We start from the raw sequence: 112,602 nt of genomic DNA, 5'->3' as shown, positions 1-112,602 counted from the left end.
GCGGCCGGAAGACCGGCGTGCTGGTCCGTCGGGCCGACCGGTCCGACATCCCGGCGCTCGCCCGGCTCGATATTGAGCTGCCGCTGCACCATGGCCTGTCCCCCACCTTCTCCGCGGGCCGGATGGGGACGGTTGAGGAGAGCATTGCCGAGTGGACGGAAGACATCGACGACCCGGCGTATGCGACGTTCGTGGCCGAGCGGGACGGCAAGGTTGTCGGTTCGGCCATCGGATGCGCGGTGGAGAAGTCCTCCATCAACGTCAGCCTGGCCCGTCCGGACCACGCCGGGTTCCTCGGGTTCGCCGCCGTCTTCCCGGGCGCCCGGGGCGCCGGCGCCGGCCGGGCCCTGGGCGAGGCCGTGATCGGCTGGTCGGTCGACGAAGGATTCGACAGCGTGGTGACCGACTGGCGGGTGACCAACCTGCTGTCCTCGCGGGCCTGGCCGGCGCTGGGCTTCACCGAGACGTTCCTGCGCCTGCACCGGGTCGTCGGCTACTGAGTCCGGGACCTGTGCCGCCCGGCGGAGTTCGCCGTCCGTCAATCCGATCCGCCGCCGCGTCGCGCCGCCACGACCGGCACCGTCCGCACGGCTGACAACAGGCTCGGGTGTCGGGCACGGGCCAGAATGCCGGCCGCGGCGACGCCGCAGGCGGCGGCGATGGCGGCGAGGACGGGCGGGTAAGCGTCGAGCGTGGTGAGCAACGCGGCGGCGGCGAAGGGCGCGCCGGCTCTGGCCACGGTGACCGGGGTGGCGAGAATGCCGGCGATGGTGGCATAGCCGGCGGTGCCGTACCGGTCGGCGAGCAGCACTGGCGCCGCGAGGCTGGCCACGCCGAAGCCGAGCCCGAACGTGACCACGCCGATGATGGCGCCGACCCGGCTCCTGGCGAGCAGCGGCAGGAATCCGGCGGCGGTCGCCTGGACGGCGAAGATTCCGGCGACGAGGGCCACCATGCGGATCCGGCGGTGTCCCGCGGCCAGCAACAGTCGACCGGTCACCGAGAAGACGCCGAGGAGGCCGGCGATGGTGGCGGCGAAGGTTGCCGAATGCCCTCGGCTGGCGAGGAAGCCCACAAGGTGGACGGTCATGGTGCTCATCGCCGCGCTGTGGGCGACGAAGGCGGCGGCGAGCAACCAGAACCGGCCGTCCCGCAGCACGGCCCCCGCCACCGGTAGGCGGCCTGTCCGGTTGCCGTCGGACGTCGTGGTCCGGGTCATCGTCGGCTGCCTACGGACGAAGACCGCGTGTAGCGGCACGGTGACCACACCGTGCACGCCGGCCAGGATGACAAGTGCGGTGCGCCATCCGTACCGGTCGACGAGCTGACCGGTCAGTGGCAGGAAGATGGTGCTGGCGAACCCGGCGACGACGATCATTCCGAGCAGCGCCCGCGGCCGGCGGTCGGGGTCGAACCAGGAGACCAGCACCGCGGTCGCCGGCTCGTAAAGCGCCATCGCCATGGCGATCCCAATGCCGACGAACACGGCGTAGAGCTGGGCGGTGGTGCGAACCTGCGACCAGGCGGCGAGCAGACCCGTGCCGAGCAGCGAGCCGCAGGTCATCAGGGCCCGACCGCCGTGCCGGTCGAGCCACCGGCCGACCGGTGCGGCCATCACCGCCCAGGTGAGGATGGCCGCCGTGAACGCTCCAGTGATCTCGGTGGCCGAGGCGCGCAGGTCCACCGTCATCGGCTGCAAGAGCACCGCGAAGGAGTAGTAGAGGGTGCCGTAGCCGACGGTCTGGGTGACCGCGAGCGCCGCGACGATCCGCCAGCCGCGGCGAGCGTGCCGGTGACCACCACCGATGCCGGCGGCAACGGGACGGTCGGTGGGCATTCGGTTCCCTCTATCTAGAGAATTGTTGAATCAATGGCGCGCATGGCGCCGCTGAGTGCGGCGAGCGGCCCGTCAGGCGATGGCGGGGCTGCGTCGTTCCAGCAGGACGACGTCGCGCCAGCGGCCGTGGTGGCGGCCGATCCGCTCGCGTACGCCGACGTCGCGGAACCCGGCCCGCCGGTGTAGCGCGAGGCTGGCGGCGTTCTCCGGGAAGATTCCGGACTGGATGGTCCAGATCCCGGCCGCTTCCGTGGACGCGACGAGCGCTTGCAGCAGGAGTCGTCCCACTCCGCGCCCCTGGTCACCTGGATCGACGTACACGGAGTGCTCGACAACGCCGGCGTACACGGCCCGGGTGGAGATCGGCGCCACGGCGACCCAGCCGAGTCGCCGATCGGTGTCGTCGACGGCGACGAACCGATGGTCCGGCAACCTCCCGGTGTCGAACGCGGCCCAGGTCGGTGCGGTGGTTTCGAAACTGGCCTGGCCTCCGTCGAGGCCCATCTGGTAGATCTCCAGGACCCGGTCCGCGTCGGTGGCGGCCATCGGCCGCACCGTGATATCGGACATTCAACAGCCCGCGGTCGGTGTCGGAGCGGGACGACCCATGACGACGTCGGCCGCCGATGGAAACCACCTGAGGCAGGTGTCGTTGATCCGGTAGTGGCGGGCGGTCCCGGACGGTTCGACGAGCACGAACCGCACCTCTGTGAGGATCTTCAGGTGCTGCGAGACGGTGGACTGGGCGAGACCGACGGCCTCGACGATCTCGCCGACGCTCATCGGACGGCCGTGCCGGGCCAGGTATTCCACGATCTGCACGCGCGTCGGGTCAGCCAGGGCCCGGAAACAGGACGCGTAGGTCCGCGCCGTGGCCCGGTCGAGCAGATCCTTCACCTCTACCGCCAATCTATCGCCTATCGCCGATTGACGATCGAATCGTAGCCGTCAGTGCCGGACATCGGCACCCCTTCCGTCAGATTAGATTCTCGTCTAATCAAACAGTTGCATGTTGATTAGATGGATGTCAACCTAGACCCATGTCACAGCCACCGGCCGCCCTTCCCGTCCTCGACCTCGACACCGACACACCCTGCTGTCCGCCGCTGGCGCAAAGCCGTGTTCCCGCCGAGACGGCCGCTGCGCTGGCGCCCGCCTTCAAAGCACTCGGTGATCCGGTACGGCTGCGCCTCATGTCGATGATCGCCTCGGCCGACGGTGGGGAGATCTGCGTCTGCGACCTGACGCCGATGTTCGACCTGACCGGGCCGACGATCTCGCACCACCTGAGGACGCTCCGTGAAGCGGGGCTGGTGAGCGCCGAACGACGGGGAACCTGGGTCTACTACCGGGCCCGCCCGGGCATCCTGCGCCAGCTCGCCGCCCTGTTGTCGGTGGCGCCGGACCGGGCGTAGCACGGGCGCGGTCACCTACGCGGGCCCCTCCGAGGAGGACGAGACGCCGCAGATCCGCGCTGCGGACTCCCGCGCCCGCCGCATCGCGTCGGCCTCGCCGCCGGCCGACTGGAGGACCAGGGCCCCCTCGTAGAGCAGGTGAACCGCGCCGGCCACCGCCGCGCCGCCGGTCCCGCGATGGTCGTCCGTGCACAGTTCGCGGAAAAGATCGGCCATCCACCGCTTCTCGTCCCGGATGACCGCCATCGCCGGATGCCCCTCGTCCAGTTCCGCGTACGCGTTGACGAAGGCACATCCCCGGGGATTCTCCCGGTGCCACTCGCCTGCGGCGTCGAACACCGCATGGACCCGGTCCTCGGGTGCCGCGTCCCCGATCCGCGTCAGGACGAACTCGCGCCACCGTGACGAGCGGCGAGCGAGATATGTCGCCACCAGTGTCGCCTTGGCTCCGAAGACGTCATACAGCGTCTTCTTCGTCGTCCCGGCCCGTTCCGCTATCAGTTCCACGCCGACGGCCCCGATCCCACGGGTGTAGAACAGCTCCGACGCCGCCTCGAGGATGCGTTCCCCGGCGGGGGTGAGCACCGACTCCACCCCCGACCGGGTCTCCCGCCCGATACGCCGACCCACCGTGACCACCATCCCTTCACCGGCTGGGTTCACTGCCAGTATACCGACCGGTATGGTTACCTGGTCGGATGCGCATCAACCCAGCTGGCCCCCACGCGTCCCTGCTTCCGGCCGCAGGCTTGGTGATCATGTGGAGTTCCGGCTTCATCGGTGCCGAACTCGGCACCCGCGCCGCCCCCGCCGATACCCTCCTGGTCTGGCGGTACCTCTGCGCCGCGATCCTGATGATCGGCTGGCTGAGTTGGCGACGACGGGTACCGAGCCGCCGGGAGGCACCGCGGCAGGTTCTCCTCGGGCTCCTGTGCCAGGGGCTCTACCTCGGTGGAGTCGTCACGGGCGTGGGGTTGGGCGTGCCTGTCGGCACAGCGGCGCTCATCGCCGCGATGCAGCCGCTCGCGGTGGCCGTCCTGGCCCGACCACTGATCGGCGAGGTCGTCACCCGCCGCCAGTCCGGCGGCCTGTTCGTCGGCGTGGTAGGGGTCGGAATCGTGGTGATCGGCGACATCGGCACGGGGGGCGCGCCATGGTGGGCCTTCGCCCTTCCGATGGCCGGCATGCTGGGCCTGTCGGTGGGGTCGGTCCTCGAACGCAGGTGGCAGTTGCGGGACCGGCTGCCCGAGTCGCTCACGGTACAGACGGTGGCGGTCGCCGCCGTGCTCGTGCTGGAAACCGCCGCCACCGGCCGTCTGGCACCACCCGTGACCCCTGGGTTCTGGGCCGCCGTGCTGTGGGTGGTGGCGCTATCCACGTTCGGCGGGTACGGGCTCTACTTCCTCGTGCTGCGCCGCAGCGGTCCCACCCGGGTCAGCGCGCTGCTCTACCTCACCCCGCCCTGCACCGCCGTCTGGGCGGCCGCGATGTTCGGTCAGCTGCCCGCCGCGAACGCCTACCTGGGCGCGGCGGTATGCGCCGCCGCCGTAGCGCTGGTGCTTCGCGCCGGTGGCCGCCCTGGCCCCAGCTCATCGACGTCCGGTCTGAACGCACCGGCGTCCGGCTTCAGCTCGCCGCCGCCCGGAACGGATCGTGCTCGGCCAGCAGCTTCTCCAGCCGGGCCTGATCGACCCGAGACAAGATCTCACTGCTCTCCTGCTGGTCCCGGATCGTCTTGGCCAGGGTCAGGCTGGACGTCACGACGTACAGCAATCCCAGCGCGAGAAAACCGCGCATCCAGGCGTTGACCGGCAGGTAGACGATTCCCACCACCATGGCGACGAGGGAGATGGCGAACGACAACCCCGCTTGTACGGTGAACGCGGGGGTCGGCTTCCGTTGCACAGATGCGCTCATGCCGAGAAGCCTCTCCGCGGGCGCGGCGATGGTCATGAGTACGCCTACCCACGCGGGAGCGGACACCCGTACCTACGGCCGGCCCACTTGCGATGGACGGGAACGGTAGCCGACCGACGTGCGGTCGCCCAGACCCGGTGGCAGGATCGGCCGGAACCTCAGCCGACCGGAAGGGACACCATGCGCTACCGCACCCTGGGTGCCACCGGAACGGTGGTGTCCACCCTCTGCCTGGGCACGATGACGTTCGGCGCGGAAACCGACGAGGCGGGCAGCTTCGCCCAGTTGGACCGGTTCGTCGAGGCGGGCGGCACCTTCGTCGACACCGCCGACGTCTACTCGACCGGCGTGTCCGAGGAGATCGTCGGCCGCTGGCTGGCCGCTCGACCCGGCATGCGCGACCGGGTGGTGATCGCCACCAAGGGCCGGTTCGCGATGGGTCCCGGAGGCAACGACGCGGGCCTGTCCCGGACACACCTCAGCCGGGCCCTGGACGCCAGCCTCCGACGGCTCGGCGTCGAGGCGATCGACCTGTACCAGGCGCACGCCTGGGACCCACTGACTCCGCTGCCCGAGACGCTGCGCTTCTTCGACGACGCGGTCCGGGCCGGCAAGATCCACTATGCGGGGGTCAGCAACTTCACCGGCTGGCAGTTGCAGAAGGCCGCCCTGCTGACCCAGCACCTCGGCCTCACCCCGATCGTTTCGCTGCAGCCGCAGTACAACCTGCTCGTCCGCGAGATCGAATTCGAGTTGGTGCCGGTCTGCGAGAACGAGGGCATCGGCATCCTGCCCTGGTCGCCGCTGGGTGGCGGCTGGTTGACCGGCAAGTACCAGCGGGACACGACGCCCTCCGGCGCCACTCGGCTGGGAGAGAATCCGCAGCGGGGCGTCGAGGCGTACGCGGGCCGGAACGCCCAGGAACGCACCTGGCGGGTGGTCGACGCGGTGCGCCAGGTGGCCGAGGCGCGCGGCGCCTCCATGTCGGCAGTGGCGCTGGCCTGGCTGGCCGCCCGGCCAGCCGTCACCTCGGTGATCCTCGGGGCGCGTACCGTCGAGCAACTGGACGACAACCTGACCGCCGCCGACCTGAGCCTCGACGCGAAGCACACCCGGCTGCTGGACGAGGCGAGCGCGCCGCTCGTCGGCGACTACCCGTACGGCGGACCGGGGGTGGAGCAGCGCGCCCGGGAGCTTCCCGACGGATAATCGCTGAGGTGACGACCGTGCCCTTCCCCGCGCCCACCGAGCCGGCCGCCGACCGCACCGAGGTGTTCCTGCGTTACCTCGACTACTTCCGGGAAAGCCTGGTCGCGAAGGTGTCGGGGCTGCCGGAGCGGGAGTTGCGCGACAGCCGGCTGCCGACCGGCTGGACACCGCTGGAGCTACTCAAGCACCTGCGGTACGTGGAGCTGCGCTGGATCGAGTGGGGCTTCGAGGGCCGGGACGTCGACGACCCGTGGGGCGATCGACAGGGTGACCGGTGGCATGTCGACCCGAGCGAAGATCTCGGCGACCTGGTCGCGGCACTGCGGGCGCAGGGCGCGCACACCAGCGCGGTGACGACCGCCGCCGACCTCGCGGCGATCGGGGCGCCCGGACCGCGGTGGGCCGGTGCTGAGCCGGCGTCGCTGGAGCGGGTGCTGTTCCACCTGATCCAGGAGTACGCACGCCACCTCGGGCACCTGGACATCGTGGCCGAACTCGCCGGCGGACCGACCGGCGAATGACGGACGGCCGACTCCCGACCGGCGGATGACGGACGGCCTGCTCCCGACCGGCGGATGACGGACGGCCGGCTCCCGACCGGCGGATGACGGACGGCCGGCTCCCGACCGGCGGATGACGCGTGGGCCGGGCGAGAGTGGGGCCCCGGCGGAAACGCCGAGCCGGGCCGGCCGGTGATCGGCCGACCCGGGTACCTCGGCGGTTAGTGCATCAGCGCCGGGGCCGCGGAGCGCTCACCGGCATCGCCCGGCGTTTCCTCCACCAGCGGCGACGGCTGGCGCTTGCGGGGCAGGAAGGCGATCGGGATGAAGGAGGCCAGCACCAGCGCGAACCCGACCCAGAACGTGGTGGCGAACGAGTCGGCCACGAACTCCAGGCCGCGCTCCAGGATCTGCGGTGGCAGCGGCACCTGCAGACCGTGCTGGCTGGCGATGGCCGCACTCGCCTCGGTCAGCGGCTCACCGGTGCGGGGGTCGGTGGCGCCCGGGATCGGGGCCGACTTGTTCAGCTGGTTGGTGAGGATCACCGACATGGTCGCGGATCCGATAGACCCACCGATCTGCTGGAGGATGTTCGTGAGCGTCGATCCTCGCGCGACCTCGTGGTTGGTCAGGGTCCGCAACGCGGACGTCATGAGCGGCATCATCGTGCCGCCCATGCCGAGACCCATCACGAACAGCGACCCGCACAGCAGCAGGTAGGAGGTGTCCGTGTCGACCTGGGTGAAGGCGAAGAAACCGGCGGCGATGAGCGCCATCGCGAACGGCACCGTGCGCCCGACCGGGATCTTGTCGGCCAGCATGCCGGCGATCGGCATGGTGAGCATCGCGCCGAGCCCCTGCGGCGCCATCAGCAGCCCGGCCTGCAACGTCGACTCGCCGCGCACCTGCAGGAAGTAGCTCGGGAACAGCAGCCCGGCGCCCATGAAGGCGATGATGAAGACGAACAGCGAGATCGACGCGATCGACAGGTTGCGGTTGCGGAACAGCCGCAGGTCGAGCAGGGGGTGCCGGGGCTTGAACGAATATCGGACGAAGCCGATCACCAACGCCGCGCCGAGCAGCATGGTGACCCAGACCCTGGGGGCGGTGATGGTGCCGGTCTCCGGCAGCGACGAGACGCCGAAGAGGAACAGGGCCAGACCCGGCGACAGCATCAGCATGCCGAGGAAGTCGAACGACTCGGACGGCTCGGGGCTGTCCTTCGGCAGGGCGAGCGCGGCGTACACCAGCGCGATCGCGCCGATCGGCAGGTTGATCAGGAAGATCCAGTGCCAGCTGGCCGCTTCGATCAACCAACCGCCGAGGATCGGTCCACCGATCGGGCCGAGCAGCATCGGGATGCCGAGCACGGCCATCAGCCGACCGATCCGGTGCGGTCCGGCCGCCCGCGTCATGATCGTCATGCCGAGCGGCATGAGCATGCCGCCGCCCAGTCCCTGCAGCACCCGGTAGGCGACGAGTTCACCGATCGTGTCGGCGGTGGCACACAGCACGGAGCCGAGGGTGAACAGCAGCAGGGCCAACATGTACAGGCGCTTGGTGCCGAACCGGTCGGCGGCCCACCCGCTGAGCGGGATCACCGTGGCCAGGGCGAGCGTGTAGCCGGTCATGGTCCAGGCGACCTGGGCGTACGACGCGTTGAACTCGGCCTGGAACGTCGGCAGTGCGACACTGACGACTGTGACATCGAGAATTGACATGATCGCGCCGAGTACAACCACTCCGGCGATCTTGAGGACGGCGGCGTCGAGCTTGTCGGGTGCCGCCGTGGCGGCGTGCGCGGTCACATGACCCTCCAGGTCCAGCTGGCTTCGAGCGAGGGTTCGACGTGACACGGACGTGTACCCGCAACGGCGACTGCGGAGGCCCGCAGCCGCGTCCCTCCGGTCGCCACTTCCCCCCGGCTCCCAGCATCACAGTGACCACCGACGGACGGCGGCCCATTCTGGGCAATCGTGGGCTAGCTCACGCGGATTCGCGGTTTAGCGAGACCCGACACTGATCGGTCGCTCCTGGCCGCGGGTGTGGCGGACTTCGCGTCCGGAGAGGCTGGCCAGCAGCTGACGCCCGATGATTGACTCATCGCTTGGTAAACAGCTGTTCACCGCGTGCGCGGTGTGAGGAGTGTTGTGGATCGACCCAGTCCCATCCCGGGCAACGGTACGGCCGGGAAGACCCGCAGCACCGTCGTCGTCGCCACCCTGGCGACGTGCGGCACCGCCGTGTCGCTGCAGCAGACGCTGGTGCTGCCGGTGCTGCCGGACTTCCCGCGGCTGCTGGACACGAGCGTCGACAACGCGTCCTGGCTGGTGACCGCGACGCTGCTGGCCGGGGCGGTCGCCACGCCGACGCTGTCGCGGCTCGCCGACATGTTCGGCAAGAAACGCATGATGCTGGTGGCGCTGGCCGTCATGACCCTCGGTTCCGTGGTGGGCGCGTTGAGCCAGGCCCTGCCGTTCATCATCGCCGGCCGCGCCCTGCAGGGTGTCGGCGTCGCGCTCATCCCGATCGGGATTGCCATCATGCGCGACGAGCTGCCGCAGGAGCGGCTCGCGCTCGGCGTATCCGTCATGAGCGCCACCCTCGCCATCGGCGCCGGAGCCGGACTGCCGCTGGCCGGTCTGATCATCGAGCACCTCGACTGGCACGCGGTGTTCTGGGTCAGCGCCGCCGCGGGGGCTGCGCTGTTCGCAGCGGTGGCGCTTGTCGTTCCGGAGTCGCCCGTGCGCACCCGCGGATCGTTTGACTATCTGGGGGCCGTCCTGCTCTCGGGCGCGGTGACGGCCCTGTTGCTCGCGCTCTCCAAGGGATCCCACTGGGGCTGGCTGTCCTATCAGAGCGTCGGGCTGATCGTGCTGGGCCTGATCCTGGTGATGGTGTGGCTGCCCGTCGAACTGCACGTGCGCAACCCGCTCGTCGACGTACGGGTCGCCGCCCGGCCGGCGGTGCTGCTTGTCAACATCGCCTCCGTCCTGAGCGGTTTCGCGATGTTCGCCAACATGATCGCCACGACGCAACTGCTGCAGCAGCCCGTGACGACCGGATACGGGTTGGGTTTGGACATCCTGCACACCGGGCTCTGGATGGCGCCGAGCGCGCTCGTCTTCGGCGCGATGGCGCCCGCGGCGGCGGCGATCACCCGGCGCTTCGGCCCGCAGGCGACGCTGCTGGCCGGTGCCTCGACCATGGCCGCCGCATACATGGCCCGCGTCTTGCTCAGCCATGAGCTGTGGCAGATCGTCAGCGGCTCAGTGCTGGTCGGCGTCGGCACGTCGATGACGTTCGCCGCGATGCCGAGTCTGATCATGCGCGCGGTCCCCGCGACCGAGACCGCGTCCGCGAACGGGCTCAACACGTTGCTGCGCTCTGTCGGCACCTCGACGTCGAGTGCGGCCCTGGCGGCGATCATGACGGCCACGGTGATCCGGGTTGACGGCGCCACGCTCCCCGCCTTCGGGGCCTTCACCACCATGTTCTGGATCGCGGCGGCGGCGTCGCTCGTTGCCGCGCTGCTTGCTGTACCGCTGTTCCGGATGGGCGACCGGAACGCCGACCAGCCGACCACGCCGGAACGCGTACGCGACGGCGTCGTCCGCGGCCGAGTTCTCGGCCGTGGCGGCGCCGCCGTCCGGAAAGCGGTGGTCACCCTGCTCACACCGTCGGGCCAGCAGATTGACTGGAGCCAGGTCGACTCCTCCGGATGCTTCTCACTCGCGATTCCCGGTGCCGGCCAGTACCTCCTCGTCGCGGCGGCCGACGGGTGGGCGCCGCAGTCGCGGCTCGCCGCGTTGCACGCCGGGCAGGACATCGACAACATCGTCCTGCGCGACCGGCTGACCCTGGCCGGTGAGGTCAGTGACGCCCACGGCCCGGTCGCCGGGGGGACCGTGGCCCTGACCCGGTCGAGCGGAGAGGCGGTGAAGGCGGGCGACACCACCGTGGACGGACGGTACGAGATGCCACTACCGTCGAGCGGACGGTACGTCCTCACGGTGGTCACGCCATGGGCGACGAGGCGTCGGCGCTCGGTTCCTCCCGGCAGGCCGTCCTCGCGGCCGCCACGGAACTCTTCGCCGAACGCGGCTACGACCAGGTCACCATCCGTGACATCGCCACGCGGGCTGCCCTGTCCCCCGCCATGGTCATGAAGTGTGGCGGCAGGAAGCGCGAGCTGTTCCTCCGCTCCGCGACGATCACACCACCGTCGCTGCCCGACGTGCCACGCTCGGAGCTGGGCGTCCGGCTCTCCGCCCCGACCCGGACAGCGTGCGTCGCCAGTTGGCCGTCGGCTACCTCGATCCCCTGGCCGAACGCCTGGGCGGCGACGCCGACGCCCGGCTCCGCGCGGAGCTGGTCGTCGCCGCGCTGACCGGACTCGCCGCCACCACACGAATCTTCGACACCCCCGCCACGGGCGCGGCACCGGATGAGGTCGTCCGCCGGTATGGCACGGCCATCCAGCACCTCATCGATCGCTGAGAACACTATGCCTGGGGGAAGCCATGCCCCACTCCCAGTCCGCCGACTCTGGCGACGCCGCATCGGACGCCACGGTCGTCGTCGTGGGCGCGGGCATCGTCGGCGCCTCGGTGGCCTATCACGCCGCCCGTGCCGGTGCCGCCGTGATCCTCGTCGACGCCGGACCGCCAGGCGCCGGCGTGACAGCGGACTCGTTCGCCTGGATCGGAGCGTCCGGGGTACACACCGGCCCGGCAGCCGCCCTGCGGGCGACCGCGACGCAGGAGTACCGCCGGCTGGAGGCCGAACTTCCGGGACTCCCGGTCACCTGGTCCGGCTCACTGTCGTGGGGCGCGTCGGACAGCCCGCCAGCGACGGGGCCCGGGCAGAGCATCGTGAACGCGGCCACCGCCGCGAGCCTCGAACCCGCCCTGCGGCAGCCCCCGGAGTGGGCCGTCTGGGCGCCCGGTGACGGCTCGGTCGACCCGGTGGGCGTGACCGAGCGGCTGGTCGCGGCCGCACGCGGCCACGCCGCCCGGGTCCATCCGGACACCCCGGTCACCGCGATCCGCCGGGACGCCGGAGGCCGGGTCGTCGGGGTCGAGACGACCGCAGGGCCCCTCTCCGGTGCGACGGTGGTGCTCGCGGCGGGGGTGGCCACGGCCGCGCTGAGCACACCACTCGGCGTACGCGTCCCGGTCGACCCCTCGCCGGCGACGCTCCTTCGGCTCCGCGCTCCGGCCGGTCTCGTTCGCACAGTGGTCAACACTCCGGACTTCGATCTCCGGCAGGCCAGCACGGACCGGCTCCTCGCCGCCGTGGACTCACCCGTTCGGACTCTCGCCGCCGTCCGGTCCACCTTTCGCGGCACCGCTAACGTCGAGCTGATCAGCACCCGGGTCGGCGTACGCCCCATGCCGGTCGACGGCGAACCGATCGTCGGCCCTGTCGCTGACGTGCCCGGCCTCTACCTGGCGGTCCTGCACTCCGCGGTCACGCTCGCCCCGGCCGTGGGCCACCTGGTCGCACGGGAACTGGTCGACGGCACCGTTGAGCCGATGCTGACGGGTTGCCGCCTCGACCGCTTTTAGTGGGACCGGCCCGGGTGCATCCGTCCGGCTCAGCGCCGAGGCGGCGGCTGGCCAGGGGCTTTGACACCGGCCCTACCGGGACGGCACGGTCTGATCGTCCGAGTCAGCCGTGCGGGACAGGTCGGGCAACTCGCCGACGGTCCGCGGCGATAACTGACGTCGTTCCAGCCCAGCGAGCCTCGGCTGGGCACGGAAAGCGCGAGATACCCTACCTGCGGTGGTTCGAACCGGGTTACCCGGAGGAGTGGGTGCTGGGATGATGGCAGCGCGACCGATGCCCACACAGGACGACGTGCTCGGGTACTTCGACACGCTGTCGAACTGGGGCCGCTGGGGCGATGACGACGAACTCGGCACCCTCAACCACATCACCGACGACATTCGGCTGGCGGCGGCGCGGGCTGTGCGTCACGGTCGGAGCGTGTCGTGCGCGTGGGAGATCGCCGCACCGGACGAGATGGAGCGGTCGACGACGACGTGCCCGTGCGCCGCCGACATGCCGGGTGCCGAGAACATGCCCGCGCCCGGCTTCCACGCCGACCGGCGCTGGGGTTTCTCGTCCGAGCGACTCGGCATGATGTTTCACGGCAACACCATCACCCACGTCGACTCGCCGTGCCACGTCTTCTGGGACGGCACGATGTACAACGGGCGGTCACACTCGCTGGTCGACGCCGAAACGGGATCGGCGTGGGCGGCCGTCACGGTGGCGGCGAACGGGATCGTCACGCGTGGTGTCCTGTTGGATGTCGCCGGGGTGCGCGATGTGCCGTCGTTGGAACCGGGAGAGGGTGTGTTTCCCGACGATCTCGAGGAGGCCGAGCGTCGCCAGGGTGTGCGGGTCCGGTCCGGCGACGCCCTACTCCTGCGCACCGGCTACGGGCGCGTCCGGCACGAGTCCGGTGTCGCCAGCGGTTTCACGCAGGCCGGCTGGCACGCGTCCTGCCTGCCGTGGCTGCATGACCGCGAGGTCGCACTGATCGGCGCTGACACCCCCCAGGACGTACAACCGTCGGGATACGACGACGTGTTGATGCCGGTTCACGCGGTTGGCCTCGTCGCGATGGGCATGTGGATGCTCGACAATTGCGACCTGGAGGCGTGCGCGGCAACGGCTGCCGAACTCGACAAGTGGGACTTCCACCTCACGGTCGCGCCGGTCCGCCTCGCCGGCACATCCGGAAGCCCGGTCAACCCGATCGCCACCTTCTGACCCTGCGCGCACACATCTGTGGGTACTTCCGGCGCGGTGGTGGACGACTGCGCGGGCACTACCTTCGCGCCTCTCCAGCCGAGGTCTCGTTACCTCCCATCGAGCGTCCCAGGGCCGCGGCCTGCTCGATGATGGCCATCTGCGCCTCGCCTGACGGTGTGATCGGCGCGCCCATCCGATCGAGCAGCACCAGGCAGACAAGGAGTACTCCTCGGATCTGCTCGTGGGACACCGGATGCCTGGTGGACACGTACGAGTCCCAGAGCTGCTCGACGAACACGGTGAAGGTTCGCAGGTCGTCGATCGCACAGCTACCGTCAACGCGCGGATTGAGACCCGAGGGGACGCCGAGCACCTGGGCGGCCCCGTGGACGAGGCCGACGAACATCGTCCCTGTCCGTAGGGCCGGATCCCATATCGTCTTGCCGTCGAAGGCGAAGCTGTAGCTCATGGGCGTCCTTGTATCCAAATATCGAGGCCGACGAACGCCGGCCGGAAGCGAAGCGCTGCACGATCTTATGACCTGTTGTCCGGGCTCCGTGGTCGCGTACACCGGCTGAGGGCTCGGGTGAACCGAATCGGAGGTAATCTCCCCCGGACCGCTGAGACGTGGTCGAACACGGGCACCGACCCGGTACCGACGTGGAAGGAACCATGCGCAGTTTCGAGATCACCTCGATAGGCACCGTCCGTAACGAACGTACGGACATCCAACACACTGACAACTGGGGTGCCGTCCGCAGCACCATCACCATCGACGAGCGCTTCGGCGATGCGTGCCTGCAGGGTCTGGACGGCTTCTCCCACGTGGAGGTCCTCTTCGTCTTCGACCAGTTCCCGGAGCGCGGCGACTACCGCGAACCCCGCCCCTGGCGGGGCCGAACCGATCTCCCGCCCGTTGGCGTGTTCGCCGACCGGGGCCCCCGTCGACCGAACCGCATCGGGGTCACCTGCTGTGCCATCGAATCCGTGCACGGCCGCGAACTGACGGTGGTCGGTCTCGACGCGGTCTCGGGCACCTCGGTCATCGACCTGAAGCCGGCCGTTACGGAGTTCCTACCGGACAACGTCAGGCAGCCGGAATGGGTCAGCCGCCTGCTGTCGGAATACTTCCAGCCGTAGGCCTCGGTGACCTACTGAGCGACGGTGAGGGAACCTGTCTGGGGTGGTCGATAGCGTCACCATCATGAGTGTGCTCGATCACCGTGCTCTCAACCGGGCGCTCCTGGCCCGGCAGCTCCTGTCGCGGCGGCACGACATGCCGGTCACCGAGGCCCTTGAGCACCTGGTCGGGCTGCAGGCACAGGAACCTCTGGAGCCCTACGTCGGCTTGTGGAGCCGGCTGGTCGGCTTCCAACCACCGGCGCTTGTCGAACAGCTGTTGAGCCGCCGAGCGGTCCGCACGCTCCTGATGCGCCGCACTCTGCATCTGGTGACCGCCGGGGACTGCCTCGCGTTACGGCCTGTGCACCAGACGATGCTGGTCAAACGCATGTGGTCGACGCTGCGCCGGGTGCTGCCCGGCGTTGACCTCGACGAGCTGGCGCGACTGGGCCGGCCGTTGTTCGAGGATCGGCCGCGGATGCTGACCGAGGCCGCCCGCCTCATCGCCGACCACTGGCCGGGGGTGGAGCCACGGTGGCTGGGTGACGCGCTCAGCACGCTTGTGCCGCTCGTACAGGTACCGCCCCGCGGTGTCTGGGGTGAGCGGGGCGCCGCGTCCAACACCACGATCGAGGCGTGGCTCGGCCGCCCGCTGGAGCCGGAGTCACCGGATGCCGTCGACGCCCTGGTGCTGCGCTACCTCGCCGCCTACGGCCCGGCGGCCAGCGCGGACATCCGCGCCTGGTCGGGGCTCAGCGGGCTGCGGGAATCCGTCCACCGGTTACGTCCGTCGTTGCGGACCTTCCGCGACGAGCGCGGCCGGGAACTGCTCGACGTGCCCGGCGGTGCGCTGCCCGACCCGGAGACTCCCGCGCCGCCACGCTTCCTGCCGGCGTTCGACAACGCGGTGCTTTGCTACGACGACCGTAGCCGGGTCATCGACGCCGAGCACCGCGGGCTGAGCGTCTCCGGTGCCCGCTTCCTGCTGGTCGACGGCCGGGTGGCGGGCACCTGGGCGGTCACCGTTGTTGACGCCGCGGCGACGTTGCGGATCACGCCACTGCGGGCGCTCAGGACTGGCGAACGCGACGCTGTCGTCGCCGAGGGCGAAAGCCTGCTGACCATGTTTCAACCCGAGCCACAACGCGCCAACCACGTCTCGATCCTGGACGCTTGACACGGGTGTGGGCGCCGTTGCGATGGCGGAACAGCTCGACCGCGCATGACCGGCGCGCGGCCACCCGCCGCCAACCGCACGGTCGTCGGTCTGAAGTCGAATGCGTGAAGACCGGTGAAAGCAGTAGCGTCCTGGCCATGACCTCGGGCGCTTTCGTACCACCCGACTTCGATCCGCCGACATCGCTCGTCACCAGTCGGTTCCGGCTCGAACCGCTGGGCCCTCAGCACAACGTGGCCGATCACGCCGCCTGGACGTCGAGCATCGAGCACATCCGCAGTACGCCGGGTTATCCGGACGGCGACTGGCCACCACCGAACGGCATGTCGCCGGAGGAGAATCGGTCAGACCTACGCCGGCATGCTGACGACTTCGCCAGCGGCAAAGGATTCACCTTCACCGTCCTCGACACCGCCGACGGCGACGTGATCGGTTGCGTCTACCTGTACCCGACGGCCTCCGAGGAGTACGACGTAACGGTCCAGTCCTGGGTACGGGCCGACAGGGCAGACCTCGACAAGCCGCTCGCCACCGCCGTCGTGAACTGGATTGCCACCGACTGGCCGTGGAAGCGCCTGGACCGATGTGGCCGGTGACGAGCTGCCTAACAGATCCGCGGGCAGGGCGCGGACAAGTTGTGGATCGTTGGCGATCCCACCAGCGCGGACGGGCCACGTGACGGTGGCGCGCTAACCCAGGCTCAGGTTGTGCTCCTCGAGCGCGCTCTGGATGGTTCTCAGTGCCTTCGGACCCATGCCGTGCAGCTTGGCCAGCTCAGCACGAGGCACCCCGGCAAGCTCAATCAGAGCCTTGTAACCAGCGTTGTTCAGGGCCCGCGTCGCTGGGGCACCGATCTTCGGCAGGGCGCTGAGAGACGAGTCCACGCGTCCCATCATGTCTGATCCAGCGATGACTGCATCGCATGATACGCCGGCCGAGCGGGTACGACGGGGGGCATGGCTGTGACTCGTCTACTCGCCCAGCTGACGATCGTCGACTTCGAACCCGCCATCAGGTGGTATGCGAAGCTGTTCGGCCGGGATGCTGACGCCCGGCCGATGGACGGCTTGGCCGAGTGGCATCTGGCACCGACTTTCGGGGTCCAGGTATGGGCGGACCCCGAACGCGCCGGACGGTCGACGGTGGTCGTGGACGAGTCCGACCTGGACGGCCTTGCCGACAGGTTGACCCGCGCGGGCATAGATCATCCCGGAGTCCGGCACGTCACCGCCTCGCGCGTGCTCATCGTGACCGATCCGGATGGCAACAGCATCGTGTTCTCGGGGGCATGACATCGGGGGCACGTAACAGACGACCCGCGCGTCCTCGTCACGGGCGCGGCAGCGCGGGGTGGCGGTCTGGTCTGGCGTGCTCCGGGTCAAGGGTCGATGAGCACCTGCCGGAGGAACGCCATCACCTTTCGCCGGAGGAGCAGTCCTCGGCATGGTTGCCGACACGCCAACCACCGTCCGGGTCGGCGCGGGTGGGCGGCCTTCCTGGCGATAGAGTTTTCCTGTGCCGTACGCGCACGAAGGAGCCGCAGGGAGACGACATGCCTGATCCCGGTACGCCGACAGACCACAACGACGCCGTCGAGCCCGAGACCGCGGCGGAGTCCGTGCCGGACGGGTCACCGGCCGAGGACGAGCCTGTCGCCTTCCAGAACCGGGCCGCCCGCCGGGCCAAGACGCAGGCCGCCCAGCAGCGGCAGATCCAGGGAAAGGCCAAGCACTTCGGCGGGCGTGGCTCCGTGCAGGGTCCACGCCAATGGGGCAACCGCCGCAGCGGTTGACCTTACGGCATCCGCCCGCCGTCGGGCTTCGACGGCGGGCGGATCAGGAGTCTCGCCGCCCGTCCGCTGTCCGAACCGTCTCGCTACCGCCGGCCGGAGTCTGCGTCCAGTTGGCGACCGAGGGCGATCCGCACCACGATCATCGTGTACGCGCACAGTATGGCGAGCCCAGCCCACCAGGGCAGCGGGAAGTATCCAGCCGACGGTGCGTAGTGCGCGGTCACCTGTGGATACTCGACAATCGTCTGCCTGACCGCGAAGCTGGCGGCCGGGGTCAACCGGAGCAGCCACTCGGCGACGGTGTCGGGCAGCAGCGGGAATGCGGTGCCAGCATAGGGCAGGACGATCAGCGACAGCCCGACGGCGATCGCCGCCCAGTCGCGGCGCAACCACACGCCGAGTCCGTAGGTGAGGACGGCGCAGAGTGCGAGCACCGCCGGCAGGCCGATGATCAGCTGAGTGCCGGTTGTCACCGGCACCGGCTGCGTCGGGATGCCGTTGCTCTTGAGGATCGCGATGCCCGTCGGGAGGACGACACCGACGGCGACCAGACCCGTGACGAAGGTGGCCCCGCCGATGACGGCCGCCCGTGCGGCGATCATCCGCCGGGGGGTTTCGGCACGCGTCGTGCGTACGCCGTAGCGGGCCGCGACAACGAGCAGAATGATCAGCGCGACGATCAGGCCGGGCAGGGTCGTGTCAACGTCGCGTGGTCCCTCTTCGCCGACCGGCCCGATGTCGCCGGTGCCGCTGACGGTGATGGCGCCGTCCTTCTCGACGACTCCCGACGGGTTCGTGTGTTTCTCCCAGTCGGTGTGATTCATCTGGCCAACGGGGTCGCTGTCCCACCCACCGGTGGCGGCGCCCTCGATTGTGACGTTGTCGAAGACGCCGACCGCCTGGGTGAATCGGACTTCCTCGATCGCGCCACCGAGGCCGACCTTGCGGAGCGTAAGGTCACCTGGGGAGGCGGCGAACAGTCCGACCCGCACCGTGTCCGGCAGCCCGTCGAGGCTCGCCGTTGCGACGGTGTGCCACTGCGTGCCGTCGGCCGACTCGGAGCCGGTGATGGTGTCACCCGAGCGGGTCAGGCGCAGCCAGCGCGGGGACTGCTCCGAGACCTGGCCGGCGCGTCCGGCGATGTCGTTCTTGTAGTCGTACTGGAAGCGCACGCCGTGGCTGCCGGTCATCATCATCGCCGCGTACCGCGAACCCTGCCGCAGGCCGTCCTTGATGATGATCCCTGTCTTCGCCCACGGCACCAGCCCCGGAACGATCTGGTCGTGGTCCGGCGGTGGGTATGTGATGGTTCCCGTCATCGACGTCAGACGGACCGTGATGCTGCCCTCGCGGCCCAGGCCGCGGTGTGCGAACCAGAACCTGTCGCTGACGATGGATCCGTCGTCGATGACGGGAGCGGCGGGGCAGGGACCGGCGCATGACGAGCGGTTGGCTGACGCGGACAGCAGGCCCAGCGCGATGATGGTGAGCGCCGCGGCCGCCAGAGCGATCAGGCGACCGGGGCGCCCGAACGCGGCCCATTCCCGACGCAGGAGTGCGGTGGTTGGCATGCCGTCTGTTCTACGGAGCGCCTCGTAACACCGCTCGAACCGATGTTGTCATGCCGGTGTTAGGTCCGGACAGGCATGCTGGTGCGGTGACCAGCCTGCGCAGCGGGACCGTGGGGGCACGGTTCACCATCTTGTATGCCGTCGTGTTTCTCGTCTCCGGTACTGGGTTGTTGGGGTTGGCCTTTGTGCTCGCCGATAGCGGCGCAGGCAATGTCATCCCCGCCCGGGACTCACCGATCTCCGCCTCGGACAGCCTTCCGGCGGCCCAGCAGCGCATCCGCCAACTGGAGGAGCGGTTGGCCATGGTGGACACGCAGCAGACCGAACAGCTGCTGGCCGGTTCACTTGTGGCCCTGATGGTGATGGCGGTCGTCTCGGTGCTGCTCGGCCGGGTACTGGCCAGGCGCGTACTACGGCCGTTGCGGTCCATCACCAGGGCCACGCGGCGCATCTCCGCTGACAGCCTGAACCGACGGTTGGCCGTCACCGGCCCGACGGATGAGGTGAAAGACCTCGCCGACACCATCGATGAGCTTCTTGAACGGCTCGAGGCGTCGTTCGTCGCGCAGCGCCGCTTCGTCGCCAACGCCTCGCACGAACTTCGTACGCCACTGACGACGATGCGGGCGACGCTGGACGTCGCGGTCGCCAAACCCCACCCGGACGCCTCGACCGTGGCGCTGGCGGACCGTATGCACAGGCAGCTGGACCGGGTCGACCATCTACTCGATGGGTTCCTCGTGTTGGCCCGGGCACAACACGGCACACCGGCCGACGCCGCCCTGGTCAACCTTGGTGACCTCATCGAGGCCGCGCTACACGACAGATCCACCGACGCGCAGACCAAAGGGCTGAGCGTGGTGGTAGACGTGCCGTCGGCGACGGAAGTCCCCGGCAGCCCGGCGTTGCTGGAGCGGCTGGTGGGCAACCTCGTCGACAACGCCGTGACGCACAACGAGCACGGTGGATGGATCCGGATCGCCGCGTCGGCGGGCGCGGAGGGGACCGTGCTGGTCGTCGAAACCGGTGGGCGTCCGCTCGACCAGCGGGAGGTCGACCGGCTGGCGCAGCCGTTCGAGCGGCTCGGTGACGCGCGTACCGGCTCCCCCGGTCTGGGTCTTTCCATCGTGGCGGCCGTGGCGGCCGCGCACGACGGCCGACTCGATCTGCTCGCGCGCCCAGGAGGGGGCCTGCGAGTGTCGGTGACGATCTCACCGGAGAGGGTGCCGGCATGAGGGTCCTCGTCGTCGAAGACGATCCGGACCTGGCCGAGGTCATCGCTGAAGGGCTACGCGACCAGGGGATGGCCGTCGACCTCGCCCACGATGGACTGACTGCCGCCGCCGCACTTGACCTCACCGCGCACGATGTGGTGGTCCTGGACCGGGACCTTCCCGGCGTCCACGGCGACACGCTGTGCCAGATGACGAGCGAGCGAGTGAAGCGGCCGATGGTGCTGATGCTTACCGCGGCCAGCGCACCCGGGGATCGGGTCAGTGGCTTGGCCCTGGGTGCGGACGACTATCTGGCCAAGCCCTTCCACTTCCCGGAGCTGATCCTGCGTATCCGTGCGCTGGCCCGCCGCAAGCCCGACGTGCGCCCCCGGACACTGCGCGTTGCCGGGATCGAGCTCGATCCGATACGCCGGATCGTTGTCCGTGACGGGCGGCAGCTGAACCTCTCGGTGAAGGAGTTCGCCGTGCTGGAGGCGCTGCTGCTGGCAAGCCCAGGCTTCCTGAGCACCGAGACGTTGCTCGAACAGGTCTGGGACGAGAACGCCGACCCGTTCACAAACACGGTCACCGTGACGATAGGCCGGCTGCGCCGCAAACTTGGTAGCCCACCGGTCATCGCGACGACGCCAGGAATCGGCTACCGGATCACCTGACGGGTGGACGTCGCCGAGCAGCGGATGTAGCCCGGAGGTGGAACGTGGGCGAGGCTGGTCTTGTGCGGGATCCAGTCACGCTCACAGGTGCTTCGCATCACTTACCGCGTTGGCGACAGCGGGCGTCCCCATCCGGAAGTCGGGGTCGATCTGGGTGGTGAGGTCGACTCCAGCGCGTTCGTTCGCCCACGCCAGCGCGTTGCGCCGATGGAACTCGTGGGCCCAGCGGGTGAAGGCAGTCCAGTCCTGAACGCTGCGGTCCACGGCGTCCGTCAACTGGCCGAGCACTGCCCGGTTGGCCGGTTCCAGGTCGTCCAGCGGTCCGACGATGCCACGTTCGGCCCGCCGTACGTACGCCGAGCGGCTCATCCAGGTGAGCAGGTCCGAGCCGACATTGTCGCGAAGGAAATCCACATCGGTGGTGTCCTCCACCTTGTTGCCGATGACCGACAGCGCCACGCCGTAGTCGCGGGCGTAGCCGGCGTACTGGTGGTAGACGCTGACGCTGCGTACCGTCGGCTCGCATACCAGGAAGGTGCGGTCGAAGCGGGTGAACAGTCCCGACGCGAATGAGTCGGCGCCGGCGGTCATGTCCACCACAACGTACTCGCCGGGGCCGTCGAGCATGTGGTTGAGCAGCAACTCGACCGCGCCGACCTTTGAGTGATAGCAGGCGACGCCGAGATCTTCGGCGGTGAACTCGCCGGTCACCGCGAGCCGGACGGGTCCGACATTGATGACGCAGGCCGCATAGATCGGGTTGTCCTCCGCCACCCGTAGCAAGCGCGAGCCGGTCCCCGGTGGAGTGGTCTTCACCATCTCGGCAGCGGAACCGATGCGGGGATTGTCGCCTCGCAGGTACTCCTTGATGGCCGGGAGGTGCTCGCCGAGCGGGCTCGTCGGCACGACGACACCTTCCGGTCCGCCGAGCGCGGCCGCGAGATGCTGGTTGATGTCGGCGTCGATGGCCAGTACCGGCCGCTGGTGTCCGGCGAGTTGGCGGGCGAACAGCGCGGCCAGGGTGGTCTTGCCGCTGCCGCCCTTGCCGACAAACGCGACCTTCATCGAACGTTCCTCGAAACGCTAACGGTAATCGTTTCCACAAACAACACGGTAGACCAGTGGACGCCCGCCCGTGCGGTGACGCGCCGGCCGTGTCCACCCAATCGGCACGACGCGACCGCAACGAAAGGGCGGGTCCTCCTTCACGCCCGACCGGCTCGTGCCGGCGCCGGCAGGTCCCGGGCCGGCAGACCGAGGGCGTCCGCGGCGATGCGGTGGATCGCGTCGAGCGTGGTGTCGCGCCCGCCGGCACCCTCCACCATGAGCAGCAGGTGCCGTACACCGGGCAGGGCGGCGGCCTGTTCCAGCCGGGCGGCGCAGCGGCGGGGCGAGCCGACGGGATGGATGTCGACGAGCCGTTCGACGTAGCCGACCAGGTCCCGGTGCTTAGCGGCGGCTCCGTCGATGCGGACGTACTCGCGAGTGCCGGCCAGCAGCGCCGGGAGCCCGGCACGAACGGCGTCCGCGGCGTGCCCGTCGCTGTCCGCCAGGTGGGCCAGGTGAGCGCTGGCGTGGCCCACCTGGTCCCCGTCGTGACCGTGGGTCGCCGCGACCTGGGCGTAGCGGTCGAGCAGCCGAGCCTTCTCGGCGAGGTCGGCGTGCAGGCCGAGCAGCAGCGGCATACCGTGCCGCGCGGCGAGGTCCACCGTCGCGAGCGAGGTCGCCGCGACCCATACCGGTATCCGGCGGGCCGGCCGTGGCACCACCGGTACCGGGCGGAAGGGGAACCGGTCGTTGCCGGCCACGGTCGCCGCGCCGGACAACCAGCGGACCAACACGTCCAGCGCATCCGGGAAGCCGGCGTGGAAGCGGTCCAGGCCGGTGCCGAACACCTCCAGGTCCGTCCAGGGACCACCCCGGCCGACGCCGAGGCGGAACCGGCCACCGGACACCTCGTCGAGCAGCACCGCCTCCTCCCCGACGGCGACCGGGTGGCGGTTCGACAGGATGCAGGCCGCAGTGCCGACCGTGATGTTGCGGGTGGCGCCGAGGAGGTGCGCGGCGAACGTGATCGCCGAGGGACAGACGCCGTACGAGATGAAGTGGTGCTCGGCCATCCAGACACCGGCGTAGCCGGCGGCCTCCGCGACCAGGCCGTACTGGTGGGCGTCGGCGAGCGCCGTGGCATGGGTGCCGCCCGGCCGGTGCCCGGCGAGCAGAAACAGGTGGACGTCGACGTCCCGCCCTGCTCGCCGGGGGGTGACCGGGTCAGCAGTCACGCAACTCGGGCGACTGGTTGAGCAGCTGGCCACGGGTCGAGACGAACCGGCGGTAGGTGTCGGAGTCCACGGCGGAGAGCCGGAACGCCGCCACCCGATGGCAGTTCTGGAAGGCCAGCTTCACGCCGAAATGGCGCTCGAGGCCGGACCGGATGGCGTCGCTGGCCAGCGCCCGCAACAGCTGACCCCGCTCGGACTCGCTCGGGGGCGGCACGACGTTGTCGGCGAACTCGGCGTCGGACGCCTCCAGGTCCGCCACCACCCGGCTGACGGTCTGCCAGGCGTACGGCAGCGAATCACGGACGCAGGCCACGAAAGCGTCATCGTCGACGGCACCCGACTCGGCGGCCCGCAACAAGCTCGGCGGCACGGTGAGAGACATGCTCCTCCTCAGGAACGATAACGATCACGATTGTCATTTCGTTGCGTTGTGAGCACATCACGTCACGGTGTGTGGCGTCAATGGGATGGCAACGGTTGCCCCAACGAGCGGCCCAACTCGCATACACTCAGCCTGCCCGCACCCAGTGTCAGCGTGCCGTCACCCCGATGCCATCGGTGCGTGAGAAGACAGGAACCAGGTCGTGACCGCGGCACTGGCGTTTCTTCTCGCCGCTCCCGCCATCAACCCGATCGTCCTCGTCGCCACGGCGGTCGCCTTCCCGAACAATCCCGAGATGGTCCCGGCCCGCGCCGTCGCCAGCGCGGCCGTCGCCATGGTCATGGGCTGGCTCTGGCTACGCCTGGGCCGCGCCGACTGGATCCGGCTGCCACACCGGCCCGAGTTCGACGGCATGCGTCGCGGCGAGGCGTTCTGGGCCGCCGTCCGGCATGACGTGTCGCACGCCGGCGGCGCCCGACCGGCAGGGCGCGACGAGTCAGCCGGCGCACGGGCACCATCATCCCGAGTCCCGCGTCGGCTGGCTGCTCGTTCTGCCCGCCATCGGGCTACTGCTGGTCACCCCGCCCCCGCTCGGCTCGTACGCGGCCAGTCAGGCCGGGACGGCGGTCGGCACAGCCGAGGATCTCGGATATCCCCCGCTGCCCGCGGGTGATCCGGTGCCGACCAGCGTCCTCGACTACGCCGCCCGGGCCCTGTTCGACAAGGGTCAGGCATTCGGTGACCGGCGGATCCAACTCACCGGCTTCGTCATCCCCGGCCCGGACGGCGAACCGGTTCTCGCCCGGATCGTCATGTCCTGCTGCGCGGCGGACGGTCGGCCGGTCAAGGTCGGCATGACCGGCGCGGTACCGACCGGCCTGACCGCCGACACCTGGATCCAGGTCACCGGCCGTTACACCGACCGACTCGGACGCGACCCGATCAACGACCTGGAGATCCCCTACATCAATGTCGAGTCCTGGCACCGCGTGGCCCCACCGGCCAATCCGTACGAATAGCCGATCGCCGTATCCGGCATGCCACCCGACGCAGCACGCGGACCACAAGGGACCGGCGCGATCCTCGCCGCGCCCCGGCAGCGCCAAGGACCGCGACCGTCCCGGCACCGGGCGCCGGCGGAGCCGCCAGCCTGCCCCCAAGCGCTCGGCGCGCTCACCCTGTTCGTCGTCACCGCCGCGTACGACGGTGACGAGCGGGAGGCCGAACGCGGCGTCTACGAGCCCGACCGGACGCTGCTGGTCCGCGTGGGCGTCCGATCAGGGAACGAGCGGGCCACGCAGCACCTCACGGGCGACGTCATCGTCGCCGATAACCTGGCTCCAGGGCATGGGGAGCCGACCCCACAGCGCTAACAGGAAGCTCCTGTGCGGTACCGCTCAGCGTGGCGACCGGGTCACCCGGCCCGAGCACCCAGGAGGCGTCAAGGTCAATGGCGGTGAAGTGGACCGCCGCCGAGGGCGGGGTTGCCCGCCGCCGTTGAATCTGGCGTGGTGCCAGCACCTCGACGATCGCGGCGATGCCGTCGCCGCACAGCAGTGGGTCAAGCGTGCTGGCTATGCCGAGCGCGTGCTCTGCGTCCCAGCGATGCACGAGCGTCTCCAGGCAGCGGCGTCGACGCCAGAAGTCGACGGTATGCGGCGGGTAGAAGGTCCAAGCCTCGGCCGCGGGATGGGCGGCCAGTGCGTCGGTGAGGATTTGGACGGTGCTCGCGAACCAGGGGCCGATGTCGGCCGGCGCCGGTGCCGACTGATGGTCCCCGTGTCCTTCGACGATGGCGGTGGACGCCCACAGGTTTCCCTGGCCGAGGTGTTCGGCGAAGTCGCGCAACGTCCAGTCACCGCAATGCTCGACCGGTGCGGTGAGGTTGCCAGTCAGGCAGTCTTGGAACGCGGTGAGCTCGTGGCGCAGAAGCGCAAGATGATCTTACTCCACCCGCGAGACTCTACTCAGGCGACATCGACCCAATGGTCTTCCCGCGCTGTGGAACGATTCGCCCACCTGGTCTGGACGCATCGCCCTCTGCCGATGACCGCGCCCACTCATGCGCGACTACTGGTCAAGCCCCGATGGGACTCATCGACGGAGGGCCATCAGGGCCTGACCGGCCCGCTGGTATGGGACCGTCGCATCGGTGAATCCGGCTCGGCGGGCCGTCTCGCGATGCCACTCGGTCGACGCGACGAATTCCGCCGACTCCAGGCCGCTGAACGCCGTCATCCGCTCGGTCAGCAGCGGTGTCATCGACGGCTGCGTGGCCAGGGCGGTCCACCACGTGGTCCACGGGTCGGTCCCGCCGCTCTGCTGCTTCGCGGCGGCGGGCGCGACCGGCGCGACAGGCGCGACGGGCGCGACGGGCGCGACGGGCGCGACGGGCGCGACGGGCGCGACGGGCGCGACGGGCGCGACGGGCGCGACGGGCGCGACGGGCATAGCGTCGCCGACCAGGAGCAGTCCATCCGGGGCGAGCAGGTGCCGGGCCTCGGCGTACCAGTCGCGGACCCGGTCCTCGGGCAGGTAGTGCAGGGTCATCAGAACCAGCACCAGGTCGTATGGGCCGCCGGCCGGCGAAAGCCAGTCGGGTGCGCCGATGTCGGCCCGGACGGTACGCACCTGCGGCAGGGCGGTGTTGGTGAGGGCCAACAGGACCGGGTCGAGGTCGAGCACGGTCACGCGCGCGTCGGGCCACCGCCCCAGGACCGCCTCGGCCGTGGTGCCCGGCCCGCCCCCGACATCAAGTACTCGCTCCGGCGGGCGTCCGCGAACGTGTTCGGCGACGGCGAGACCGGCAGCCAGGAGGACGTCGCGGCCGGGCTGGTAGTGGCTCATCATGGTTTCCCAATCGCGCCGCCACCGGGCGACAACCTGGGGTGCCGGAGTGGTCGCCATCGTCAGACCTGGACTGGTTCGGCGTGGTCGTGCAGTTCGCCAAGGTCCCATTCGGGCGTCACCGGCAGCCGGCCGGTCTCGGCTGACCCACGGTCTGACGCCCCTTGTGCGGACGGCGGTGTGCAGGCCTGGTGCGGCATCACATCTCCTCACGGGGCAGGTGCAGGAGGTCAACTGCGGCACGCACGCTCGCCTTCCACCGCGGTCGCCGGTGCCAGGTGTTCGACCATGACATCTGCCGCTTCGGCACGGCCACGCAATCTCCTTCGTCGGGAGGACGAACGCAGCTTAACCGGATCGGTTTCCGTTTCTGGTCTGGCCCCTGCGCTCGGGACCCCTGGAATCCCCCCTGGGTAGCCATGCTAGCGTTCGGTAATGAAAATCGTAATCGTTGTCTGGAAGTCGCATGGTGGTCCAAGCGTCAACTGATCCGGCTCCGGCGGAGCCCGACCCGCAGCAGCACGCGGTACCCGGCAGGCGCACCTCCGGGCAGGCACCGCTGGGACCGCTCATCGGGCTGCTCGCCATCGGCCTGCTCGCCTCTGCCGTGGTGGTGATCGGCCTCGGCGCCGCGGTCGTGCCACCGGTAGCAACCGCGCGTTACCTGTGGGCGGGCGTGACCGGCGGCGCGATCGCCGCCGACGAGGTGACCCGCTACCAGATCATCTGGCAGATCCGTACGCCCCGGGTACTGCTCGCGGCGTGCGTGGGTGCCGGGCTCGGCGCCGTCGGGGTGGCCGTACAGGCACTGGTGCGCAACGCGCTCGCCGACCCGTACGTGCTCGGTGTCTCCTCGGGCGCGTCGGTCGGCGCGGTCGCCGTCACCGTCTCCGGTGGGCTCGCCGCCGCCGGTGTGTACGCCGTGTCCGCCGGCGCCTTCCTCGGCGCGATGGCGGCCACCGCGTTGGTGTTCCTGGCGTCCTGGAGCCGGGCCGGACTGACCCCGCTGCGGCTGGTGCTGACCGGAGTGGTGATGTCGTTCGGTTTCCAGTCGCTGATGGCGATGATCGTGTACTTCTCGCCGGACAGCGAGGCCACCAGCACGCTGCTGTTCTGGACGATGGGCGGCTTCGGTGCCGCTACCTGGGGGTCGCTGCCCCCGGTCGCGGCCGTGGTGCTCGCCGGCGTCGTCCTGCTGGCCCGGCAGAGCCGGACGCTGGACGTGATGACCTTCGGCGACGAGACCGCCGCCAGCCTCGGCGTGGACAGCACCCGCGCCCGTACCCTGCTGTTCGTCGTCACGTCCCTGATGACCGGGGCGACGGTGGCCGTGAGCGGCGCGATCGCCTTCGTCGGTCTGGTGTTGCCGCACCTGGTGCGGATCGTGGTGGGGGCGACACATGCCCGGGTCATCCTGGTCACGCCGCTGGTAGGCGCGCTGTTCATGGTGTGGGTGGACCTGCTGTCCCGCACCGTGGTCGCCCCCCGAGAGCTGCCGTTGGGCGTGATCACGGCGCTGGTGGGTGTTCCGGTGTTCATTGGGCTGATGCGGCGCCGCGGCTACCTCTTCGGCGGTCGGTGATGACGGATCTGAAACTGGACGCGGTCACCGTGCACGCCGACGGGCATCCGCTGCTCCGAGCCCTGTCATTGACCGTCGGCACTGGGCAGGTCGTCGGTCTGGTCGGCCCGAACGGGTCAGGCAAGTCCACAGCGTTGCGCTGTGTCTACCGGGCCCTGCGACCGTCCCGTGGCGTGGTCCGCGTCGGCGGCAGCGACCTGCGCGCCATCGCCCGGCGGGACAGCGCCCGCACAGTAGCCGCCCTGACCCAGGACGGCGGTTCCGACCTCGACTTCACGGTGGCGGAAGTGGTCGCCCTCGGTCGCACCCCGCACCTGCGGGGCAACCAGGCGTTGAGCCGCCGCGAGCGCGAGTTGTGCGAGCGCGCCATGGCCCGGCTGCACATCGCCCATCTCGCCGAACGCGGTGTGCTGAGCCTGTCGGGTGGGGAACGCCAGCGCGTCCTGGTGGCGCGGGCGCTCGTGCAGGAGCCGGAGATCCTGATCCTCGACGAGCCAACCAACCATCTCGACATCGCGCACCAGATCCAGCTGCTGTCCCTGCTGCGCGGGTCCGGGCTGACCGTGCTCGTGGTCCTGCACGACCTGAACCTGGCCGCCGCGACGTGTGACCGTATCGCGGTCCTCGCCGACGGCGCGCTGGTCGCCGCCGGCAGCCCGTGCGAGGTGCTGACCACCGTTCTGTTGCGCGACGTGTTTGGGGTTTCCGCCACGGTGGTCGCTCATCCGCTCACCGGTCATCCGCAGCTGTTGTACGCCCTGACAGAAGAAGCAGTCGAAGGAGAGTTGTTCGCCCATGAACGCCAGGTCTGACCGTCCGAGCGGGTCGCTGCGCGCCACCGCGGCGGGGTTGAGCGCCGTCCTTCTCCTCACCGCGTGTGGAGCCGAGGTGCGGGAGTCCGCGGATGCCCGCACGGTGACCGTGCAGCGGTGCGGCGAGGACGTCGAGTACACCACCCCGCAGCGGGCGGTGGTCTACGAGGGGGGTAGCGCCGACAAGATGTTCGCGCTCGGCCTCACCGATCACGTACACGGTTACGTGATGCCGCCGGCGAACCCGCCGGTGACCGAGTCACCCTGGGCCGCCGAGTACGCCAAGGTCGAGTTCCTCGGCGACGACCTGCTCAACCGGGAACTGGTCGTCGACGCCAAGGCCGACTTCGTGGTGGCCGGCTGGAACTCCGGCTTCAGCGACAAGCGCGGCATCACCCCGGAGATCCTCGACGGGCTCGGCATCCAGAGCTTCATGCACGCCGAATCCTGCTTCAACTACCCCGGGTTCCCGCAGCGGCACACGCCGTTCGAGGGTCTCTACACCGACCTGGAGCGGCTGGGCATGATCTTCGGCGTCGAGGCGAAGGCGACCGAGACGATCCGCGCCATGCGCGACCGCGTCGAGAAGGTGAAGGCAGCGGCACCCGCCGAAAAGCTTCCCGTCTTCCTCTACGACTCCGGCACCGACCAGCCGTTCACCGCCGGCCGGCAGGTGCCGCCCACCGACATCATCACCGCGGCCGGCGCCCGCAACATCTTCGGTGACCTGGACGCCCGATGGACCCAGGTCAGCTGGGAGGCCGTGGTGGAGGGCCAGCCGGAGGTCATCATCATCCTCGACTACAACGACAAACCCGCCCAGGAAAAGATCGACTTCCTGAAGACCTTCCCCACCACCAAGAGCCTGCCCGCCGTGGTCAACGACCGGTTCTTCGTCCTGGACTACAACGAGGGAATCTCCAGCCCACGCAACATCGACGGGCTGGAGAAGTTCGGCGAGTACCTGCGCGGCATCCGCCCCTGACGCCGTGCGATCCACCGCCCCGGCTGTCAAGCGGCCCACCGAGCGCCCGAGGTTGTTGCGCGACTCCTCGTTCCTGCGACTGTGGACCGGCACCACGGCGTCCGGCCTGGCCACCTGGGCCCTGCCGTTCATCCTCGGCCTCGCGATCGTCGACAACAGCCTCGATGTGACCGGGCTGGGGATCGTCCTGGCGGCGCGTACCGTCGGATTCCTGGCCGCGGTGCCGGTCGGCGGGGTCCTCGCCGACCGGCACTCACGCCGCGCCGTGGTGTTCTGGTCCGGCACCGCCGCCGCGCTGGCGACCCCGCTCATCGCGGCCGGCCTGGGCCGGTCGGTGGCCCTGATGGTCGGCGCCGCCGCCGTCGTCGGCGCCGGCCAGGGCGCCTGCCGACCGGCGTTCCAGGCCCTCACCGCCGAGGTGGTCGACGTGGACCGCCGGCAGCCGGCCAACGCCGCGATCACCTTCGCGGTCCGGGTCACCACCCTGCTCGCGCCCGCCGCGACCGCGCTGCTCGCCATGGTGACCACCATCCCGTTCCTGCTCCTCGGCACGGCGGCGCTGTGGGCCGTCGCCGCCGCGCTGCCGCCCGGCGGCACCCACCGGCCGGAACCGGCGGCCGGGAAGCACCGGTTCGTCACCGAGTTCATCGACGGCATCCGGGAGGCGCGCCGCCACCCCTGGTTCCTCGCCGGGCTGGGCGCCCTCACCGCGGTCATCGCCACCGGCTACTCGGCCACCGGAGTCGCCCTCCCGATGGTCAGCCGGGACCGCTACGGCACCGTGGCCGTGCTGGCGGCCGCGATCACCGCCTACACGGTCGGCGCGCTCGGTGGCGCGCTGCTGATCGCCCGATGGCGGCCCCGCGCGCCGGGCTTCACCGCCCTCGCCGGCCTGGCCTGTTACGGCTTCGCTCCGCTCAGCCTGCTGCTGCCGGCACACCCGTACGCGGTCGTCGCCGCGTACGCGCTGGCCGGGCTCGGCATCGAGATGTTCAACGTGCCGTGGTTCACCGCCACCCAGCGGGAGATGGAGCCGAAGACGCTGGCCCGCGTGTCCTCCCTGGACTTCCTCGTCTCCTACGGCCTGGCGCCCGTCGGCCTCGCGCTCATCGCACCGGCGATCAGCGCCGTCGGGGCACCGGTGGTCCTCACCAGTTGCGCCGCGGTGTGTTTCGCGGCGCCGGCGCTCGCCGCTCTCGTTCCCGGCGCCAAGCACTTCGCGTACTCACGAAAGGGCCGTTGGCCGTGACCGATGAACACCAGATCTCCGGTGAGTACCTTCACCTACTCAGCGAGCCGGCGTGGTAGTCGCTGCGCGCCCCGGTGACCGAGGCGCTGTCGGCGCCCGGAGGTACGTCAGCCGTTGGGGGGCTGAGCAGGCTGTCCAGCACCGACCGGGCGGCGCTGATGCGGTCGATGTCGACGGTCATGCGCCGCCGTTCCCGGGCGAGTCGCTCGCGGCAGTCCGCCAGGAGCAGCTTCTCCCCCTTCATGCACGTCAGGATCTCCCTGATGAGGTCCAGGTTCAGCCCCGCGGCCAGCAGAACCTGGACGTGTTGGACGGCGCGTACGTCGGCCTCCCGGAACACTCGGTAGCCGCTGGGCGTCCTCGTGGGCTTGAGGACACCCTTCTCCTCGTAGTGCCGAAGCGCCCGCACGCTGACGCCTGTCGATCTCGCCAACTCACCGATACGCATGGGCTCCATCCCTTGTGGTGTTCCCTTGACCCTCACGCCCACGTCAGACTTTAGTGTCCGGGCATGATTCGGCTAGCGATCCTGATGTTCTGCGTCTTCAGCATCACCACAGGTGAGTTCGTTGTCGCCGGCATCCTCCCCGAGGTAGCGACGGACTTCCAGGTCACGGTGGGGACCGCAGGGCTACTGATCACCGCCTATGCGGTCGGAATGATTGTCGGTGGACCGGTTCTGACGGCCCTCACCGCCCGCGTCGACCGCAAGCGGCTGATGCTGGCTCTGCTCGGTGTCGCGGTGGGGGGAAACGCGGTCTCCGCGACGGCTCCGGACTTCAGCCTGTTACTCGGCGCCCGGGTGGTGACCGCGCTGGTGACGTCGACCTTCTTCGCGCAGGCCATCGTCGTCGTCATCCGTTCCGCGGCGCCGGATCGTGGCGCCACCGCGGTCGCCAGGCTTGCTCTCGGAATGAACCTGGCGATGGTGCTCGGCGCCCCGCTCGGCACGGTCATCGGACGGATCTGGGGTTGGCAGATGACGTTCGCGGCGATCGGAAGCGCTTGCCTTCTCGGCATGATGCTCGTCGCCAGATTCATCACGTCGCCACGAGAGGAGGCCCGCTCCTCCGCCCTCGCCGAACTGCGGGTGCTACGCCGGCGACCGGTGCTGCTGGCCCTGACGATCACCGCAGTAGGCAACGTCGGCGCACTCATGGTGTTCAGCTACCTGGCCCCGCTGCTGACAAACGTCGCCGGCCATGCCGCGGGTCGGCTTCCCACGCTGCTGCTGACCTACGGCATCGGCGCCACGATCGGTGGCCTGCTCGGCGGCACGCTGTTCGACCGGCGCCCCCGCACGGCCCAACCGGTACTCCTGGGGTGTCTGGCCGCGGCGTTCGCCGTCGCCTGGTTCGTCGCGACCAGCCCCACGCCGAGCGCTGTCGCCGTGGCGGTGATCGGCGCGCTCAGCTTCGCGATCATCCCCGGCATGCAGGCCCGCGTCATGTCAGCCGCGCACGAGGCACCAACTTTGGCGATGGCCGTGAACGCCTCCGGTTATCAGGTCGCCGCGGCTGTCGCCGGCCTGGCCGGTGGGTTGATCGTCGACTCGGCCGCCGGTCCACGGACGATCTATCCGGTGGCCGCCGCTCTCACGGTGTGCGGACTCGTTCTCAGCGCCGCGGCCGTCCGACCTGCGCGATCACCATCCAGCCGTCCGGACCGACCAACCGGGCCGCGAGACCGCGCGACAGCGATCCGCCGTTAGTCACGGTCGCCGGGCGTGGTTCCGCGTGTCGGCGGCGCCCCTTCCGGGACTTTCCGCACGGAGGTGGTCACGTCCGCATCTTGTTCCGGACAGGAGTCGTAGACGAGTGCCGTAGCCCACCGGGTGACGACGAGAGCGGCGACGATGCGCCGCCCGTGGCGCCCACCGACGGCCGGCTCGGCGGGCGCCATCGTGGCGATCGCCATCAGCCGCCGCAGCAACCGCCGGACTGGCCGCTGGCGGGTACGGCGTCGACATTGATGCGGTTCAGCGGTGCGGACAGCAGACCGCCAGAGATGCCGGTGGCCAGGCCCTTGCCAACCGTCTCCGTCGGGGCCGGGCCGCAGGCACTCTCGGTGCCGGCGGTGTCAGCGGGATTGCTGTTGCAGACACCGGTCTCCGGCAGGTCGAGCTGCACGTCGCGGGCGGCCTCCCAGTCGCCCGCGAGGGCGGCGACGACGGAGCGCACCTGCTCGTAGCCGGTGGCCATGAGGAAGGTCGGCGCGCGGCCGTAGCTCTTCATGCCGACGGCGTAGTAGCCGACCTCCGGGTGGGCGAGTTCGTCGACACCGTGCGGTGGCACGGTGCCGCAGGAGTGCTCGTTCGGGTCGATCAAGGGTGCGAGGGCCCGGGTGGCGCCCATTACCGGGTCGAGGTCCAGGCGCAGTTCGGCGGCGAGCGTGTGGTCGGGGCGGAAGCCGGTGGCGGCGACGATCCGGTCCACGACGACGGACTCCTCACCGCGGTCGGCGTGCCGGACCACCACGGCGACCCGCCCCCCCGTCGGGGTGAGTGCGTGCACGGAGAAGCCGGTGAGCAGCCGGACCCGTCCAGCTTCCACGTGTTCGCGTAGCCGGGAGCCGAGCGCGCCGCGGGCGGGGAGCGCGTCGGCTCCTCCGCCGCCATAGGTGCGCGCCGGGTTGGCCGAGCGGATCGCCCAGGTCACTTCTGTGCCGGGCTCGGCGGCGGCCAGCTCGGCCAGGGAGAGCAGGGTGTTCGCCGCCGAGTGACCGGCGCCGACGACGAGCGTGTGTCGGCCGGTGAACCGGTCCCGGTCCAGGCCGAGCACGTCCGGCAGGGCGTGCTCCAGGTGCGCGCCGGCCTCTGCTTCTCCACGGGCCGGCAGGCCGGAGGCGCCGAGGACGTTGGGAGTTCCCCAGGTGCCGGACGCGTCGATGATCGCCCGGGCCAGCAGCTCGTCGCCGTCGGCGAGGCGGATCAGGAACGGCGTCCGCTCCCGGCCGGCCGTACGCAGTCGGTCCAGGCCGAGGCGGCTGATCGCTGTCACCCGAGCGGCGTAGCGCAGGTGGGGCTTGAGCTGTGGCAGCTGCGCGAGGGGCTGGAGGTAGTCGGTGACCAGCTCTGCGCCGGTGGGTAGTAAGTCCTCGGCCGGGGCGACCCAGCCGGCGTCGTCGAGCAGCCGGCGGGCGGCCGGGTCGATGTTGTAGCGCCACGGGGAGAACACCCGCACGTGCCCCCACTGACGCACCGCCGCGCCGGCGGTGTCACCGGCCTCCAGGACACGGAAGGGCAGGCCACGCTCGTGCAGGTGGGCGGCGGCGGCCAGGCCAACGGGGCCCGCGCCGATCACCACGACGGGCAGCTCGTCCACGGTGCTCATCGGAAACTCCTCTGTGTTGAGAACTGTCGAATTAATGAGGTGTAGCGGTGCCGGCGCCGGCGGAGCCGCAAGAGCCCGTTCTCTCCCTCTATCGTTTATCGGCGATTTACGATTGAAGTGTAACGGGTGCCGTCGCGGCGAGGTGAACCGTCGCGACAACGAGACGGGCGATCGCGCCAAGGGTGGCGGAATCGACCTTGTCAGGGCTGTCCGCGGGGCTGTGGTAGCCACCCATACCCGCACCGATCCCCACCGCGGCGAACCCGGCACCGCCGTAGCGGCGGTTGTCCGATGCCACCGGGCCCGCCATCAGGGGCATCCCGGTGTGGCGCCCGGCCTGGTCGAGCACGGCGAGGAGGAAGTGGGCAGGGCCACCGGCCTCAACCGCGGCAGCGCCCTCCAGGCGGCCGGCACCGTCGACGTTGACGACCAGAGGTGTGGCGCCCGCGGCGCGGAGTTGACTCGCGTGGTGGGCGGAGCCCAGAGCACCAACCTCCTCCCCGTCGAGCAACGCGACGGACAGCCCTACGCCGGCTGGCAGCGCGGTGGCGAGAACGCGGGCCGCCTCGAGGACCACGGCGACGCCGGTGGCGTTGTCCGAGGCGCCAGGCAGGCGGAGCCCGGGGTGGTCGCCAACACCGTCGTAATGGGCGGTCAGGAGCACACTGACACCACCCGCGACGGGTCGCCGGATTCGGGCGTGGATGTTGGCGCCGGTCACGTCAGCACGGCGCAGCGGCGCGGCACCGGCCAGCCAGCCGTCATTGGCGGTGGCGGCGGTGAGCACCGCGTGGTGGGTGTCCGGGTCGAGGGTCAGCACCGGAAGTGGCCCCGGGTCCGGGGCGGCAAGCATGGTGAACTGCCAGCCCTCGGCGTCAACCGGGCGGCGGACCAGCAAGCCGACCGCGTCGCGGATATCACGATGGGCGTCGAACAGGCTCATCTCGGCCGGCACGGCCAACCACCGCCCGGCCGGGTCATCCCTGCCGCCCGCGACGCCGAGGATGCCACGATGGCTGTCGGACGTGTCGGCAGAAGCCGGGTGAATCGCGACCTGCCGCCCGAACACCAACTCCTCGGTGCCGCGCCGATCGCCCCAGGTGATCGTCGGCCTCTCGTACACCTGCGGTACGGCGCGGACGGGGAACTCCTCGGTGTGGACGCCGGCGCTGAGCGCGGTGAGCTGGTCGACGAGCCAATCGCGGGCCACCGCCGCACCGGCCGAGCCGACACGCCGCCCTGCCATGCGGTCCGAGGCAAGGGTGCTGACGGTGGCGGCCATCCGGTCGGCACCGACCCGCTCGAGCAGGTCAGGAAGGTCGCTTGGGGTGGTCATGCACAACATCCCTGCCCGGCGGCGATGGCGTCAGCCTTCGCCTCGGTGCCACAGCACGAGTCAGCCGCCACAGCGACCTGCCGGCTACCGCAGCACGGGTCACCGCTGACGTTCTCACCAGCCGGCGGAAGGATCCCGCCGACAGCTTGGGCGGGGCTGCCACAGCAGGCGCCGGAGCCCGTGACCCGCAGCGCCGCGGCGGGGTCGCCGGTGAAGCCGCCGGCGCCGGAAGTGTTCTTGCTCATGTCGATCCTCTCGTTGACAAGGGCTGATCGGCTCGCCAGACATCTGTCTTGACGTCTGTCGAATCAGAGGCTTCCACACTGATTAGAGGAATGTCAACCTAGACGGGTGTCGAAGCAACAGGCGCCTCATCCCGTGATCGATCTCAACGCCGACGCGCCGTGCTGCCCGCCACCTCGCCGCGCCGCTGTCGATCGAGCCGCTGCTCGCGGCTCCGCGAAGTCGATTGACGCCGGATCTCCCCCGGGGAGATCGCCCACACCCTCGACATGGCGACGAACCTGGTCGCCCACCACGTCCGGGTCCCCACCGACGCGGACCTGGTCGTCAAAGGCCGCTCCGAGGGTGACCGCCGCCGCACCCACCTGCGCCTACGAACCGAAACGCTGGCGGCCCTCGCCACCCCGCAGCTGACCGGTGTGGGTCGGGTGGTGTTCGTCTGCACCCACAACTCAGCCCGCTCGCAACTGGCGGCCGCGCTGTGGAAGCAGCGCACCCGCCGCGAAGTCGCCTCCGCCGGCACGAAGCCGGCGATCCGGGTCCATCCTCGCGCCGTAGCCGTGGCTCACCGCCACCACCTCGACCTCGACCCAACCAATACCGCCCACGTCACCGACGTCGTGCGTGGTGACGACCTGGTGATCGCTGTCTGCGACAACGCCCACGAAGAACTGACCGGACCGGTCCGCCCCCGCCTGCACTGGTCCGTCCCGGACCCGGTCCGCGTGGACACCGACGAGGCGTTCGAAGCTGCCTACGCCGATCTCGCCGACCGCGTCGACCGGCTCGCCCCCGCTGTGCTGCCCGGAGGTCCCCGATGACCGACATCAACGGCCAGCCACGCCAGGAGATCACCCTCGACCAGCAGGTCGCGCTGCACACCGCCGCCACCCGGCTCGCCGAGCAGTTCGACGGCATCTACGGCACCGAAACCATCGAACGGTTCCTGCACAGCAGCTACGAGCAGTTCGCCACCGCCGCCAGCATCGCGAACCACCTGCCACTACTCGCCGAGCGGTTCGCCCGCCAGCGCCTGCGCGCCCTGGCCCGTGTCGAGGGTCACCACCGTGATGGCCGGCCGGTCGTGCTGTTTCTGTGCACCCACAACGCCGGCCGTTCCCAGATGGCCCTGGGCTTCTTCACCCACCTGGCCGGCGACCGAGCGATCGCCTGGTCGGGCGGCAGCGAACCCGGCATCGCGATCAACCCCTCCGCGATCGCGGCAATGGCCGAACGCGGCATCGACATATCGGGCGAGTTCCCCAAGCCGTGGACCGACGAGGTGATCCGCGCCGCCGACGTCGTGGTCACGATGGGCTGCGGCGACGCCTGCCCCGTTTTCCCGGCACCCGCTACGAGAACTGGACCGTCGCCGACCCGGCCGGCCTTGGCTTGACCGAGGTGCGGGCGATCCGCGACGAGATCGAGCGCCGCGTCCGTCGCCTGCTGCATCAGCTCGGCGTTTCGGCGTCATGACCAGGCTCGTTCCCAACCACCCAAGCAGGGGCGCCCTCGCTCGACGCGCACGGGCCAGCATCGACAATCCACGGGAGTGTCCATGAGCACCGCCACCAGAGCCGACTCCACCGCACAGGTGGTAGCGCGCCTGTCGCGCCTCGACCGGTTCCTGCCGGTGTGGATCGGCCTGGCCATGATCGTCGGACTGCTGCTCGGTCGAGCCGTTCCCGGGCTGGGCGCGGCCCTCGACACCGTCAAGATCGGGGGATATCGCTGCCCATCGCCCTCGGCCTGCTGGTCATGATGTATCCGGTCCTGGCCAAGGTGCGCTACGACCGCCTCGACGCGGTCACCGGCGACCGGCGCCTGCTGGCCTCCTCGCTGGTCCTCAACTGGATCGTCGGCCCCGCCCTCATGTTCGCCCTGGCCTGGGTCTTCCTGGCCGACCAGCCGGAATACCGCACCGGCCTGATCATCGTCGGTCTGGCCCGCTGCATCGCCATGGTCATCATCTGGAACGACCTCGCCTGCGGCGACCGGGAGGCCGCCGCCGTCCTCGTCGCCCTCAACTCCGTCTTCCAGGTCCTCGCCTTCGGCCTGCTCGGCTGGTTCTACCTCTCGGTGCTGCCGGGCTGGCTCGGCCTGGACGGCGCCGCTGGAGGTTTCGGGCTGGGACATCGCCGGTAACGTGCTTGTCTTCCTCGGCATCCCGCTGCTCGCTGGTTACCTCTCCCGCCGCTTCGGCGAGCAGACCAAGGGCCGCGACTGGTACGAGCAGCAGATTCTGCCCAAGGTCGGACCCGTCGCCCTGTACGGCCTGCTGTTCACCATCGTCATCCTGTTCGCCCTCCAGGGCGAAGCCATCACCGACCGACCGGTCGACGTGGCCCGGATCACCCTGCCGCTGCTGGTCTACTTCGCCCTCATGTGGGCCGGGTCCTACCTGCTCGGCCGGGCCATCGGTCTGACCTACGCACGCACCACCACCCTGGCCTTCACCGCGGCCGGCAACAACTTCGAACTGGCCATCGCGGTCGCGATCGGCACCTTCGGCATCGCCTCCGGCCAGGCCCTCGCCGGCGTCGTCGGCCCGCTGATCGAGGTGCCCGTTCTCGTCGGCCTGGTCTACGTGTCCTTGTGGGCCCGTCGTCGGTTGTTCCCCACTCCCGGGCCTCGGCCGTGACCTGCCTCGACGGCGGGTCCGACGCCGTCATGGGCACCACATGTGCCGCGGCCTGCGACAACCACCTGACCTTGGAGATCCCGTTGCCCGACAAGCCCAGCGTCCTGTTCGTCTGCGTCCACAACGCCGGCCGATCCCAAATGGCGGCTGGCTGGCTACGGCACCTCGCCGGCGACACCGTCGAAGTCCGCTCCGCCGGCTCCGCCCCCGCCGACACCGTCAACCCCGCCGCCGTCGAAGCCATGGCCGAGGTCGGCATCGACATCACCGATCAGACTCCCAAACTGCTCGAGTACGCCACGGCCCGATCGTCGGACGTCATCGTCACCATGGGCTGCGGCGACGCCTGCCCCGTCTTTCCCGGCAAGCGCTACGAGGACTGGAAACTCGAAGACCCCGCGGGCAAAGGAGTCGAGGCCGTCCGCCCGATCCGCGACGAGATCCGCACTCGCGTGGAGAGGCTCCTCACGCAGCTACGCCGCACCGCCTGACGGCACCATCGTCCGCGGTGTGCGCCAACCTGGCGCCACTCGTGACCGGGGCAGCCGGTCCGGGTCTGCCGCGGAGGGCTCGTCGCCGGCCGGGCCAGTGCCACACCGGGTCACCCTCGATTGCTGCGGCACGTCGCCGGGGCCTCGGCGGCTACGGCAACTCGTGCAGGCGAGAGGCGATATCGGCGACGGTTGCTTTCGCTGTCCGGCCGGCACCCACAAGCGTGGCTGAGGCTGGCCCCGTCCAATCCCCGTAGCCGAGCAGGTAGAGGCGAGGCTCGTCCACCGACCGAGTGCCCTGTACGGCCGCCTCCCCCCGTCGCCAGCGTGGCAGCAGCGGCGCGAGGTGATTGAGATCGGGTTGGAAACCCGTACACCAGATCACGGCGTCACAAGGCTCCTCGGTGCCCGCGGTGGTTCGGGTCATCGTCGTTGTGCTTTTCGCAGGAACTCGAGGACCACGGCTTCGCCCCGGTGGTCTCCGGCCCTGCGGAAGAGGCGTGCTGCCCGCCGGTTCACCACGATGGCCTCGTCCAACTGACGCGTGTCCACGAGTGCGCCACCAAGGCAGAGCAGTGCCTCACGCTCTCCCTCGTGGTCGCCTATCTGCTGGCAGGTCGCGAGAGCTTTCCGGATGACGGGCAGACTCTCCGCCGGCCGGTTCAGGCCCAAGAGGGCCTGGATGACATGGAACAGGGCCCTGATCTCGAGGGTGCGGTCGCCAATCGCGCGGAAAAGGTCGGCGGCGCGCCTGGTCGGTGCCAGCGCCTCCGCATCGCGCCCCACCCGGATCAGGGCGAGACCGAGGTTGGTAAGCGTCGCGGCTTCGTTCGCGGACATGCCCAGTTCCTGGAAGGCCGACGCTGCCGCTCGGTAGGCATCGATGGCCTCCTCGTGTCGTCCCGATGCGGTGCGACTCTCGGCGAGCTGGCCCAGGGCGTCGGCGTGGGTGTTCAGTGCCTGACCTTCCAGAGCGCGCAGCTTCTGACCATCAGTGCCCGGTCCACGTAACCCGCGAATCAGCATCACCGCCCGCTGGCTGACGGTGCTCGCTTCCTCGGCCTGTCCGGTCGCCAGGAGGGCGGGACCGAGGTTGAGCAGTGCCGCGGTTTCGGTGGCGTGGTGCTCGATCTTCCGGCCAAGCGCGGCCGCGCGTCGGCCGGCCTCGATGGCCGCCGGGTACTGCCGCAGCTTCATCTGGCAGTAGGCGAGGTTGACAAGTGCCTGACCCTCGGCCAGGTGGTCACCCGTCTCGCGGCACACCAGGGCAGCCTGTCCGGCGGCATCGGCGGCATCGGGGACACGGCCGAGTTGGTCGAGTAGTTCGCCGAGGTCGTGCAATGCCTTCGCGACGCCACGGGTATCGCCGGCCTGGCCTGCTGCCGCGGCCGTCCGCCGTGCCACGACCTCGGCCTCCTCGATACGACCCAACCCGCCGAGAGCCGCGCGGACCCGTCCCAAGGCGAAGCTTTCGTGACCGTGGTCGCCGACCTCCCGAAACAGGTCGGCGGAGCGTCGCCCGACAGTGATGGCGTCCGCGAACCGGGCCAGCTCGACGAACCCTGCCGCCGCACCGGCAAGGGCTCGGGCTTCGCCCGAGCGATTCCCGAGTTTCCGGCCAAGCTCCGCGCAGCGTTGGTAGGCCTCGATCGATTCGGCCAGCCGACGCCGGGACAGCAGCGCGGTCGCGAGCTGAAACAGCGCGTCGTGTTCGTGTGCCGTGTCGTCGACCGCACGCCATGCCGCCACGGCCCGCTGGTACGCGTCGATGGCTTCGCCGGTCCGGTTGAGCTGGGTCAGTGCCTGGCCAACGTTGGCCAGCGCCATCGCCTCGCCGTGCGTCTCGTTCCGATCGGCAAGCTCGGCGAAGATCGACGCGGCGTGGCGTGACTGCGTGACACTGTCCTCAAGGTCGCCCAACGCCAGCAGAGCCGCGCCCAGGTGGGCGAGCGCCCAGGCTTCGTGCGGACGAGCAGTGGCGCTGTGGCAGGCGGCCAGCACCCGCCTACTGACCTCCACGGCGTCGGCGTAACGGCCCGATCGGCACAGGATGTCGCACGCCGTCAGCAACCCCTTCCGGCACCGGTCCCCGTCACCGGCCGCCTCGAACAGCTCCGCCGCCCGCCAACAGGCGCGGGCCGCGTCGGCCGACCGGTCCGCCGCGGCGTACGCCCGGCCCAGCTCGACGTAGGCGTCAGCCTCCAGCCAGGGCCTGGCACTGTCCTCGTACTCGCCTCTGCCGATCCGCCGATACGCGTCGGTCGCCTGTTCGAGGACGGTGATGGCCTCGGTGATCCGCCCGGTCCCGAGCAGGGCCGAGCCGAGATTGAACAGGGGTCGTCCGCTCAGGGGTTCCCCGGTCAGTTCTCGCTGGATCACGAGGCTCCGTTCGCCGGCCGCGACGGCTTCGTCGTACCGCCCCGCGGCAAGCAGCGCGCTGCTGAGATTGCTCAGGGCTGCGGCTACTTCCAGTCCCTCGTCACCGTCCCGACGGAAGATCTCCGTCGCGCGCGCACAGGCTGCCACAGCCTCGTCGTGGCGGCCGGTTGCGGTCAGATTGATGCTGAGGTTGTTCAGTGCCGCGGCCTCGCCTGTGGGGTTGTTCAGGTCCCGGTACAGGTCGGCGGCACGCCGGCCGGCCTCGACGATGTCGGGATGCCCACGCGACCCGGACGCCCACACACAGAACTTCAGCAGCATGTCCGCTTCGTTCTCCCGGTCACCGGCCTGGCGATACAGCGCCGCGAGCCGACGAGTGAGGCGTACTTGTTCGGGTCCGGATGACTGGATGACGCGGTCGGCCGCGACGTGGGTGTCGATGGCTTCGCGATAGGCGACCAGCGCCTCGTCGGCCCGCCCGAGCTGGGACACGATGTCGCCCAGGGCTCCCAGTGACGCCGCCAGCCGGCGCTGATCGGGCACGGAGCCACCATCGGCCAGTTGACGAGCGAGCAGGACGGCTTCTTCAACCCAGACGACCGACTCGTCCGTACGATTCACCGTGCGGAGCACGCGACCAAGGTTCGTCAGCCACACCACCAGATTCGGCAGGTGCGCGCGAGGATTGGCCGCGGCCAGGCGCCGGTACACCTCGACCGCCTCGGCCTGGGTCGCCGCCGCACGTTCCCGGAGCCCTTGGTCGAGTTGCGCCGAGGCGAGGTTGTTCAACGACGTCCCCAGCAGGTCGAGATACCGACCGGGACTGGCGGCGGCCATCCGTCGACCCCACATGACAGCCTCGTCCGCGGCGGCCACCGCATCGGCCACCCGGCGCAGGTCATAGAGCAGACCCGCCAGGTTGGTGAGCACGACGGCAAGATCGTAACCGTGGCGGTCGGGATCGGCGTCGGCCAACTCACGGCGGATCCGCACCGCCTCGTCGACCGCTCGCAGTGCCGCCTCCGTGTCCCCGCTCTCGGCGAGTTGCGTACCCAGCCCGGTCAACGACAGTGCCAGGGCGTCGCGCCGCCTCGGCTCTTTGTCGACCACCTCGCGGTGGATCCTGACTGCCTCGCGAGCCTGGGCGATGGCCTCCGACAGGCGTCCGTGTCGGCTCAACGCGTTTGCCAGGTTGTGCAGGGATATCGCCAGGTTGGTGCGGTGGTGTTCGTCGCCGGGTAGCTGTCGGTAGAGTCGCGTCGCCTCCATGTGGGCGGTCAGGGCCGTTGTGTGCTCGCCGGCGTTGCTGCGACGGTCGCCCAACTCCATGTGCAGCATGGCCCGCCGCTCCACGTCGGTAGTCTCCGCCAGGTACCGCGTGGTCAGCCGTTCCACCACGTCGAGGACGCCGGTGTCGAGGTCGGCGTGGCTGCCCTCGGGGAGCAGCGACTCGATGGCCTTCAGGACCGCCAGCAGTTCGGGTCCGATGTCGTCCTCGTGAGCGCCGATGGTGGCGATGGCGGTCAACGCCACGCTGCCACCGTCGAGCGCCACCTGGGGGTGGACGGACAGCAGCGGATAGAGGACGTTCGTGCCGAGATGTGGCCAGCGGTCGGTCGCCGAGGCCAGGAAGGTGAGCGCGCGAGGCGCGTGGCCAGCCGTGTCCGCAGCCGTCAGCAGCGTGTCCGCGACGCCGGTCGCCCAGGCGTGGGCGGGGAAGCCGGTCACCGGGTGGCCGGGCACCAGCAGCGCCAGGAAGTCCTCCGCGAGCCGGTCCGGGACCATCGGTTCCAGCGCCATGGCGGGATCGGCGGGCGGGTAGCAGACGGCTTGGTCGGTTAGTGTGCTGGCGGCGTTGACCTGCGGCATCAGCCTGGCAAGGATACGTTCGGCCGTGGGACGAGTGGTGGAACCGGTGAGGATGGCGGTGAACACGGCGCGCGCCATGTCGGTCTCGGACGTGTGGTAGTCGAGGCCACGATCGGCGTTCTCGTACAGCTGTCGCCAGTTCTCGTACTCGCGGTCCAGGAGATAGGCGCTGAGACCCACCATGTCGCTGGGTGACGGTCGACCACGAGCAGCGGCATCGACCGCGACCAACGCGGCCATGTGGACCGCCAGCGTCAACCCGAAGGCTGCGGTCCGGAGCGCCTGCGGCGCGGCGATCGCCGAGGGCTCCGGCGCCTGCGGGTAGTGGCGGGCGAAAAAGTCCCGCGCCGTGGTGTACATCCGGTCCCGCGCCGGATCGTTGCCCGGGAGGGGCGGCAGGAACTGGTCGGACACCTCGACGTCACGCCCGAGTTTGCGAAACTTGTCCCGCAGCGCCGGCCAGAGACTCACCGACCTGCCGATCAGCAGTACGCGTACTCTGCGGCGGCCGGGTTCGGACAACAGGCTGTTCTGTATCAGCCAGCTCAGCTCTGTGACCGGCCATCGGTCGGCGTAGTCGACCAGAACCAGCACCCCGACCGACCGGTTCCCCAACCGGAGATCCTGACTGCCGGCGGTCGGCGGATGGGTGTCCGTGCCGTGGACGGCGTCCACGACCTGCCAACCGGCCCGGTGGGAATCACGAGCCAGTTGCCCGGCCAGCCGGGTCTTTCCCTGACCACCTTCGCCGTGCAGCCAGCGCGCCGCGAACCGCGGCGGGTCCGTGTCCCGCCAGGCGATCAGGTCGGCCAGTTCGGCGTCCCGACCGGTGAACGGGACGATTTCGGCACGAGGGTCGAGCATCCGGCTGGGCTGCTGGCGCAACCATGTCGTGTTCGGTTGCGGCGGATCGCGATGCTCGAACAACAGGTAGACCGGGGTACCGTTGCCGAAAATGTGGATGTCCGCGCCAACGCAGCCATAGGCGAACCCGTTGACGGCCCGCACCACCTGACGCTCAACCGGCTCCGCACCAGGTTCGGCATCGCTGGGGACGTTCAGATTCACCAGGTGCCTTCGGCGGATGACGATGCCCGATCGGGTTCCGGGGCCGCGTACCGATGAAGGATGATCTGGCTGCCCGGTCCCTGCGCGCCGACGGCGAAACCACCGTCACGCGCCTCGATGTGCTGGATCCATCGCTGTGGGATCGGCGGGAGTTGTTGGCTGATCTCGTCCAGCAGCGTCCGTAGCTCGTCCTCGGCTTCCGGGTTGTCACGGAGCAGGTCTTCGATGTCCTCCCGCCACCGGGTGACCTGGGCATCTCGGACCACGTGGGGCTCGGCTGCATCGTGGACCCGGGCCGCGCTGCGCTCCAGCCGAGCCTCGATCTCGTCTCGGGCAGCGCCGTGGCGCCGAAACAGTCTCGCGATTTCGCTCTTCGTGGTCTGCCAGATGCTGGTCGCCATTGCCGCGACAATCGTGGTCGCGGCAGTCATCGCCAAAGTCATGTCCGGATCCGGCATCACATCTCCTTCCCCACTCTGACCGGTGCGCACCTCATCCTCAGGGACGGTACAGACCCTGGTCCAATATTTATTGAGGGTTGTAAACAGAAGGAATGGCGGGCGTATCCGCGCGAACTCCCATAATCTCGCGCGCCCACGGGAACCGGCCGGGGACGCCACCGACGCACGCTCGATGAGGAGCCGGCGCTGACAGTGTCTAGAGTCTCCGTCGTGACTGACACCCAGACCGACATCGACGAGCGCGTTGTCGAGGCGTGGGCGCGGGTCGAGGCTGGCCTGAGGCGCGTCCTGCCGGCATCGCTACGGCAGCTTACGGCTCCGGCCACAGAGCGGGAGATCGACGCGGTGGAGGCCGCGTTGGCCGTGCCGCTGCCACCCGACTTCCGCGCCAGTCTCCGCGTCCACAACGGAACCGACCCGGGCCCGACGTTGCCACCGCCTGACCCCAGCCCGGTGCCGCTGACCCAGCTGTACGACACCAGCAAGATCATCGAGATGACGCGGATGTGGCGCGACAACCATCACCCGGAGCCGGACTGGGACGACCCCCAGGTCTGGGCGCACCTGGTCGATACGGAGATGCTCTCCCTCAACGGACCGGTGCGACCGATCGTCGGCTCGCCAGGCGCGGTGGTCGTGGGCGACATGAACGGGGATGTGTGGTGGCTGCTCGACTGTGACCCGGCGCCGGGGGGAACGCCAGGACAGGTGGTTCGGGTCGATATCGAATGCGCCTCCTGGGACGTGCTGGCTCCGTCCTGGACTCGACTGCTTGTCCGCTACGCCGAGGATCTCGAACAGTTCGCGACCGACCCCGACACATCGTCCCTGGAGATCGATGCCCACCACGGACCCGCCTCCGAGTGGGGGTGCGCGGCGTCGGCATCGTCGGGAACGCGTCCGGCGTGGCTCCGGAACGTTCAACCTCGCAGCCCACACTCCTGATCACAGCCGGGCGGCGGGGGGGCTCGTACGATTGCCACGGGCTTCGTGGATCGCGCTAAGGGAGGGACCATGGGCAAAGGGATCTATGTGCAGGAACTGCTAGGAATCGGCAAACGGTACGACGTCGACCTGGGCAGCCACACCCAACGGATCTCGATCGTGGTACGCCGGGATGGCATTCGTGACCTGTACGTCTTCGCCGAGGGGGCGGACGATCCGGTGGCGGTCATCGAGATGTCGGAGGAGCAGGCACGCAAGGTGGGCGCGCTGCTGGCCGGCACGTACTTCTCCGAATAACCCGCCTTCCCGTTGGTCCCGGCCAGTCCCAGGAGTCCCCCGCCGTGCACGCTGACCTCGTAGGCTTCGGTGCCCTCATCCTGATCGCGGGGCTGCTCGCCCGCTTCGGTCGCCGGATCAACCTGCCCACCGTGCCGTTCTTCATGCTCGCCGGCATCCTGCTCGGGCCGGGCACCCCCGGGCCGGTGCTGGTCGCCCATCCCGAGGATCTGAGCCTGCTCGCCTCGCTCGGCCTGGTCCTGCTGTTGTTCCACCTGGGCGTCGAGTTCCCGGTCGAGCAGGTGCTCGGCAGCGGCAAGCGGCTCTTCGTCGCGGCCGGCTGCTACATCCTGCTCAACATGGGCGCCGGGCTGATCTTCGGGCTCGCGCTCGGCTGGGGCGGCTACGAGGCGTTCGTCATCGCCGGCGCGCTCGGCATCTCCTCGTCGGCCATCGTCACCAAACTGCTTATCGAGCTACGTCGACTGGCCAACGCGGAAACCCCGGTCATCCTGGGCATCATCGTGATCGAGGACATCTTCCTCGCGCTGTACCTGGCGCTGCTGTCGCCGCTGCTGTCCGGCGCCGGCTCGGCCGGAGAGTTGACGCTGCGCATCGGACTCAGTTTCGCCTACCTGGTCGCGCTCTTCGCCGTCGCGCGCTATGGTGCCCGGCTGGTCGGCAAGGTGATCGACAGCAACGAGGACGAACTACTCGCCGTCCTCATGGTCGGCCTGGTGGTGCTCGTCGCCGGGGTCTCGGCAGAGATCGGTGTCTCCGACGCCATCGGTGCGCTGATGATCGGCCTGGTGATCGCCCGCACTCCCATCCGCGAACGGGTCGAACGCCTCGTTCTTCCGCTGCGCGACGTCTTCGCCGCGGTGTTCTTCGTGGTCTTCGGGCTGAGTATCAACGTCGGCGCGATCGGTTCGGTGGCACTGCCGGTGCTGGTGGCGGTCCTGCTCACCGTGTTGACAAACGTGGTCGCCGGGCTGATCGCCGGCCGGTTGTTCGGCCTCAACCAGCGCGGCGCGGCGAACGTGGGGCTGACGGTCCTGGGCCGCGGCGAGTTCTCGCTGATCCTCGCCACGCTCGCCATCGCCGCCGGCCTGGACGCCCGGATCGGCCCGTTCATCGCCCTGTACGTGCTGGTCCTGGCCGTGGTCAGCCCGCTGCTCGCGGCGAACTCCCGCTACCTCGCCCGGATCATCCCGGACCGGCTGCTGCACCCGAGTTGGCGGTACGTGCGGGAGGAGACGATCAGCACCGCCTGCACCCACCTGGACCGGATCCACATCACCGAATCCGACGCCGAGGCGTGCCCGCAGTGCCTGGACAGCGGGGACGACTGGGTGCAGCTACGGCTCTGCCTGACCTGCGGCGCGGTGGGCTGTTGCAGCGACTCGGCCAACAACCACGCCGAGGAGCACCAGCGGCAGACCGGCCATCCGCTGATCCGGTCGCTGGAGCCGGGCGAGGACTGGCGCTACTGCTACGTCGACGGCGCCCTGGTCCGCGAGCCCATGGGCGCCAGCCGATCGTGAACCGGCGTGCGGAGCCGGGGTTGACCTCAACCGCGCTTGAGGTATTAGCCTCCGCCGGGGTTGATCATTCGAGAACTCGGAGGGCCATCATGAGCACCGAACTCTTCCTCGTCCTCGACGCCGACGCCGCCCCGGGTGGCGAGCGCGCGGCGCTCAGCGAGATGTCCGACGTGGTCTGGGTCGCCGACCCCGCCACGGCCGCCACCATCGCCGCCGACGGCGTCCGCTCCGGGGTGCGGCTCATCGAGCTGTACGGCGGATTCGGCCTCACCGGAGCGCGCCAGGTGATCCGCGCGGTGGACGGTCGCGCGCCGGTCGGCGTGGCCGGGCACCTGGCACCGCCGAGTGGGTCCTCCGCCGTCCTGATCGAGGACGATACCGCCGACCCCACCACCGACCGTCTCGTCCGTCGGCACCCGGACGGCTCGCGTACCAGCGTGATCCGGGTCCCGCGCGCGGCCATGGCCGGGATCGCCGCGGCCGAGGTGGGCGACGGCGCGGTCCGCGTCGAGTTGTGTGGCGGCACCGCGCTGGTGACCGCCGCCGACGTCGTCGACCGGGTCGGCCCGGACGCCGACATCGCCCTGGTCACCTGGCCGTTCGAGTCGATCAGAGGGGCCGCCGCCTACGCGGCCTCGTTCGCGTCCGCCTGAACGCGTCGAGCTGGCGGGGCGGCTCCTTGGGAGCGGTACCAGTCGGGGCGGAAATCCAGCCTCCCCGATCGCTACACTCGCCGCAACCCTGGAGCCGCCCGCGTGCCTTGGCGGGCGCTGATCCGAATCGAATGGAGACGCCTGTGACGGCCGACAAGGCGGCGCCCCCCGGCATCGACCCCAGCATTCCCAGCGTGGCCCGGGTCTACGACTTCATGCTGGGCGGCAAGGACAACTTCGAGTCCGACCGGAGGGTCGCCGAGCACGCCCTGCGGATCACCCCGGACGGGCCGGCAGCCGGCCAGGCGAACCGGGCCTTCCTTCGACGAGTGATCCGCTTTCTCGTCACCGAGGCGGGCATCGACCAGTTCCTGGACATCGGATCGGGATTGCCCACCCAGGGCAACGTGCACGAGGTCGCCACCGAGCACAATCCACAGGCTCACGTGGTGTACGTGGACAACGATCCGATCGTCCTGACCCACGGGCGGGCCCTGCTGGCCGCCGAGGGCACCGCGACGGTGATCCAGGGGGACGTCCGGACACCACAGGAGATCCTCGACCATCCGGAGGTCCATCGGTTCCTCGACTTCGACCGGCCGATCGGGCTGTTGCTCTTCGCGATCCTGCACCACCTCGGCGACGAGGAGGATCCGCGAGCGGTGGCGGCGGCATTGATCGAGGCGATACCGTCCGGCAGTTACGTGGCGATCTCGCACTTCCGTGACCCGGGCGAGCGGCACCCGGAGGCGTCCCGCAAGGCCCGCGAGGTCGAGCGGATATTCAACGAGTCGCTGGGCACGGGTCGCTGGCGTACGGACGAGGAGATCCTCTCCTTCACCGACGGGCTGACGCTGCTGGAACCGGGGCTGGTGCCGGTGGCCGAGTGGCGTCCGGACCCGGACGCGTCCGCCCCAAAACAGACCGACACTTACCACACCTTCGTCGGGCTGCTCGCCCGCAAGCCGTAACCGATCCCGTGAGATCCGTCGGCGGGGACGCGACCGCCGACGGACACGCCTCGCGGCCGGTCCCACGGATCACGTGGCTACTGGCGGTCATGCCAGGCGCTGGCAGAGACTGGGCGGATGGACGCGGCCAGCTTCGCCGACGTGGTGGACGGTGCCCGGCGGCGGGCCTTCGTCGGTCGCCGGATCGAAGTCGCCGGCGACCTGGACGTAAAGCGTGTCGCGTGGGCCGCCCAGTAGGCCGCTGACCGCCATCACCACCGCGACGACGAGGTGCGGCGCGACCGGAATCGTCAGGAGCACACCGCCCTCCACCACGCCGAGTAGGACAAGCAGCGAGCGCCTGGCGGGCGGTGCCGGCAACGCGCCGAAGCCCAGAGTCCCGATGGGTGCTCCGACCGCAGCAGGCCGATCAGCAGGCCCGCCGCCTCGGGCCTTCGCATGGCCTGGGCGTTCGCCACGGTGGTCATGCGGAGACAGCCGAAACCGAACGTGCCCGTCGCGGTGAGCGACAGGAGTACGAGGGTGGGCCGGTGGCCGGGCGGACCGACCGTCGGAGTCGTGGCGGGGGAGCGGACCGGTGATGAAGGCGACCAGCCCGAACGAGTCGCGCCGCTACACGATGGCCAGTACGAGGGCGAGGCTGTAAGTCGGTGTTCCGAACCTGGTGATGAGCGCGGAGACGACCAGGCGGGTGGCCGCCGAGGAGCCGAACAGTTCGCGGTACGGGCCATGCGTCTCCATTGTCGAGTGGCAGGCATGCCGTGGCGCCGTCACGGGTGCTGGGCTCGGCGGCCAGGTGAACCCATCGTCCGTGCCGCCGTTTGAGATCACCAATGCAGCTTGTCCAGGTCAGCGATAACCCGGACGCATCGGAAGCGACGTGTGACGTGCCCACTTGTGGCGATCGGCGGATCCGTCGGCCGGATGCCCCAAGGGGATCTTGTCGTCGGAGACACCGTGAACTAGCGTTCACAGTTGTGTTGCCGGCCGCGCACCCTCACGAGACGAAGGCGGATCCATGCTGGAGCTGTGGACCCTACGAGTGTTTATCGAAGTGGGGAAACAGGGTTCCCTCTCGCGGGCCGGTGAGGTCCTGTCCATGAGCCAGCCCGCGGTCTCCCGGCAGATGAGTGGCCTGGAGCGCCGGCTCGGGGTGAAGTTGTTTCGTCGCGTACCCCGGGGCATGCTGCCCACCCCGGCTGGTGACGTCGCGCTCCGCCTCGCTCGGGACATATTCGACCGACTGCGGACCTTCGAGGCGAGCCTCTCCGCGTTCACTGACGTCACTGGCGGCCAACTGAGGATCTCCGGCTTCGCCAGTGCGAACAGCAGCTTCGTCCCAGCCGCCATCCAGCGGTTCACAGCGGCGTATCCAGGGGTCGCGATCAGCCTCGTCCAGCTGGCCGAAGAGGCGCAACTCGCCGCCCTCCGCGACGGCACCGTGGACCTGGTGCTGCGCACCAGTTGGGGCACGCGTGGAGATCGCGGCGGCGCCATCTGCCACCCGACCGACTCAGGGCGAGCCGACGCGCTCCATGGGCTCCGCGTCGTGTCCCTCGTTGACGAGGAACTCGCGATCGCGCTTCCAGCCGACCACCGGTTCGCCGGCACTGATCAGGTGAACCTGAGAGACCTGGCCGACGAGCCCTGGATCGAAGGAGCCCATCCAGACTGTCTGGGTCCGCTTCCGCGCCTCACCGAAGCCCTGGGCCGCGAGCCGCGGGTGACCGTGCACTGTGACGACTGGAACGCGAAACAAGCACTGGTCGCCGCCGGCGGCGGCATGATGCTGGCGCCCACCTCGGCACGGGGAACGGTTCGCGGGGACATCGTTCTGCGCGGACTCCAGCCCGCCCTCCCACGCCGCAGACTCCTGGCCCTCACCACGGACACGCCGTTCTGCCCGCCGACCGTGACAGCGATGCTGCGAACGCTGACGAAGGTCATCGGGGCAACCTCCCCTCACCTCCCCGAGGCGACGGGCTGATCGACGAAGGCCGCCTCCGCACGCACCCACGTTCACTCGGCCGACGGGGCTGGGGCGAGGGTGCGCGCACATGCCTGGAGGTAGGAACGGAGCGTCCGGCGGGCCGGACGCGGATACTGTTCTCCCGCGGCGACCAGATTGTGGATCGCGCCGGTGATGAGGAATCCGAACGCCTCGGTATCCACGTCAGCGCGCACCCGGCCGATCCGCTGTTCTTCTCGCAGATACTCGCCAATGGCCGCGTCGAACGCCCTGGGCAGGCCCGACTCCGACGTCACCCGCTTCAACCGCGCCGAGATCGCGACGTCGTCGATGTCGTTCACACCGAGAACCGCCGGGCTGTCCGCGTCAAGGAGGATGGTCGCGAAACGGTCCAGGTTGCCACCGACGGTACCGCGCCCGGCGGACGACACCCAGTCACGGAACTCGCGCGACAGGCGCACGAGTTCCTCGGCCACGAGTTCGAGAACCAGCTCGTCGCGATTCATGAAAACCTTGTACGGCAGGCCAATGGCGCAGCCGGCCTCGGTAGCCAACGCCCGCATCGTCAGGGCCTTCGCCCCGGACCTGCGGACGATCCGCTTCGCCGCGGTCACCAGCATCGCCCTCGTTCGCTCAACGTCCGCCTCGGTGCGACGTTGGCTCATGTGCCCTCCGTTACCGGCCGATCCTGCGGACTCGGTGATGACGGTAGACGACCTCACGGCATGCCCGAACGACCGCTGTCCCATCGGGCGACACCGACGGGCATCCCCACCGCGACCCGCCCGGGGCGGAGCACGGCGAACTTGACGCCGAACGCCACACCACCCGGGCGACGCCGGTAGGCGGCCAGGGTGCGAATCGGTTCCGGGCCCGACCGTCGTCCGGCATGTTGGTCCACCATCGTGACGACGCAGCGGATGGCGAGCTTTGCGTAGCCGAGCTCGCCGTCTCCGATGACGATTCGCCGTGTGTGGTCCTCGGTGTGGGCCTCGGGCCAGCCCTCGACGAGGATGTTGGCCCGGAAGCGATCGACCGGCAACGGCTCGGCCCCCCGCGCGACGAGCCGTTCGTTAAGGCTGTCGACCGACGAGAGCGACAGGAGATGGATCGCGCAGCTGTCCGCGTACGCCGATGTCCCGGCGATCTCACCGTCGGTGACGCGATGGTGTTCCGGAGGCACCCGGACCAGCCGGCTCGGTGCGCCGAGTACCCGGGACAGCCACCCGGCAGCCTCGCTCCCCTGGTCGATACCGGGATGCCCGGATCCGAACATCGTGACGGTACGCCGGGTCGAGACGAGATCGACCGATACGCGGATCGGGTCAGCTCCCGGAGCTCCCAGCGTCAGCTCGGTGCCGCACTGGCTGAGACTCGGGTGGATCGTGGCCAGCCGGGGATCACGACGCTGGGTGCGAACCGCTCCGGCGGGGTCGGTGACCACGAAGGTCCGATCGTGTCGAAGGCCAGCAGCCGTCAGATCCGCCGCACTCGCCGAGACCCCGGCGCAGCCTTTGACGGGGTAGAACATCAGTTGCCGGACGAGGCCACCGGACACGTCGGCGACGAATGGGTAACCAGGCGTCATCGAAGCACCTCCTGCTGTGAGGAGGCGCCCTTTCCCACTCCGGGACGTCGGCCGAGCGTGGCGGGCGGAGCCCGTCGCAGCGCCTCTCGGCTCCGACGGCACCAGTCTTACCTCGCGGGGGGCCGCCCGTCAACGTGCGTACCGGACCCCGCGACAGTCCCGACGGTGTCTCCGGCGGTCCGGTCGACGCGCGGATCCTGTCGTGGACGCCCGGCGCCGCACATCACCAGGACGCGGCGCGCTGACCGCCGACGTGCCGCCGGTGATGACCAGTCCCCTGGGTGCCCCGGACGGCGGCTCCCCCACCCCGCCGCCACCCGCACCCCCGGGTCGCTATCCCCACCGGCGTACCCGTATCCGGGTATCCCGGCACTGGTAGGCCGGGTGGTGCCGGAGGACCGGAGTACCGGGCCGCAGTGGCCAGGTCGCATCCAGGCGTCAGTGAACCGCGGCCCGGAGCCCCCCGCCGCATCGATCCCGCCCCCGGCGGCGACTGACCGGCCTCGGCGTGGGCCGTGCCCGTTCGACGGTGAGCACCGGCTCCGCTGCCGGCGGAGGCCGCCGCGCCAGCCGTTCCAGGACGAAGCTGGCCAGCCGAGTACCGCTGACCAGTTCCGGTCGCGCCGCAACTCCCCACCAGACCGTTCCACACCACCGATCGGACCGATCTCGCTGGCGGAAAGTGTCGATCGTCGCATCAACGACACTCGACGTCTGAGTCTGCGCCCAGACTCACCGAGAGAAGCCCGATCGCTGGCGGCACCGGCCATACGGCTGCGAGCGGCACGCGGGGTTCCTCCAAACGGTGAGCCGTCTCCGACGCCACGCGCGTCGCCGGGTACAAGGGGGCTTTCATGCGCGCACCGGAGCCCTGGCCGAGCCGCAGCCATCCGGGACTGGTGCGCCCCCGCCTGCTGGACGAGCTGAACGGGCTGCGGACGGCGCGCCTCGCGCTGGTCGTTGCGCCCGCCGGGGCGGGAAAGACCACCCTGCTCGCCCAGTTCGCGTCCACCTGGACCGGTCCGGTCCGATGGTGGCAGGTGGACAGCGCGGGCGCCACGGCCGAGCACCTGGTCGACGTCCTGCTGGACTGCGTCCCGGGGCGGCCGTCGGGGAACTCTCCCGCGGGCATCGACACCCTGCTGCCCGCCCTGCGGGCCGCCCCCGGAACGCCCGACACACTGGTGGTGATCGACGACAGCCACCTGCTGGCCCGTGGTGACGCCTGGTCCGCGCTGGAGACAGTGCTCGCCCACGCTCCGACGTGGTTGCACGTGCTGTGCGCCGGGCGGCGGATGCCCGACCTCAATCTGTCGCGGTTCGAACTCGCGCAGACCGGCCTGGTCGACGCCGAACAGCTGCGGTTCCGCTCCTGGGAGGTGGAGGACCTACTCCGCGAGGTCTACCGCGAACCGCTGCCGCCGGACGACACAGCCGCCCTGACGCGCCGGGTCGGCGGCTGGGCCGCCGGCCTCCACCTGTTCCACCTCTCCACCCGCGGCCAGCCCTTGGCCGAGCGGCGGCGGACGGTCGCCGCTCTGGACGGCCGTTCGGCGTTGACCCGGGCGTACCTCGCGCGCACCGTCCTCGGTGAGCTGCCGGCCCAGCTGCGGGAGTTCCTGGTCCGCACCTGCGTCTTCGAGGTGCTCACCCCCGAGCGGTGCGAACTCCTGCTGGGTCGTCCCGGCACCAGCCGGCAGCACCTGGAGGAGCTGGAGCGTCGGCGGGCGTTCACCTCCAGCCCCGACGGCGGCCGCTCCTACTGCTACCACGAGGTGCTGCGGGCGCACCTGGCGGTGACGCTCGCCGACGAGATCGGTGAAGGCGCCGCCCGGGAGTGGCACGCGCGGGCGGGCGCGTCGCTCGCGGCCGAGGGGGCCGAGGTTGAGGCCGCCCGGGCGTACGCCCGGGCCGAGGACTGGACGGCGGTCCGCGACATCCTCGACCGGCTCGGCATCCGGGCCGTCGACGAGGGTGTGGAGCCGTGGCGGGACGTACTGCCCGACTGGCTGGTGGCGGAGGATCCGTGGTTGATGCTCGCCGAGGGGCGGCACCTGCTGGCGCGGGGGCGGCTGGCCGCCGCGATCGACCACCTCCGGGCGGCCGAGGATCGCTTCGCCGACGAGCGCACTCGCGCCCGATGCCGGGCCGAGCGCCGGCTGGCCGCGACCTGGCTGCCGGGACGGGCGGCGATCGCCGGCCACTACTCGGCCGCGTTGCGGGAGGCGACCCGGCAACATCCCACGCTCGTGGCGGCGTCCACGGCTGGACAGCCGCTGGTACAGGCGGTGGGTTATCTGCTGGCCGGCAACCTGGTCGAGGCGCGCCGCTGCGTCGCGTACCACCCCGCCGGCGACGCCGACGTCGCCGGGCTCGGGGTGCAGTTACTCCAGGCCTGCTGGTCGCTTGCCACCGGCGCGCCCGAGGGTCGACAGCGGGTGGGTGACGTGGTGACCGCCGCCGAGCGGGCCCGGCTGCCCTGGCTGACCCGGATGGCGCGGGCCGCACGCGCCCTCGACGGCACCCCGCGAGGTGCCGTCGAGGCGCGCGCCGTGGTCCGGGAATGCGACCGCGAGGGTGACCAGTGGGGTGCCGCGCTGGCCCTGGCCGCGCTGTGCCTGGTGCGGTCCGTCGCGCCGGTGTCCGCGAACACCGACCTGGAGGAGTCGGTCGAGCTGCTCCAGCGCTGCCGCGCGCTCGACGCCGGGGTGCTCGAGGTGTGGGCCCAGGCTCTGGTCGCCCTCGCCACCGCGGCCGTCGGCCTGCCGGACGCCGATGTGGAGGCGCAACGCGCCGAAGGGCTGGCCCGGTCCGCCGGTGTCCCCGGGGCCCGGGTCGCGGCCCTCGCGGCGGCGAGGCGGTGCGGCTCGACAACCACCGACCCGCGGCCGTTCGCCGCACAGTGTGGACTGCCGCCGGCGATCGCCGTCCGGTGGGCGGGTGCCGGGCTGGACGACCGGGTCCGGGTGGCCGAACCGGCACCGGTGGAGGTGCGCTGCTTCGGCGGCTTCCGGCTGCGGATGCGGGACCGTCCGGTGAACCTGTCGGGAGTCAGGCCACGCACCCGGGAGGCGCTGCGGCTGCTCGCCATGTACGCCGGCCGGCCGGTCCACCGGGAGACGATGATCGAGGCTCTCTGGTGTGACCTGCCGCCCGCCGCCGCCACCCGCAACCTGCACGTGACGCTGTCCAGCCTACGGACGTTCCTGGAGCCGGGAACACCCCGGGGGCACTCCGGGCTCGTGGTACGCAGCGGTGACGCGTACCGGCTGGCGCTTCCCGAGGGCGGTTACAGCGACATCGCCGAGTTCACGACGGCGCTGACGGAGGCGCGTCGGGCCCGTCTGGGTGGCGGCGCCGCGGCGGCGGTCGAGCCGCTGCGCCGGGCCGTGCTGGCCTACGGTGGGGATCTCCTGCCGGAGGACGGGCCGGCCGAGTGGGTGGTACACGAGCGGGAGGTGCTGCGCCAGCAGGCGACCGACGCCGCGCTCGGGCTCGCCACGGCGGCGCTCGCCGCTGGCGCGGTCGAGGAGGCGGTGGCGGCGGCCGAGCGCTGTGTGCAGATCGACCGCTACTGCGATCCGGCGTGGCGCCTGCTCGCGGACGGTTTCGACCTGCTGGGCAATCCCGCCGCGGCTGCCCGGGTCCGCCGCGACTACGCCGAGGTGCTGGCCTCGCTGCACGCGCCCGGCCCCGACCGGCAACCAGCGACCAATCCCGGTCGACAACCCCCGGCGAACTCCGGCCGGCAACCACCGGCGACGGCCGGCCGGCGGTCCCCCGCTCGGGTGCTGTCGCGCGGGCCGGCCGCTCCCGGCGTTCCCGCCGTCTCCTGAGGTGCCCGGCCGGGAGAGCCTGGAGCCTGTGTCAAAGCCCTCGATCGGTCTGCGGCGTAGGCCGTCGGCACAGGTGCTAGCCGCGGGCCCGGAACTCCAGCTCGGCCAGCCCGCACAGGTGGCCCTGCCGGCTGTCGTAGACCGACCGGATCACGAACCGGACGCGTAGCGCGTCGCCGACCGTGACGGCGAAGGGCTGGGCGCCCGGTGCGTCGCTGAGTGTCAGCGTGGTGCGGACGACCTCCCCGGACCCCGTCGTCGCCGCCACCTCCAGTTCCCGGGGTCGGTCCTGGGTGAGGAACTGTCGCTGGTCGGTCGACACGCCGCTGGTGACGATGATGTTCAGCAGGCGTACGGGCCGGTCGAAGTCGACCTCGACCCAAGCCCCCTCGGCCGAGTCCGCGGGGGCCCAGTACCGGTTCGACACGCCGTCGAAGACCTGCTCCGCGCCGGCTCGCGGGGCCGCCGACGAGGCGCGGGCCGCTGCCGGCGTGACGGCCACGCGGTCGGCGGTTCGGTCGCGGACCGTGTCGACCAGCCGACCCACCATTCCCCAACCGGGTCCGGCGCCCAGCAGGACCAACGCGAGCAGCACGGCCATCAGCAACACTGGACGCCACCAGCGGGCCGGCTCGGTCACCGGTCGCCGGTACCCCGCTCGGTAGACACGCCGACCGCCGAGCGCGGCGAGCAGCCGTCGCCACCAGGGTGGTCGCCGCTCGACGACCGTTCCTGTCAGGGGCGCCCCGCAGGACCGGCAGAACCGCCGGGCCGGGTCGTTGCCGGTGCCGCAGCCGCTACACGGTCGTTCACCGGCGGCGAGCGGTGCCGGCGTCTCGGGCAGCGCCACGGGCCGGTGTCGGGGTGCCTCGTCGGGGCGGCGCACGGCCGCCCCGCCCGCCGGACGGCCGACCGGGCCGGCTGCTGGATCTGGCGGTGACTCGCCCAGCACCGGATCGGACGGTGCCGGCGGCGCCGCAGCGAGATCGGGCGGCGCCACAGCGTCGACCGGCGGGGCCGGTTCGCCACCGCCCGGATCCTCCTGCGCCCACTCCAGGAACGCGCCGCAGGTGCCGCAGAACTGGACCCCTGCCGGGCTGCGTTGCCCGCATTCACCACACACCGCCGAAGCCATCACCGCTCCTCCACCGATACGTGGACGCTTACCTGTACATGTGCCGGCAGCAGGTCACGGACCGCCGCGTAGAGCCGGCGTTGGTCGACGGTGCGCAGGTCCGCCACCCGGACCCGGACCGCGACCCGGGGTGGCCCGTCACCGGGCACCGGGCCGCCGGCCCGATCCGACCAGGCGCACACCCCGCTCTCCTCGATGTCGACCTCGCCACCGGTGAGTAGCCGCAGGTGCGCCGCCAACCCACGTTTGGTGCCGCGCCACCGGTGCAACTCGACCGCGTTTGCCACGAGTTCCCGGCACTGGGCGGTGCTCCAACTCTCGTCGACGGCGAAGGCCACCCAGCCGGCGAGCCACTCGACGAAATCCTCGGGAGCGAGCCTCGGATCGAGGTAGGCGGCGAAACAGTCCAGGGTGACCATGACCGGTGCGAGGACCGCGTCGAGCGCCTCGGTGAGCCGGACGGTGACATCGTCGTCGAGGTACAGGGCGGGCAACCGCTCCCCGATCGGGTGCGGCGTCGGCAGGTTCGCGATCGCGGTGCGCATGGCTCAGCCCCGCGTCACGCGGACCTGGTGCCCGTACGAGAAGACCAGCGCGTTCGCGGGCAGGTCGAGACGCTGGACGGCGGCGCCCCGCTCCCCCGTGGTCGGGTCCGCGCCGAAGAGCCGTACGTCGCCGACCAGGTCCACGCCGGGCAGTCGCTGGAGCACCGCGAACACCTCGCCGGCCTGCACCGGTCGGCCGAACGGCCAGCCGGTGCCGTCCGGCCCGCCCCGGACCGGGTCGAGGTAGGCGTAGAGCGCCCGGGTCGCGCGGTCCCGCAGCGCCTCCGGTGCGGTACGGGGCCGCGCCTCTAACTGCGCCACCACCGTCACGCCCTGATAGAACGGGGGCTCGACGGAGATCCGGGCACCGAGGCAGCGGCGTTCCTCCAGGTGCCGGCTGATCCGGCCGAGCATCGCCCGGCCGGGCATCAGGTCGGTGAACGGCAGCTCGGCAGACTCGGGAACCGCCGGGACCACGAGCACCCGTACCGCCTCGGAGGTCTCGTCGACCGGCACGCAGCGCACCCGCGCGGCGTCCGGTGCCGCCTCCCGGGCGAGCTGCTCGTAGTCTTCGGCCGTCACGGCCCGTTCGCGGGTGCGCAGCAGCAGCGGTCCACGGATCGCGGCGTCGCGCACGGATTCGCCGTCCACGCCGCCGCCGGCGGGCCGGCGGTTGGTGACCGTGCTGACGAACGGCACCGGGTCGCGGAGCACCTGCAGGACGGTGCGGGCCACGTTGCCGCGCCGGCCGCCGCCGGTGCGGTACTGCGGAACGCGGATCGGGGAGCCCTTCGGCGGTACGGCGCCGTAGTGGACCAGGCTCCCGTCGGGTTCCCGGACGGCGGGGCCGAACACCAGCTCGCCGGCGACCCGGTCGAGCAGGACGTGCCGGTCGTCGGCTCTGGAGTGGGCGAACGTGCCCACCTCGCGCCACTCGTGCCAGCCGTCGCCGCCGGCTATCTCGACCACCAGTGGCTCGTCGGCGGCGACGACCGGTCGGCGGGCGAGCGGGAAGCGCTGTCCTGGCACCCCTTCGGAGATGCCGACCACCTCGCTGCGTACCACCTCGGCGTGCACGGCGGAGACGGTGCCGCCGACCGTCGAGGCGGCGGCGGTGGAGATCCGCGGCGAGGCGCGGTAGAACGGCTGGCCGGGTTCGGCGGGGGCCACCCGGCACCGCACCCAGCCGGCCCGCTGCCGACCGACCAGGGACTCGTCGTGGGTCTCGGGCAGGTGCAGCAGCACGTCGCCCGGCTTGTTGAAGCCGCCCGTGGTGTCCTCGTCGACCTCGCACGTCGCCCAACCGCCACCGTCCCACGCCTCCCATGCCCATGGCGGGTCGCGGGGGTCGACGCCGACACCCTCGGTGCGGCAGTCGAGCCGCAGCAGCACCGCGCAGGACGGCACCGCCGCCGACAACCCGAAGTAGACGGTGTCGCCGACCTGGGGGCTCTGCCCGAAGCAGGCCACGCCGCCGCCGGCGAGCAGGTCGTCGGTGCGGTCCGCCGGCGCGGCGCCGGCCGGACCCGTCATCATCCTGTTCAGCGTGCAGGGCACGATCCGCAGGTCGCGTTCGGTGGTGAAGACCACCGGCTCGTCGGCTTCGGTGCGGACGCTGGCCACCTGGGCTCCGGCGGCGACGAGCACCTCGGTGTCCTGGGCGGCGGACAGCCAGAAGGTGATGTCGCCGCGTGCCGCGGTGGGCGGGAACAGCCGCACCCCGATCAGTTCCAGGAAGCGCAGGTAATGCAGGTCGGGGACCCGGTTGAGCCGGTACAGCAGCTGGTCGACCATGAAGGCGAACGTCTCGATGAGGGTGACCCCCGGGTCGGAGACGTTGTGGTCGGTCCACTCGGGGCAGGCTTGCTGCACCCTGCGTTTCGCCTCGTCGACGAGGTCCTGGAAGCGCCGGTCGTCGAGGTTGGGCGTCGGCAGCGGCATCAGGAAGCCACCTCCTCGTGCGAGGGGATCACGTAGAACGGGAAGACGAGGTTGCGCGGGTCGTTGGCGCCGCGCAGGGTGTACCGCACGTCGATGAGCAGCTTGCCGTCCTCGACCGCGTCGAACCGCACGATCACGTCCGCCAACTCGATGCGGGGCTCCCAACGTTCCAGCGACAGCCGCACCTCGTAGGCGATCCGGCCGGCGGTGGCGGCGTCGGCGGGAGCGAAGACGAGGTCGTGGATGGCGCAGCCGAACTCGGGCCGCATCGGCCGTTCGCCGGGCGCGGTGGCGAGGATCAACCGGATGCTCTCGATGATCTCCCGTTCACCCCTGACCAGGGCGATCGACCCGGTGGCGTCGGTACGCAGTGGAAATGCCCAGCCGGCGCCGATGAACTCGGCGTTCATCGGTGGTCCCCGATGGCGTGTCCGCCCGCCGGGCACATGTGTCTACTCATGTCAGCCTCCGATCAGGACGGTTGGGCAGCCGGGCGGCAGGATCGGAGCGCCGCAGGTGGCGAGGTCACCGACGCGGGCGGCGGGTTGGCCGCCAATCAGCACCGTCGGGCACCCCGGTGGCAGGATCGGACCGGGCGGGTGCGGGGGCGGCGGCGGGAACGAGCAGGCGTGCAGGTCGCTGACGCGCGCCGCCGGTGTCCCTCCGATGAGGACGGTCGGGCAGCCGGGACCCGTGATGACACCCGGATGACCGGTCGGGTCGCCGACCCGGGCCGCTGGTGGCATGCCGTACCCCCTCAGTTGAGCTTGATGACGCCACCGCGCACGGTGACCTGACCGTTGGCGGTCAGCTCCGCCTCGGACATCGCGGAGACGGAAACCTTCTGACCCTTGAGTTCGAGCGGGCCGGTGCCGGCGTCGATGGTCACCCCACTGCCGCCCTTGATCTCGACGACGCCCTTCTTCCTGTCCAGCCGGACGGTGAGTTTGCCGTCGCCGGTGGCGACGATGATGCCGTCGTTCTCGACAAGTTCGACCCGGTGTCCGGTGCGGGAGACGAACGCGCGTACCGCGATCTCGCCGCTGGACCGGTCGACCGGGTCGGTCGACACCGTCGGCGCCGGGTCCTTGCCGTTGTGCAGCCCGCCGAGGACGTACGGCTCGTCGAGATCGCCGCCGGCGAAGCCGACAAGCACCTCGTCGCCCACCTCGGGGAGCACCAGCGCGCCGCGTCCCTTGCCGGCCCCGGCCTGGACGGTACGCGCCCAGCCGCTGGTGAAGTCCTTGGCGAGCCACGGGAACGTCAGCTTCACCCGGCCCAGGTTCAACGGATCCCGGACGTCGCTGACGATGGCCGGGACCAGGCCGCCGGTCCGGCGGTCGGCGCCGGTGGCGCCGCGCACCAGGCCGTAGAGGGACCGTTCCTGCCGGCCGGCCGCGGTGAACTCGGTGGTGTAGCCGTCGTGCTCGCCGAACAGGTGGCGGGTGGCGGTCAGCGTGTACTTGCCGCTGAACGGGTCACCGACGTTGGCCAGGGCGACCGCCGCGCCGGCCCGCAGCTTCGGGTTGCCCTTGGCCAGCCCGGTCAGTTCGGTGCAGGCTCCGCCGAGTTGGCCGGCGACCGCCTCGGCGGCGGCCTTGACCACCGCGGGTGTGTGCCAGGACGGATCGGCGGCCAGGAACGGCGGCGCGCCGAAGGTGTTCGCCAGCTTGACCGGGTCGACGGCTGGAGTCTCGGTGCCGGCGGTACGCGGCGTCGCCGTGGCACTCACCTCCTGCTTGTGCTCGACGTCCCAGCCGCGCGCCTCGACGCTGGGCACCTGCTCGGCGGCGCTCACACAGGCCCGTAACGACACGAGGTTGCGGTGCGCCTCCAGGACCAGCGGCTCGGTGGTGGCCCTCGCGGTGGTGTCCGGTGCGCCGGCCGGCGCCTCGGGCAACCGGAAGTCCAACGCCCCGTCGACCACGTTGAGCTGGGCGCCGACCAGGTCCGCCAGCCGGGTCAGGAACTCCCAGTCGCTTACATTGTCCTGGCTGAGCTGGGTGTCGCGCTGCCCGCCCACGCCGGGCACCGGGTCGATCCGGCCCGCGGTCAGTCCGGCCCGCTCCGCCACCTTGCGCACCACGTCCGCGACGGTCATGTTCGGGTACGCCGCGACCCGTCGACCCCGGAAGAGCCGGTGGGTCGGGTCGAGTCCGCGTACCTGGGTCACCGTGCCGGTCCGGTCGAGTTCCAGTTCCACGGCGGTGACCTCACCGGACATCAGCGGCTGCGGTCCACCGGACTCGGCCGTCTGCACCGTGAGCACCACTGTGGCCCCGACCGTGAGCCTCGCCTTGGCGAGGACCACGTGCTGCGGGTCGCGGAACCGCAGCACGAACAGGTCCGGCAGGTTCCGGCTGTCCTCGACGTACGCGTGGGTCAGCAGCGCCGCCACGTCGGCCGGCAGCGGGTTCCCGTCGACCTGCACGAGCAGGGTGTTGGCGAAGCTCTCATTGGCCATGCCGGCCCTCCAGCTCCTCCAGCGCCGGGATCAGCAGCCGGGTGCCGGGGCGCAGCCGCATCGGGTCGACCACCTCGTTGGCGTCGGCGATCTCGCGCCACAGGGCCGGATCGCCGTACGCGCGGTAGGCCACCGACGCCAGGGTGTCGCCGGCCACCACGACGTGTACGTCCCGGGCGGCGAGCGCGCCGGAGGTGGGGTTCTGGCCGCCCTGCTCACCGGAGATCTCCTCGAGGGTGACCGTGCACAGCGCGCGAACCGGGGTTCCGCTCGGGGTGAACAGGGTGTACTTGGCGGTGACGCCGCTGACGTAGGCCGGAAAGCTGGTCAGCCCGCCCCACTGGAAGATGACCCACGGGGGTGAGCCCTTCTTGCCCTGCCGGCTCTTCTCCGTCGGGACGCAGCAGGAGAACAGTTGCTCCACCGCCTTGACGACCTTGTCGTCCATGGTGTCGGTGGCGTCGAAGAACATCTCCAGCGTCAGCTTGCTCGGGTCCGAGCCGGTGAACTCGGGTGGCCCGCTCTTCTTGGCGTTGCGCTGCGCCTCCCGCTTCCACTTGGCGTTCTTGGCCAGGCTGAGTTCCTTCGGGTTGAACTGAAACTTGATCTTCCCGAGGGAGGCTCCGGGGTTCGCGGTGCCACCACCGGCCGGCGGTTCGCGCAGTTCCAGGTACGCCGGTTGCAGGCTGGCCGGCGCACCCGCCGACGACGATCCGCCACCGGCGGCGGTGAACGTGATCGGCGACGTCATGTCAGCGGCCCGCCCCGTTGAGGAATCCGTGGTGGGCCAGCTCGATCGTCTCGGTGGCGACCTTCGCGGTGTCCGGGTTGAGCTGCGGCCCGCTCCACCGCACCGGGACCACGTCCATCAGGCTCCACCGGGCCACCACCGTGCCCTCCAGCGTCCGGGCCTCGATGGTCGCGGTCTTACGCTTCACCCCGGAGGGCATCCCGGCGAACCACTCCGCGATCTTCGCGCTGGCCGAGGTGACCGGCCGGGACAGCTTCACGTTCGAGTACTTGATGCGCGTCGGCAGCTGCCACACCCAGCCGTTGTTGCCGCCCTCCTCGCGCTGCTCCATGACGAACTCGCAGCCGAGTCCCTCGCAGCTGTTGAAGGTGCCGAGACTCTCGTCGTCGATCTTCACGACGAAACAGACGGCGACCGCCTCGTCGGGCTCGGCCATGGTGGTTCTCCCCTCCGTCAGCGCCGCAGGTCGGTGAGCGACCCGCGCCGGTCCCGGTCGATCCGCAGTTCCGCCTTGAGCCGGCGCAGCAGCGGGTCGAAGAGCTTCGCGAGCAGTTCCTCGGGCTCGCCACCGGCCCCCGCACCCGGGGTGGTGCCGGCCATCGGGGTGGTGCCGGCCGTGGGGATCGTGCCGGCCATCGGGGTGGTGCCGGCCGTGGGGACGGTGCCGGCCGCCGCCGCCGCTGCGGGCGGCGGGTCGGCTGCGGTGCCCAGGGGCGTAGCCACCACCTGCCGCTGCACCGCCGGGGCGGCGACCACTGTCGGCGGCAGCCCCGGCGTGGGTACGCCTACCGCGACAACCGGGGCGGACACCGGCCGGGCTCCTGCCGTCGCGGGAGTGGCGCGGGCAACCGTCAGCGGTGCCTCGGACCAATGCTGCGATTCGCTGGTGGCCGCCCGCTGGGCGGTGGCGGGCCAGGCGACGGCGGGCGGCCCCGCCGCTGTCGCGGCGCGCGTCGCCCCGGCCGCCATGATCGGCACAATGCCGGCGATGTCGGGCGATCCACCCAGCCGGGACGGCCCACCGTCGCCGACATTGTGTTGATCTACGCGGCCACCGGTCAGCCGTGCGGCCGGGTGCTCGGACAGGCGGGCGACGGACAGCGGTGGTGGCTGGTCGCCGATCAGCCGGTTCACGGCGACGGGGGCGTGCACCGGCAGCGGTGCCAGCACCACGTCACCGGCAGGGGGTCGGCGCGCCAGGGAATCGCCACCCCGCGACGGTGGAACGCCGTCGGGCCGGACCAGCGGTACGCCATCGAGCCCGTCACCGGCGCCGCCGGTCGGCGTTCTGGGATCGCTCGCCGTCCGCTGGACGGGCAACTGCCCGGCACCGTCGGCCGCGGGTTCGGCCCCGGCGGCGGAAGCGGAGCCGACGTCGCCGCCGAGGGCGGTCTCGAAGGCGGTGTCGCCGATGAGTCCGGCGTCGACCGTGGCTGGCGGGTCGCCGGACCCGTCGCCGCCGTCGGCGGTCGACGTGTCGCCGGCCGCCGGTGCGGTAGAAGTCGGCGAACCGGCGGCGGGCAGGGTCGGGAACGGCAACGGACCGGCGGTCGGCGCGGTACCAGCCGGCGACGGACCCTCCACCGACTCGGCGATCGACGAACCGGCCGCAGCCGGTTCGTCGGGCAGGATCGGCGCGCCCAGGCCCAACCGACGCGCCGGCGTCCCCGCCCCGGCTGCCCGCTGCACCGGTGCGGGCGGTGGCGGCGCCGCGCCGGAGTGCCGTGCTGGCTCGGCGGGATGTGGCACTCCGAGGATCGGCGCCTGCGACATGCCGGTGGCCCCGAACGGCGTCGCCGCTCCCGTCGATCCGGTCGGCTCCACCCGGGCCGCATCGACCGCGGCCACAGAGTCATCGGCCGGGGCCACAGGGTCATCGGCCGGGGCCACAGGGTCATCGGCCGGGGCCACCGACCGTTGCACCGGTGTCGACGGCGACACGGACACCGACCCCTCCATCGGTACCGACGGCGGGGCGGAGATCGATCGCTGCACCGGCGGCGGGGGCGAGACAGAAACCGACCGTCGCACCGGCGAGACGGATGCTGACCGTTGCACCGGCGCCGACGGCGACACGGAAGCCGACCACCGTGTCGGCGCTGGCATACCGAGCGGCACCGGCCCGTCGGGGCGGGCCACCGGGCCGCCGTCTCCGGCCGAGCTGTCCGAGGCGGCACCCGCGGGCCCGGTGCTCGCGGCGGCGGCACGGTCGCCGAGCGCCTCCAGCGGCGCCTGCGATGCCGGGGACGCGGGCCACTCCGGTGCCGGGGAGGCGGGCCACTCCGGTGCCGGGGAGGCGGGTGCGGTGCGGATCTCCCCGGCCTGCGCCTCCAGCGAACCCGCCGGCACGTGCGGCGTGCCGGCGGACTCCGACCACCGGGACACCCGTACCGGCTCGGACCCGGTGGCCGGCCGGGGCGCCGGGGGGTCACGGTCCAGGAGGCGCTGCGCGATCCCGCTCAGGGCCGCCCAGGATCGGGACACCACTGTCGAGCCGGCGGTCGGAGCGGCAGCGAGCGCCAGGCGCGACCCGTCCCCGGCCGGCGCCGCGGCGTCGGACGATTCCGGTGCCGGTGGTGCCGACACGTCGATCAGACCGGCCGGCTCACCGGCGCCGACCGCGTGTCCGAGCGGCGCGAGGAGCCTGGGATCCTGAAACGACCCCAGCGAGGCGCGGAACTCCTCCGGCGGGTTGACCAGCGGATGCGTGGTGATCGTACGTTGGATCGGCGCCGCCGTCCGCCATGGTTCGCGCGGTGAAGGTGGTCGCGTGGATGCCACGGCGGCGGCCGGCGCGGGCTGTTCGGCACGTCGCCAAGGCCACATGGCACCTCACCGTCCCTGACTGATTCGCGTGTTGATCCTGGCGATCTCGTCCACGTAGCGTCGCCGGTCCGGATGCTCGAGGTCGAGGATGTCGTCGAGGGCCCAGTGGAAGTGGTATGCGACGTACGCGACCTCTTCGTGCAGCCGGTCGGCCGCGTACGTCACGATTCCCCCAGGCGCCCGCCGGCCAGGTCAACGGTGAACGTGTGCCCGCACTCGGGACAGCCGACACCGGCCCGGGTGTGTCCCTCGCTGTTGACCCGCCGGTACATGTCCTGCAGGAACGCCAGGTCCGTGGCGAACAGGTTCTCCATCACCCCAACGTGTACGTCGGTGATCCCGCCGATCCGGTTGACCACCCGGGCGAGCAGCACCACCGTCAGGTACGCCGGGTTCTCCCGGACCCGGTCGTCGCGCAGCGGCACCAGCTCGTCCCGCGCGGTGGCCAGCCGCATGACGCCGTCGCGGTGCACGGTGCCGGCGTCGTCGACGTACCCCCGGGGCAGTTGGAAGGGGAACTCGGTGCGCAACGTCTCGCGCGGCCGCTCGGCCGGCGCGGTGGTGGGACCGGCGGCTGGCGGATCGGCCAGGGACATGCTCCGGCGCATCGGGTTACTCGACTTCCATCTGCTCGTACGTGACGACCAGCTTCTCGGTCAGCACGCTCGTGTCGCCGGCCTTGAGGGCACCGATCTCCAGGCTCTTCGGCCAGGCGTTTGTGAGCTTGTACCGCTTGAGCGCGGAGCCCTCGTAGTCGTAGACGATGATGGCCCCGCCCTTGCGGGCATCGCTCATCTTGCCGAACTGGGCGTCCTTGACCCACTTCTCGAAGCTGTTGTCGGAGGTGAGGCCCCGGGTGAGCGTCACCTCGCCGGCCTTGGGCCGGCCCGGCAGCTTCTTGACGACGTACTTGCCGTCCGGGGTGTTCTGCTTGAGCTCGATGACGTCCTGCTCCATCTTGAGGCCGCTGACCTCGGAGATCTGCTTGATGACGATGCCGTCGACCTCCAGCCCGAAGGAGTGGCCGACCGAGGTGTCGAGATCTGGCAGGGCCATGACCTGTTCCGCCTTCCCTACTCGTTGACCAGGCTGGTGCCGCCGGAGATCTGCGCCAGCCGGAAGATGACGAACTCGGCCGGCTTGACCGGCGCGACCCCGATCTCGCAGACCACCTGTCCCGCGTCGATGCTCTCCGCGGGATTGGTCTCGCGGTCACACCGCACGAAGAACGCCTCGTCCGGGGTGAGGCCGAACAGCGCGCCCCGGCGCCACTCCATGACCAGGAAGGCGCTGATGGTCCGGCGGATGCGGGCCCACAGGGCGTCGTCGTTCGGCTCGAAGACCACCCACTGGGTGCCGTTGAGGATGGACTCCTCCAGGTAGTTGAACAGCCGCCGCACGTTGAGATACCGCCAGGCCGGGTCGCTGGACAGCGTGCGGGCGCCCCAGACCCGCACCCCGCGCCCCGGGAAGGTACGGATGCAGTTGACCCCGATCGGGTTGAGCAGTTCCTGCTCGGCCTTGGTCACCTGGGTGGCCAGGGTGATCGCGCCACGGACCACCTCGTTGGCCGGGGCCTTGTGCACCCCCCGGGCGGCGTCGCTGCGGGCCCACACCCCCGCCAGGTGGCCGCTCGGTGGGACGAGTTCGTTCGTCCCGGTCGCCGGGTCGAACACCTTGATCCACGGGTAGTAGAGGGCGGCGTACTTCGAGTCGTACCCGGCCAGGTCGGTGCGCCACTCCTTGACCTGCTGCGGCGACAGGCCCGGCGGCGGGTCGATGATGGCCATCCGGTCGCCCATCAGCTCGCAGTGGGCGATCATCGCGAGCTGGACCGCCTTGACGGCTTCCAGGTCCACGCCGTTGCGCCGGTACGCGCTCATCAGATCCGGCACTGCCAGCATGGTGATCTCGTCGACCGCCTCCAGGCCGCCGAACCCGGTGCGTTCGGCCACGTCCCCCACGTAGTCGTCGGCGACCACCTCGTGCCGGGTCGGCACCGGCGTCGCGTCGGGACGCAGGGCCACCGTGCCCTTGGCCAGGTCGCCCGCGGTCACCTCCTCCACGGTGACCAGCTTGGACTGATCACGCACGACGGTGACGATGTTCTCCTTGCCGCGCTTGGTGGTCACCTGGTGGGTCTCGGCCGGTTTGCCGTTCTGCTTGACGACCACGGTGTACCGGTCGTCACCGGCCCCGTCACCGGTGGCGTCGGCCACCTCGACGCTGATGTCGCCGCTGCCCTTGCCCCGGCCGGCGGGCAGCTCACGGGCCACGAACCGGTAGCCGCCGAGCATCGCCTGCGGGGTGGCCGGGGTCGACCGGCCGGTGCCGTCCGTCCCGCCGTCGGCACGTTCGCCGCCGACCCGGACGACGTAGCACTTGCCGCCGCCGTTGAGGAAGTAGCCGTAGACGGCGTGCGCCAGGTAGTAGTCCTCGGCGAACTCGCCGAACACCTGGGTGTACTGCCCCCAGTTGGTGACCAGGGTGGGGGTGTGGAACGGGCCCCTGGGGGCGAACCCGACGAAGGCGGCGACCGCGGTACCCACGCCCTCGATCGGTCGCGAGCCGGCCTCGACCTCCTCGACGTACACACCGGGCGAAAGATAGGTGGGCATCGCGCCTCCTTGTCAGCTGGCTGTGGCTCGATGCTGCGGCGGGTCGCCGGGTCATGTAACGACCACCGGGCTGGGCATGGGGGAAGCCGTGCGTGCCCGAACGGGCACCGGTTGCCAGAGCTGCCGCCGATGCCTCTTCGGGAAGCCGGTGGTGCCCCCGGAACTGCCTGACCGTCCCGGACCGGGACGCGCGAGGTCGGCCACCCTCGACCCATGACCCGGCGCGCGGCGGCCGCCGACGATCACACGGCGCGGGCCGAGGCCGGTGCGGCCCTCGCCCGCGGCAGGCGGCGGGTAGCCGAGGGCGGCGGGCGAGAAGTCGGCCCGCAGGCGGTGCTGGCCCTGCAACGCGACGCCGGCAACGCGGCGGTCAACGCGCTGCTCGCCGGACGGCTGAAGGCCCCCGGCGAACAGGCCGTGGGTGACATCGACGCGGCACTGCGGGAAATCCGCCGCGACGAACCGGCCGTCGACACCGTCGAGAAGGGACTGAAGGCGGCGAAGGCGGCCGGCGTACCCGTCGATCTGGAGGGGCCCAAACCGCCGGCCTCCGCGCTCGCGGTGACGACGACGGGCTTCGGACCGGCCTCGGTCGCCCCGAAGAAGCCGGTTCCGCCGCCCAAGCCCGTGCCCGCGGTGAGCCCGCTGGGTAGGGCGGGCGCCAAGGCGCCGGGACGACCGGGCGGGACCGCGACGAAGGGCGGCGGTGGCGCGGCGCCACCAGCGGCCTCCGGCGCGGCGGTCGTCGCACCCGCACCGCTGGCCGCGGACCAGCTGCTCCAGCCGCCGGTGCCGCCCACCACGGTACGGCCCGACGACGATCCCGCGTTCACGGCGGTGAAGGGTGGCGTCACCGGGTTCGCGAAGGCCAAGAAGGTCCACCCGCCGGCCACGGCGAAGGCGAAGGAGGCCCAGGACGCGGCGTTGCCGCCCACCGACGACACCGCTGGCCAGGCCAAGGCGGCCAAGGTCGACTCGATGGACGCCCAGCAGCCGGGCACGTTCGACAAGAAGGCGTTCATCGCGGCCGTCAAGGCGGCTATCGAGGCGAAGTCGCCGAAGACGCTCAAGGAGGCCGACGACTACCGCGAGTCGGGCAAGGCCGGTGAGGTCAAGGGTGAGGTCCAGGGCCTGGTCGGTCAGGGCACCCAGGGTCAGGCCAAGGACATCGAGACCGCCACCGAGGCACCCCCCGACGAGTCCAAGGCGGTCGCCAAGCCGATCACGCCGATGAGCGAGGAGCAGCCCGGATCCACCGCGACGATTCCCGCCGCCGGTGCGGTGCCCAAGCCGGCCCCGGCCGAACAGACGAACCTGCAGGCCGGCAAGCACCAGGCCAACCAGGAGCTGGCCGACGCGGAGGTGAGCGAACCGCAGCTCGCGCGCTCCGGCGAGCCCGCGTTCGAGTCGGCGCTGGCCGACAAGAAGGCCGCCGCCGCGCACGCCGACACCGCGCCCGCCGAGTTCCGCCAGCAGGAACAGGCCACGATCCAGCAGGGGAGGGCGGAGGCCGCCGCCGAGACCAAGGCGGGCGTGGCCGGCATGCAGGGCGCCAAGGGCGCCGCGCTGGCCAACCTGGTCGCGAAGAAGGGCGCGACGAAGTCCCGGGACGAGACGAAGCGTGCCGAGGTGACCGCGAAGATCCAGGGCATCTTCGCGGCCACCGAGACCGACGTGAAGAAGATCCTCGACGGCATCGACCCGAAGGTCGAAAAGACCTTCGAGCAGGGCGAGGCCACCGCCCGGGCCGCCTTCGAGTCATACGTGGCCGCCAAGATGTCGGCATACAAGAAGGACCGGTACGGCGGTTGGCTGGGTGGCCTACGGTGGGCCAAGGACAAGCTGCTCGGGATGCCGTCGAAGGTCAACGAGTTCTACGAGGCCGGCCGCGAGCTGTACCTCAAGCGGATGGACGAGGTGATCTCACGGGTCGCCGACATCGTCGGTGACGACCTGGCCGCCGCGAAGAAGCGCATCGCGACCGGCCGGGCCGAGATCGCCGCGTACGTGAAGACCCTGCCCGCGGATCTGAAGAAGGTCGGCGCGGAGGCGACCGAGCAGGTGGGCGACCTGTTCGCGAAGCTGGAGAGCGACGTCACCGCCAAGCAGGAGGCCACGGTCGACACCCTGGCCACCAAGTACGTCGAGGCGCGCAAGGGGCTCGACGAACGGATCGAGGCGCTCCAGGCGGAGAACAAGGGCCTGGTCGACAAGGCGATCGGCGCCATCAAGGCCGTCATCAACACGATCCGCGAACTGGCCGCGATGCTGCGCAACGTCCTCGCCCGGGCCGTCGGAGTGGTCGGCGAGATCATCAAGGACCCCGTCGGGTTCCTCGGCAACCTGATCGCCGGCGTCAAGGGCGGCATCCTCAAGTTCAAGGACAACATCCTCGACCACCTCCGCAAGGGCCTGATGAGCTGGCTGTTCGGGGCGCTCGCCGAGGGTGGCGTGGAACTGCCCACCACCTTTGACATCAAGGGCATCGTCAAGCTGCTCGCCTCGATCTTCGGCCTCACCTGGACCAACATCCGCAACCGGATCGTGAAGCAGATCGGCGAGCGGGCGATGTCGGCTGCGGAGAAGGGCGTCGAGATCTTCCAGCTCTTCGCGACCCAGGGCGTCGCGGGACTGTGGCAGATGCTGCTGGACAAGCTCGGCGACATCAAGGAGATGATCCTCGAACAGGTCAAGGACTTCGTGGTCACGAGGATCATCACGGCCGGCATCACCTGGCTGATCGGCCTGCTCAACCCGGCGGCCGCGTTCATCAAGGCGTGCAAGCTGATCTACGACGTGGTGATGTTCTTCGTGGACAACGCCAGCCGGATCGCGACGTTCGTCAACACCGTCCTCGACTCGGTCGCCGACGTCGTACGCGGCAACGTCGGCGGCGTCGTCGAGAAGATCAACAATGTGCTCGGGCAGATGGTGCCGATCATCATCGGCTTCCTGGCCAGCGCGATCGGTCTCGGCGGCATCGGCCAGAAGATCCGCCAGATCATCGAGACGCTCCGCAAGCCGGTCAACAAGGCCCTCGACTTCATCATCAAGACCGGCCTCAAGCTCGCCGGCCCGATCATCCGCGGCATCGCGGGCCTCGCCGGCCGGGCCAAGGCCAAGGTCGCCGCCAGCGCCGCCTGGGCCCGGGGCAAGGCCACCAGCGCGGTACGCGCGGTGCGGGACTGGTTCACGCTGCGCAAGTCGTTCACCGCGAGCGACGGCGCACACTCCCTCTACTGGCAGGGCCGCGGGCCAGGAGCCAGGCTGACCGTGGCATCGACACCGACACCGGTCGACGCGGTCCTGGTCCGGGCCGCCCGCCTGATCAACGCCACTCACCCCCAGTACGGCGACCTCCAAGCGGCGCAGGCCAAGCAGGCCCAGATCCTGACGATCAAGGCGACCGTCGAGGGATCCGGCCCAGCGGCCCGCCAACCTGCCGACGTCGACCGGCTGAACACCGCCATGGAGGACCTGGCCCGGCTCATGGTGCCGCTGGTGCCGATCGTCTTCCCCGCGACTGCGCCGGCGGCGGCGGGCACCCTGCCCGCCTGGGTGCAGCCGTTCAAGCTGGTGAAGCTCAGGCGCGAGAACCGGGTGGCGCAGGTGCAGGCGATCGACACCTCGAATCCGGCCCTGCCGATGGTCCAGTACCAGGTGCTGCGCCCCCGGCTGCGAGAAGGGGACGCCTTCAACCCGCCGCAGGGCGGACGCACCGGCGCTCCGGAACGGGTGTCACCCAACCACATCAACGCGACCTGGGAGCAGTACACCGAGGACCCGCGCAACTACTACATGGGACCGACGCCGTCCAAGAACGGGCCCGTCGGGCAGGCGGTGATCGCCCGGATGCGCGGCGAGGGGAAGATTGTCGGAAACCAGGTCCGGTACGGGCGGGACGCCGCCGGCAATCCGCTGCCGCCGGGCCAGGTCCAGCTCTATCCCATCAGCCAGTGCGCGATGGGCCACGTCATCGACGCGGTGACCTGGTGGAACAGCAACGGGCGGTTCACCGGGCCACAGTCGGCCCAGGTCCAGGCGTTCATGACCGACCCCGACAACTACGAGATCGAACCCTCGGGTCCAAACTCGCTGCGCGGTGCCCTGCTCGGCGCCCGCGGCGGGCGCTACCTGCCGTCGGCGAAGTGACCGGTTCGCCGGCGGGCGCCAACAGGCGCCGGTCGCCGGGCGCGGCCGGCCGCCGGCCAGTGGGCGCGCGGCCGGTGTCGGATGCCTACGGATTGGCGGTCGCCTTGATGAAGGACAAACCTGCTCGCCACCGCCCCATGAGTCCACGAGGCCACCGGCTGGCCGGGCGTCGCACGGTCCTGTCGTGCGCGAAGCTATCGCCGCCCCGCCCTAATGACCGGTGACCAGAGCGGTGACGATGGCGCCGGTCTGGTCGAGCGCCATCGGGCCGACATTGCCCAACGGTTCACCCAGAGCCGACAGAGGAAGCCACTGGACTAGCTCCGGCAGGAGCGTGCCGGACGGCTCGGTGACCGCGACGACCAGGGGCATCGCGTCGTCGGCAGGAACGCCGGGCACGAATGGACAACAGATCACCCGCCCGGTCCGTGCCTGTAGGTGCATCGAGTTGGAAAGTACGACCACCATCAACTCGGTGCGGGTGTCCAGTCGTGGCGCGACGTCTCCCGGTCGGATCACAGGCCGGACTCCCGGTTGGCCGCGTACACCTGAGCGGCGTAGGCGTCGATGTCGAGCGTCGGCACGGTCCGGGCGGTGTAGCCGGCCAGAGCGAGCCGGAGATGTTCGTTCTGCAACGCTCGCTCGATCAACTCCGAGCGATTCAATCCCAGCTCAGAGGCGTCAGCGTCGGCTGCGGCCAAGACCTGCGAATCGACCGTCGCGGAAATCTTCATTTTCGCCATACATTCATCCTACCAGTCGTACTACCGCGTGCTCGGCGCCCGGAGGCCCAGCCAAGAAATCCGAGCAGACTGTCGCGGACTGCTGGCTCGCAGCGTTCTCTATCGGTCGGTGAAGGCGCCCGCGCGGGCGGCGGTGGCCGCGTCGCGGGCGGCACGGTCCGGAAGGCGCGCGTCGGCCGCGACCCGCATGAGCACCAGCTCGTGATACAGCGGGGCGGTGGCGGCGACGAGCAACCGGCGGGCGTCGGTGCCCGCCGGTATCTCGCCGCGTTCAACGGCGCGTCGCACGATGTCGGCGCAGCGGTCGTAGCGGTCGGCCCAGAAGGCGCGTAGGGCCTCGGCGGCCTGCTCGGACCGGAACGACGCGGCGATCAGCGCGACGGTCACCGGGTCGGTGGTCAGCCCGGTCTGAACCTCGTGGTTGACCGCGAGCAGGTCGCCCTCTAGCGAACCCGTGTCGGGCGGGCGCCACGCGTCGACGCTGGCCTCGTGCAGGACGTCGGCCAGCAGGCCACCGACATCCCGCCAGCGCCGGTACACCGTCGTGCGGTGTACGCCCGAGCGCTCGGCCACCACATCGATGCTCAGGGAGTCGTAGCCGTGCCGCACCAGCTGGGCGAGGGCTGCGTCGAGCACGCGGCGACGGACCGCCGCGCTGCGCCCACCGGGCCGGCGCGCGCGGCCGGTCACGGAGTCGTCGGGAAGATCGCTTGTCGGTCGTGATGACGCCATGCCACAATGTTATCGCTACAGACGTAGCTTTAGTGAATGAGGACTTCGTGACACCTGACCCCACGGCCCTTCATCCGGTTCCGGCACATCCCCGCGTGGTGTTCCTCAAGGCGCTGGTCACCTCCCCCACGATCACCGTCGGGGACTACACGTACTACGACGACCCGGACAACGCGACCGGCTTCGAACGGCACAACGTGCTCTACGGCTACGGACCGGAACAGCTGATCATCGGCAGGTTCTGCGCGATAGCGGCCGGAACCCGGTTCCTGATGGCCGGCGGCGACCACCCGGCCATGGGCCCGTCCACCTTTCCGTTCACCCTCTTCGGCGGCGAGTGGGCCGACCGGACCCTCGACGTGGTGAGCACCATGCCCAGCCGCGGCGACACCATCGTCGGCAACGACGTGTGGTTCGGCCACCGGGCCACCGTCATGCCCGGCATACGCATCGGCGACGGGGCGATCATCGCTGCCGGCGCGGTGGTCACCACCGACGTCCCGGCCTACACGATCGTCGGCGGGAATCCGGTACGACCGATCCGGCAACGCTTCAGCGACCAGGACATCATCCGGTTGCGGCGGGCCGCGTGGTGGGACTGGCCCACCGACCTGATCAACAAACACTGTCGCACCATCATGGCCGGCACACCGGCCGAGATCGAACGCATCGCCATCGAGAACGAACTGGAGCAAGCCCCGTGACATCCGCGGTCATCCAGGAACACGCCGTGGCCGACGCCGGCCGCGGTCTGTACGCCGTCACCACCGGACCCGACGGCGCCCTGTGGTTCACCTTCGCCCACAGCGGTCAGATCGGACGCATGATCCCGGGTGAGGAGCCCACCACGTACCAACTCGACCCTGCCGGGCAGCCCACGATCATCGTCACCGGCCCTGATGGCGCGCTGTGGTTCACCGAGTCTCGGGCCCACCGCATTGGCAGAATCACCACCGCCGGCACGGCCACCACATACCCCGTACCCAGCCGCGACGGCGGACCGTACGGCATCGCGACCGGACCCGACGGCGCCCTGTGGTTCACCGAGATGAACGCCGACCGCGTCGGCCGGATCACCCCCGACGGCGAGGCCACCGACTTCCCGCTCCCGGTCACCGGCGCCTACCCGTCGGCCATCACGGCCGGCCCCGACGGCGGCATGTGGTTCACGATGAACCAGGCGAACGCGATCGGGCGGATCGACACGAACGGCGCCATCACCACGCACCCACTGCCGACGGACGCCGCCGCGCCCGTAGGGATCACCGCCGGCCCCGACGACGCCATCTGGTTCGTCGAGATCGCTGCCGGCCAGATCGGGCGGATCACCGTCGACGGCACGATCGACGAGTTTCCGCTACCGGACCGCGCCGGCCGACCTCACGCCATCGCCAGCGACGACAACGGCAAGCTGTGGTTCACCGAGTGGGCGGGCAACCGGGTCGGCTCGATCACCACGGACGGGAAGATCGAGGTGCACGACCTGCCCACCCCGCGCTCCGAACCACACGGCATCACTCTCGGGCCCGACGGTGCCCTGTGGACCGCGTTGGAGAACGGCACCCTGGCCCGCCTCACCATCACCGGTCGCTGACGACGTCCGGGTAACGAACCGGACACCCTCTGGCCGAGCAGCGGCGACACGGGCTCACCGATGAGCCTGGACCCGCTTGACCGCGCGGCCGGTGTAGAGATAACGGCCGTTCTCCAGGAACGCGATTACTGGGTGAACACCTTGGTCCGGCTCGGCGGCGACGTACCGGTTGTCGCCGAGCGCGAGGACGCGGACGGTCTTCCGCTCATCGCCCATCTCAGCCGCGAACCCCTTGGGGATCACGGTGATGTCGAGGCCACCCGTGGCGAGCTTCACCTCGTATCGCTCGATCGGCCCCTCGAAGATGCCGGCGTGATCCGGCGAGGCCTCGGCGGGCGTGTCCGGCGGCCGCACCCGTGCGGGCACCCGGATACCGGCGGTCTCGGCGAGCACCGCGGCCAGTGTCTCGTCGATCAGCGGGCCGGCGTCGCCGCCGTTGACGCTGATCGCGACGACCACGTCCCGGTCGGGCACGATGCGCCAGCACGTGGACTGGCCCGGCGTACCGCCGTCGTGACCGACGACCGGCACGCCGTCCCACTCGAAAAGCATGAAACCCAGACCCCAGGCGTACGCCGAACGTCCGCCCATCGCCGGCAGCGTGACCTGCGGTTGCCGCATGGTGGCGAACGTGCCGGCAGGCAGTACCCGGGTGCCGTCGGCGGCGAGACCGTCGGCGAGGAACATCCGTCCGAACGCCACCAGCTCGCGCGGCGCCGCGCACGGGGTCGACCCGGCCGGCGCGTTGGAACGGGGCATCTGCCAGCGCGGAACCACGGTGCGCCTGTCTCCGACGTGACCTGCCGCGGCCCGGAACAGGACCGCCTCCTCGCCGAACATGGCCATGTGCGTGACGCCGAGCGGCTCGATCAGGCGCTCCCGCAGCACCGCCTCCCACGTCCCGCCGCGCAGCTCGGCAACCATCGCACCGAGCACGCAGAACCCGGAGTTGCAGTAGGAGTGCCGCGCACCGGGCGGATGGACCTGTCCGGCGTTGCCACGCATCCAGGTGATCAGTTTGCCGAGGGCGTCGTCCCCGCGGCCGGTGTCCTCGAACAGGTCACCCTCGAACCCGCCGGTGTGCGACAACAACTGGCGCACCGTCACGGAATCGCTGGCCGTCGCGTCGAGGACGCCGAACGTGGGCAGGTAGCGGCGCACCGGCGCGTCAAGCTCCACCACACCCTCGGCGACGAGTTGCAGCACCAGCGACGCCGTCCACACCTTGGTGACCGAGCCGATCTGGAACACGCTGTCCGGCGTTGTGGCGACACCGGTGTCGCGGTTGACCACCCCGGTGGCCGCCTCGATCAGCTCCCCGCCGGCCCCGACCGCGACAGCGGCACCGGGCACGCCGAGACGCTCGGCCGACTCAGCAAGCAACGCCTGAAGATCCATATCGACGACCGTACCAACCCCGTCGCGACCCGCCGTAGAGGTGGACCCGGTGGTCGACGTCGTGCTCGGGGTCGCATCGGACGAACCCGCTGGACTTCACCGGCCCGTTCGACACGAGCACCAGCCAGTCCTCGTAGTACCAACTCGGATTGCAGGCACAGGTGGTGAAGGTGAACCGGAAGTTCGCCCGGTAGCGACCGATCTGCCCCGGCATGAGCTGGAAGAGGCGGGCCGGGCCGGGCAACCGTGGGTACGCGGCTCGGCCCGGCAGCCGATCGACCACCAGCGCTAGGCCCTTCGACGACAGCCCCAGGCCGAGATCCTGGGCGCATTCCACGCCGCCGCCGACCACCTCGTCCCGGCGAACGTAGCGGGCCGCTTCGTCGGCAAGCACCTCGTGGACCACCAGCTCATCAGCTGGCATCGACGCCGGCAACCGCGCCGGACGGGACAATCCCCGGCGCTCGTTCGCTTGCGGGGATCCGCGTGCGGCCGCGCTCCACCGCACGCGTACCCGTTGGATGACGACCACGACCCACTATGGCCGGCCCCCCGTCGGCACGCCAGCCATATCCGTACATCGCCTCCGGGCGGACCGACGCGAGGTCCGGCGGCAGGTACGCCGGATGCTCGCCAGGCGGGCTTCAGGTCATCGCGCGATCTCGTGGCCAGCCGTTGAGGTGCCGAACTGCCGGAGGTACATCTCACACCGAGCAGCGAAGTCCGCACCCGCATCGGATAGTCGCGTCCGGTCAATGACGTCGTCGGGGTCGTTCTCCGCGGGGGTGACCATACCGATCTGCTCATCGACGTACTGACCGCGCGCGAGTTGTGCCGTCGCCAACGCGAGGCCGACCGCCACGGTGACGCCCACACAGGTGCGGTACGGCGAAAAACAGCGTGCCGGCCGTCGTCCGGACCGTCGCCCTGGTGGTCGATGGCCATCAGAAAGACGCCGTCGCCGGTGGCGGGTATGTCGATCTCCCAATGCGTCGACCCGGCCGGGCCTGGTCCCGTAGCGGGGATGCGGTGGCCGATGAGCGACCGGCGCAACTCCGCTCCGGCGAGCTGTCGGCTCCGCCAACGTCGCCACGAGATCCACAGACATGGCGCCACGGTATCGGTGGGCCAGCCTGGGGCCCTGGTCGATATGCGTCGGTCAACCTGCGGCGCGCTCATGCCGACAGGCTCACCTTCCGGCGTCGTCGTGGCGTCCGCTGCGGCCCAGGCCTGCCCTGGTCGCTGCCGGGATGGCAAGCTCATGTCCCGTGATCGATCATTTCGTGTGGCGCCAGCTCCACGGCCGGTTCGGGTGGGCCCGTCAGGTGCCGGTCTGGAGGCTCGATGGCCGGCGGGCGGCGGTGACCGCGCCGTGAGAAATCCGCGCCCTGCCGAGGCTCGCCCGTGAGGGCCGTCATCGTCGCGGCCGCGGTCGCGTTCATCATCTCCCTGTTCAGCACGCCGGTGGCGATTCGCGTCTTCACGGCGCTCAAGGCCGGCCAGCCGATCCGATCCATCGGGCTCGCCAGCAACGAGGGCAAAAAGGGCACCCCCGCGATGGGTGGCGTCGTGTTCATCGTGGCGACCCTCGTCGCCTATGTCGCCGGGCATTTCGCGCTGACAACTCTGCCCGAACGGCAGATCGCGCAGGAGGGGCCGACCATGACGGCTCTCGTCCTGCTCGGTCTGTTCGTCTTCTGCGGCGTGGTCGGGTTTCTCGACGACTACCTCAAGGTGCGTCGGCGCAACTCCGACGGGCTGTCGGCCAAGGGCAAGCTGCTCGGTCAGGCGATCGTCGGCGGCGGGTTCGCCGTCGCCGCGCTCTACGTGCCCAGCACCAACGGCCAGACCGTGGCCAGCGAGCACATCTCGTTCATTCGCGATATCAGCTGGCTCGACGTCGGCAAGGTCGGCTCGGTGATGGCGTTCGTCTTCGTGATCACGGCGATGTCGAACGGCGTGAACCTCACCGACGGCCTCGACGGCCTGGCCACCGGCGCGTCGGTCCTGGTGCTCGGCGCGTACGCGCTTATCGGGTTCTGGCAGTACCGGCACTGGTGCGCCGACGACGCGTATGCCCGCGCGAACGACTACTGCTATCAGGTGCGGGATCCCCTGGAGATCGCGATGATCGCGGCTGCGGCGGCCGCAGCCTGCGTGGGCTTCCTGTGGTGGAACACGTCCCCGGCGCGGATCTTCATGGGTGACGTGGGGTCGCTCGGACTCGGTGGGTTGATCGGCGGGCTCGCGGTGGCAACCCGCACCACGCTGCTGTCAATCATGATCGGCGGGCTCTTCGTCCTCATCACAACAACCTGGGTGATCCAGATCGTCTCGTTCCGGACCACCGGTAGACGGGTCTTCCGGATGGTGCCGCTGCACCACCATTTCGAGTTGGCAGGCTGGAGCGAGGTCAACATCGTGGTCCGGTTCTGGATCGTGGCCGGTGTCGGCGTGGCGGTCGGCCTGGGCCTGTTCTATACGGATTATCTGGCGACCGCTGGATGAAGCCACGCGACAAGCCTGTGTCGTTCTATTGACGGCAGCCCCTACTGCTGCTCCTCGTTCTCCTCTTCCTGCCGCTGGACGTAGGTCTGTGCCGTCTTGTCCTCCTCCTCGGTCTCCTCGCGCTGCACCGTGGGCGCGGCGTGGTCCACGCCGTCGGCCGCGACCCGCTGCACCGCGGGACCGGCCGGAGCGGCGGCGACCGGAGCGGCCGGGGCAGGCCCGGACATCAGCCGATCCGCGTTCGCCACAGCCTCGCGTTCGAACCGGTCGGCCGGGTCGCTGAGCCTCACTCCGCCACCGGCCTCCGTGCCGTCGACCGGCCCGGTGCGCTGCTGCACCACGTGGGTCAGCTCGTGGGCGAGCATGTGTCGGCCGTTGTCGGAGCCGGGGTCGTACCTGTCGCGCTGGAACACGATGTTGGAGCCGACGGTGTACGCCTGCGCGTTGACCGCGCGGGCCGACTCGTGCGCCGCGCCGTCGGTGTGCACCCGTACGTCGCCGAAGTCCTGCCCGAAGCGGGCCTCCATATCAGCCCGGGTGTCCGCGTCCAGCGGACTACCTCCGCCGGAGTTGACGACGTCGTGCACCGGTGACCGTTCCCGTTCGACGAGCGTGTTCACGCCCGCGTTGCCAGCCGCACGCTGCAGGCCGAGCATGCCACCGGGACCGAGCACGTCGGTGCGTCCCGCGGCCGCGGCCCGGTACATGACGTCGCCGCTGTCGTCGCGGTCGATCCGGTCACCCTTGGGACGAAAGCCGCTCTCCAGGTCGTGGTCGTGGCCGCGCATGGCCGCTCCCTCCGCTCGTCGCCGTACGCCCCAGCGTGTGCCGCCCGCCGGTCCCGCGCCAGGGGTGCCCGCGCGCCCGAAGGGGCAGATCCGGCTGCCCCGACGGTCACGGGAGCCAGAATCCGACGATGTAGTCGCGCCGGTTCGGCCGAGTGTTGTCCCGCCCGATGAAGCACTGCCTGCCATGGGCCTTGGCGAGGATCAGCGCGTCCTTCGCGTCCTCCTCGTTGTCCAGGATGAGCATCCGGGACGACCCGTCGGTCAACAGCCAGCCACTCGCGCCCTCGTCGACGATCGTGAGGCCGCCCTTGTCGTACGGGATACAGTCCGGCGACGGTATCTCCGGTTGCTGCCCGGACCGGCCCTTCCAGTACTGGACGATGTAGTCGGCCCGGTTGGGCCGGGTGTTGTCGCGCCCGACGAAGCAGAGCTGGGTGGATCGGCGGGCGACGGCCAGCGCCACGGCGGCGTCGGCCTGGTCGTCCAGGATCAGCATCCGGTGCTCCTGCCCGCCGGGCAGGGTCTCCACCAACCGCCACCCGATGGTGCCGGCGTCGTAGATTTTCAGCTTCGCCGGGTCGTACGGCACGCAGTCCGCCGGTTCGATCTTGTCGAGCGGGTCGGCCGCGGTCGGGGTGGCCGAGGGCTTACGGCTCGGTTTCGCCGTGGCGCTCGCCGACGCGCCGCCGCTGGGCGGCATGCTGGTGGGCGGGCCGGTCGGCGCTCCGGCGGTGGGTGGCACGGTGGGGACGGCGGCCGAGGTCGGTGACCCGATGACCGGGTCGGACGGTTCGTCGTCGCCGTTGGCGAGGGCGAACGCGGCACCTCCCCCGCCGAGCAGCAGCACCGTGGCCAGGGCCGCCGCCGGTGCCCAGTGCGGGAAGACCGGCACGACGTGCCGGGTGCCGTCAGCGCGCAACGGCGCGCTGCTGCCCTCCACGGCGACGGTGGCGTGGATCGGCACCGGGCGTGGCCGGCCGAACCAGCGACGCGGCACGCGCACGGTCATCGGGACGGCGGTACGGCCCGGCGGCAGTTCGACCGCGGTGCGGCCGAGTTCCATCCGGAAGGCCCCCTCGTCGTCGGCGGCGCTGACCCGGGCGCGTTCCACGACGTTGCCCCGGTTGTCCACGATGACCTGGTGTTTGGTGGCGCCGCGTCCGGACGAGCTGGGTGGGACGAGTTCGGCCGCGAGGTCGTGGAAGGCGGCGACCGCGGCGGCTCCGTTCGCCGTCACCGTCAGGTTGGCGTGGACCGTGGAGTCGAGCCGCACCACGTACCAGGCGTGCCCGGCCGGGCAGGCTGACGAGCGGGGTGGTGCGAACCGCAGCGTCACCGTGCCGGTCTGCTCCGGATACACCGACAGCTCCGACGGTTCGACGGTGCTCCAGGCGGCGGCAGGTCCGCTGAGCCGGATGAGAAAACCGTCGACCTGGGTGCCCGCGTTGTAGACCGACAGGGTGGTCGAACCGGTCGAGCCGGGTGTCACCTCGACCACCGGATCGGCGAGGGTGGCGCGGACGGCGCCCCGCTGGTCTCCACCGCCCGGTGGTGGGCCACCGTAGCCACCGGCACCACCCGGTGGCGGTTGGCCACCGTAGCCGCCGGCCGGCGGGATCGGGCCGCCGGGCGAGGGCGGCCCGCTCCCGCCGTGGGCACCGCCCGGCATGGGCACCCGGCCGGTGTACGGGCCGCCGCTCCCGGGCCGGCCCGACGGGTCGCCGTCCCACGGCAGGTACGCGCCACAGTCCGGGTTCGCGCAGAACTGCGCGCCGTTGGCGTTCACCCGGCCGCAGGCCCGACACGTCATGCTCACGCCACTCGCCTCCTTCGTTCGTCAGGCCACCAGCGCCAGGTAGGGACCGAACTCGCGGTCGAGGCACAGCCGGCCGAGTTTGCGGTACTCCCGGGCCACGGCTCCGACGAGATCCGCCATGCCCACCGGACGGTTCGCCTCGGCCGCCAGGTACGCGGCGGTGACCGCGGCCGATCGGATGTGGCCGCCGGCCAGGTCGAAGGCCGCGGCCAGGAAATCGAGGTCGGCGTCGGGCGAGCGGGGCAGCGCCGGGCCCAGGCACCGGTCCCACAGCGCGCGGCGCAGGTCCGCATCCGGCAGCGGGAAGTCGACCACCACGTCGAGCCGGCGGGTGAACGCCTCGTCGAGGTTCGCGCGCAGGTTGGTGGCGAGGATCGCGATGCCGTCGAACGTCTCCATCCGCTGGAGCAGGTAGGCGCTCTCGATGTTGGCGTACCGGTCGTGCGCGTCCCGCACCTCGGACCGCTTGCCGAAGATCGCGTCCGCCTCGTCGAACAGCAGCACGCCGTTGACGCCGGCCGCCTCGGTAAAGATGCGTTCGAGGTTCTTCTCCGTCTCCCCCACGTACTTGTCCACCACGGTGGCGAGGTTGACGGTGTAGAGGTCCAGGCCGAGGGAGGCGGCGATCACCTCGGCCGACATGGTTTTGCCGGTGCCGGAATCGCCGGCGAACAGGCCGGTGAGTCCCCGGCCGCGGCCGCCGCCGGGCCGCATCCGCCACGTGTCGAGGACCCGGTCGCGGTGCCGGGCGCGGGCCGCCAGTTCCCGCAGTTGACCGAGGACGGGCGGCGGCAGCACCAGATCGGACCAGCCGACCGCCGGCTCGATGCGCCGGGCGAGCCGCTCCAGGCCGGCGGCGTTCTGGCTGCGGGCGCCGTGTCGCAGCAGGGGGGCGGTGACCGTGCCGTCGCCGCCGAGCGCCGCCAGCGCCGCCGCCTCGGCGGCTCGGCGGATCTGCGGCGGGCCGAGGGTGAAGTGGGCGGTCACGGCGGCCGGGTCCAGGCCGGGCGCGAGCCGTCCGTCCAGCGCGGCACGCCACAGCGCCGCGCGGACCGGCGCCGGCACCGGCGCCGCGTCCATGCGCAGCGGCGGGCGGCGGGTCCACCGTGGATCCCAGCCGGTGGTGCCGTAGAGCACGAGGGGTACGGGGGCCGCGGCGAACGCGTCGAGCAGTGGTCCGACGGTGCTGCCGTCGAGCGGGCCGAGCACCACGCCGGATCGGGTCAGCAGCGCCTCGCGGGCCAGCGGGCGGGCCAGGTCCGGGGCGTCGGCGAGCCGTCCGGCGTCGACCGCGAGCGCGGGCATGGCCAACCGGTGCAGGGCCGTGACCCCGAGCGCCAGGCCACTGCCCCCGGGACGCTCCCGCAGGTAGGCCAGGTGGGCGCCGCCGGCCAGCGCCCGGGCGAGCATGTCGGCGTCCGGCAGGTCCGGCACCGGCGCGGCGGTGCCGTCACACACCCCGGTCAGCGCCGGATCGGGCCGGTCGTCACCGAGCAGGTGCGCCACCACCCGATCGGGCACCCGCAGGGTACGCGACAGGAACGGGCGGTCCGGCTCCTCGACGGCCAGCAGGCCGGTCGCGGCCAGCGGCGCGCCCCGGTGCAGTCGGGACCGGCCCGCCGCGGACGCCTCCGGCACGCCGCACAGCCGCAGGGCGAGGCCGACCGTCGCCCGTCGCCGTGTCACATCGTCGTTGAGGTAGCCGTAGAACTGCTCGAACCGGCTGTCCACGTCGGGCGCCAACGCCACAAGCAACAGCTCCGTGTCCAGCGGGATCAGGTCGGCCGCCTCCGGCAGCAGGTCTGCCCCGTGCGGTGGCGACGGGTACGGCTGCCGAGGCCCGTGCAGCAGGTCGTCGATGGCGTCGTCGGACAGGTACAGGCCGCGGAACGGGTCGTCCGGGGCGGGGTCGGTGGTGCGTCGCGCCGTCACCGCCTCCCGGATCCGGCGTTCCAGGTCCGCCAGGCGGCCAAGCAGGTCGGCCAGGCCGGTCATCACGTCCCCCGCACCCGGGACATCGCCACCCGACGCTCGCCCGGGCCGGCCGGCGGTGCCGCCGTACGCTGCCGTGGCGCGCCCGGCCCGGCCGGGACGTCCGCGTCCGCCGGTTGTGGCGGGCCGGCGTCCGGATGGGGCCGGTGCCCGACCTGGCCGTCCCCGCCTACGTCGAGGAGCAGCCCGTCCTGTGCCGGCGGGCCCGCCGGGTACGACCGGCCGGCGTCGATGGGTGCGCTGATCACCAGGTCGAGCGACGGTTTGAGTTCGCCGCCCAGCGCGGTCCACACGTCGGCGAAGGCCCGGTCCTCCGGCGGTGGCTGGGCCACCGTCATCGGCACCGGCAGCCGCAACGCGGCGAGCGAACCGGTGAGCAGGGGCGGCGGCACGGCGTCGTAGCGCAGCAACGTCACCAGCAGGGCGGACAGCAACCGGTGCTCGTCCTCGGGTCGCTGGGTCCAGGCCGTGATGAGGTACGACATCTTGACGTACCGGGGTGGCAGGTGCCGGGCCGTCACCCGTCCGTCGGCGTCGTACTCGTTGAGCAGGCCGCGCTGGCGGCGGCGCAGGTCCTCGCGGATGTCGTAGAGGTACATGTTCACCGTCGGCGCGTTACGCCGGGCGGCCCAGTCCTTCGTCGGCGCGTCGAGCGCGATCTCCACGTCGCTGCCTGGCAACGCCTCGGTTCGCAGCACCCGGCGCAGCGCGTCGTCCACCTCGTGGATCATCCCTACCTCCGCTGGACGAAGTCGCCGGGCTGCAGGCTCGCGGGCACGACGGTGAAGGCGGCCTCGGCGGGGGTGAAGCCGGAACCTGCCGCGACCAGCCGGCGGTCGCCGAGCAGGTCGTGGTGGAACACCAGCACCTGCTGGCGGAACGTGCCGTCCGGCCCTACCCGCACCTCGGTCGGGGCCGAGATGCCGGCGCTCCAGCGCAGGCTGACGGTCGCCCCGGGTGGGAAGTCGGTGCCGACGCCCAGGGTGACGAAGCCGGGTGGGCCGATCGGCGGCACCGCCGCCAGCGTCGGCCGCTTGACCAGTACGGTGGCGGTGGCGGTGTCGTTGGCCGGGCTGGCGTCGAAGGTGGCCGGCAGCACGCGCCCGGTGATCGGGGCGGACCCGGCGGTCACGGCCGTCAGCCGCACCGGCACGACCACCGACGCCCCGGCCGCGAGCGGCCCCAGGGTCACGTCGCGGGTCCGGGCGGCGCAACTGCCGGCGACGGGTGTCTCGCAGGCGACCGCGGGCAGGCTGATCCGGACCGCCGCGGGCACGGTGACCCGGCCGGCGTTCGTCACGGTCACCGTGGCGGCGACGGTGCCGCCGACGAATCCCACGGCCGGCGCCGCCGCGACCGCGACCGCCAGGTCACCGGCGCGGATGTCGGTCCCGGCGCGGTCGCAGTCCTCGAACTGTCGGGGCGCGGCCCGGGCGAGGAGTTCCGGCACCGACGGTGGTACGGCGGTGTAGCGGACGCAGGCGGTGTTGGTCACGATGCCCGGCGCGGTCGGGGCCACCCGGACCCGCACCCGAGCCGTTTGCCCGGGACGTGTCTCGGTGGGCGCCGCCAGCGGCGGCAGCTGGCAGGTAAGCGTCGCCGGTGGCCCGCTCGTGACGCAGGTCGCCGCACCGGGTTCGACCGCGACGACGCGCAGGCCCGGCGGAATCCGGTCGACGAGGACGACGTTGTCCGCGTCCAGTTCGCCACCGTTGCGGACGGTCAGCTCGTAGTCGAACGCCTCGCCCACCACGGCGGTGTCCGGTGCCCGTTTGGTTATCGCCAGCCGGGGCACGGCGACCCGGGTGGTGACCGTGGCCGTGTCGTTGTCGGGTGCCGGGTCGAACGCCGACGACGAGATGGTGGCGACGCCCTGTTCGGTGCCGACCCGTGCCGCGGTGGCGTCCACCGTGAAGGCGACGGAGTCGGGACCCTCGAAGCCGAGCGGCGGCAACGCGCAGCGCAGCCGCGCCGGCTCCGGGCGGGTGCAGGTGACGCCCGGCGGCGCGGTGACACCGGCGTAGGTCACGTTCGCCGGCAACCGAAGCTCCACCACCGCGTCGTCGACGCCGTCGCCGTCGCGCAGGGTGGCGACGACCCGGTACGGGACCGGATCGTCGAGCACGTACGGCACGCCCTGGTCCGCCACCCGCACCGCGAGATCGCTGCCGGCGATCCGGATCGCACTGGTGACCCGGTTGTCGCCGGGGTCGAGGTCGACCACGTCGGCGTCGACGTTCGCGGTGAAGGTCGGGGTGCCGGCCACCACGGTCGGCCGGCCGGTGATGGTGACGGTCGCCGACTCACCGGCGCGCAGCGGACCCAGCACGCAGGCCACCGCGCCGGCCGGCACGGCACAGCTCGCCGGCTCCACCGCCACCGGGCTGAACCCGGCCGGCATCTGGACGCGCAGGCGGGCGGTGCGGACGGTCGCCGGGCCGCCGTTGGTGACCGTGGCGGTGATCGTTGCCGGCTGCCCGTACCGCATCGGCACCGGCGCGGAGGTGACGGCCAGCCGCAGGTCGGCCGTTGGTCGCCAATTCGGTTGGCGGTCGTCGGCGCTGCCGGCCACCACGTCGACGGGTGTCCCACCGGTCGCCGGCACGACCCGGATGTCGCCGGACGCGCCGCGCAGCCAGGTGTAGACCACCATCGCGCCGTCCGGCGACCAGGCCGGGTCGGTGGGGTAGTCGGGGAACTCGCCGCCGCCGGACGGCCGGACCAGGGGGGTGCTGCCGCCGCCGATGGTGAGCACCCAGATCGAGGTGCCCGCCGTGTACGCGAGCCGGGAACCGTCCGGGGACCAGGCCGGCTGGCCGTCGTTGGGTCCCGCGGTCAGGTCGGGACCGCGGGTGCCGTCGGGGGCGATCGTGGCGATGTGCGCCGCCCGGCTGGTCCGGTCCTGGGCGCGGTAGGCGATCCGCTGGCTGTCCGGTGACCAGGTGGGCTGGGAGACCCACGCCGCCGGGTCGCTGAGCAGGCCGGTGTCCGGGCCGGCCGGGCCGGACACCGGTACGTCGACGATCCGCAGGTCCGACACGGTGAAGGACTCGCCGGTGCTGGACCGGGTGAAGGCCAGCCGACCGCCGTCCGGCGACCACGAGGGGTCATGGTCGTGGAAGGTCTGGACGAATACGGGTGGGACGGTCACCTGGCGGGCTGCGGTGCCGTCCGCGTCGGCGACCCAGATGGCGTACTGTCCGCTGTCGGAACCGAGGCGGACGAAGGCGAACCGCCGGCCGTCGGGGCTCCACACCAGTTGCTGCTCGTCGCTGATCGTGGCGATGGCGGGCACCCGCGTCACCGGGTCGTACGGTGCCGCGGCCGGGACCCGGTAGAGGTCGTACTGGATGGCGGCCGCGCCGACCTCGGCGATCCGGGGTCCCGGGATCGTCACCGCCCGGGTGAAGGTGATCTCCCCCGGCACGGCGGGGACCCCGGCACGGGCCGGCACCCGCCGCTCCCCCACCACCGGCAGGGTGGCCAGCAGCAGGGCGAGGACCGCGGCGACGACGCGTCGCGCCGGCCGGCGTTCCGAGGCGTCCCGCATCCGCATCCCCACCTCGCCATTGGGTTGACGGTCATCGTGCGGGCGGCGGCGGCTGCCCGGGCACCGGGCCACGTGCAGCCCTTCGGACAGCGGCCGGTGCCCGAAGGGGCACCGGGACCGTCAGATCAGTCCGTGTCGCAGGGCGTACGCGACGGCGTGCGAGCGGTTGCGTAGATGCAGCCGGCTGGTGACGTCGTGCAACACGTTCTTGACGGTGCGCTGCGAGTACGACAACTTGATCGCGATCTCGGCGGTGTCCAGTCCGTCGGCGACCAGCCGGAGCACCTGGATCTCCCGCTCGGCCAGTCCCGAGAAGGTCAGCCCACGCGGACCCAACACCTGCCGTTGCAGCTGACCGACCTGGTTGAGCAGCCGGCCGAGCAGGTCCGGCGGGACGGTGCCCTCACCGTCGGCGGCGCTGGTGATGACCGAGACCAGCCGGTCGGGTGTCGCCTCGGACCGGCGCACCACCCCGGCGACGCCGACCTCGACGATGGTGACCAGGTCCCCGTCGTCGATCCGGGCGGCCACCACGACGAGGTTCGGGATTCCGCCGCAGCGCAACGCCCGCAACACCCGCACGGTCTCCTCGCCGACGCCGTCGGTCACCACGACGGCGACGACCGCCCGATCGGCCTCCTCGGGTCCGAGCACCTGGATCTCCGGCCGGGGCCGCAACTGGCCGGCCACGCCGGCGTACGAGATCGGGTCGGTGGCGTGCAGATAGATCGGTACCCGGCGAGCGGCCATCCCAGCTTCCTCCTGACTGAGATCCCTGACCTGACCGCCAGAGCATGCATCGGCGCACCAACCGCCCAGTCAACGTGGACTCAACGGGCCGCGATTTCTGCCCCAAGGTGTTCCCGCCCGGCAGCTGCCCCGCCATCCCGTCCTGCCTACCGTGGCCGCCATGGGCACCCACGCGACCCTCGAACCTGTCCCGCTGCATGTCGTACCGGGTAGCGGCGAGGCATGCCTGCTCACGCTGCGCAACACCGGTGAGGTCGTGGAGGCGTACCAACTCGACGTTGTCGGGGACGCGACGCCGTGGAGCCGGGTCGAGCCGCCGGCCGTCACGCTCTACCCGGAGGCTGAGGCGACCGTGCGGGTGGTCTTCGAGCCGCCGCGGTCGGCCGTCGTGCCGGCCGGAGAGGTGCCGTTCGCCGTCCGGGTGATTCCCTCGGAGCGGCCGGACCAGGCCGTGGCGCCCGAGGGTGTGGTGGTCGTCGAACCGTTCGTCGAGACGACGGCGGAGTTGACTCCCCGCACCTCTCGTGGCTGGCGGGGCGGACGGCACGAGGTGGCCGTCGACAATCTCGGCAACGTGCCGCTCGTCGCCGCGCTCGCCGGCACCGACCCCGACCAGCGGGTCGTCGTGCGGGCACAGCCCTCGACGGTGACGGTCGGGCCGGGGCAGGCGGCCTTCGCCACCATCCGGGTCCGTAACCGGCGCCGGCTCTGGCGCGGGCAGCCGGTCACCCACCCGTTCCAGGTCGTGGTGTCGTCCGACGGCCAGCCGGACCTCGCCCTTCCCGGCGCCACCCTGCAGACCCCGTTCGTCCCGCCGGGAACCGGTCGGGTGCTCGCGGCGCTCGCTGTCCTGGCGCTGCTGCTGACCGGCGCGTGGTTCCTGGCGCTCAAGCCCGCCGTCCGCTCGACCGCCGAAGACGCCGTACGGGAGCCGCTGGCCCAGGTGGCCCAGCAGGCGGCGGACGCGGACCGCAAGGCCGAGGCGGCCAGTCAGGAGATGGCGGCCGAGTCCGACGACGTCGCGCCGACGACGCCGGTGGCCGTGCCGGCGTCACCGGCGGCGGGGACCGCGAGCGGCGGCGGTGGAACGCCGGCACGGATCCGGGTACAGACCGGCGTCGCCGCCGCAGGCACCGCGACCAGCACCCCGTACCGTGTCCCGGCCGGCCGGACGCTTGTGGTCACCGATCTGGTCCTGCAGAACCCGCAGGGCGACACCGGCCGGGTCGACGTCCTGGTCGACGACGACCCGATCCTGACCCACGCCCTGGCCAACTTCCGCGACCTGGACTTCCACTTCGTCTCCCCGATCACCGTGCCCGCCGGTCGGACGCTGCGGATCAGGACGACCTGCCAGACGCCGGGGGTGCCGCTGCCGGGCGGCACGGGCAGCCAGTGCCGCACCTGGATGCTGGCCAGCGGAGTCACCCGGGCCGCCAGTTGACGCTCCGGCCACATCCTGGACGGTGACGTCCCGCGCCCTCGGGTGCCCGGCCGCCGGAACGGCTCCGGATGTCGATCGGGCCGCTGGCGGATCACGGCTTGCCTACGGGTCGGTGACGACGTTCACGGTTGCGTCTCGACTGGGCCACGGACCGCCGGTGCGCGGTGGTCGATCTGTCGCAATGGCAGACGACGGGGCGCCGGCACGGGCCGGCGGTGTCACTCCCGCCCCGCTGGGAGGAGTTCCGATGGCCATCACTCGACGGATCCGGCGACCGGGCACGGTCGTGCTCGTCCTCACCGCCCTCGTCGCCACGGCGGCGTGCGGCAGTTCCGCAACGCCCGACGGCGCCGACCGGGCGGGACCACCGGCCGCCCGGCATACCGGTGCGGCGCCGCCACCCGCCACGGGCGGTGAGACGGAAACCGAGCGGGACGCGGAGTCCACATTCGCCCTCGACGTGGACACCGCGTCGTACGGCTACGCCCGGCGGCTCATCACCGAGGGCCGGATGCCCGAGCCGACGGCGGTGCGGCCCGAGGAGTTCGTCAACTCGTTCGCGCAGGACTATCCGGAGCCGGCCGGGGACGGGTTCGCGATCCACGTCGACGGTTCCCGGCTGCCCGAGGCCCATCGTTCCGAGCCGGCCGGGGATGTGCGGCTGATGCGGGTGGGCCTGCGGACCCGGGCCGAGGACGGCGAGCGCCGGCCCGACGTGGCGCTCACCTTCGTCGTGGACGTCTCGGGTTCGATGTCCGAGCCCGGCCGGCTCGACCTGGTCCAGGACGCCCTGCACACGCTTGTCGACCGGCTGCGGCCGAGCGACTCCGTGGCGATCGTCGCGTTCAGTTCCGAGGCCCGGACCCTGCGCGGCATGACCCGCGCCGCCGACGCCGATCGGCTGCACGCGGCCGTGGCCGACCTGCGGGTCCGCAGCAGCACCAACCTGGAGGCGGGACTCACCCTCGGCTACGAGGTCGCCCGGGAGGGGTTTCGGCCCGGGGCCACCAACCGGGTGATCCTGCTCTCCGACGGACTGGCCAACGTGGGCAGTACCACCGCGGACCCGATCCTGCGCCAGGTCCGGGAGCAGGCCGACAAGCAGATCACGCTGCTCGGCGTCGGGGTCGGCAGCGAGTACGGCGACGCGCTGATGGAGCGGTTGGCCGACCGGGGAGACGGGATGGTGGTGTATGTCAGCCAGCGTGACCAGGCCAGGGACGTCTTCGCGCGGCAGTTGCCGGCGACGTTGAGCGTCCGGGCGTTGGACGCCAAGGCGCAGGTCAGCTTCGATCCGGCCACCGTCCGGTCGTACCGGCTGATCGGCTATGACAACCGGGCCGTCGCCGACGAGGACTTCCGCGACGACCGGGTCGACGGTGGCGAGATCGGCCCCGGCCACAGCGTGACGGCGCTGTATGCCGTGCGGCTCACCGACGAGGCGGACCGCTCCGCGCCGGTGGCCCGGGTGCACGTGCGCTGGCTGGATCCCACGAGCCGTGCCGCCACCGAGTCGGATCGGCGGGTGATCGTCGGGGACCTGTCCGGTGACTTCGACCGGGCGTCACCGCGGCTGTGGACGTGCTACGCCGCCGCCTACTTCGCCGAGGTGTTACGAACCGGCTCCGGGGGTCACGAGGTCAGCCTCGACGGTCTGGCCGGGATCGCGCGGGAGGCCGCCGACTCGACCGGCGACGCCGCGGTACGCGACCTGGCCGAGATCATCGACCGGGCCCGTGAGCTGGACTGAGGCGGGACTCGTACGGGTCTGGGTTACCGCTGTTGGTCGGCGAGCCACGCGTCGAACGTGGTGGGCGCCAGCCGGGCATCCGCACCCGGCAGCATCACGTCACCGGCCATCTCCGGGCCGAATATCCCCGACCAGGTCGGTGCGAGCTTCACCGTACGGCCGCGGGCCCGCAGGGTGCGTCGTGCCATATCGACCAGGTCCTCACGTTCGGGGCCGGCGATGTCGGCGTACCGGCCGCGGGCTTGGCCCACTGCGATCTCGGCGAGGATGTCGGCCACATCCTCGGGGGCGATCGGCTGCAGGAGCAGCGGGGCGATGGTGGCAACGCCGTTCTGCTCGGTCCAGCTCGTGACCATCGCGCCGAAGTCATGGAACTGGGTGGCGGGGACGATCGTCCACGGCACCGGACCCTCCGACACCAGACGCTCCTGCTCGCGCTTACCGGCGTAGTGGGCGTTGCCCTCGACCCGATCCAGTCCGACGATCGAGAGCAGGATGTGGTGACGCACGCCGGCCCGCTCCTCGGCCGCCAGCAGGTTCCTGGTCACGGTGCCGAAGTAGGCCACGGTTTCGGCCGGGTCGCTCGCCGTGCAGTTGGTGACGTCGATGACCGCCTCGACCCCGTGGAGCACGCCGTCGAGGCCCGCACCGGTCGACAGGTCGACTCCCAGTGAACGGCTGACACCAACGACCTCGTGCCCGCCCCGTTTGAGGGCCGTCACGGTGAGGGCTCCGATGTTCCCGGTCGCACCGGCAACAGCGATCCGCATGACGCTTCCTCCTTCTCGTGTTGTCCCACGAAAGCTATCATCGACCTTATCGATCCGCAATGTCCGCGATAGACTGGTGACCGTGAAGCTTCCCGTGAGCACTGAGTGGGTCCTGCACTGCGCCACCACGTTGGCGCAGCTCGACGCCAGCGCCACGGCATCCACGGCGCAGCTCGCGCAGTACTTCGACCTACCGGCGCCGTACCTCGCCAAGCAGCTACAGGCGCTCGTCCGAGCCGGTGTGTTCGCGGCGTCGACCGGCCCCCGGGGCGGGTTCCGCCTCGCGCGACCCACGTCCGATATCACCCTGCTGCAGATCGTCGAGGCCGTGGACGGCACCACGTCGCCGTACGAGTGCCGGGAGATTCGTCAGCGAGGACGGGGCGCACTGCCACCTGAGGAGTGTCAGCACGCCTGCATCCTGGCCGAGAAGATGGCCGACGCGCATGAGGCGTGGCGTCGCAGCCTCGCCGGTGTCACGCTTGCCGACATCCTCGCGGATCTGCCGCACTGGGCGCCGAGCCGCACCCGCTCCCGCCTCACGTAGGGCCGGAGCCCACCACAGCCAGTCCGTCGAGCCGCCGGCGGCTCCGTGCGGCCACTAGTGACCGAGCCCCGTTCTGGCCGAGACTGGGCAGGTGGACACGTCCAGCATCGCCGACGTCGTGGACGGTGCCCGGCGGCGGGCCTTCGTCGGTCGCCGGGCCGAACTTGCCAGCTACCTGACGGCCCTCGCCGGGCGGTCGGCACGGCGGGTGTTGTTCGTGCACGGGCCCGGCGGCATCGGCAAGTCCACGCTGCTGCTGGAGATGCGGGCCCGGGCCAGGGCCGCCGGCCGGGAGACCCTCTGGCTGGACGGGCGGGAGCTGGAACCCACGCCCGAGGCGCTGACGGCGGCCCTGCCGAGCAGGGGCGCCGGAGCCGGGGCGGTGCTGCTGATCGACGGCTACGAGCAGCTCGCTCCGGTCGACGGATGGCTGCGTCGGGAGCTGATCCCGTCCCTGCCGGCCGGTGACGTGGTGGTGCTCGCCGGCCGCGACCCGCCCGCAGCCGCGTGGCGTACCGACCCGGGCTGGCGTGCGGTCGCGGCCGTGCACGCGCTGGGTCACCTCGACGACGCCGACAGCGCCGAGTTGCTCGCCCGCGCCGGCGTTCCGGCGGCCGACCGGGAGCGGTTGGTGCGGCTGGGCCGGGGCCACCCGCTCGCCCTGGCGCTGCTCGCCGACGCGACGCTGGCCGGTACGGTGCCGGACACGCTGGCCGAGGTGCCGGACCTGATCAACGCGCTGTTGGAGTCCCTGTTGCCCCACGCGCCGTCGGACGCGCACACGGTCGGGCTGGCCACGTGCGCGATGGCGTGGCTGACCACCGAGGACCTGTTGCGCGAGACGGTCGGCGGCGCGGCGCCGGACGTTTGGGCGTGGCTGCGCCGGCGGCCCTTCATCGTCACCCGACCGACCGGGCTGAGCCCGCACGACCTGACCCGGGACGTGCTCGACGCGGATTTCGAACGGCGTTTCCCGGCCCGGTACCGGTCGATGCACCGAACCATCCACGACCATGTGCTCGCCGGCATCCGGGCGACCGGTGGCATGGATCGCCAGTTGCTCGCCCAGCACCTGGCGTACCTGCACCGGCGCAGCCCGGTGACGGCCGCGTACCACAGCCTGCGTGCGCAGGGGTCGGCCGCGGTCACCCCGGCCCGGCCGGCGGAACACGACCGGCTCGTGTCCATGGTGAGTCGGGCGCTCGGTGAGGAAAATGCCGAGTTGGCCGAGCGGTGGTTCACCGAGGCGCCCGAGCACCTCAATGTGGTCCGCACCGAGGAAGGTGTCGTCGGCCTCGTGTACCACGTGTTCTGCCCGAGCGGGTCGGCGTTGGAGCAGCAGGATCCGGTCGTACGGGCGGTGCTCGACCACGTGACGCGCACCGCGCCCCTGCGGCCCGGGGAACGCGTCGAGATCGCCCGCTTTCTGGCCGGCGCCCAGGAGCGGCAGCGCGACAGGTACGCCGTGCTCGCCGGCTCGGTCACCGCGATCATCAACTGGTCGACCGAGCCGCTGGCCTGGTCGTTCACGACGGTCAGCGACACCGCTTACTGGCAGCCCTTCTTCGACTACCTCGGCTTCCGGCCGCTGGTGACGGCGGAGGTGGACGGGCAGCGGCACCTCGGGTACGGGCACGACTGGCGGCGCTTCCCGGCCGAGAAGTGGTGGGACCTGATGGCCGAGCGGGAACACTCGGGCGGCACCGGCCCGCCACCGGACTCCGCACTGCTGCCGCCGCCACTGGGGCGGACCGCGTTCGGCGCGGCCGTACGCTCCGCCCTGCCGCAGCTGGGCCGTCCGGAACGGCTGGCGGGCAACCCGCTGCTCGGCACGGTGCTGGGGACCGACCCGGCCGCGTTACGCGCGAGCCTGCTGGCGGCGGTGGACCGGCTGGCCAGCGAGCCCAAGGGGGAACGGTTGCGGGCCGTGCTCACCCGCACCTTCGTCCGCCCCGCACCGAGCCAGGAGGCCGCGGCCGAGGTGCTCGGGCTGCCGTTCAGCACGTACCGCCGCCACCTGGCCAGGGCGATCGACGCGGTGACCGACCTGCTCTGGGCGGTGGAGATCGGCACCATCCCGCACGGGCGGGTGGACAGCGATTGACAAGCGACTGACCTGGAGAGTGAGCACCGCCCACGCCCATCCTTCCCGGCATGGCTCACCTACTCGTACACGGTGCCGGCCTCGCCGGCCTCACCACGGCGATGCTGCTCACCCGCGACGGGCACCGGGTGACGGTGCTCGAACGCGATCCGGCGCAACCGCCGCCGATCGAACACGCCGCGACCGCCTGGGGCGGCTGGCAGCGGCGCGGCGTGAACCAGTTCCACCTGCCGCACTACATGCTCCCCCGCTGGTGGGCGCTGATCGGGACGCACCTGCCCGAGGTCGCCGAGCCCCTGGTGGCCGCGGGAGCACTGCGGATCAACAGCCTGGCCGCGCTGCCCGAGAAACGCCGTGGCCCGCTGTGTGCCAGCGACGCGCGGTTCGACACGGTCACCGCCCGACGCCCGGTACTGGAGGCCGTGCTGGCCGGCGCGGCCGAGGCGGCCGGCGTGTGCGTCCGGCGCGGCGTCGCCGTCACCGGCCTCACCACCGACGACCGACCGAACGTGCCACACGTCACCGGTGTGCTGACCGCCGGCGGCGGGACGGTCTCCGCCGACCTCGTCGTGGACTGCGGTGGGCGGCGTTCGGCACTCGGAGCGTGGCTTTCGGCGGCCGGCGCGCGGCCGCCCGCCGAGCAGCGGGAGGACTCCGGCTTCGTGTACTACGCCCGACACTTCCGGTCGCGTTCCGGCGGGATGCCCACCGTGCTTACCAACTTCCTGCACAACTACGAATCCGTGTCGGTCCTGACGCTGCCCGCCGACAACGACACATGGAGCGTGGTGCTGACCACCAGCGGCCGGGACCGGGCGCTGCGCCCGCTGCGGGATCCCGACCGGTGGAGCGCCGTGCTCGCCCGGTACCCGTTCGCGGCGCATTGGGCGGGCGGCGAACCGATCTCCGGCATCGATGTGATGGCCGGTGTCGAGGACCGGTACCGCCGGCTCGTCGTCGACGGCCGGCCGGTGGCCACCGGTGTGGTGGCGGTCGGGGACGCGTGCGCGTGCACGAACCCGTCGTTGGGACGTGGCGCGTCGATGGCGCTCATCCACGGGATCCTGCTGCGGGACCTGCTGCGCGAGACCGATCCCTGGGACCGCGACACGTTCGCCCGCCGGTTCGACGAGGCCACCACGCAGGCGATCGAGCCGCTGTACCGGGCCACGCTGTGGCACGACCGGCACCGCCTCGCCGAGTTGGACGCCGACGCGGCGGGACGGCCGTACCGTACGACCGACCCGCGCTGGCGGGCCGGCGCGGCGCTGTTCGCGGCGAGCCTCGCCGACCCGGAGCTGACCCGCGCGTACACCGCCCTCGCCTCGTTCATCGCCACGCCCGACGAGGTGTTCGCCACCCCGGGTCTGCTCGATCGGGCCTGCACGCTCGGTGCCGGCGCCGACCGGTACCCGCTGCCGGGGCCGTCCCGATCCGACCTGCTCGACACTCTCGCGTGAGGACACCCGATGGACGCTGCCACCAGTCCGCGAGGGGTCGCACCAGCGCAGCGTGCCCCGAGCCGGGCGCCACACAATGTCGTAGGAAAGCGCTAGGGTCCGTTGACTATGGATGAGCTTGACTACTACCGGCGTCACAGCCAGGTGACCGACCCAGGATCCAAGCGGCACCTGATTACCGGCCTGCAAGCCGACGTCGCCGCCGCAGTCAAGACGATCGGCGGTGTGCTCATCCACCGCGACCACACGCCGCGGTTCGGGTTCACCCTTCCCGACGAGCGCCGAGACGAGGCGAACACCCGGTACGTCGAGGCGATCCTGACCTACCTCGGCACGTTGGACGAGCGCCGCCCCGAAGACCGCTTCGCCGGCACGTGCCGCGACTTCACCGTCCTGCTCTGCGCGATGCTGCGCGAGGCCGGCATCCCCGCCCGCGCACGGGCCGGCTTCGCCGGCTACTTCATCGATGGCTTCTTCGACGACCACTGGGTTGTCGAGGTCTGGAACGACGACCGCGGCTGGCACCTGGTCGACCCGCAGGTCGCCAGCGCCCCAGCCGGCACCTACACCGACGCCGACGTCGACCCGCTCGACGTGCCCCGCGACGCGTTCCTCGTCGGCGGCCAGGCATGGCAGGAATGCCGGACCGGCAGCCGTGACCCGGACAGCATCGGCACCAGCGCGGTGGGCTTGACCGGCATTTGGGAGGTCCAAGGCAACGTGATCCGCGACCTCGCCGCCCTCAACCGCGTCGAGACGTTGCCCTGGGACGAATGGGGCCTTATCCCCGTTCACTACGACCGACTCGACCCCGCTGACATCGAACTGATCGACAGCATCGCCGTTGTCAGCGCGACCGGCGGCCCCTCGCAGCATGCGGCCGACGCCTACGGCAGCGACCCGCGCCTCCCCGCACCGGCCCGCCTCACGGACCGCAGCCGACTCGAGCGGTAACCTCCGAGCCTGGCGCCCCCAGCATGCCCTGAACGCCGCCGGATCTGCCTGGAGCTGACCGAGCTTGGCACCACTGTCATCGAGGTTCGTGGACGCGATGGATGCGACGCAGGAGCGCGGCTGACCGTCTCCAACCGGCCTTGAGCGACGTCAACGCGGCTGCCGCTCCACCGCCGCCTGATCAGGGTGGTGGGTCGGCGTTCAGGTGAACCAGCGCGCTGGCCAAGCCGGAGCCCTCCGGCAGCTCGACGGTGAGCCCCGCAGCCATGAGGGCAGCGCCGGAGACTCCCTGATACGTCGTCGCCGGGTCCAGTCCGCGCAGCCGGAGGCGGACCGTGCGCTGGGCGCCGGTGACGCGCCAGACGAAGACGACGACCCGGTCGTCCAGAACGTACTGCGACGCGGACAGGGCGCCCGTCGGGGGCAGCAGCCGGTAGAGCGTGCCGTGTTGGACGACCGGCCGGATCTGCCGGTACTGGGCGACCATGTCGGCGGCGTACGCCAGCTCGTCGTCCGTCCACCGGGTCAGGTCCCCGCCGAGGCCGAGCACGCCGGCCATCGCCGCGTGGAAGCGGAACGGCAGTGGCACCTCCCGACCCGTGATCGGGTTCGGGCTGTCGGTCACCCAGGCCACCATCGTGCCGGGCGGGTACACCTGGGTGTACCCGTGCTGGATGGCGAGCCGGTCGACGGCGTCGGTGTTGTCGCTCGTCCACGCCTGGTCGGTCCGGGCGAGGATGCCGAGGTCGACGCGGCCCCCACCGCCGGCGCAGGTTTCCACCCGCAGCGTCGGGTGGGTGCGGCGCAGGCGGTCGATCACGTCGTAGACGCCGTGCGCGTGCCCGGTCCAGGCGGCGGGCCGGGCCTGGGTGAAGGGGCGGTTGAAGTCCCATTTGAGGAAGGTCAGCCCGGTCTCGCGGACGATCCGGTCGAGCTGGCTGAAGGCCCAGTCGCGGACGTCGGTCCGGGTGAAGTCGAGGACCAGCTGGTGGCGGAGTTCGGTGGCGGGCACCCCCGGCTGGTGCAGGGTCCAGTCGGGGTGGGCGCGGTGCAGGTCGCTGTCCGGGTTGACCATTTCGGGTTCGACCCACAGGCCGAAGTCCATGTCGAGCGACCGGACGTGGTCGGCCAGTGGGCGTAGTCCGTCCGGGAAGCGGCGCGGGTTGGGGAACCAGTCACCGAGGCCGGCGCGGTCGCTGGTGCGGGCGCCGAACCAGCCGTCGTCGACCACGAAGAGTTCGACGCCGAGGGTGGCCGCGCGGTCGGCGAGGGCCCGCTGTCCCTCGTCGGTCACGGTGAAGGAGGTGGCTTCCCAGGAGTTGTACAGGACGGGCCGGAGCTCGTCGGCGTGGGGTAACACGTACTCGCGCTGGTAGTGATGCCAGGCGCGGCTGGCGGCGCCGAAGCCGCCGCCGGTGTAGAGGGCGGCGGAGGTCGGGGAAACCGCCTGCTCCCCCGGCTGTAGGCGGGTCACCGTCCGGTCGTGGCCGGCGGCGGCGAGCACGGAGCATCGTCCGGCCGGGGTACGGGACACCGTCATGCGCCACGATCCGCTGAACGCGAGGGCGGTCGACCACACCTCGCCGGCCTCCTCGCCGGCGGTGCCGTCGTCGAGCATCACCCAGGGGTTCGTTCCGTGGCTGGTGACGCCTCGGCGGCTGACCAGAGTGGTCTCGGCGACCGGGACCTCGACCCGGTGCAGCCAGCCCTCGCGGGCCCAGCCGCCCGTGACGTGGGTGAGCCGGTAGTTGTCCCGTACCGGAAGGCACCAGGCGGCTGCCGCGTGCGTGCCCAGCACGATCTCGCCGGTGTCACCGGTGTGCCGGACCACCGACCAGCGTTCGATGACGTCGGTGCCCGGCCGGACCCGGTAGTGCAGGTCCACCGCCAGGCCACCGCTGAGCCGGATGATCAGTTCGTCGGCGTGGATGTCATGCCCGTCGACGGTGAGGCTGGCGTCGCTGGCGGTCGACAGTGCCGCCGGTGCGAACATCGGCCCGCCGGCCGTCGGGAACTCCTCGGCGCCGTCGAGCGGGCCCTCGAACGTGTCCTGGTGGGGTGACCGCCACGCCGGGATGGTCGCGGCGTCGGTGGCGCTGATCCGCGGCCCCCAGTGGATCGGCCGGACGGTGTGGTCCAGCCGCAGCGCGTACGTGGTGTGCGCGGTGTGCAGGGCGATGGTGGCGCCGTCCGGGGACGCCTCGATCAGCGGCACGTGCTGCTCCGGGGTGGGGTCGGGGGTGGCATGCGGGGTGGTGCCGCGGACGGCGGGCCGGCCCGTGGACGGGCCGGCCCGGCTTGGCTATTCCTTGACGGGGAGCGACTGCGACTTCATCGTCGAGATCGTGCTGGCCTGCGCGTCCTCCAGCGCTTTCGTCAGGGTTCCCTGGCCGGTGACGGCCTTCTTGAAACCGTCGGAGGCGTCGGCGTACGTCTTGGTCATCGTGGGTCCCCAGGTGAAGTCCGGCTTCACCTGGGTGGAGGCTTCGGCGAAGACGTCGTAGATCTGCTGGCCGCCGAAGAACTCGACACCCTCCTTCAGCGCGGGCAGTGACGCGCCGTCCTTGGTGGCCGGGTACAGGTTGGCCTCCTTGTTGAGCAGGGTGAGCGCCTCGGTGGAGGTGTTCAACCAGAGCGCGAACTTGGCCGCCTCGTAGGGGTGCTTCGAGCCCTTGAATACCGCGGTGGACGAACCGCCCCAGTTGCCGGCCGCCTTCTCACCGGCGCTCCACTGCGGCATCGGTGCCACCGCCCAGTTGCCGGCGGTCTTGGGCGCGCCGCTGGCGATGGAGTTGGCGCCCCACACCGCGGACACCCAGGTCCAGGCGCTGCTGGAGTTGTAGGCGTTGTCCCACTCCGGGGTCCATGGCGGCACGGAGGAGACCAGCTTCTTGTCGATCAGGTCCTGCCAGTACCCGGCGACCTTCGTGGTGGCGTCGTCGGTCATCGTCACCGTCCAGTCGGTGCCGTCGTTGCCGAACCAGTGGCCACCCGCCTGCCAGACCAGGCCGGCGAACTGGTTGATGTCGCTGTGCGAGAAGTTGGTGATGTAGCCGCCGGCGGCCTTCACCTTCTCGGCCGCAGCGGCGTACTCCTCCCAGGTCGTCGGCACCGGGATCTGGTTCTTCTCGAACAGGTCCTTGCGGTAGAACAGCGCCATCGGTCCGGCGTCCTGCGGGATGCCGTACACGTGTCCCGGTTCGCCGAAGCTGACCTGGTCCCAGGTCCAGTCGATGAAGCTGCTCTGCGCCTGGGTGACGATGTCACAGCCGGCGAGGTCGGTCAGGCCGTCCTGGACGCGGAAGCTGGGCAGCGCGTCGTACTCGATGTGGCCCAGGTCGGGGGCGTTGCCGGCCTTGAGCTGGTTGAAGAAGTTGGCGTAGGTGCCACCGTTGCCGTTCGGGCCGGTCTGCACCTTGACCTGGATGTCCGGGTTCGCCTTGTTCCAGACGTCGACGACCTTCTCGATGTTCGGGATCCAGGTCGTGTAGGTCAGGGTGACCGGTCCGTCGGACGGTTGGCAGGATGGTGCCCCGGTGGTGCCGGTCGTCGAGTCGTCGCCGCCGGACGAACAGGCGGTTATCGACAGGGCTGACGCCACCAGGATCGCGATCGAGCGAGCGCGTACGCGCATGAGTCCTCCCGAGGGGATGTGGGTACCTGCTGTTTTCACTTGATCGAGCCGGTACCGAGGCCGCTGCGCCAGAAGCGCTGCAGTGAGAGAAATGCGATGACCATCGGAACGATCGAGACGAGCGCTCCGACCAGGACCAGGGCGCGCAGCTCCGGATGCTGGTTGACCTGGGTGTTCCATGAGTAGAGGCCGAGGGTCACGGGGAACAGCCGCTCGTTGCCGAGCATGATCAGCGGCAGCATGAAGTTGTTCCAGACCCCGACGAAGTGGAAGAGGAAAATCGTCACGAAGGCCGGTGCCATGAGACGTGTGGACAGCGTGAAGAACGACCGCACCTCGCCGGAGCCGTCGATCCGCGCGGCTTCCAGGAGTTCGTCCGGGACGCTGGCCGCGGCGTAGATCCGGCCGAGGTAGACGCCGAACGGGTTGACCAGGCTGGGCAGGAAGACCGACCAGAAGGTGTTCGCCAGCTCCATCCTGCTGAACATCAGGAACAGCGGTAGCGCGAGCGCGGTCGCGGGCACGAGCACGCCACCCAGGACGATGTTGAAGATGAGTTCCCGACCGGGGAACACGTACTTGGCGAGGGCGTAGCCGCACATGCCGGCCAGCAGGGTGCCGATCGCCGCGGCGCCGACCGTGTAGGCGATCGAGTTGGCCAGCCAGCGCAGGAAGACGCCGTCGTTGTAGCGGAACAGGTCGGCGAGGTTCGTGGCGAAGGCGAAGTCGTCGGGCCACAGCGCGGGTCCCTCGGTGACCTGGCCGTCCGTCTTGCCGGCGGCGGCCAGCAGCCACCACAGCGGGGTCAGGAAATAGAGGGTGAAGACGGCCATGACCAGCATGGCGGCGTACCGCGGCACCTTGAAGGTGGCCATCACCGCGCCCCTTTGCGCTGGGTGAACTTGAGGAACGAGAACGAGAGCACGAACGTCGCGAGCGCCAGCACCACGGAGAACGCGGCGGCCAGCGGGAAGTTCGGGATGCTGGAGGTGCTCAGGACGGTCAGGTTCGGGGTGTAGGTGCTGGACACGGCGGAGCTGAAGCTGCGGAACACCTGCGGCTCGGCGAGCAACTGCAGCGTGCCGATGATCGAGAAGACGGTGGTCAGCACGATCGCCGGCAGTACCATCGGGATCTTGATGGACCATGCCGTCCGTAAGGCCCCGGCTCCGTCGATCCTGGCGGCCTCGTAGATCTCCGGCGGCACGGCGAGCAACGCCGAATAGATGATCAACATGTTGTAGCCGACGTACACCCAGGTCACGACGTTGGCCATCGCCCAGAGCACCAGGTCCGGCGAGAGCAGGTCGGCGTTCGAGGTCACGGCGGTGAACGGCGACAGGTTCGGTGAGTACAGGTAGCCCCACATGATCGCGGCGACCACGCCGGGCACCGCGTACGGCAGGAAGTACGCCAGCCGGAAGAACCGTCGACCCTTGACCAGGCCGGAGTCCAGCAGCAGCGCCAGGAACAGGGCCAGGCCGAGCATGATCGGCACCTGCACGACGCCGAACAGCAGGACCCGCTCGACCGACTGCCAGAACGGCCCGTCGCTGAAGACCTGGCGGTACTGCACCAGGCCGCCGAATACCTCCCTGGCGGGCCCGAACGGGCCGGTGCGCTCCACGGTGTGCAGGGACTGCCAGACCGCGTAGCCGATCGGGATCAGATAGAAGAGGGCGAACAGCACACCGAATGGCGTGATGAAGAAAAGGATCGCTCTCACATGCCGTTTCCACACGGCCGGGCCTCCTCACGCACGACGCGTACGCCTCCGGGCGGCACCCGCAGGCGGCCACGTACGTTCTCGCCAGTGATCAGGTCGCACCCGGCGACCGCGTACTCGATCTCACGCGCCCCGTGGTTGATGACGAAGGCGTACGTGTGGTCCTCGCTCGTCCGCCGCACCACCTCGACGGATCCGTCGTTCTCCGGCCCCTGGTTCCGCACGCCGGCAGCGGTGGTGGCCTCCCGCAGCACGGCCCGCATCGCCGCCCGGTCCAGGGCGGTCGCGACGTACCAGGCGTACGCCTCGCCACCCGGGCCGACGGGGTTCCGGGTGATCGCGGGCACGGCGGGCAGCGGGCCGTCGACATAGCGGGCGATCACCTCGGCGGTGGTGGTACGCAGCCGTTCGGCCCACAGCCCGGCCTGGCCGCCGTTGTCGAGCGTCATCATGGTGTCCGGGGTGAGCGGGGTGAACTCCTCGACGGTGATGCCGAGCAGGTCACGGAACGCGCCGGGGTAACCGCCGAGCCGGATCCGGTCGTCCCGGTCGGCGATCCCGCTGAGGAACGTGACGAGGACGTGCCCACCGCGTTCGGTGAATGTCCGGATCGCCGCCGCCTGTTCGTCGGTGACCAGGTAGAGGCAGGGCACCACCAGGAAGCGGTACGTCGACAGGTCGCTGTCCGGGCTGATGACGTCGGCGGTGATGGCCAGTTCCCGGAGTCCGAGGTGCGCGGCGTGCACCTGGTCGAGGTAGTTCACCGCGGTCGACGGGCGGCCCTCCTGCTCGGCCGCCCACCACGACTCCCAGCTGAACAGCACCGCCGTGTCGGTGCGCACGGTGGAGCCGGCCACCTCGGCGAGCCGGCGCAGGGTACTAGAAAGATCCAGAACCTCGCGCCACCGCTCGGTGTCGGTGCCGGCGTGCGGCAGCAGCGCCGAGTGGAACTTCTCGCTGCCCTGCGCCGAGGCCCGCCACTGGAAGAAGCAGACGGAGTCGGCGCCGCGGGCCACGTGGGTGAGCGTGTTGCGCAGCATCTCGCCGGGCGCCTTTGTCAGGTTTACCGGTTGCCAGTTGACCGCGCCGGCGGACTGTTCCATGAGCATCCACGGCTTGCCGCCGGCCAGGCCGCGGGTCAGGTCCGCGGCGAAGCTGAGCTCGGCGGCCGGATCTGCGAGGCGGTGGTCCAGGTAGTGGTCGTTGGCGATCACGTCCATCCGCGGCGCCCAGCGCCAGTAGTCCATGTTGCGGATGTGGGCGGTGACCATGAAGTTCGTGGTGACCGGGACGCTGGAGTGCCGGCGCAGCACCGCCGCCTCGGCCTCGTAGTGGTCGAGCAGTTCGTCGGAGGAGAACCGGTGGAAGTCGAGCAGTTGCGCCGGGTTGGGCAGCGACAGCGTCGTTCGGGGTGGTAGCACCTCGGTCCACTCGCCGTATCGCTGGCTCCAGAACGACGTGCCCCACGCCGTGTTCAGTGCTTCCACGGTCTCGTACCTGTCGATCAGCCAGGCGCGGAACCGGTCGGCGCTCACGTCGCAGTAGCAGAGCGCGTTGTGACACCCCAACTCGTTGGAGACGTGCCAGAGCCGCAGGGCTGGGTGTCGGCCGTACCGCTGGGCGACCTGCTCGACCAGGGCGAGGGCGTGTTGGCGGAAGACCGGCGAGCTGGGGCACCAGGCCTGCCGGCCGCCCGGGTAGCGGCGGGTCCCGTCGGCGGCCATCGGCAGGATCTCCGGGTGGCGGCTGGCCAACCACGGTGGAGGTGACGCGGTCGCCGTACCCAGGTTGATTCTGATGCCGTTGTCGTGCAGCAGGTCGATGATGTAGTCGAGTTGGGTGAAGCCGTATTCGCCGGAGCGCGGCTCCAGGTCCGACCAGCCGAAGACGTTGATGGCCACCAGCGTGATGCCGGCGGAGCGCATCAGCGCGACGTCCTCGGTCCACACCTCAGCTGGCCACTGCTCGGGGTTGTAGTCGCAGCCCAAGGTGATCAACGGGAGTCTCCTCGCGTGTGCACGTGCACACATTTTTCCGTGGGAAGAACGTCGCACGGCTAATCTGTGAACGTGCACACACTAGGTTTCGCTCCTCGTCCCGTCAAGGGCGAACAGCTAAGGTCGTCGGCGTGAGCTCGCCCGAACCGCCGAGCAAGCCCGGCAGAAGAGCCACCGTGCACGACATCGCGGCCGCGGCCGGAGTCTCGCGCGGCACGGTGAGCCGCGTGCTCAACGGCGGCTACGTCTCGGCGACCGCACGCGCCGCCATCGAACGCGCCATCCGCGAGGTCGGATACGTGCCGAACACGGCCGCCCGCAACCTCGTCATGCGCCGCTCACAAGCGGTCGGATTCATCGTCCTCGAACCCCACTCACTCTTCCTCGAGGACCCCAACATCGGCAGCATCATGCTGGGCGCCAACGCCGCCCTGTCCGCCGCCGACTACCAGATGGTCAACCTCGTCGCCGACTCCGACCGCGACACCGCCCGCATCACCCGCTACCTCAGCGGCGGCTTCGTCGACGGCGCCATCATCGTCTCGGCCCGCAGCCACGACCCCATCATCCAGGTCGTCGGTGGGCTGGCCCTGCCGGCGGCGTTCGTCGGCCACCCCCGCGACCTGCACCCTGAGATCCCCTACGTCGGCATCGACAACCTCGCCTCCGCCGAGGAGATCACCCGCCGGCTGCTCGCCACCGGCCGGCGCCGGATCGGCATGATCGCCGCCGCCGTCGACCGCGACTCCGGCGCCGACCGCCTGGCCGGCTTCCAGCGGGCCCTGGGACGGCGGTTCGACGAGGACCTGGTGGCCGAGGTCCCGCTCTACGACTTCGCCTGCGGCGCCAAAGGCATGCGCACGCTCCTGGAACGCGAACCGAACCTCGACGGCGTCTTCGCCGCGTCCGACGCGGTGGCCGCCGGCGCCATCGAGGCCCTCCGCGACGCGGGCCGCGCCGTGCCACGGGACGTTGGCGTGGTCGGTTTCGACGACAGCTCGTGGGCGAACCGCACTCGCCCTCCCCTGTCCACCGTGCACCAACCGGCCGACCAGATCGGCTCCCATGCGGCGGACATGGTGCTTCGTCAACTGAAGGGTCAACCGATCCCGCAGCGCGGGCTCCTGCTCCCCTCCCCCGTCGTATGGCGAGCATCCGCCTGACGCGTCGTACCGGATGCCGGCATTTCCCCCGCCAGGTGCCGGACCAGAGCCACGGCGGCGAGCAACACCAGTAGTCCGCACACGCCCGACCACTCGAACCGGGCATAGGTTTGCACACCGAGCCAGGAACCCACGCTGCCCCCGAGGTAGGCGCACGTCATGTAGGCGGTGTTGAGCCTGCTCCGGACCTCGGGGCGCAGGGCGTAGATCCGTACCTGGTTGGCGACCATGCCGGACTGCATCGCGATGTCCAGCAGCAGGGTGCCCAGCACCAGGACGGCGAGGCCCGTCGCGCCGCCCAGGCCGCCGAACGCGAGGACCGCCGCCGAGGCGAGGACCCCGAGCAGGCAGACCAGGTTGACCCGGTCGGCGCCGCGACGGTCCACCTGGCGTCCCGCGATCGGGGTGCAGAGCATGGTGCCCGCGTTGACCAGGGCGAGCATCCCCACCGCCGACGCACCCATGCGGTACGTCGGACCGGTCAGCAGCAGCGCGACGGTGGTCCACACGGCCGAGAAACCGGCGAACACCGTCGCCTGGTAGTAGCAGGAGCGGCGCAGGTCGGGCTCGACTCGCAGTAACCGCAACGGCTCGGCCAGCAACGCCAGATACCGCTGCCCGGAGGACGGTTGTGTGGTCGGCAGGACGCGGGCCATGACGACCGCGATGAACAGCACGGATGCCCCAGCCGCCAGGTATGGGGCGCGCCAGCCCAGCCATTCGCCGAGGGTTCCGGCGACCGTGCGGGACAGCAGCATGCCACCGAGCGAGCCGCTCAGTAGGGTGCCGCTGACCACGCCACGCTTGTCGTCGGCGACCAGGCCGGCCGCCATTGGGCCGATGATCGGCGCGACCACTGTCGCGATTCCAACCAGGGCGTTCGCCGCGACGAGCAGCCGCAGTCCGGGAGCTAGGCCCGCGGCGAGCAGGCCGAGCCCGGTCAGGCCGAGCAGGACGACGACAAGCGGACGGTACGGAAGCCGGTCGCCGAGCGGTACCAGCAGGAAAATCCCGGCGGTGTAACCGAGCTGTACGGCGGTGACCACGGACGTCGCGGACTCCGGGTCGACGCGCAGGCCGGAGGCGACCAACGGACCAATCGTCTGTGGAAAGTAGACGTTGCCGACGGCGACCCCGCAGGTGATGGTGAGCAGCAGCAGCAACCGCCGGCTCACCGGCGCGCCGCCCGTCCGGAAGCGGCGATCACGTCAGTCCACCGGTCCGCCGGCTACGTAGATGACCTGGCCGGAGACGTATCCGGCCTCGGGGCTGACAAGGTATGACGCGGTGTGCCCGATGTCCTCGGGCAGGCCGACCCGGCCTACCGGAATCGTCTCCGCCACGATCCGCTGGTGCTCCTCGAAGCTGCGACCCCGACGTTGGGCACCGATCCTGGTCATCTCGCTGACCACGAAGCCCGGGCCGATGGCGTTCGCCGTCACGCCGTGCCGCCCGAGCTGCAGCGCGAGCGACTTGGTGAAGCCGAGTAGACCGGCCTTGGCGGCGGCGTAGTCGACGCGGCCCGAGTCGCCGAGGGCGGAGATGCTCGACATGTTGACGATCCGTCCCCAGCCGGCCGCGATCATGTAGGGGGTCACGGCTCGGGTCAGGAAGAACGCCCCCCGCAGGCTGACCCCCGTGACCGCGTCCCACTGCTCGGTGCTCGTCTCCTCGACCCCGGCGTTGGGGCCGCCGATGCCGGCGTTGTTGACCAGCACCGTGGGTGGTCCCAACCTGGCGACGATCCGGGCGAGGGCGGTGGCCACGGCCGTCTCGTCGTTGACGTCGGCGGCGAACGCCGCCGCCGTTCCGCCGGCGCTAGCGATGGCATCCACGGTGCCGGCGCAGTCTTCCTCGGCAAGGTCGATCACGGCCACCGCGAGGCCGTCACGCGCCAGGCGCTTGGCTACCCCGGCGCCGATACCACGGGCCGCACCCGTGACGATCGCGGTGCGCTGCTGATCGGCCTGATCTGCCCAGTTGCTCTGGTGTGTCATGACGGAAAGTCCACGGCACGGGTCGACGATCGCCAAAACAATGTAGTCTATAGCTACATGATCAGCTTTGAGCTCGGTGTCGAAGACCTCGCGGACACCCGGTTCGCCATCTCCCCGATCGAGGAGACCGCGCTCAGCCTCCGGGTGCTCCGCGAGCCTGGCCTGTACGCGTTGCACCTGCCTTGGCGCCGGTCGGTACGGGCCAGGCTCGACCCGTCCAGCACCGATCTGCTGACCTCGCTGGTCGGGCCGGACCGCGCCATTCCGGACTTCCTGACACCCCGTCCGACGAGCTTCGCCGCTACCTTCGAGGAGGAACTGGCCGTCGTACGCCAGACGCCGGCGGAGGTCGTGCGCCGGGACGTGCTCGCGGCGTATCCCCGTCACCGACTTCCGGAGGTCCTGCGGGACATGACCGCCGCCGACGACGGGCCGGTCCACACGCTCCGCGACACGGTCTGCGACCACCTACACCGCTACTGGGACGTAGCGATCAGGCCGTCCTGGCCGCAACTGCGCCTCGTGTTGGAGGCCGACATGACGTACCGCGCTCGGCAGCTGGCCGTGGGCGGCGCGCGCCTGCTCTTCGCCGACATGCACCCCAACCTGCGCTGGCACAACGGGGTACTGCACATCGACAAGATGATCGGACGGCACCGCGTGGTGGCGTCCGGCCGAGGGCTGCTCTTGCTGCCGTCCGTGTTCGCGCACAAGCCCACCCCGCCACTCTGGCCGGCGGAACCACCGGTGCTTACCTACCCCTGTCGTGGGGTGGCGACGCTCTGGGCCCCGTCGCCGACCACCGACGTGACCAGCCTCGCCGCTCTGGTCGGGACGCCGAAGGCACGCCTGCTCGGGTTCCTCGACGAGCCGCTGGCGACGGTCGAGATCGCGCGCCGGCTCCGGGTGACGCCCAGCGCCGTGTCGCAACACCTCCGGGTGCTGAACGCGACGGGCCTGATCACCCGCGCCCGGGACGGGCGGCACGTGCTGTACCGCCGCAGTCCGCTGGGCGATCAGCTCGTCGGCCAATAGGCGGAGGTGCCGGCCGACACGCAGGCGCCAGAGACCGTCCTGGCGCGTTACGTCCCGACACGGGACGTAACGCGCGTCCGGTGCCCGAAGAACGGGCACCGGACGTCGATCGGTTGTCGGTCAGTTCCGGAAGAAGGTGGCCAGGTCGGTGGCGACCAACTCGGGCACCTCCAGCGCCGCGAAGTGTCCGCCGCGCTCGTGGTGGGTCCACTGCACGATGTTGTCGTTGTCGCGCTCGGCGAAGGTTCGGATGGTCTGGAAGTCGTCGGCGAAGACGCTCACCCCCGTCCGCGCGTGGTTGACCTGCGGCTCGGCCTTGACGCGAGCGTCGTCGTAGTAGGTTCGCGCCATGGTTGCGGCGGCATTGGCGAACCATGCCACGCTGGCCTCCGTCAGAATCGTGTCGAGCGGCACCAGCGAGGTGCCATTGCCGAAGCTTTCGAAAAGCTCGGAGTAGGCCAGCAGGCCCACCGGTGAGTCGCTGAGCGCGGCTCCGATGGTCTGCGGGCGCGAGGCGTTCATGGTGTTGTAGCCGCCGACCGACTGGAACCACCGCATGTGCTCCAGGCCGGCGTAGTCCTGCGGTTCGAGGCGCTCGAACTCGCTCGGGTCCCCCGAGGGGAAGGAGAACAGTTGCAGCACGTGCAGACCGAGGAAGCCCTCGGGCTCCAGCAGGCCGAGTTCGCGGGCGACCATCGCGCCGTGGTCCGAGCCGTGTACGCCGTAGCTGCCGTAGCCCAGGCCGCGCATCAGGGTGTCGTACACCCGGGCGATCCGGGCGGTCGGCCAGCCGGCTTCGGTGACCGGCCCTGACCATCCGAAGCCGGGGGCGTCGGGCACCACGACGTCGAAGGCGTCCTCCGGCCGCCCGCCGTGGGCGACCGGATCAACGAGCCGGTCGATCAGGCCGAGGTAGTCGACGCTGGAGCCGGGATAGGTGTGCGCCAGCAGCAGCGGGGTCGCCTCGGGGTGCGGCGAACGCACGTGGATGAAGTGGATCGGCTGGCCCTCGATCTCGGTCATGAAATGGGGGACCGCGTTGATTCGACGCTCAACGGCACGCCAGTCGAACTCTCGCCAGGCGCGGACGGCGTCCCGCAGGTAGGAGACCGGCGTGCCATAGGCCCAGTCATCCCCGGGGGCGGCAGGCGCGAAGCGGGTCCGGTCGAGGCGGTCACGCAGATCGGCGAGGTCGGCGTCGCTGACGGCGACGGTGAACGGCTCGACGGTAAGGGTCGGGACGGTGGCCTGCTGGTTCGTGGTCATGACCCAACCCTAGATAAGCATTAGGAACGGATGCTTCCTATTGCCGATCACATTGTGAGAGGGTCGGCGGCGTGGCGGAAGCGGCGCAACGACTCCTCGAACTCCTCACCCTGCTCGGCACCCGACCATCCTGGTCGGCACCCGAACTGGCCAACCGGCTCGACGTCACGACCCGCACGGTGCGTGCGGACGTCAGGCGGCTACGGGCGCTCGGCTACCCGGTGCGGGGCGAACGCGGCGGCCGCGGCGGGTACCGGCTGGGAGCAGGCGGGCGGCTACCACCGCTGCTGCTGGACGACGAGGAGGCCGTGGCGGTCGCGGTTGGGCTGCGGGCAGGCTTCGGCATCACCGGCCTGGCCGAAAGCAGCTCCCGAGCCTTGAAGAAGCTCGAGCAGGTACTACCCGCACGGCTACGGGGCAGATTCGACGCCCTCGGGTCGACGATTGAACGGGCGCCCGAGAACACCGACACCGACGCACCCGACCCGCAGGTGCCAGCGGACCGACTGCGGACGATCGCGGCGGCCATCGCCGACCGTGAGCTGCTGCGCTTCGACTACGCAATGGCCGTCGCGGAGGACCATGCCGAGCCGGTCATCCCGGTGCTCGTCGAGCCCCGCCGCCTCTTCCACTGGCAGCGTCGGTGGTACCTCGTCGCCCGCGACGTCGACCGCGACGATTGGGATGCCTACCGCGTCGACCTGATGGACCTGCGTATGCGCACCGGCCGCCGCGTCACCGAACCCGCGTCCGTGCCCGGCGGGGACATGGTCGCTTTCCTCATGCGAACCGTGGCGATCACCGGCTGGACCGTCCGCGCCCGCCTGCACGTACACGCCCCGGCCGTCGACGTGCTCGACCGCATTCACCCCGCCGTCGGCGTCGTGGAGCCCCGATCGAGTGACTCGTGCGATCTCTTCACGGGCGCCGACAGCCTCGACACCATCGCCGCCTACGTCGGCATGCTGCGCTTCGACTTCACCGTCGAATCGCCAGCGGCGCTGGTGCCTCTGCTCCAGGCAGTCGCCGACCGCTACCAACGCGCGGTGGACAGGTCCAGGGCCGATTCTTGAGGAATGGGCGATGGCTCAGCTCGCCACCTCCCGGATGAACGCACGCCAGTTGTCCAACCGGCTCCGGGCGACCGGCAGATAGGACCGTACTCCGTCTCCTACCAGGTAGACGAGGTGGATTTCCCGGGTGCTGGTGATCCCACCCACCCCGACCGGGGTGTGGCTGCGTTGGTGACGGGGCACGACGTCGAACTCCGTCGCCGGAAGCTCCGGGTAGGGCACCCAGGCCGGCTGGCTGTCCTTGCCGGTTCGGGCAGGCGCCGTCCGCAGGCCCCGCGTGGTCAGCACCACCACGTCCGCAGCGGGGCGTGGGTTCGTCACCAGGTCCCACGCCGCCTTGGCGTACGTCCGGGGAGGGATCTCCGAAGCGACAGCGAGAATCTCCTCGCCACGTTGCAGCGGAATTCGCTCCTTGATGGTGGCCAGTTCCCAACTCCGGAGATCC

General features: G+C 70.9%; 105 protein-coding genes and 4 pseudogenes (2 of these 109 running past the window's edge). 49 read left to right on the top strand and 60 right to left on the bottom strand.

From position 1 onward, the window contains the following. Positions 1-500 carry the 3' portion of a GNAT family N-acetyltransferase gene (locus ACFQUZ_RS15820; RefSeq protein ID WP_377442730.1) on the top strand. The gene continues 466 nt to the left of window position 1, outside the view, so 500 of the gene's 966 nt are visible here — the last part of the coding sequence; its start codon lies beyond the left edge, outside the window; the stop codon is at positions 498-500. A 38-nt stretch (positions 501-538) separates the two neighbouring features. On the opposite strand, the gene ACFQUZ_RS15815 is transcribed toward ACFQUZ_RS15820, so the two are convergent. From ACFQUZ_RS15815 to ACFQUZ_RS15805, 3 genes are all read right to left on the bottom strand, one after another. Then, positions 539-1,837 (bottom strand): MFS transporter, encoded by a 1,299-nt coding sequence (locus ACFQUZ_RS15815; RefSeq protein WP_377442728.1) that lies wholly within the window; start codon positions 1,835-1,837, stop codon positions 539-541. 72 nt (positions 1,838-1,909) lie between these two features. Then, positions 1,910-2,407 (bottom strand): GNAT family N-acetyltransferase, encoded by a 498-nt coding sequence (locus tag ACFQUZ_RS15810; RefSeq protein ID WP_377442726.1) that lies wholly within the window; start codon positions 2,405-2,407, stop codon positions 1,910-1,912. Continuing rightward, on the bottom strand, positions 2,408-2,734 hold the full coding sequence (locus ACFQUZ_RS15805; RefSeq protein WP_377442724.1) for an ArsR/SmtB family transcription factor: 327 nt from the start codon (positions 2,732-2,734) through the stop codon (positions 2,408-2,410). It abuts the gene before it with no gap. Between the two features lie 143 nt (positions 2,735-2,877). Between ACFQUZ_RS15805 and ACFQUZ_RS15800 the strand changes: the two genes are divergently transcribed. After that, a complete protein-coding gene (locus tag ACFQUZ_RS15800) occupies positions 2,878-3,252 on the top strand; it encodes an ArsR/SmtB family transcription factor (protein WP_377442722.1) in 375 nt (124 codons plus the stop codon). 15 nt (positions 3,253-3,267) lie between these two features. Here ACFQUZ_RS15800 and ACFQUZ_RS15795 read toward each other — a convergent pair whose 3' ends face one another. Next, complete coding sequence (locus ACFQUZ_RS15795) at positions 3,268-3,882, bottom strand: TetR/AcrR family transcriptional regulator (RefSeq protein ID WP_377442720.1); 615 nt, start codon at positions 3,880-3,882, stop codon at positions 3,268-3,270. A gap of 68 nt (positions 3,883-3,950) precedes the next feature. On the opposite strand from ACFQUZ_RS15795, the pseudogene ACFQUZ_RS15790 reads away from it, so the two are divergent. Next, positions 3,951-4,802, top strand: a pseudogene (locus ACFQUZ_RS15790) (DMT family transporter); the annotation flags it as partial. A gap of 76 nt (positions 4,803-4,878) precedes the next feature. Here the strand turns inward: ACFQUZ_RS15790 and ACFQUZ_RS15785 are convergent. Next, positions 4,879-5,169, bottom strand: coding sequence for a YiaA/YiaB family inner membrane protein (locus ACFQUZ_RS15785; RefSeq protein ID WP_377442718.1), 291 nt, complete (start codon positions 5,167-5,169; stop codon positions 4,879-4,881). A 180-nt stretch (positions 5,170-5,349) separates the two neighbouring features. Between ACFQUZ_RS15785 and ACFQUZ_RS15780 the strand changes: the two genes are divergently transcribed. Further along, complete coding sequence (locus ACFQUZ_RS15780; protein ID WP_377442716.1) at positions 5,350-6,378, top strand: aldo/keto reductase; 1,029 nt, start codon at positions 5,350-5,352, stop codon at positions 6,376-6,378. Between the two features lie 8 nt (positions 6,379-6,386). Then, on the top strand, positions 6,387-6,899 hold the full coding sequence (locus ACFQUZ_RS15775; RefSeq protein ID WP_377442714.1) for a DUF664 domain-containing protein: 513 nt from the start codon (positions 6,387-6,389) through the stop codon (positions 6,897-6,899). Between the two features lie 200 nt (positions 6,900-7,099). Here the strand turns inward: ACFQUZ_RS15775 and ACFQUZ_RS15770 are convergent, their stop codons facing one another. Then, positions 7,100-8,686: a DHA2 family efflux MFS transporter permease subunit gene (locus tag ACFQUZ_RS15770; RefSeq protein ID WP_377442712.1), complete on the bottom strand. Its 1,587-nt coding sequence runs from the start codon at positions 8,684-8,686 to the stop codon at positions 7,100-7,102. Positions 8,687-9,007: 321 nt separating this feature from the next. Between ACFQUZ_RS15770 and ACFQUZ_RS15765 the strand changes: the two are divergent. From ACFQUZ_RS15765 to ACFQUZ_RS15745, 5 genes and pseudogenes are all read left to right on the top strand, one after another. Beyond that, positions 9,008-10,693 (top strand): annotated as a pseudogene (locus ACFQUZ_RS15765) (MFS transporter); the annotation flags it as partial. A 209-nt stretch (positions 10,694-10,902) separates the two neighbouring features. Continuing rightward, positions 10,903-11,268: a TetR/AcrR family transcriptional regulator gene (locus ACFQUZ_RS15760; protein ID WP_377442711.1), complete on the top strand. Its 366-nt coding sequence runs from the start codon at positions 10,903-10,905 to the stop codon at positions 11,266-11,268. Beyond that, entirely contained in the window at positions 11,166-11,378 is a 213-nt protein-coding gene (locus tag ACFQUZ_RS15755) for a hypothetical protein (RefSeq protein WP_377442709.1), read from the top strand. The genes ACFQUZ_RS15760 and ACFQUZ_RS15755 overlap by 103 nt, the downstream gene beginning before the upstream one ends. A 23-nt stretch (positions 11,379-11,401) precedes the next feature. Further along, positions 11,402-12,448, top strand: a complete 1,047-nt coding sequence (locus ACFQUZ_RS15750; protein WP_377442707.1) for an NAD(P)/FAD-dependent oxidoreductase — start codon at positions 11,402-11,404, stop codon at positions 12,446-12,448. A 274-nt stretch (positions 12,449-12,722) separates the two neighbouring features. After that, positions 12,723-13,661: a cyclase family protein gene (locus ACFQUZ_RS15745; RefSeq protein ID WP_377442705.1), complete on the top strand. Its 939-nt coding sequence runs from the start codon at positions 12,723-12,725 to the stop codon at positions 13,659-13,661. 58 nt (positions 13,662-13,719) lie between these two features. Here ACFQUZ_RS15745 and ACFQUZ_RS15740 read toward each other — a convergent pair whose 3' ends face one another. After that, on the bottom strand, positions 13,720-14,112 hold the full coding sequence (locus ACFQUZ_RS15740; protein ID WP_377442703.1) for a DUF6086 family protein: 393 nt from the start codon (positions 14,110-14,112) through the stop codon (positions 13,720-13,722). Positions 14,113-14,315: 203 nt separating this feature from the next. On the opposite strand from ACFQUZ_RS15740, the gene ACFQUZ_RS15735 reads away from it, so the two are divergent. The 3 genes from ACFQUZ_RS15735 to ACFQUZ_RS15725 all read left to right on the top strand — a co-directional run bounded on the left by ACFQUZ_RS15735 (position 14,316) and on the right by ACFQUZ_RS15725 (position 16,538). Further along, positions 14,316-14,783: an SAM-dependent methyltransferase gene (locus tag ACFQUZ_RS15735; protein WP_377442701.1), complete on the top strand. Its 468-nt coding sequence runs from the start codon at positions 14,316-14,318 to the stop codon at positions 14,781-14,783. Between the two features lie 64 nt (positions 14,784-14,847). Next, positions 14,848-15,942 carry a winged helix DNA-binding domain-containing protein gene (locus ACFQUZ_RS15730; protein ID WP_377442699.1) on the top strand — a complete coding sequence of 365 codons (1,095 nt, stop codon included), beginning with the start codon at positions 14,848-14,850 and terminating at the stop codon, positions 15,940-15,942. Positions 15,943-16,079: 137 nt separating this feature from the next. After that, positions 16,080-16,538 carry a GNAT family N-acetyltransferase gene (locus ACFQUZ_RS15725; protein ID WP_377442697.1) on the top strand — a complete coding sequence of 153 codons (459 nt, stop codon included), beginning with the start codon at positions 16,080-16,082 and terminating at the stop codon, positions 16,536-16,538. 93 nt (positions 16,539-16,631) lie between these two features. On the opposite strand, the gene ACFQUZ_RS15720 is transcribed toward ACFQUZ_RS15725, so the two are convergent. Next, positions 16,632-16,835, bottom strand: coding sequence for a helix-hairpin-helix domain-containing protein (locus ACFQUZ_RS15720; RefSeq protein WP_377442773.1), 204 nt, complete (start codon positions 16,833-16,835; stop codon positions 16,632-16,634). A gap of 63 nt (positions 16,836-16,898) precedes the next feature. Between ACFQUZ_RS15720 and ACFQUZ_RS15715 the strand changes: the two genes are divergently transcribed. Continuing rightward, positions 16,899-17,234: a VOC family protein gene (locus ACFQUZ_RS15715; protein ID WP_377442695.1), complete on the top strand. Its 336-nt coding sequence runs from the start codon at positions 16,899-16,901 to the stop codon at positions 17,232-17,234. Between the two features lie 260 nt (positions 17,235-17,494). Further along, positions 17,495-17,734: a hypothetical protein gene (locus ACFQUZ_RS15710; RefSeq protein WP_377442693.1), complete on the top strand. Its 240-nt coding sequence runs from the start codon at positions 17,495-17,497 to the stop codon at positions 17,732-17,734. An 83-nt stretch (positions 17,735-17,817) separates the two neighbouring features. Here the strand turns inward: ACFQUZ_RS15710 and ACFQUZ_RS15705 are convergent, their stop codons facing one another. Then, complete coding sequence (locus ACFQUZ_RS15705; protein WP_377442691.1) at positions 17,818-19,305, bottom strand: hypothetical protein; 1,488 nt, start codon at positions 19,303-19,305, stop codon at positions 17,818-17,820. On the opposite strand from ACFQUZ_RS15705, the gene ACFQUZ_RS15700 reads away from it, so the two are divergent. Together ACFQUZ_RS15700 and ACFQUZ_RS15695 are read left to right on the top strand one after the other, a co-directional pair. Further along, positions 19,299-20,540, top strand: coding sequence for a sensor histidine kinase (locus tag ACFQUZ_RS15700; protein WP_377442689.1), 1,242 nt, complete (start codon positions 19,299-19,301; stop codon positions 20,538-20,540). The genes ACFQUZ_RS15705 and ACFQUZ_RS15700 overlap by 7 nt on opposite strands. Then, positions 20,537-21,193: a response regulator transcription factor gene (locus ACFQUZ_RS15695; protein ID WP_377442687.1), complete on the top strand. Its 657-nt coding sequence runs from the start codon at positions 20,537-20,539 to the stop codon at positions 21,191-21,193. The genes ACFQUZ_RS15700 and ACFQUZ_RS15695 overlap by 4 nt, the downstream gene beginning before the upstream one ends. Before the next feature lie 81 nt (positions 21,194-21,274). On the opposite strand, the gene ACFQUZ_RS15690 is transcribed toward ACFQUZ_RS15695, so the two are convergent. From ACFQUZ_RS15690 to ACFQUZ_RS15680, 3 genes are all read right to left on the bottom strand, one after another. Beyond that, on the bottom strand, positions 21,275-22,258 hold the full coding sequence (locus ACFQUZ_RS15690; RefSeq protein ID WP_377442685.1) for an ATP-binding protein: 984 nt from the start codon (positions 22,256-22,258) through the stop codon (positions 21,275-21,277). 140 nt (positions 22,259-22,398) lie between these two features. Beyond that, on the bottom strand, positions 22,399-23,475 hold the full coding sequence (locus ACFQUZ_RS15685) for an LLM class flavin-dependent oxidoreductase (protein ID WP_377442683.1): 1,077 nt from the start codon (positions 23,473-23,475) through the stop codon (positions 22,399-22,401). After that, positions 23,465-23,857 (bottom strand): SCO5389 family protein, encoded by a 393-nt coding sequence (locus ACFQUZ_RS15680; RefSeq protein ID WP_377442681.1) that lies wholly within the window; start codon positions 23,855-23,857, stop codon positions 23,465-23,467. Before ACFQUZ_RS15680 ends, ACFQUZ_RS15685 begins: the two co-directional genes overlap by 11 nt. Positions 23,858-24,062: 205 nt before the next feature. Here ACFQUZ_RS15680 and ACFQUZ_RS15675 point away from each other — a divergent pair. The 3 genes and pseudogenes from ACFQUZ_RS15675 to ACFQUZ_RS15665 all read left to right on the top strand — a co-directional run. Then, a pseudogene (locus ACFQUZ_RS15675) lies at positions 24,063-24,329 on the top strand (permease); the annotation flags it as partial. After that, on the top strand, positions 24,307-24,876 hold the full coding sequence (locus tag ACFQUZ_RS15670) for a TIGR03943 family putative permease subunit (RefSeq protein ID WP_377442679.1): 570 nt from the start codon (positions 24,307-24,309) through the stop codon (positions 24,874-24,876). The pseudogene ACFQUZ_RS15675 and the gene ACFQUZ_RS15670, both read left to right, overlap by 23 nt. An 18-nt stretch (positions 24,877-24,894) precedes the next feature. Beyond that, positions 24,895-25,230, top strand: a complete 336-nt coding sequence (locus ACFQUZ_RS15665) for a hypothetical protein (RefSeq protein WP_377442677.1) — start codon at positions 24,895-24,897, stop codon at positions 25,228-25,230. On the opposite strand, the gene ACFQUZ_RS15660 is transcribed toward ACFQUZ_RS15665, so the two are convergent. Both ACFQUZ_RS15660 and ACFQUZ_RS15655 read right to left on the bottom strand, forming a co-directional pair. Next, on the bottom strand, positions 25,175-25,753 hold the full coding sequence (locus ACFQUZ_RS15660) for a maleylpyruvate isomerase family mycothiol-dependent enzyme (RefSeq protein WP_377442771.1): 579 nt from the start codon (positions 25,751-25,753) through the stop codon (positions 25,175-25,177). The genes ACFQUZ_RS15665 and ACFQUZ_RS15660 overlap by 56 nt on opposite strands. Positions 25,754-25,951: 198 nt before the next feature. Continuing rightward, positions 25,952-26,764 (bottom strand): class I SAM-dependent methyltransferase, encoded by an 813-nt coding sequence (locus ACFQUZ_RS15655; RefSeq protein ID WP_377442675.1) that lies wholly within the window; start codon positions 26,762-26,764, stop codon positions 25,952-25,954. 406 nt (positions 26,765-27,170) lie between these two features. Between ACFQUZ_RS15655 and ACFQUZ_RS15650 the strand changes: the two genes are divergently transcribed. The 4 genes from ACFQUZ_RS15650 to ACFQUZ_RS15635 are packed head-to-tail and all read left to right on the top strand — an operon-like array spanning position 27,171 to position 31,332. Further along, positions 27,171-28,286 carry a FecCD family ABC transporter permease gene (locus tag ACFQUZ_RS15650; protein ID WP_377442673.1) on the top strand — a complete coding sequence of 372 codons (1,116 nt, stop codon included), beginning with the start codon at positions 27,171-27,173 and terminating at the stop codon, positions 28,284-28,286. Beyond that, positions 28,286-29,098 carry an ABC transporter ATP-binding protein gene (locus tag ACFQUZ_RS15645; RefSeq protein ID WP_377442671.1) on the top strand — a complete coding sequence of 271 codons (813 nt, stop codon included), beginning with the start codon at positions 28,286-28,288 and terminating at the stop codon, positions 29,096-29,098. Before ACFQUZ_RS15650 ends, ACFQUZ_RS15645 begins: the two co-directional genes overlap by 1 nt. Continuing rightward, on the top strand, positions 29,082-30,083 hold the full coding sequence (locus ACFQUZ_RS15640; RefSeq protein WP_377442670.1) for an ABC transporter substrate-binding protein: 1,002 nt from the start codon (positions 29,082-29,084) through the stop codon (positions 30,081-30,083). The genes ACFQUZ_RS15645 and ACFQUZ_RS15640 overlap by 17 nt, the downstream gene beginning before the upstream one ends. Positions 30,084-30,087: 4 nt before the next feature. Beyond that, a complete protein-coding gene (locus ACFQUZ_RS15635) occupies positions 30,088-31,332 on the top strand; it encodes an MFS transporter (RefSeq protein ID WP_377442668.1) in 1,245 nt (414 codons plus the stop codon). Between the two features lie 31 nt (positions 31,333-31,363). Here the strand turns inward: ACFQUZ_RS15635 and ACFQUZ_RS15630 are convergent, their stop codons facing one another. Next, a complete protein-coding gene (locus ACFQUZ_RS15630; protein ID WP_377442666.1) occupies positions 31,364-31,780 on the bottom strand; it encodes a MerR family transcriptional regulator in 417 nt (138 codons plus the stop codon). Between the two features lie 63 nt (positions 31,781-31,843). Here ACFQUZ_RS15630 and ACFQUZ_RS15625 point away from each other — a divergent pair, with 63 nt between their 5' ends. Continuing rightward, positions 31,844-33,043: an MFS transporter gene (locus tag ACFQUZ_RS15625; protein ID WP_377442664.1), complete on the top strand. Its 1,200-nt coding sequence runs from the start codon at positions 31,844-31,846 to the stop codon at positions 33,041-33,043. Positions 33,044-33,248: 205 nt separating this feature from the next. On the opposite strand, the gene ACFQUZ_RS15620 is transcribed toward ACFQUZ_RS15625, so the two are convergent. The 3 genes from ACFQUZ_RS15620 to ACFQUZ_RS15610 all read right to left on the bottom strand — a co-directional run bounded on the left by ACFQUZ_RS15620 (position 33,249) and on the right by ACFQUZ_RS15610 (position 36,245). After that, positions 33,249-34,664 (bottom strand): FAD-dependent oxidoreductase, encoded by a 1,416-nt coding sequence (locus ACFQUZ_RS15620; RefSeq protein ID WP_377442662.1) that lies wholly within the window; start codon positions 34,662-34,664, stop codon positions 33,249-33,251. Positions 34,665-34,770: 106 nt separating this feature from the next. Further along, the gene (locus tag ACFQUZ_RS15615) at positions 34,771-36,000 is read right to left on the bottom strand and encodes a M28 family metallopeptidase (protein WP_377442661.1); all 1,230 of its coding nucleotides are present in this window, start codon (positions 35,998-36,000) and stop codon (positions 34,771-34,773) included. Further along, positions 35,997-36,245 (bottom strand): hypothetical protein, encoded by a 249-nt coding sequence (locus tag ACFQUZ_RS15610; RefSeq protein ID WP_377442659.1) that lies wholly within the window; start codon positions 36,243-36,245, stop codon positions 35,997-35,999. Before ACFQUZ_RS15610 ends, ACFQUZ_RS15615 begins: the two co-directional genes overlap by 4 nt. Before the next feature lie 267 nt (positions 36,246-36,512). On the opposite strand from ACFQUZ_RS15610, the gene ACFQUZ_RS15605 reads away from it, so the two are divergent. The 4 genes and pseudogenes from ACFQUZ_RS15605 (at position 36,513) to ACFQUZ_RS15590 (ending at position 39,375) form a co-directional block, all read left to right on the top strand. Continuing rightward, a complete protein-coding gene (locus tag ACFQUZ_RS15605; protein ID WP_377442657.1) occupies positions 36,513-37,064 on the top strand; it encodes a low molecular weight phosphatase family protein in 552 nt (183 codons plus the stop codon). Further along, positions 37,061-37,639 carry an arsenate reductase ArsC gene (locus tag ACFQUZ_RS15600; RefSeq protein WP_377442655.1) on the top strand — a complete coding sequence of 193 codons (579 nt, stop codon included), beginning with the start codon at positions 37,061-37,063 and terminating at the stop codon, positions 37,637-37,639. The genes ACFQUZ_RS15605 and ACFQUZ_RS15600 overlap by 4 nt, the downstream gene beginning before the upstream one ends. Before the next feature lie 162 nt (positions 37,640-37,801). Further along, positions 37,802-38,884 (top strand): annotated as a pseudogene (gene arsB, locus ACFQUZ_RS15595) (ACR3 family arsenite efflux transporter). Positions 38,885-38,967: 83 nt separating this feature from the next. Next, positions 38,968-39,375: an arsenate reductase ArsC gene (locus ACFQUZ_RS15590; protein WP_377442653.1), complete on the top strand. Its 408-nt coding sequence runs from the start codon at positions 38,968-38,970 to the stop codon at positions 39,373-39,375. Between the two features lie 151 nt (positions 39,376-39,526). Here the strand turns inward: ACFQUZ_RS15590 and ACFQUZ_RS15585 are convergent, their stop codons facing one another. From ACFQUZ_RS15585 to ACFQUZ_RS15575, 3 genes are read right to left on the bottom strand one after another with little or no spacing between them, the layout of a single operon-like run. Next, a complete protein-coding gene (locus tag ACFQUZ_RS15585) occupies positions 39,527-39,802 on the bottom strand; it encodes a hypothetical protein (RefSeq protein ID WP_377442651.1) in 276 nt (91 codons plus the stop codon). After that, the gene (locus tag ACFQUZ_RS15580; RefSeq protein ID WP_377442649.1) at positions 39,799-44,691 is read right to left on the bottom strand and encodes a tetratricopeptide repeat protein; all 4,893 of its coding nucleotides are present in this window, start codon (positions 44,689-44,691) and stop codon (positions 39,799-39,801) included. The genes ACFQUZ_RS15585 and ACFQUZ_RS15580 overlap by 4 nt, the downstream gene beginning before the upstream one ends. Then, positions 44,688-45,149 carry a hypothetical protein gene (locus ACFQUZ_RS15575; protein ID WP_377442647.1) on the bottom strand — a complete coding sequence of 154 codons (462 nt, stop codon included), beginning with the start codon at positions 45,147-45,149 and terminating at the stop codon, positions 44,688-44,690. Before ACFQUZ_RS15575 ends, ACFQUZ_RS15580 begins: the two co-directional genes overlap by 4 nt. Positions 45,150-45,362: 213 nt before the next feature. Here ACFQUZ_RS15575 and ACFQUZ_RS15570 point away from each other — a divergent pair, with 213 nt between their 5' ends. From ACFQUZ_RS15570 to ACFQUZ_RS15550, 5 genes are all read left to right on the top strand, one after another. After that, complete coding sequence (locus ACFQUZ_RS15570) at positions 45,363-46,097, top strand: SMI1/KNR4 family protein (RefSeq protein ID WP_377442645.1); 735 nt, start codon at positions 45,363-45,365, stop codon at positions 46,095-46,097. Positions 46,098-46,166: 69 nt separating this feature from the next. Then, positions 46,167-46,394 carry a potassium transporter TrkA gene (locus ACFQUZ_RS15565; protein ID WP_377442643.1) on the top strand — a complete coding sequence of 76 codons (228 nt, stop codon included), beginning with the start codon at positions 46,167-46,169 and terminating at the stop codon, positions 46,392-46,394. A 44-nt stretch (positions 46,395-46,438) separates the two neighbouring features. Continuing rightward, positions 46,439-47,917, top strand: coding sequence for a cation:proton antiporter (locus tag ACFQUZ_RS15560; protein ID WP_377442641.1), 1,479 nt, complete (start codon positions 46,439-46,441; stop codon positions 47,915-47,917). Positions 47,918-48,006: 89 nt separating this feature from the next. After that, positions 48,007-48,570 carry a DUF6506 family protein gene (locus ACFQUZ_RS15555; RefSeq protein ID WP_377442639.1) on the top strand — a complete coding sequence of 188 codons (564 nt, stop codon included), beginning with the start codon at positions 48,007-48,009 and terminating at the stop codon, positions 48,568-48,570. 143 nt (positions 48,571-48,713) lie between these two features. Further along, positions 48,714-49,541 carry an SAM-dependent methyltransferase gene (locus ACFQUZ_RS15550; protein ID WP_377442637.1) on the top strand — a complete coding sequence of 276 codons (828 nt, stop codon included), beginning with the start codon at positions 48,714-48,716 and terminating at the stop codon, positions 49,539-49,541. A gap of 87 nt (positions 49,542-49,628) precedes the next feature. On the opposite strand, the gene ACFQUZ_RS15545 is transcribed toward ACFQUZ_RS15550, so the two are convergent. Beyond that, positions 49,629-49,856 (bottom strand): hypothetical protein, encoded by a 228-nt coding sequence (locus ACFQUZ_RS15545; RefSeq protein WP_377442635.1) that lies wholly within the window; start codon positions 49,854-49,856, stop codon positions 49,629-49,631. 297 nt (positions 49,857-50,153) lie between these two features. Then, positions 50,154-50,282, bottom strand: a complete 129-nt coding sequence (locus tag ACFQUZ_RS15540) for a hypothetical protein (protein WP_377442633.1) — start codon at positions 50,280-50,282, stop codon at positions 50,154-50,156. A gap of 277 nt (positions 50,283-50,559) precedes the next feature. Here ACFQUZ_RS15540 and ACFQUZ_RS15535 point away from each other — a divergent pair, with 277 nt between their 5' ends. Next, a complete protein-coding gene (locus tag ACFQUZ_RS15535) occupies positions 50,560-51,528 on the top strand; it encodes a LysR family transcriptional regulator (protein ID WP_377442631.1) in 969 nt (322 codons plus the stop codon). Positions 51,529-51,560: 32 nt separating this feature from the next. Here ACFQUZ_RS15535 and ACFQUZ_RS15530 read toward each other — a convergent pair whose 3' ends face one another. Both ACFQUZ_RS15530 and ACFQUZ_RS15525 read right to left on the bottom strand, forming a co-directional pair. Further along, a complete protein-coding gene (locus tag ACFQUZ_RS15530; protein ID WP_377442629.1) occupies positions 51,561-52,130 on the bottom strand; it encodes a TetR/AcrR family transcriptional regulator in 570 nt (189 codons plus the stop codon). Positions 52,131-52,228: 98 nt separating this feature from the next. Next, entirely contained in the window at positions 52,229-53,098 is an 870-nt protein-coding gene (locus tag ACFQUZ_RS15525) for an MOSC domain-containing protein (protein WP_377442627.1), read from the bottom strand. 854 nt (positions 53,099-53,952) lie between these two features. Here ACFQUZ_RS15525 and ACFQUZ_RS15520 point away from each other — a divergent pair. Beyond that, positions 53,953-56,934, top strand: coding sequence for a BTAD domain-containing putative transcriptional regulator (locus ACFQUZ_RS15520; RefSeq protein WP_377442625.1), 2,982 nt, complete (start codon positions 53,953-53,955; stop codon positions 56,932-56,934). Positions 56,935-57,010: 76 nt separating this feature from the next. Here ACFQUZ_RS15520 and ACFQUZ_RS15515 read toward each other — a convergent pair whose 3' ends face one another. The 13 genes from ACFQUZ_RS15515 to ACFQUZ_RS15455 all read right to left on the bottom strand — a co-directional run bounded on the left by ACFQUZ_RS15515 (position 57,011) and on the right by ACFQUZ_RS15455 (position 69,214). Beyond that, positions 57,011-58,069, bottom strand: coding sequence for a hypothetical protein (locus tag ACFQUZ_RS15515; protein ID WP_377442623.1), 1,059 nt, complete (start codon positions 58,067-58,069; stop codon positions 57,011-57,013). Beyond that, positions 58,069-58,614, bottom strand: a complete 546-nt coding sequence (locus tag ACFQUZ_RS15510; RefSeq protein ID WP_377442621.1) for a phage tail protein — start codon at positions 58,612-58,614, stop codon at positions 58,069-58,071. Before ACFQUZ_RS15510 ends, ACFQUZ_RS15515 begins: the two co-directional genes overlap by 1 nt. Before the next feature lie 3 nt (positions 58,615-58,617). Then, complete coding sequence (locus ACFQUZ_RS15505; protein WP_377442619.1) at positions 58,618-60,555, bottom strand: putative baseplate assembly protein; 1,938 nt, start codon at positions 60,553-60,555, stop codon at positions 58,618-58,620. Continuing rightward, on the bottom strand, positions 60,555-60,965 hold the full coding sequence (locus ACFQUZ_RS15500) for a GPW/gp25 family protein (RefSeq protein WP_377442617.1): 411 nt from the start codon (positions 60,963-60,965) through the stop codon (positions 60,555-60,557). The genes ACFQUZ_RS15505 and ACFQUZ_RS15500 overlap by 1 nt, the downstream gene beginning before the upstream one ends. A gap of 51 nt (positions 60,966-61,016) precedes the next feature. Then, positions 61,017-61,301: a PAAR domain-containing protein gene (locus tag ACFQUZ_RS15495; protein ID WP_377442615.1), complete on the bottom strand. Its 285-nt coding sequence runs from the start codon at positions 61,299-61,301 to the stop codon at positions 61,017-61,019. Positions 61,302-61,312: 11 nt separating this feature from the next. Continuing rightward, positions 61,313-63,019, bottom strand: coding sequence for a VgrG-related protein (locus ACFQUZ_RS15490; protein ID WP_377442613.1), 1,707 nt, complete (start codon positions 63,017-63,019; stop codon positions 61,313-61,315). Beyond that, positions 63,009-63,770 (bottom strand): LysM peptidoglycan-binding domain-containing protein, encoded by a 762-nt coding sequence (locus tag ACFQUZ_RS15485; protein ID WP_377442611.1) that lies wholly within the window; start codon positions 63,768-63,770, stop codon positions 63,009-63,011. Before ACFQUZ_RS15485 ends, ACFQUZ_RS15490 begins: the two co-directional genes overlap by 11 nt. A gap of 1 nt (position 63,771) precedes the next feature. After that, the gene (locus ACFQUZ_RS15480) at positions 63,772-64,206 is read right to left on the bottom strand and encodes a phage tail protein (RefSeq protein WP_377442609.1); all 435 of its coding nucleotides are present in this window, start codon (positions 64,204-64,206) and stop codon (positions 63,772-63,774) included. Positions 64,207-64,223: 17 nt separating this feature from the next. Next, positions 64,224-65,618: a hypothetical protein gene (locus tag ACFQUZ_RS15475; protein WP_377442607.1), complete on the bottom strand. Its 1,395-nt coding sequence runs from the start codon at positions 65,616-65,618 to the stop codon at positions 64,224-64,226. A gap of 984 nt (positions 65,619-66,602) precedes the next feature. Next, complete coding sequence (locus tag ACFQUZ_RS15470) at positions 66,603-66,761, bottom strand: DUF6760 family protein (RefSeq protein WP_377442605.1); 159 nt, start codon at positions 66,759-66,761, stop codon at positions 66,603-66,605. After that, a complete protein-coding gene (locus tag ACFQUZ_RS15465; protein ID WP_377442603.1) occupies positions 66,758-67,204 on the bottom strand; it encodes a hypothetical protein in 447 nt (148 codons plus the stop codon). The genes ACFQUZ_RS15470 and ACFQUZ_RS15465 overlap by 4 nt, the downstream gene beginning before the upstream one ends. A 4-nt stretch (positions 67,205-67,208) precedes the next feature. Next, positions 67,209-67,652, bottom strand: coding sequence for a phage tail protein (locus ACFQUZ_RS15460; RefSeq protein ID WP_377442601.1), 444 nt, complete (start codon positions 67,650-67,652; stop codon positions 67,209-67,211). 17 nt (positions 67,653-67,669) lie between these two features. Continuing rightward, positions 67,670-69,214 carry a phage tail sheath family protein gene (locus ACFQUZ_RS15455; protein ID WP_377442599.1) on the bottom strand — a complete coding sequence of 515 codons (1,545 nt, stop codon included), beginning with the start codon at positions 69,212-69,214 and terminating at the stop codon, positions 67,670-67,672. 213 nt (positions 69,215-69,427) lie between these two features. On the opposite strand from ACFQUZ_RS15455, the gene ACFQUZ_RS15450 reads away from it, so the two are divergent. After that, positions 69,428-73,366 carry a hypothetical protein gene (locus ACFQUZ_RS15450; protein ID WP_377442597.1) on the top strand — a complete coding sequence of 1,313 codons (3,939 nt, stop codon included), beginning with the start codon at positions 69,428-69,430 and terminating at the stop codon, positions 73,364-73,366. A gap of 210 nt (positions 73,367-73,576) precedes the next feature. On the opposite strand, the gene ACFQUZ_RS15445 is transcribed toward ACFQUZ_RS15450, so the two are convergent. From ACFQUZ_RS15445 to ACFQUZ_RS15435, 3 genes are all read right to left on the bottom strand, one after another. Further along, positions 73,577-73,885, bottom strand: a complete 309-nt coding sequence (locus ACFQUZ_RS15445; RefSeq protein WP_377442595.1) for a hypothetical protein — start codon at positions 73,883-73,885, stop codon at positions 73,577-73,579. Continuing rightward, entirely contained in the window at positions 73,882-74,109 is a 228-nt protein-coding gene (locus ACFQUZ_RS15440; RefSeq protein ID WP_377442593.1) for a ribbon-helix-helix protein, CopG family, read from the bottom strand. Before ACFQUZ_RS15440 ends, ACFQUZ_RS15445 begins: the two co-directional genes overlap by 4 nt. Positions 74,110-74,208: 99 nt before the next feature. Then, positions 74,209-74,745, bottom strand: a complete 537-nt coding sequence (locus ACFQUZ_RS15435) for a TetR/AcrR family transcriptional regulator (protein ID WP_377442769.1) — start codon at positions 74,743-74,745, stop codon at positions 74,209-74,211. A 143-nt stretch (positions 74,746-74,888) separates the two neighbouring features. Here ACFQUZ_RS15435 and ACFQUZ_RS15430 point away from each other — a divergent pair, with 143 nt between their 5' ends. Together ACFQUZ_RS15430 and ACFQUZ_RS15425 are read left to right on the top strand one after the other, a co-directional pair. Beyond that, a complete protein-coding gene (locus ACFQUZ_RS15430; RefSeq protein ID WP_377442592.1) occupies positions 74,889-75,545 on the top strand; it encodes a CatB-related O-acetyltransferase in 657 nt (218 codons plus the stop codon). After that, positions 75,542-76,435, top strand: coding sequence for a virginiamycin B lyase (locus ACFQUZ_RS15425; protein WP_377442590.1), 894 nt, complete (start codon positions 75,542-75,544; stop codon positions 76,433-76,435). The genes ACFQUZ_RS15430 and ACFQUZ_RS15425 overlap by 4 nt, the downstream gene beginning before the upstream one ends. 54 nt (positions 76,436-76,489) lie before the next feature. On the opposite strand, the gene ACFQUZ_RS15420 is transcribed toward ACFQUZ_RS15425, so the two are convergent. The 3 genes from ACFQUZ_RS15420 to ACFQUZ_RS15410 all read right to left on the bottom strand — a co-directional run bounded on the left by ACFQUZ_RS15420 (position 76,490) and on the right by ACFQUZ_RS15410 (position 78,707). Continuing rightward, positions 76,490-77,833, bottom strand: a complete 1,344-nt coding sequence (locus ACFQUZ_RS15420; protein WP_377442588.1) for a serine hydrolase domain-containing protein — start codon at positions 77,831-77,833, stop codon at positions 76,490-76,492. After that, positions 77,808-78,257 carry a hypothetical protein gene (locus ACFQUZ_RS15415; RefSeq protein WP_377442586.1) on the bottom strand — a complete coding sequence of 150 codons (450 nt, stop codon included), beginning with the start codon at positions 78,255-78,257 and terminating at the stop codon, positions 77,808-77,810. Before ACFQUZ_RS15415 ends, ACFQUZ_RS15420 begins: the two co-directional genes overlap by 26 nt. 225 nt (positions 78,258-78,482) lie before the next feature. Next, complete coding sequence (locus ACFQUZ_RS15410; RefSeq protein WP_377442585.1) at positions 78,483-78,707, bottom strand: hypothetical protein; 225 nt, start codon at positions 78,705-78,707, stop codon at positions 78,483-78,485. 530 nt (positions 78,708-79,237) lie between these two features. Here ACFQUZ_RS15410 and mraY point away from each other — a divergent pair. Then, positions 79,238-80,341 (top strand): phospho-N-acetylmuramoyl-pentapeptide-transferase, encoded by a 1,104-nt coding sequence (gene mraY, locus ACFQUZ_RS15405; RefSeq protein ID WP_377442583.1) that lies wholly within the window; start codon positions 79,238-79,240, stop codon positions 80,339-80,341. Positions 80,342-80,382: 41 nt separating this feature from the next. On the opposite strand, the gene ACFQUZ_RS15400 is transcribed toward mraY, so the two are convergent. The 6 genes from ACFQUZ_RS15400 to ACFQUZ_RS15375 all read right to left on the bottom strand — a co-directional run bounded on the left by ACFQUZ_RS15400 (position 80,383) and on the right by ACFQUZ_RS15375 (position 89,237). Further along, positions 80,383-81,129, bottom strand: a complete 747-nt coding sequence (locus ACFQUZ_RS15400; RefSeq protein WP_377442581.1) for a DUF4157 domain-containing protein — start codon at positions 81,127-81,129, stop codon at positions 80,383-80,385. Between the two features lie 106 nt (positions 81,130-81,235). Continuing rightward, positions 81,236-82,945 (bottom strand): hypothetical protein, encoded by a 1,710-nt coding sequence (locus tag ACFQUZ_RS15395; RefSeq protein ID WP_377442579.1) that lies wholly within the window; start codon positions 82,943-82,945, stop codon positions 81,236-81,238. A gap of 21 nt (positions 82,946-82,966) precedes the next feature. Beyond that, positions 82,967-84,940 carry an AAA family ATPase gene (locus ACFQUZ_RS15390; RefSeq protein ID WP_377442577.1) on the bottom strand — a complete coding sequence of 658 codons (1,974 nt, stop codon included), beginning with the start codon at positions 84,938-84,940 and terminating at the stop codon, positions 82,967-82,969. Next, positions 84,940-85,668, bottom strand: a complete 729-nt coding sequence (locus tag ACFQUZ_RS15385; protein ID WP_377442575.1) for a DUF4255 domain-containing protein — start codon at positions 85,666-85,668, stop codon at positions 84,940-84,942. Before ACFQUZ_RS15385 ends, ACFQUZ_RS15390 begins: the two co-directional genes overlap by 1 nt. A gap of 2 nt (positions 85,669-85,670) precedes the next feature. Beyond that, positions 85,671-88,487 (bottom strand): hypothetical protein, encoded by a 2,817-nt coding sequence (locus tag ACFQUZ_RS15380; RefSeq protein ID WP_377442573.1) that lies wholly within the window; start codon positions 88,485-88,487, stop codon positions 85,671-85,673. Between the two features lie 120 nt (positions 88,488-88,607). Then, positions 88,608-89,237: a LuxR C-terminal-related transcriptional regulator gene (locus ACFQUZ_RS15375; protein WP_377442571.1), complete on the bottom strand. Its 630-nt coding sequence runs from the start codon at positions 89,235-89,237 to the stop codon at positions 88,608-88,610. Between the two features lie 160 nt (positions 89,238-89,397). Between ACFQUZ_RS15375 and ACFQUZ_RS15370 the strand changes: the two genes are divergently transcribed. Then, a complete protein-coding gene (locus ACFQUZ_RS15370; protein WP_377442569.1) occupies positions 89,398-90,681 on the top strand; it encodes a hypothetical protein in 1,284 nt (427 codons plus the stop codon). A gap of 247 nt (positions 90,682-90,928) precedes the next feature. After that, entirely contained in the window at positions 90,929-92,431 is a 1,503-nt protein-coding gene (locus tag ACFQUZ_RS15365; RefSeq protein WP_377442567.1) for a von Willebrand factor type A domain-containing protein, read from the top strand. Positions 92,432-92,454: 23 nt separating this feature from the next. On the opposite strand, the gene ACFQUZ_RS15360 is transcribed toward ACFQUZ_RS15365, so the two are convergent. Then, on the bottom strand, positions 92,455-93,201 hold the full coding sequence (locus ACFQUZ_RS15360; protein WP_377442565.1) for an SDR family oxidoreductase: 747 nt from the start codon (positions 93,199-93,201) through the stop codon (positions 92,455-92,457). Between the two features lie 94 nt (positions 93,202-93,295). Between ACFQUZ_RS15360 and ACFQUZ_RS15355 the strand changes: the two genes are divergently transcribed. From ACFQUZ_RS15355 to ACFQUZ_RS15340, 4 genes are all read left to right on the top strand, one after another. Further along, complete coding sequence (locus ACFQUZ_RS15355) at positions 93,296-93,748, top strand: RrF2 family transcriptional regulator (protein WP_377442563.1); 453 nt, start codon at positions 93,296-93,298, stop codon at positions 93,746-93,748. A 91-nt stretch (positions 93,749-93,839) separates the two neighbouring features. Then, complete coding sequence (locus tag ACFQUZ_RS15350) at positions 93,840-95,852, top strand: ATP-binding protein (protein ID WP_377442561.1); 2,013 nt, start codon at positions 93,840-93,842, stop codon at positions 95,850-95,852. Positions 95,853-95,902: 50 nt separating this feature from the next. Further along, positions 95,903-97,312: an FAD-dependent oxidoreductase gene (locus ACFQUZ_RS15345; RefSeq protein ID WP_377442559.1), complete on the top strand. Its 1,410-nt coding sequence runs from the start codon at positions 95,903-95,905 to the stop codon at positions 97,310-97,312. Positions 97,313-97,420: 108 nt separating this feature from the next. Beyond that, complete coding sequence (locus ACFQUZ_RS15340; protein WP_377442557.1) at positions 97,421-98,266, top strand: transglutaminase-like domain-containing protein; 846 nt, start codon at positions 97,421-97,423, stop codon at positions 98,264-98,266. Positions 98,267-98,447: 181 nt separating this feature from the next. Here the strand turns inward: ACFQUZ_RS15340 and ACFQUZ_RS15335 are convergent, their stop codons facing one another. The 5 genes from ACFQUZ_RS15335 to ACFQUZ_RS15315 all read right to left on the bottom strand — a co-directional run bounded on the left by ACFQUZ_RS15335 (position 98,448) and on the right by ACFQUZ_RS15315 (position 105,656). Then, positions 98,448-100,481 (bottom strand): alpha-galactosidase, encoded by a 2,034-nt coding sequence (locus ACFQUZ_RS15335; RefSeq protein WP_377442555.1) that lies wholly within the window; start codon positions 100,479-100,481, stop codon positions 98,448-98,450. Positions 100,482-100,568: 87 nt separating this feature from the next. Beyond that, positions 100,569-101,900, bottom strand: a complete 1,332-nt coding sequence (locus ACFQUZ_RS15330) for an extracellular solute-binding protein (RefSeq protein ID WP_377442553.1) — start codon at positions 101,898-101,900, stop codon at positions 100,569-100,571. Between the two features lie 35 nt (positions 101,901-101,935). Further along, complete coding sequence (locus ACFQUZ_RS15325; protein WP_377442551.1) at positions 101,936-102,775, bottom strand: carbohydrate ABC transporter permease; 840 nt, start codon at positions 102,773-102,775, stop codon at positions 101,936-101,938. After that, positions 102,775-103,626 (bottom strand): carbohydrate ABC transporter permease, encoded by an 852-nt coding sequence (locus tag ACFQUZ_RS15320; protein ID WP_377442549.1) that lies wholly within the window; start codon positions 103,624-103,626, stop codon positions 102,775-102,777. Before ACFQUZ_RS15320 ends, ACFQUZ_RS15325 begins: the two co-directional genes overlap by 1 nt. Continuing rightward, a complete protein-coding gene (locus ACFQUZ_RS15315) occupies positions 103,623-105,656 on the bottom strand; it encodes a beta-galactosidase (RefSeq protein WP_377442548.1) in 2,034 nt (677 codons plus the stop codon). The genes ACFQUZ_RS15320 and ACFQUZ_RS15315 overlap by 4 nt, the downstream gene beginning before the upstream one ends. A gap of 98 nt (positions 105,657-105,754) precedes the next feature. Between ACFQUZ_RS15315 and ACFQUZ_RS15310 the strand changes: the two genes are divergently transcribed. Further along, positions 105,755-106,786, top strand: coding sequence for a LacI family DNA-binding transcriptional regulator (locus ACFQUZ_RS15310; RefSeq protein WP_377442546.1), 1,032 nt, complete (start codon positions 105,755-105,757; stop codon positions 106,784-106,786). Here the strand turns inward: ACFQUZ_RS15310 and ACFQUZ_RS15305 are convergent. Both ACFQUZ_RS15305 and ACFQUZ_RS15300 read right to left on the bottom strand, forming a co-directional pair. Continuing rightward, on the bottom strand, positions 106,723-107,961 hold the full coding sequence (locus tag ACFQUZ_RS15305) for an MFS transporter (protein WP_377442544.1): 1,239 nt from the start codon (positions 107,959-107,961) through the stop codon (positions 106,723-106,725). The genes ACFQUZ_RS15310 and ACFQUZ_RS15305 overlap by 64 nt on opposite strands. A 33-nt stretch (positions 107,962-107,994) precedes the next feature. Next, on the bottom strand, positions 107,995-108,783 hold the full coding sequence (locus ACFQUZ_RS15300; RefSeq protein ID WP_377442542.1) for an SDR family NAD(P)-dependent oxidoreductase: 789 nt from the start codon (positions 108,781-108,783) through the stop codon (positions 107,995-107,997). 57 nt (positions 108,784-108,840) lie between these two features. Between ACFQUZ_RS15300 and ACFQUZ_RS15295 the strand changes: the two genes are divergently transcribed. Beyond that, positions 108,841-109,818, top strand: a complete 978-nt coding sequence (locus ACFQUZ_RS15295; protein WP_377442540.1) for a helix-turn-helix domain-containing protein — start codon at positions 108,841-108,843, stop codon at positions 109,816-109,818. A 120-nt stretch (positions 109,819-109,938) separates the two neighbouring features. Here the strand turns inward: ACFQUZ_RS15295 and ACFQUZ_RS15290 are convergent, their stop codons facing one another. Continuing rightward, the gene (locus tag ACFQUZ_RS15290) at positions 109,939-111,084 is read right to left on the bottom strand and encodes an epoxide hydrolase family protein (protein WP_377442538.1); all 1,146 of its coding nucleotides are present in this window, start codon (positions 111,082-111,084) and stop codon (positions 109,939-109,941) included. A 71-nt stretch (positions 111,085-111,155) separates the two neighbouring features. On the opposite strand from ACFQUZ_RS15290, the gene ACFQUZ_RS15285 reads away from it, so the two are divergent. Continuing rightward, the gene (locus tag ACFQUZ_RS15285) at positions 111,156-112,157 is read left to right on the top strand and encodes a helix-turn-helix transcriptional regulator (protein WP_377442536.1); all 1,002 of its coding nucleotides are present in this window, start codon (positions 111,156-111,158) and stop codon (positions 112,155-112,157) included. 15 nt (positions 112,158-112,172) lie between these two features. On the opposite strand, the gene ACFQUZ_RS15280 is transcribed toward ACFQUZ_RS15285, so the two are convergent. After that, positions 112,173-112,602, bottom strand: partial view of a hypothetical protein gene (locus tag ACFQUZ_RS15280; protein ID WP_377442534.1) — the 3' portion only. Its footprint extends 32 nt past the window's final position; only the last 430 of its 462 coding nucleotides appear in the window; the start codon falls outside the window, past its right edge; the stop codon is at positions 112,173-112,175.

The sequence above is a fragment of the Plantactinospora sp. GCM10030261 genome (assembly GCF_042666615.1).
GTDB lineage: Bacteria > Actinomycetota > Actinomycetes > Mycobacteriales > Micromonosporaceae > KBS50.
Note: the sequence above shows the minus strand (reverse complement) of the source record. Positions and strands in the feature narration are given on the sequence as shown.

Bases quoted from the DNA above. Each gene is read 5' to 3' on its own strand.
- ACFQUZ_RS15515 (WP_377442623.1), bottom strand. From the start codon at position 58,069: ATGGCTTCGGCGGTGTGTGGTGAATGCGGGCAACGCAGCCCGGCAGGG.
- ACFQUZ_RS15290 (WP_377442538.1), bottom strand. From the start codon at position 111,084: ATGACCACGAACCAGCAGGCCACCGTCCCGACCCTTACCGTCGAGCCG.
- ACFQUZ_RS15720 (WP_377442773.1), bottom strand. From the start codon at position 16,835: ATGGGACGCGTGGACTCGTCTCTCAGCGCCCTGCCGAAGATCGGTGCC.
- ACFQUZ_RS15535 (WP_377442631.1), top strand. From the start codon at position 50,560: ATGCTGGAGCTGTGGACCCTACGAGTGTTTATCGAAGTGGGGAAACAG.
- ACFQUZ_RS15390 (WP_377442577.1), bottom strand. From the start codon at position 84,940: ATGACCGGCCTGGCCGACCTGCTTGGCCGCCTGGCGGACCTGGAACGC.
- ACFQUZ_RS15710 (WP_377442693.1), top strand. From the start codon at position 17,495: ATGCCTGATCCCGGTACGCCGACAGACCACAACGACGCCGTCGAGCCC.
- ACFQUZ_RS15705 (WP_377442691.1), bottom strand. From the start codon at position 19,305: ATGCCAACCACCGCACTCCTGCGTCGGGAATGGGCCGCGTTCGGGCGC.
- ACFQUZ_RS15505 (WP_377442619.1), bottom strand. From the start codon at position 60,555: ATGCCGCTGCCGACGCCCAACCTCGACGACCGGCGCTTCCAGGACCTC.
- ACFQUZ_RS15440 (WP_377442593.1), bottom strand. From the start codon at position 74,109: ATGGCGAAAATGAAGATTTCCGCGACGGTCGATTCGCAGGTCTTGGCC.
- ACFQUZ_RS15555 (WP_377442639.1), top strand. From the start codon at position 48,007: ATGAGCACCGAACTCTTCCTCGTCCTCGACGCCGACGCCGCCCCGGGT.
- ACFQUZ_RS15760 (WP_377442711.1), top strand. From the start codon at position 10,903: ATGGGCGACGAGGCGTCGGCGCTCGGTTCCTCCCGGCAGGCCGTCCTC.
- ACFQUZ_RS15715 (WP_377442695.1), top strand. From the start codon at position 16,899: ATGGCTGTGACTCGTCTACTCGCCCAGCTGACGATCGTCGACTTCGAA.
- ACFQUZ_RS15655 (WP_377442675.1), bottom strand. From the start codon at position 26,764: ATGGCGACCACTCCGGCACCCCAGGTTGTCGCCCGGTGGCGGCGCGAT.
- ACFQUZ_RS15620 (WP_377442662.1), bottom strand. From the start codon at position 34,664: ATGAGCACCGTGGACGAGCTGCCCGTCGTGGTGATCGGCGCGGGCCCC.
- ACFQUZ_RS15690 (WP_377442685.1), bottom strand. From the start codon at position 22,258: ATGAAGGTCGCGTTTGTCGGCAAGGGCGGCAGCGGCAAGACCACCCTG.
- ACFQUZ_RS15480 (WP_377442609.1), bottom strand. From the start codon at position 64,206: ATGGCCGAGCCCGACGAGGCGGTCGCCGTCTGTTTCGTCGTGAAGATC.
- ACFQUZ_RS15360 (WP_377442565.1), bottom strand. From the start codon at position 93,201: ATGCGGATCGCTGTTGCCGGTGCGACCGGGAACATCGGAGCCCTCACC.
- ACFQUZ_RS15325 (WP_377442551.1), bottom strand. From the start codon at position 102,775: ATGGCCACCTTCAAGGTGCCGCGGTACGCCGCCATGCTGGTCATGGCC.
- ACFQUZ_RS15605 (WP_377442657.1), top strand. From the start codon at position 36,513: ATGGCGACGAACCTGGTCGCCCACCACGTCCGGGTCCCCACCGACGCG.
- ACFQUZ_RS15375 (WP_377442571.1), bottom strand. From the start codon at position 89,237: ATGGCCGCTCGCCGGGTACCGATCTATCTGCACGCCACCGACCCGATC.
- ACFQUZ_RS15695 (WP_377442687.1), top strand. From the start codon at position 20,537: ATGAGGGTCCTCGTCGTCGAAGACGATCCGGACCTGGCCGAGGTCATC.
- ACFQUZ_RS15740 (WP_377442703.1), bottom strand. From the start codon at position 14,112: ATGAGCTACAGCTTCGCCTTCGACGGCAAGACGATATGGGATCCGGCC.
- ACFQUZ_RS15650 (WP_377442673.1), top strand. From the start codon at position 27,171: ATGGTGGTCCAAGCGTCAACTGATCCGGCTCCGGCGGAGCCCGACCCG.
- ACFQUZ_RS15340 (WP_377442557.1), top strand. From the start codon at position 97,421: ATGGATGAGCTTGACTACTACCGGCGTCACAGCCAGGTGACCGACCCA.
- ACFQUZ_RS15300 (WP_377442542.1), bottom strand. From the start codon at position 108,783: ATGACACACCAGAGCAACTGGGCAGATCAGGCCGATCAGCAGCGCACC.
- ACFQUZ_RS15460 (WP_377442601.1), bottom strand. From the start codon at position 67,652: ATGGCCCTGCCAGATCTCGACACCTCGGTCGGCCACTCCTTCGGGCTG.
- ACFQUZ_RS15530 (WP_377442629.1), bottom strand. From the start codon at position 52,130: ATGCTGGTGACCGCGGCGAAGCGGATCGTCCGCAGGTCCGGGGCGAAG.
- ACFQUZ_RS15380 (WP_377442573.1), bottom strand. From the start codon at position 88,487: ATGCGGGACGCCTCGGAACGCCGGCCGGCGCGACGCGTCGTCGCCGCG.
- ACFQUZ_RS15485 (WP_377442611.1), bottom strand. From the start codon at position 63,770: ATGACGTCGCCGATCACGTTCACCGCCGCCGGTGGCGGATCGTCGTCG.
- ACFQUZ_RS15500 (WP_377442617.1), bottom strand. From the start codon at position 60,965: ATGAACGCCGAGTTCATCGGCGCCGGCTGGGCATTTCCACTGCGTACC.
- ACFQUZ_RS15490 (WP_377442613.1), bottom strand. From the start codon at position 63,019: ATGGCCAATGAGAGCTTCGCCAACACCCTGCTCGTGCAGGTCGACGGG.
- ACFQUZ_RS15735 (WP_377442701.1), top strand. From the start codon at position 14,316: ATGCGCAGTTTCGAGATCACCTCGATAGGCACCGTCCGTAACGAACGT.
- ACFQUZ_RS15510 (WP_377442621.1), bottom strand. From the start codon at position 58,614: ATGCGCACCGCGATCGCGAACCTGCCGACGCCGCACCCGATCGGGGAG.
- ACFQUZ_RS15615 (WP_377442661.1), bottom strand. From the start codon at position 36,000: ATGACCACCCCAAGCGACCTTCCTGACCTGCTCGAGCGGGTCGGTGCC.
- ACFQUZ_RS15730 (WP_377442699.1), top strand. From the start codon at position 14,848: ATGAGTGTGCTCGATCACCGTGCTCTCAACCGGGCGCTCCTGGCCCGG.
- ACFQUZ_RS15810 (WP_377442726.1), bottom strand. From the start codon at position 2,407: ATGTCCGATATCACGGTGCGGCCGATGGCCGCCACCGACGCGGACCGG.
- ACFQUZ_RS15640 (WP_377442670.1), top strand. From the start codon at position 29,082: ATGAACGCCAGGTCTGACCGTCCGAGCGGGTCGCTGCGCGCCACCGCG.
- ACFQUZ_RS15785 (WP_377442718.1), bottom strand. From the start codon at position 5,169: ATGAGCGCATCTGTGCAACGGAAGCCGACCCCCGCGTTCACCGTACAA.
- ACFQUZ_RS15750 (WP_377442707.1), top strand. From the start codon at position 11,402: ATGCCCCACTCCCAGTCCGCCGACTCTGGCGACGCCGCATCGGACGCC.
- ACFQUZ_RS15575 (WP_377442647.1), bottom strand. From the start codon at position 45,149: ATGCCGGATCCGGACATGACTTTGGCGATGACTGCCGCGACCACGATT.
- ACFQUZ_RS15815 (WP_377442728.1), bottom strand. From the start codon at position 1,837: ATGCCCACCGACCGTCCCGTTGCCGCCGGCATCGGTGGTGGTCACCGG.
- ACFQUZ_RS15365 (WP_377442567.1), top strand. From the start codon at position 90,929: ATGGCCATCACTCGACGGATCCGGCGACCGGGCACGGTCGTGCTCGTC.
- ACFQUZ_RS15450 (WP_377442597.1), top strand. From the start codon at position 69,428: ATGACCCGGCGCGCGGCGGCCGCCGACGATCACACGGCGCGGGCCGAG.
- ACFQUZ_RS15645 (WP_377442671.1), top strand. From the start codon at position 28,286: ATGACGGATCTGAAACTGGACGCGGTCACCGTGCACGCCGACGGGCAT.
- ACFQUZ_RS15415 (WP_377442586.1), bottom strand. From the start codon at position 78,257: ATGCCAGCTGATGAGCTGGTGGTCCACGAGGTGCTTGCCGACGAAGCG.
- ACFQUZ_RS15520 (WP_377442625.1), top strand. From the start codon at position 53,953: ATGCGCGCACCGGAGCCCTGGCCGAGCCGCAGCCATCCGGGACTGGTG.
- ACFQUZ_RS15630 (WP_377442666.1), bottom strand. From the start codon at position 31,780: ATGCGTATCGGTGAGTTGGCGAGATCGACAGGCGTCAGCGTGCGGGCG.
- ACFQUZ_RS15745 (WP_377442705.1), top strand. From the start codon at position 12,723: ATGCCCACACAGGACGACGTGCTCGGGTACTTCGACACGCTGTCGAAC.
- ACFQUZ_RS15600 (WP_377442655.1), top strand. From the start codon at position 37,061: ATGACCGACATCAACGGCCAGCCACGCCAGGAGATCACCCTCGACCAG.
- ACFQUZ_RS15295 (WP_377442540.1), top strand. From the start codon at position 108,841: ATGATCAGCTTTGAGCTCGGTGTCGAAGACCTCGCGGACACCCGGTTC.
- ACFQUZ_RS15665 (WP_377442677.1), top strand. From the start codon at position 24,895: ATGCCACCCGACGCAGCACGCGGACCACAAGGGACCGGCGCGATCCTC.
- ACFQUZ_RS15345 (WP_377442559.1), top strand. From the start codon at position 95,903: ATGGCTCACCTACTCGTACACGGTGCCGGCCTCGCCGGCCTCACCACG.
- ACFQUZ_RS15610 (WP_377442659.1), bottom strand. From the start codon at position 36,245: ATGAGCAAGAACACTTCCGGCGCCGGCGGCTTCACCGGCGACCCCGCC.
- ACFQUZ_RS15670 (WP_377442679.1), top strand. From the start codon at position 24,307: ATGACGTGTCGCACGCCGGCGGCGCCCGACCGGCAGGGCGCGACGAGT.
- ACFQUZ_RS15525 (WP_377442627.1), bottom strand. From the start codon at position 53,098: ATGACGCCTGGTTACCCATTCGTCGCCGACGTGTCCGGTGGCCTCGTC.
- ACFQUZ_RS15370 (WP_377442569.1), top strand. From the start codon at position 89,398: ATGGGCACCCACGCGACCCTCGAACCTGTCCCGCTGCATGTCGTACCG.
- ACFQUZ_RS15585 (WP_377442651.1), bottom strand. From the start codon at position 39,802: ATGACCCGAACCACCGCGGGCACCGAGGAGCCTTGTGACGCCGTGATC.
- ACFQUZ_RS15680 (WP_377442681.1), bottom strand. From the start codon at position 23,857: ATGTCTCTCACCGTGCCGCCGAGCTTGTTGCGGGCCGCCGAGTCGGGT.
- ACFQUZ_RS15330 (WP_377442553.1), bottom strand. From the start codon at position 101,900: ATGCGCGTACGCGCTCGCTCGATCGCGATCCTGGTGGCGTCAGCCCTG.
- ACFQUZ_RS15540 (WP_377442633.1), bottom strand. From the start codon at position 50,282: ATGGAGACGCATGGCCCGTACCGCGAACTGTTCGGCTCCTCGGCGGCC.
- ACFQUZ_RS15420 (WP_377442588.1), bottom strand. From the start codon at position 77,833: ATGGATCTTCAGGCGTTGCTTGCTGAGTCGGCCGAGCGTCTCGGCGTG.
- ACFQUZ_RS15565 (WP_377442643.1), top strand. From the start codon at position 46,167: ATGGGCAAAGGGATCTATGTGCAGGAACTGCTAGGAATCGGCAAACGG.
- ACFQUZ_RS15465 (WP_377442603.1), bottom strand. From the start codon at position 67,204: ATGCGCCGGAGCATGTCCCTGGCCGATCCGCCAGCCGCCGGTCCCACC.
- ACFQUZ_RS15780 (WP_377442716.1), top strand. From the start codon at position 5,350: ATGCGCTACCGCACCCTGGGTGCCACCGGAACGGTGGTGTCCACCCTC.
- ACFQUZ_RS15315 (WP_377442548.1), bottom strand. From the start codon at position 105,656: ATGTGTGCACGTGCACACGCGAGGAGACTCCCGTTGATCACCTTGGGC.
- ACFQUZ_RS15625 (WP_377442664.1), top strand. From the start codon at position 31,844: ATGATTCGGCTAGCGATCCTGATGTTCTGCGTCTTCAGCATCACCACA.
- ACFQUZ_RS15495 (WP_377442615.1), bottom strand. From the start codon at position 61,301: ATGCCACCAGCGGCCCGGGTCGGCGACCCGACCGGTCATCCGGGTGTC.
- ACFQUZ_RS15455 (WP_377442599.1), bottom strand. From the start codon at position 69,214: ATGCCCACCTATCTTTCGCCCGGTGTGTACGTCGAGGAGGTCGAGGCC.
- ACFQUZ_RS15800 (WP_377442722.1), top strand. From the start codon at position 2,878: ATGTCACAGCCACCGGCCGCCCTTCCCGTCCTCGACCTCGACACCGAC.
- ACFQUZ_RS15725 (WP_377442697.1), top strand. From the start codon at position 16,080: ATGACCTCGGGCGCTTTCGTACCACCCGACTTCGATCCGCCGACATCG.
- ACFQUZ_RS15385 (WP_377442575.1), bottom strand. From the start codon at position 85,668: ATGATCCACGAGGTGGACGACGCGCTGCGCCGGGTGCTGCGAACCGAG.
- ACFQUZ_RS15400 (WP_377442581.1), bottom strand. From the start codon at position 81,129: ATGCGCGGCCACGACCACGACCTGGAGAGCGGCTTTCGTCCCAAGGGT.